Genomic DNA, 88,713 nt, shown 5'->3' on the forward strand with positions numbered 1-88,713 from the left:
GCCTCGCCCCCCGCCCGCCGGCGTCTTGGGGGTCCGGCGGGGGGCGGGCCGGGTGCGCGCGCGGGGGGGTGCCCCCCCCGCGACCGTGAGCCGCCGCGTGGCGGTGCCCAATACATTCTGGGCGCCATCCATCAGCAGCACCTTCACCCCGGATGTCCCGAGGTCAATTCCGAGAAACATGCGACCCTCCCGCGGTCTTGTCCTGTGAGCCGATCAGCCCGGCGATGAGGCCCGGCAGCTCCTCCGCCCGGGATGCTAGCGCATCGGGGTGCAGCGCCGGAAGCCTTGTCGCGAGGGCGCAGGCTTGGGCATGGCTGCCGCCCATGAAGCCCACGACGCGCATGCCCGCCGCCTGCGCCGCGCGGATGCCCGCGGTGCTGTCCTCGATCACGATGCAGGCGGCGGGCGGCACGCCGAGCCGCGCCGCGGCCAGCAGGAACAGATCGGGCGCGGGCTTGCCGTGATCTACCTCCACCGCGGAGCAGATCCGCGGCCCGAACAGATCCGCAAGCCCCGTGACCCGCAGCGAAAGCGCGATCCGCTCCGGCTCCGAGGAGGAGGCGACGATGCGGGGCAGGGCGTCCAGAGCGCGGATCGCTTCGGCGATGCCGGGGATCGGGCGCAGCTCGCGCGCCAGCCGCTCCGCGAGCCGGGCGCGGAACCGGGGCAGGGCGGGGGCGGCATCGAGCCCTTCCTCCGCGCGCAGAAGGGCGAGGATCGAGGCGGTGGAGAGCCCGATCATCCGCCCGGCAATCTCGGCATCGCTCACGCGCGCGCCGATCTCGCGCAGCGCCCGGCCAAGCTCGGCCACCGACAGGGGCTCGCTGTCCACGAGCACCCCGTCGCAATCGAAGATCAGCGCGGTCATCGGCCGAGATAGTGGCGCAGGGTGTAGCGCGTCCCGTGCTCGCCGAGCATCCGCAGCCAGTCCGCGAAGGGCGCGGCGAAGGCCGGATCTGCGCCGGTGGTGCCATAGATATCGGCCTGGGCGAGCCAGGCGGCGGAGTCGGCCGCGGCCCGGCGCGCCACCGCCTGCAGCCGGTCCCAGTTCGGGTCATTCGGCGCGATCTCGGCGCCGCTGTCGGTGAGCCCGGCGCAATAGTGGCACCAGAGCGCGCTTTCGAGCGCCAGCCCCCGCACCGGCAGGCCCTGGCGGAGCCGGTCCGCGATGGTGGGCACGATGAATTTCGGCTGCCGGTTCGAGCCATCGAGGCAGAGCCGCCGGATCGTGTCGCCGATCTTGGGGTTGGCGCAGCGCTCCTTCACCTTGGCGAAATAGGCGTGCAGGTCGGTGTTGGGCACTGGCGGCACCGCGGGGATGATCTCCTCGGTCTCGACCTTGTCGAGGAAGGCGCGCACCAGCGCGTTCTGCATCCCCTCATGCACATAATGGATATCCATCAGCCCCGACGGATAGGCGATGACCGCATGGCCGCCGTTCAGGATCCGGATCTTCATCAGCTCCCAGGGCGTCACATCGGGGACGAATTCCACGCCCACCTTTTCCAGCGCCGGGCGGCCCTGCGGGAAGTTGTCCTCCAGCACCCATTGGATGAAATCCTCGCAGAACACCGGGCTGTCGTCGGCGATGTCGAAATCGTCGCGGATCATCTGGCGTTCGCGGTCCGATGTGGCCGGGGTGATGCGGTCCACCATGCCGTTCGGGAAGGCGACATTGGCCGCGATCCAGGCCGCCAGCGCCGGGTCCGAGAGGCGGGCGGTTTCCACCACCGCCTCGCGGGTGACGCGGCCATTGTGGGGGATATTGTCGCAAGACATCACGGTGAAGGGCGCCAGGCCCCGGCTGCGCCGCGCGCCAAGCCCCGCGACGAGGAGGCCGAACACCGTTTGCGGCGCGGCCGGGGTTGCGGCATCCGCCGCAATGGCGGGGTGGGAGGCATCGAAATGGCCGGTCGCGGCATCGATGAAATAGCCGCCCTCGGTGATGGTCAGGCTCGCGATGCGGGTTTCGGGGGCGGCGAGGCGGGCGATGATGGCGGGGGCATCGCCCACGGGGAGGAAATCCACCGTGGCGCCCAGAACCCGCGCCTCCGAGGCTTCGGCCGATTGCTCGACCACCGTATAGAGGTAGTCCTGCGCGGCGAGCATCTCGCGCATGCGCGCATCCGAGGGCAGCATGCCTGCGCCCACGATCGCGAAATCATGGCCCTCGCCCAGGTTCATCAGCCGGTCCAGATAGACCGCCTGATGCGCGCGGTGAAAATTGCCGAGGCCGAAATGGACGATGCCACCGGCGAGGGCCGCCCGGTCGTAGCCGGGTTTCGCCACCTTGAGGGCGGCGAGGCTGTGCTGGTTCAATCTGGTGCTCATGGTCTCAACTCATCCAGTTGCCGCCGTCCACGTTGTAGGTCTGGGCGACGATGTAATCGGCCTCGGGCGTGGCGAGGAAAATCGCCATGCCGGTCAGGTCCTCGGCGCGGCCCATGCGGCCGAAGGGCACGGCGGCGCCGACCTCGCGCTTCTTCTGGCCGCGGGGCTTGTTCTCGTATTGGGCGAATTTGGCATCGACCCCGTCCCAATGCGCGCCATCGACCACGCCGGGCGCGATGGCGTTGACGTTGATGCCATGGCCGATCAGGTTCAGCCCGGCCGATTGGGTCAGGCTGATGACGGCGGCCTTGGTCGCGCAATAGACACCCACGAGTGCCTCGCCCCGGCGCCCGGCCTGGCTTGCCATGTTGATGATCTTGCCGCGCCGGCCGGTTTCGATCATGTGCCGCGCCACCGCCTGAAGGGTGAAGAGCGTGCCCGCGACATTGATCGCGAACAGCCGCTCATAGCTCTCGCGGGTGATTTCGGTGATCGGGGCGAGGTCGAAGAGAGCGGCGTTGTTGATCAGGATGTCGATGCCGCCCAAGGCTGCCACGGTTTCGGCCACGCCCGCGTCGATGCTCTCTTGCCGGGACACATCCATCCAGACCGGCAGCGCGCCGATGTCGGCCGCGGTGGCGCGCAGGGCCCCGGCGTCGATATCGGCGATGGCCACGCGCGCACCCTCGCGGATATAGGCCTCGGCGAAGGCCCGGCCGATGCCGCGCGCGGCCCCGGTGATGAGGGCAGAGCGCCCCTGAAGCCTCATAGCGCCATCCCCTTCTCGTCGAAGCGGTAGACCCGGCCCTCGGCCCCGGTCAGGTACAGCTCCTCGCCATAGCGCACCGGGAATTCGCCCGGCGCGCGCACGACGATATGGTTGCCGTCCTCCAGCGTCACATGCAGGTAGGTGTCGGAGCCCAGATGCTCCGAGACGGTGACATGGCCCTTCACCCGGCCCTCGCTGCGCGAGATCACCCAGTCCTCCGGGCGGATCCCGATGGTATGGGCGCCGCGCCGCGCCGCGGTTTCGCCGCCGAGGAAGTTCATGTTGGGGCTGCCGATGAAGCCCGCAACGAAGGTGTTCACCGGGTGGTTATAGAGCTCCAGCGGCGTACCCACCTGCTCGATCCGGCCCGCGCGCAGCACCACGATCTTGTCGGCCATGGTCATTGCCTCGACCTGATCATGGGTCACATAGACCATCGTCGTGCCGAGCTTCTTGTGCAGCTCCGAAATCTCGATGCGCATGTTCACCCGCAGCGCAGCATCCAGATTGGAGAGCGGCTCGTCGAACAGGAAGGCCGCAGGCTCGCGCACGATCGCGCGCCCGATCGCGACCCGCTGCCGCTGCCCGCCCGAGAGCTGGCCGGGGCGGCGGTCCAGATAGGGGGTCAGGTTCAGGATCGCGGCCGCGCGCTCCACCCGGGCCTGCTGCTCGGCCTCCGGCATCTTCGCCATCTTCAGCGGGAAGGCGATGTTCTTGCGCACCGACATATGCGGATAGAGCGCATAGCTCTGAAACACCATGGCGAGGCCGCGCTGCGCGGGGGGCGCGGCCGTCACGTCGCGCCCGTCGATCAGGATCTGGCCGGAGGTCACGTCCTCCAGCCCCGCGATCAGCCGCAGCAGCGTGGATTTGCCGCAGCCCGAAGGCCCGACGAAAACCACGAATTCGCCATTCTCGATCTCGAGGTCGACGCCGGGGATCACCTCGGTGCCGCCGAAGGCCTTGCGCACGTTTTTTAGCGTGATGCTTCCCATCGTGCTTCTCCTATTTCACCGCGCCGAAGGTCAGGCCGCGGACAAGTTGTTTCTGGCTGAACCAGCCCATGATCAGGATCGGCGCGATGGCCATGGTGCTCGCGGCCGAGAGCTTGGCGTAGAACAGGCCCTCGGGGCTGGAATAGCCGGCGATGAAGGTGGTGAGGGGGGCTGCGGCCGAGGTGGTGAGATTGAGCGTCCAGAAGCTCTCGTTCCAGGCCAGGATGATATTGAGCAGCATGGTGGAGGCGATGCCCGGGATCGCCATCGGCGTGAGCACATGGCGGATCTCGGCCCAGATGCCAGCCCCGTCCATCCGCGCGGCCTCGAGGATCTCGGCCGGGATTTCGCGGAAGTAGGTGTAGAGCATCCAGATGATGATCGGCAGGTTCATCAGCATCAGCACGACGAGCACCCCGATGCGGCTGTCGAGCAGCCCGAGCCGCTGGAACAGGATGTAGATCGGGATCAGCACCCCCACGCCCGGCATCATCTTGGTGGAGAGCATCCACATCAGCACATCCTTGGTGCGCTGCGCGGGCTGGAAGGCCATCGCCCAGGCCGAAGGGATCGCCACCACGAGGCCCAGCAGCGTGGAGCCGAGCGCGATGATGACCGAATTCATGAAATGGCCGAAATAATCGGAGCGCGCCTGCACCTCGTGGTAGTTCTCCAGCGTCCAGTCGAAGAACAGGAATTTCGGCGGGGTGGCGACGGCATCTGCCTCGGTCTTGAACGAGGTCAGGACCATCCACAGGATCGGAAAGAAGATCAGCAGCGCCACGCCCCAGGCGAGCAGGGTGAACACCCATTTGCGCGATTGCGGTATATTGCGTGCCATGGCGGGCCCCTCAGTTCAGCGTCCGGCCGATCATCCGCATCAGGAAGATCGCGACGATATTGGCGAGGATGACGGCGACGATGCCGCCGGCGGAGGCGGTGCCCACATCGAATTGCAGCAGCGCCTGGCTATAGACCAGATAGGTGAGGGTCGTCGTCTGATAGCCCGGGCCGCCATTGGTGGTGACCAGGATCTCGGCGAAGACGGAGAGCAGGAAGATCGTCTGGATCAGCACCACCACGGTGATCGCCCGGCTCATATGCGGCAGCGTCAGATGGGTGAAGCGCGCCCAGGCGCCGGCGCCGTCCATTTCCGCGGCCTCGATCTGTTCGCTGTCCAGCGACTGCAGCGCGGTGAGCAGGATCAGCGTGGCGAAGGGCAGCCACTGCCAGGCGACGATGATGATGATGGCAAGGAGCGGATGCTCGGCCAGCCAGTCCACCGGCTGCGCCCCGAAGGCGCGTGCGATCTGGCCCAGAAGACCGTTGACCGGGTTCATGAACATGTTCTTCCACACCAGCGCCGACACCGTGGGCATCACGAAGAAGGGCGCGATGATCAGGATCCGCACCCAGCCCTGGCCAAAGATCGGCTGGTCGATCAGCACCGCGAGCGCGATGCCGCCCACCACGGTGATCAGGAGCACCCCTCCCACCAGCAGCAGCGTATTTTGCAGCGAGGTCCAGAAGCCCGGATCGGTGAGGAAATAGCGGTAATTCTCCAGCCCGGTGAATTCCTCCATCCCCGGCATGAGCAGGTTGTAGCGCTGGAAGCTGAACCACAGCGTCATCGCCAGCGGCACGATCATCCAGAGCAGAAGCAGGATCACCGAAGGCGCGACCATCACGCGCGCCAGCGATCGCTGATGCTGAGTAGCCATGGCGGCCCCCTCCCGTTGCGCGGCCCGGATGGCCCGGGCGCTGGGCGCCCGGGCTCCGGTCAGCGGATCACTTGATGTAGCCGGCGCGGGTCATTTCGCGCGTGGTCAGCTGCTGCGCCGATTGCAGCGCCTGATCCACCTTCGCCTGCCCCGCGACCGCGGCCGAGAACTGCTGGCCGACGGCGGTGCCGATCGCCTGGAATTCCGGGATCGCGACGAACTGCCCGCCGGTGTAGGGCGTGTCCTTCACCGAAGGATGGTCCGGGGTGACGGCATCGATGGATTGCAGCGTGAGCGCGGCGAAGGGGGCTGCCTCCTGGTACTCGGGGTTCTCATAGAGCGAGGTCCGCGTGCCGGGAGGGGCGGCGCGCCAGCCCTCCTTGGCGGCGACGAGCTCGGTATAGCCCTTCGATGTGGCCCAGGCGACGAAAGCTTTTGCCGCATCCGACTTCTTCGACGAGGCCGGCACCGCGAGGTTCCACGACCACAGCCAGTTGCCGGTATTCTCCACGCCGTCCTTGTGCGGGAAGCGGGCGTAGCCCACCTGATCGGCCACCTTCGATTCCTTCGGATCGGTCACGAAGCTCGCCGCCACCGTGGCGTCGATCCACATGCCGCATTTGCCCTGCTGGAACAGCGCGAGGTTTTCGTTGAAGCCGTTGGTCGAGGCGCCGGGCGGGCCGTAGTCCTTCATCGCGCCCACATAATCGCCGAGCGCGGCCTTCCATTCCGGGCCGTCGAACTGCGGCTTCCAGTCCTGGCCGAACCAGGCCGCGCCGTAGCTGTTGGCCATCGCGGTGAGGAAGGCCATGTTCTCGCCCCAGCCGGCCTTGCCGCGCAGGCAGATGCCATAGACCTCGCCGGATTTGTCGGTCATCGCCTTGGCGGCATCGAGGATCTGGGCCCAGGTCGGGCTCTCGGGGATGCTGACCCCGGCCTTCTGCGCGAGATCCTTGCGGTACATCACCATCGCGGATTCGCCGTAGAACGGCACCGCATAGAGCTTGTCGCCCACCGAAAGCGCGCTGCGCACCGCGGGCAGCAGGTCGGCCGCGTCGTAGTCTGCGGGCATGCCATCCAGCGCCAGAAGCCAGTTCTGCTTGGCCCAGATCGGCACCTCGTAGTTGCCGATCGTCACCACGTCATACTGGCCGCCCTTGGTGGCGATGTCGGTGGTCACGCGCTGGCGCAGGACGTTCTCCTCCAACGTTACCCATTGCAGCTTGATGTCCGGATGTTTCGATGTGAAATCGTCGGTCAGTTTCTGCATGCGGATCATGTCGCCGTTGTTCACGGTGGCGATCGTCAGCGTCGTTTCAGCCAGGACAGGAAGTGCGAATGCGCCAAGCGCTACGGGAAATGCGGCTGCGCCAAGCGCATAGGCCCCCCAGAGGGAGCGAATTGTGACGGGCATTGATGTTCTCCTCCTCCAGCGCGACTTTTGCTCGCGCTCTTGGCAAATGCTCACAGCAAGATGTAGTTTTGTCAAATCCATTCTTCGGAGCGGCCGATGAGCGAGGACAAGAAGCTGGATCTGGCGGTGAAGGCGGCCTGGCTATCCTATGTCGCCGGACATACGCAGGACGAGATCGCGCGGGAGCTGGGCGTATCGCGCCAGACCGCGCAGCGGCTGGTGGCGCAGGCCCTGGCGGCGGGGATCGTGCGGGTGCGGATCGACCATCCGCTGACCCGCTGCCTGGAGCTGGCGGAGGGGTTGCGGCAGCGCTTCGGCCTCTCCTCCTGCGAGGTGACGCCGGCGGCCGGGGGGCTGGCGGGGGTTGCGATGACGGTCGCGACGCTGATCGAGCGCGAGCTGTTGCGGCCCGATCCGATCATTCTGGCGATCGGCACCGGGCGCACGCTGCATGCCGCGGCGGGGCAGGTGATGCGGGTGGACTGCCCGCAGCACCGGATCGTGTCGCTCACCGGAAATATCGCGCCGGATGGATCAACGGCGTATTACAACGTGCTGTTTTCGCTGGCAGATAAGGTCACGGCGCGGAGCTTCCCGCTTACCGTTCCGGTGGTAGCGGCCAGCCGGGAGGAATGCGAGGCGCTGCACCGGCAGCCGGGCAATGCGCGGGTGATCGGGATGGCGCGGGAGGCCGAGATCGCGCTCGTGGGCATCGGCTCGATCGGGCCGGATGCGCCCTTGCTGAAGGACGGATTCCTGAGCGCGGCGGAGATCGATGCGCTGAAGGCGCAGGGCGCCGTCGGCGAGATCATCGGGCGGGTCTATGACCGCGAGGGCCGGTTCCTGCCGCAGGATGGGCGGGTGGCCTCGGCCGAGCTGCCGCAGCGGCCCGGTGCGCGCGTCATCGGCACCGCCCTGGGCGAAGACAAGCGGCTGGCGATTCTCGGGGCGATTCGGGGCCGGATGATCAATGGCCTCGTCACCGACGAGCCGACGGCCGCCTGGCTGCTGGAGGCCTGAGCCGGGCGGGCGCCCAGCAGGAGCAGGGCGCGCCCCGCTGGGCCCTGCGCCGGGCGCAATCCTGCCCTTGCTTCAATGCGTTATGTCCAGCCGGACATGTTGACCGCGGCCCGGCCCGCGCTAGTTTGTCGCACTGCGCCGTAAATACCTGCGGCGGACCACCTCAAGGATTGATGCCATATGCTTAAATCCACCCTGACCACGGTGGCGGCCCTTGCGGTCGCTGCGGCTTTGGGTTTCGGGCTGTACGCCTACCACTCGCCCCTGCCCGAAATCTCGCCCGATGCGCGCCCGGCCTTCGACAAGGCCACGGTCGAGAAAGGCCGCATTCTGGCCGCGGCAGGCTATTGCGCCACCTGCCATACCGCCAAGGGCGGCGCGCCCTATGCCGGCAACTATCCGGTGGTGACGGCCTTCGGCACGATCTTCGCCTCCAACATCACCCCCGATCCGGAAACCGGCATCGGCGCATGGTCGCCCGAGGCGTTCCGCCGCGCCATGCATGACGGGGTGAACCGCGCGGGGCAGCATTTGTTCCCGGCCTTCCCGTTCGATCATTTCACCAAGGTATCGGATGAGGATGTGGACGCGATCTACGCCTATCTGATGACCGAGGTCGCCCCGGTGAAGGAAGCGACGAACGCGCCCACGATCCCGTTCCCGCTGAACCAGCGGATCCTGCAGGCGGGATGGAAGCTCCTGTTCGTGGATTTCGGGCGCTATGAGCCCGATGCCGCCAAATCGGCGGAATGGAACCGCGGCGCCTATCTGGCCGAAGGCATCGCGCACTGCGGCGCCTGCCACACGCCACGCAACCCGGTGGGCGCCGAGGAAAAGGGCCAGCAATATGCCGGCGCCAGCATCGACAGCTGGATCGCCCCCGCGCTGACGAAGGCCAACCCTTCGGGCGTGCCGTGGACGGCGGCGGAATTCACCACCTATCTGAAGACCGGCTCGGGCATCTGGCATGGCGTGGCCGCCGGGCCGATGGGGCCGGTGGTGCATGCGGGGATCCGCGAGCTGCCCGAGGCCGACATTGCCGCGATCGGCACCTATCTGGGCGATATCGTGGGCGCGAAGGATGCCGACCCGGCGCAGAACCCGGTTGTGCAGGCGAGCCTCGCGGCCGGGCGCCCCGATCCGGCCTACCGGCGCGACCTGGGCGCGCGGCTTTATGCCTCCGCCTGTGCGGCCTGCCACTACAACGCCTCCGCCGAAGGGATGAAGGCCGAGCGGCCCGATCTCGGGATCAACTCCGCGACAAGGCTCGACGATCCGTCGAACCTGATCCATGTGATCCTCGATGGCGTGCCGGCGAGCGAGGGAACGCATGGCATCGTGATGCCCGCGTTCCGCACCGCGCTGAACGATACCCAGATCGCGGCGATCGCGGAATATCTGCGCGCCAGCCGCGCGGACCTGCCGGCATGGCAGGACCTGGACGCGACGGTCGCGCGGCTGCGCGACTATGTCGGAACCCACTGACGAGGACGGGACCATGATCGAGTTCACACTCAACGGACAGAAGGTCAGCCTCGATGTCGATCCGGAAATGCCGCTTCTGTGGGCGATCCGGGACGAGACCGGGCTGACGGGCACGAAATTCGGCTGCGGCATCGGTATGTGCGGGGCCTGTACCGTGCATGTGGGCGGCCGGCCCACGCGCAGCTGCATCACCCCCATCAAGGACGTGGCGGGCGCCGAAATCACCACCATCGAGGGGCTGGACCCGAAGGGCGAGCACCCGGTGCAGGTGGCCTGGCGCGCGCTGCAGGTGCCGCAATGCGGCTATTGCCAGTCAGGTCAGATCATGACCGCGGCGGCGATGCTCAAGGATATCCCCGATCCGACGGACGAGGACATCGACGCGGTCATGACCGGCAACCTGTGCCGCTGCATGACCTACAACCGGATCCGCGCCGCGGTACGCGAGGCCGCGGCCGCCATGCGGGGGAGCGTGACCAATGGCTGACCACATTTTCCCGCCGCACAAGCGCCGGATGCCCGAGCTGAGCCGCCGCGGCTTCCTGATTTCGGCCTGCGCCGCCGGGGCGGCCTTCGGCTTCCCGCGCCAGGGTGTGGCCTCGATGGACCCGGGCGTGGCCAGCGGCCTGCCGGCCGCGGCCGTGGGCGCGCGCTACGAGCCGACGATCTGGTACTGGATCGACAGCACCGGGCAGGTGAACGTGAATGTCACCCGCGCGGAAATGGGCCAGCACGTGGGCACCGCCATCGCCCGGATCCTGGCCGACGAGCTCGGCGCGGACTGGAAGGACGTGCATATCGAGCATGTGGATACCGCCGCGAAATGGGGCATCATGGTCACCGGCGGCAGCTGGTCCGTGTGGCAGAGCTGGCCGCTCTACCGGCAGGCGGGCGCCGCGGGGCGGCTGGCGCTGGCCGAAAAGGCCGCGGCGCTCTGGGGCATCGCGCCGGCCGATGTGACGGTCTCGGGCGGTGTGGTCTCGGGGGCGGGCAAGAGCGCGACCTTCGGCGAGCTGGTCTCTCAGGGCCTCACGCGCAGCTTCACCGAGGAGGAGCTGAAGGCGCTGCCGCTACGGCCGCGGGCCGAGATGAAGCTGCTGGGCCAGCAGCTTGAGGCGCTGGACATCCGCGCCAAGACCACAGGCCAGACCATCTACGGCATCGACGCCCGCGCCGAGGGCATGGTCCATGCCGTGCCGATCCTTCCGCCCACGCGCTATGGCTGCGCCATCACCGCGATCGACGACAGCGCGGCGAAGGGGATCAAGGGCTATTCCCAGGTGCTGAAGATCGAGGATCCCTCGGGCACGGCGCCGGGCTGGGCGATGGTCATCGCCGACAGCCACTGGGCGGCCGAAAAGGCTGCGGCGGCGATCAAGGTCAGCTACAGCACCCCGGATGCAGTGAAGGTGGGCGAGGCCGAGCTGCAGGCCGAGAACCTGCGCCTGATCGAGGACCCGGCCACCGGCGCGATTCTCGATACCGGCAATCACGATGTGGACCCGGTCTTTGCGGGGGCGGCCGATGTGCTGCAGGCGGATTATTCCACGCAGACGGTGCTGCACTTCCAGCTGGAGCCGCTGAACGCGCTGGCCTTCCTGAACCCCGATGGGGTGTGGGAGATCCATACCGGCAACCAGTGGCAATCGCTCTGCCTGCCCTGGCTGCAACAGGCGCTCGGCGTGGGCGAGGACGGGGTTGTGATGCGCAGCTACATGCTGGGCGGCGGCTTCGGGCGGCGCCTGAACGGCGATTATGCGGTGCCGGTGGCGCTGGCCTCGAAGGCGCTCGGCGGCAAGCCGGTGAAGATGGTGATGCCGCGCGCCGAGGATGTGCATTTCGACAGCGTGCGCCCGCCGACCCTGTCGCGCGTGCGGATGGCTTTTGACGGCGCGAAGAAGGTGGTGGCAATGGATACCGCCTGCGCCTCCGGCTGGCCGACGAAAGCGATGATCCCGGTGTTCATGCCGAAGGGCGTGAATGGCGCGCCCTATGACCCCTTCGCCTCCGATGGCGCCGACCATTGGTACGAGGTCGGTGCGCAGCGGCTACGCGCGATATCCAATGAGCTCGCCGAGGCGACCTTCCGCCCTGGCTGGCTGCGCTCGGTCTCTCCGGGCTGGACCAACTTCGCCATCGAGAGCTTCATGGACGAGGCCGCCCATCATCTGGGCCAGGATCCGCTGCAGTTCCGGCTCGATCACTTCACCGCCGAGGGCCGCAATGCGGGCGCCGCGCCGGATTCGGTGGGCGGCGCCAGCCGTCAGGCCGCGGTGCTGAAGCGGGTGGCGGAGCTCTCGGGCTATGGCAAGGGCGGCCTTCCCGCCGATACCGCGATCGGCATCGCCACCACCTTCGGCCAGGCCCGCACCATGCCGACCTGGGTCGGCGGCGCGGTGCAGGTCCATGTGGACCGCGCGACGGGCCAGGTGGATGTGCAGAAGGTCTGGCTGGTGGTGGATTGCGGCACCGTGGTCGATCCCGACGGCGCGCGGGCGCAGGTCGAGGGCGGCGCGCAATGGGGGATTTCGATGGCGCTCTATGAGGGCACGGAATTCGCCAAGGGCGCCGTGGTGGACCGCAACCTCGACAGCTACACGCCGCTGCGCATGATCGACGCGCCGCAGATCGAGATCGAGATGGTCGAAAGCACCGAGGTCCCGACCGGGCTTGGCGAGCCTGGCACCACGGTGATGGCGCCAGCGATCGCCAATGCGATCTTCAACGCGGTGGGGGTGCGGATGCGGCATCTGCCGATCTCGCCCGATGCGGTGCTGAAGGCGCTGAAGGCATGAGCGGCTGCGGCTGGGCGGCGCCCGGGGGCGGATGGCATCCGGCCCTGTGCGACCCCTGGGAGGCCGCGGCGGAGATGGGGCCCGGCACTGTGATCGCCCTTCTGGTCGCGACCGAAGGGCCGGCCTACCGGACGGTGGGCGCGGCCATGGCAATCGGGCCGGATGGGCGCTGCGCGGGGGCCATTACCTCGGGCTGTGTCGAGGCGGATCTGGTGCTGCAGGCGGCGTCGGTGCGCGCAGGCGCGCCGCGGCGGCTGCGCTATGGCGCCGGATCGCCCTTCTTCGATCTGAAGCTGCCTTGCGGCGGGGCGGTCGAGGTGATGCTGTTTGCGCTGCGCGACGCCGAAGTGCTGGCGGAGCTGGCGGCGCGCCGTGCCGCCCGGGCGCCGGTCTCGCTCATTGTGGATGCGCAGGGGCGGCTGCGGCTCGGCCGTGCCGGGGCGGGGGAATTCACGCTCCCCTTCGTGCCGCCGGTGCGCTTCGTCGTCGCTGGGGCGGGGCCGGAGGCGCTGGTCTTCACGCGGCTGGTGGCGGGGATGGGCCACGGCCATCTGCTGCTTTCGCATGATGCGGCCACGCTCGCCTCCGCGCGCGGGCTCGGCCTTTCGGCGCAGGAGCTGAGCCGCGTCTCCGATCTGGAGGCGGTGGCGTTCGATGCCCGGACGGCGGTGACGCTCTTCTATCACGATCACGATTATGAGCCCGAGCTGCTGCGCGTTCTGCTGCGCGGCCCGGCGTTCTATATCGGTGCGCAGGGCAGCCGGGGGGCGCAGCGCGGCCGTATCGCGCGGCTGCGCGATCTGGGCGTGCCGGAGGCGGAAATCGCGCGGCTGCGCGGCCCGATCGGGCTGATCGCCTCGGCCCGGAGCGCGGAAACGCTGGCCGTTTCTGTGCTGGCGGAGATCACCGCGCTGGCCGAAGGCATGGCCGCGCACGCGCCCGCCTGAGGGCCCGCCCGCGGCCTGGCCGCGGACGGGGTTCTGGCTCAGAAGCCCATGACCAGCGAGACACCGAAGGTGTTGTCGGTTTTTTCGCGGCCATCGACCGGCGCGCTGTTGAACTCGGTCTTGTAGCTGATCCGCGTGACCATCGTGTCGGTCATCTTCACGTTCAGCGCGAGATCGTTGGTATTCAGCGTGCCGGCATCGGATTTCAGAATGTCGGTGTCATTGGTGACGAACATCTGATCGTTGATCCGGTAGTAGAAGCGCGAGGACAGGATACCCGCGAGCTCGGTATCGTCGTCGCGGGCGGCGTTGTTCACCTGATAATACCGCGCGCCGAGGCCCGCCTGCACGCGCCAGGCCATATCCGCCTCGTTGAAGATCCGGTAGCCCGGGCCCATGCCGACGAAGCTGTCCTTGCGATAGGAGGCGAAATCGTCCTGCTCGTAGCGCGCGAGGCCGAAGCCATAGAAGCGGTCGTTGAAGTAGTAGTTGCCCTCGTAGAAGCCGAACACGTCCTGCTTCGTGCGGGAGCCCTCGTCCTTGCCGTATTCCACCCCGAGGCCGAAGGTGTGCTGCCAGGCGCCGGCGCCATAGGTCAGCTTGGCGGCGATGGCGAGGTCATCGGTATCGGTATTCCCCGAAGTCCCGGCATAGGTCAGCGCCACCGCGCCGCCCCAGCCCGGCTTGAAGGCATTGGGGCCGAAGCGCTGGCTGTCCTCCATGTCGGAGAGGTCCTTGTTGGCATCGTTGCGCACGTCGGTGATGCGGTCGTCGAGGCTGTCGATGCCGGTCACGGTGCTCTGTGCGAAGGCCTGGGTGCCGGTCAGGGCGGTGGCGCACAGGAGCAGGCTGCGGGTCAGGGTTTTCATGTCGGTACTCCATCGACTGTTCACAACGCGGGCGGGAACGCCCCGCCGCTGCCTTCAAAGATCATGCGCCAGGCCGCGGGAAACAGGGTTCCGGCCCGCCCGGATGGCCTGGGTGATGCATGAAAGACACAGCGTACCCCGCTGATTTTGCGGGTTTTTGCCGGGCGTGATCGGGTTCTGGCAGGATCGGGCCGGTTCCCCGCTTCAGGAAAAAGTGAACGGTTCGGTTCGGGCCCCGTGCCGCCCCGGTTGACGCGCATCCGGCCATCGGGTCTCGTGCGGCGGGCAGGCTGCACGGAGGCAGGATATGGACATCGCGATGATCGACGCGGCGCGGGCGCGCCTTGGGGAGAGGGTGCGGCGCACGCCGCTGCTCACCTCGCCCTTTCTGGACGAGATCGCCGGGCGGCCGGTCTTCGTGAAGCCGGAATGCCTGCAGCATACCGGATCGTTCAAGTTCCGCGGCGCCTGGTCGGCGGTGTCGGCGCTGGCGCCCGAGGTGCGGGCGCGGGGCGTGCTGGCCTATTCGTCGGGCAACCATGCGCAGGGGGTGGCGCTGGCGGCGCAGCTTTCGGGGATCCCGGCGGTAATCGTGATGCCTGCCGATGCGCCAAGGCTGAAGATCGACAACACCCGCGCCTATGGCGCCGAGGTGGTGCTTTATGACCGGTTCGGCGAGGACCGCGAAGTGATCGGCGCGGCGCTCGCGGCCGAGCGCGGCCTGACGCTGATCCGGCCCTATGACGAGCCGCTGGTGATCGCGGGGCAGGGCACCGTGGGGCTGGAGATCGCCGAGGATTGCGCGGCACTCGGGATCTCCCGGGCGGAGGTTCTGGTGCCCTGCGGCGGCGGCGGGCTGACGGCGGGGATCGCGCTGGCGCTCGCGCGGGAGGCGCCGTGGCTGCGGGTGCGGCCCTGTGAGCCGGAGGGGTTCGACGATACCGCCCGCTCGCTCGCAGCCGGGGAGCGGCGCGCGAATGCGCCCGATGCGCGCTCGATCTGCGATGCCATCGTGACGCCGCGGCCGGGCGAGATCACCTTCCCGATCCTTCAGGCGCATTGCGGGCCCGGGTTCGCGCTCAGCGATGCCGAGGTGCTGCGCGCCATGCGCCATGCGCTGCTGCGGCTGAAGCTCGCGCCGGAGCCCGGCGGCACCGTGGCGCTTGCCGCCGCGCTGTTTCGCCCGGCCGCGGAGCCGGGCCTGCCCGTGATCGCGGTGGTATCGGGGGGAAACGCGGATCCGGACATGCTGCTGCGGGCGCTGCAGGCGGAATGAAAATGCGGTAGAGAATTTCAAAATCTGAAATTCCTCTTCGCGTTTTCATGAAATAGGTGGATCATCTTCACGAATACGAAAATTCGTGAGTGAGTCTCATGCTGGCGCGGCGGTCTTTGGTGGATGGAGCGGGGTTTCGGCTGGGGATGTCTGTCCCCGGGGTGCTGGTGACCTTCGGGCTGGTGCTGTTCGCGCTGGCGCTGGTGATCGTGCTGGCCTTCCGGGCGAACGATGGCGGCTTTCTCGCCGGGCCGCTGTCGCTCATGAATTTTGCCCAGATCGCCACCGATCCGCTCTATGCGACGATCATGCTGCGCTCGCTCTGGATCGCGGGGCTGGTCACGCTCGCCACCGTGGCCACGGCCTATCCGGTGGCCTGGTACCTGGCCTTCCGCGCCGGGCGGCACCGCGGGCTGATCCTGTTTCTGGTAACGCTGCCTTTCTGGACGAGCTACCTGCTGCGCGTTTTCGCCTGGAAGGTGGTGTTGGCGTATAACGGCGTGCTGAATTCGGCGATGCTCTGGCTCGGGCTCTGGGATACGCCCTCCACCGCCTTCCTGAATAATCCGGCCGCGGTGGTGGTGACGCTGGCCCATGCCTATGCCCCCTTCGCGATCCTGCCGATTTTCGTCGCGCTGCAGACGATCCCCGGCGCGCTGCTGGAGGCGGCATCGGATCTCGGCGCCAGCCGGGTGCAGATCTTCGCGCGGATCGTGCTGCCGCTGTCGATGCCGGGGGTTTTGGGCGGGGCGCTCGTCGTCTTCGTGCCGACGCTGGGCGATTATGTGACGCCTGCGCTGGTGGGCGGGCCGGGCTCGGTGATGATCGGCAACCTGATCCAGGCGCAGTTCGGCAAGGCCAACGACTGGCCCTTCGGCGCGGCGCTCGCGGTTGCGGCGATGCTCGTCATCCTGCTCGCCGCGCTGATCATCCGCCGGGCGGACCGCCGTTGGGGGAGCCGCGCATGAGCCGCCTGCTGCCCGCCTATATCATCGGCTACATCGTGTTTCTGTACTTGCCGGTGGTGCTGATCCCGGTGTTTTCCTTCAACGATGCCATTCAGGCGGCCTTCCCGCTGAAGGGCGCCACGCTCGGGTGGTACCGCACGCTGCTGGAGACGCCCGCGATCATGCAGGCGCTGCGCAACAGCCTGATCATCGCCTGCAGCGCCGCCTTCATCACCACGCTCTGCGCCACAACCATCTCCTACCTCGATACCTTCCCGCGGCCGCGCCTGTCGCGGGTGGTGGCGGGGCTGGCGCGGCTGCCGATCCTGATCCCCGGGGTGATCGTGGGCATCGCGCTGCTGATCCTCGTCAATCTCGCGGGGCTCGGGCCCTCGCGCCCGGCAATCGTGATGGGGCATGTGCTGGTGTGCCTGCCCGCGGCGGTGACGGTGGTGCGCGCGCGCTTCGCCGCGATCCCGCGCTCCATCGCCGAGGCCGCGCAGGATCTCGGCGCCTCCGAATTCGCCACTTTCCGGCGCGCGGTGCTGCCGCTCGCCTGGCCCGCGATCGGCTCGGCCTTCACCCTGGCCTTCCTGACCTCGTTCGACGAGTTCATCGTGGCCTATTTCCTCGCGGGCACCGAGCCCACGCTGCCGCTCTATGTCTGGAGCCAGCTGCGCTTTCCGAAATCGCTGCCGGTGGTGATGGCGCTCGGCACGCTGATCCTTGCCGTCTCGGTGCTGCTCGCGGCTCTGGCCGAGATCCTGCGCCGCCGCAGCCGCATATAACAACAGGAGGTCCAACATGACGAAATTGCTGCCCATCGCCCTTATTGCCGCGCTCGCGAGCCCCGCTTTTGCGGAGGGGAAGCTCACCTATTTCACCTGGTCGGGCTATGAGCTGCCCGAGTTTCACGAGGCCTTCGCCAAGGCCCACCCGGATGCGGTGGAAGTTTCCGTCTTTGGCGACGATGACGACGCCTTCACCAAGGTCAAGGCGGGCTTCCACCCGGATCTGGCGCATCCCTGCTACGACAAGATCGCGCGCTGGAACGCCGAAGGGCTGCTGCAGCCGATCGATACCGCCCGGATTGCGAACTGGGACAAGATCTTCCCGGCCTTCCGCAACCTGCCCGATATCCAGGCCGGCGATGGCAAGGTCTGGATGGTGCCGTGGGACTGGGGCAATACCTCGATCCTCTACCGTACCGACATGATCGCCCCCGATGCCGAGATGAGCTGGAACATGCTCTGGGATCCGCAATACGCGGGCCGCATGGCGACCATCGACGCGGTGCACGATACGCCGCTGGTGGCCGCCGTGCTGGCGGGCGTGAACCCGTTCGACATGGACGAAGCCGGGATGGAGAAGGTCGCGGCCAAGCTGCGCGAACAGCGCCCGCTGATGGCCACCTATACCACCGACATGACCTCGGTCGAGCAGTCGCTCGCCTCGGGCGAATTCGTGGCGGCAATGACCTGGAACGCTTCGGCCGTCGCGCTGAAGAAGCAGGGCGTGCCGGTCGAGTTCATGAACCCGAAGGAGGGCATGCTGACCTGGACCTGCGGCTTCGTGCTGCTGAAGGATGCGCAGAACGTGGACCTGGCCTATGATTTCATCAACAGCCGGCTGGAGGCCGGTTCGGGCAAGGCGCTGATCGAGAATTACGGCTATGGCGCCTCCACCACCTCCGCCTTCGCCGCCGTGCCGGCCGCGACGCTCGAAGAGCTGAAGCTGCCCGCCGAGCCGCAGAAAATGCTGGAGACCACGATCTTCACCGGCCCGATGAAGCAGAACGACGTGCTCGCGAAGATGTTCGAGCGCATCAAGGCCGGCGGCTGACAGGACCGGCGCCGGGAGACCGGCGCCACACATCACAGGACCGAGAGATGGACGATTTGCCCCAACCGGTGACAGAGCCGGGCACCCTGGCCGATATCCGCGTCGGCCGCCGCCTGCGGGCGCTGCGGCTGGAAGCGGGGCGCTCGCTGGCCGATGTCGCGGCGCAGGCGGGGATTTCCGTCGGCGCGCTGAGCCAGATCGAGCGCGGGGTGTCCTCGCTCAAGGTGCGCACGATCTGGCCGCTGGCGGCGGCGCTCGGGATCGAGCCGTCGCTGCTCATCGGCGACGACGAGGCCGACAACGACATCTATTGCGTGCGCGCGAACCGGCGCCGCGCGCTGCCGGTGCATTCGGACGGGGTGCGCAAGCAGCTCCTCTCGCCGCCCGGCGCCACGCTCACCGGCATGACGGTGGAGATCGCGCCCGGCGGCGGCACCCGCGAGGCCTATGCCCATTCCGGCCATGAATTCGGCTATGTGATGCAGGGCGAGGCGGAGCTGGTGATCGACGGCACCAGCTACCGGCTGCGCACCGGCGACAGCTTCGCCTTCCGCTCCACCTTGCTGCATTCCTTCCGCAACGATGGCGCGGAGCTCTGTGTGATCATCTGGGTCAATACGACCAAACCTTCGGAGGTGCGCGGCGATGAGTGACCCGCTTCTGTCCCTGCGCGGGGTGACGAAGGATTTCGGCGGCGGCGCCTTCGGGCTGATCGACGTGGACCTCGACATCGCCGAGGGCGAATTCGTGAGCCTGCTCGGGCCTTCGGGCTGCGGCAAGACGACGACGCTGCGGGTGGTGGCGGGGTTCGAGCGCCCGACCTCCGGCCGGGTGCTGCTGAACGGGGCAGAGATCGGGCATCTGCCGCCCAACCGGCGCCCGGTGAACACGGTGTTTCAGGATTACGCGGTATTTCCGCATATGAATGTGGCCGAGAACGTGGCCTTCGGGCTCAGCGTACGCGGCACGCCGCGGGCCGAGACCGCGCGCCGGGTCGCCGATGCGCTGGAGCTGGTGGGCCTTGCGGACAAGGCCAAGCGCCCGGTTTCGGCACTCTCGGGCGGGCAGCGGCAGCGGGTGGCGCTGGCGCGTGCGCTCGTATGCGCGCCGAAGCTGCTCTTGCTCGATGAGCCGCTTTCGGCGCTGGATGCGAGCCTGCGCGAGCAGATGCAGGTGGAGCTGAAGAGCCTGCAGGCGCGCCTCGGGACGACCTTCGTCATGGTCACCCACGACCAGACCGAGGCGCTGTCGATCTCCGACCGGATCGTGGTGATGCAGGGCGGGCGGATCGAGCAGATCGCCGCGCCCGCGGAGCTCTATGACCGCCCGGCCACCCGCTTCGTGGCGGGGTTCATTGGCACGATGAACCTGCTGCCGGCGCAGGCGGCGGGCGTGGGGGCGGTGCGCCTGTGCGGCCAGACGCTGCCGGTGCCGGAGGCGCGCGGCCTCCCTCCGGGAGCGCCGGTCACGCTCGGGCTGCGGCCCGAGGATCTGGAGCTCGCGCCCGCGGGCCTCGGGTTCCGGGTCTCCACCACGGTGTTTCATGGCCGCAGCCTGCGCGTGATCGGGCGGCTGGAAGGCGCGGGCGAGGTGATCCTCGACGTGCCCCGCACCCGCGCCGAAACCATCCCCGCCCCGGGCAGCCTCGCGGCACTTGCCCTGCGCCCGGGCGCGACCCCACTCGTTTTCCCCTGATCCGGAGCCTGACATGCCTGTTTCCGAAAAATTCTACATCAATGGCGCCTGGGTGGCGCCGCTGGCCGCCTCCCCGATCGCGGTGATCGACCCGGCGACCGAGCAGCCCTATGCCACGATCTCGGGCGGCACCGCCGCCGATGTGGAGCGCGCGGTATCCGCCGCCCGCGCGGCATTCCCGGCCTGGGCCGCGACGCCTGTGGCCGAGCGCATAGCGCTGCTGAAGCGCGTGCTGGAGATCTACAAGCGCCGCTACGAGGACATGGCGCAGGCGATCAGCCACGAGATGGGCGCCCCGATCACCTGGGCGCGCGAGGCGCAGGCCTATGCCGGGCAGGGCCATATGGAGGCCACCATTGCCGCCGCCGAAGCGTTTGAATGGGAGGTGCAGCGCGGCACCACGCGGATCCTGCGCGAGCCGGTTGGGGTCTGTGCGCTGATCACGCCCTGGAACTGGCCGATGAACCAGATCGTGTGCAAGGTCGCCCCGGCGCTGGCGGCGGGCTGCACGGTGGTGCTGAAGCCGTCGGAAATCGCGCCGATGAGCGGGATCCTGTTTGCCGAGATCATGGATGAGGCCGGCACGCCCGCGGGCGTGTTCAACCTGATCAACGGCACCGGGCCGGAGGTGGGCCAGGTGATGGCGGGGCATCCGGAGGTGGATATGGTGAGCTTCACCGGATCGACCCGCGCGGGCATCATCGTCGCGCGCACCGCGGCCGAGACGGTGAAGCGCGTGGCGCAGGAGCTGGGCGGCAAATCCCCCAATATCGTCCTGCCCGATGCCGATCTGGAGACGGCCGTGACGGAAGGCACGATCGGGGTGATGAACAACACCGGGCAATCCTGCGACGCGCCGACGCGGATGCTGGTGCCTGCGGAGCGCCACGCAGAGGCGCTGCGGATCGCGAAGGCCGCGGCGGAAAGCGTGGTGATCGGCGATCCGCGCGAGGAGGCTACCACGATGGGGCCGCTGGTCTCTGCGCTGCAGTTCGAGAAGGTGCAGCGGCTGATCCAGGCGGGCATCGACGAGGGCGCGACGCTCGTCACCGGGGGGGTGGGCAAGCCCGAGGGCCGCAACGTGGGCTATTTCGTGAAGCCCACCGTGTTTGGCGATGTGCGCAACGACATGACCATCGCGCGCGAGGAAATCTTCGGGCCGGTGCTCTCGATCCTGCCCTACGAGACCGAGGAAGAGGCGATCGCCATCGCCAATGACACGGTCTATGGGCTCGCGGCCTATGTGCAATCGGGCAGCCGCGATCACGCGCGCGCCGTGGCACGGCAGCTGCGCGCGGGATCGGTCTATGTGAACGGGCCCGCCTGGGACTTGTTCGCGCCCTTCGGCGGCTACAAGCAATCCGGCAACGGCCGCGAATATGCCGACTGGGGCATCCACGACTTCACCGAGATCAAGGGCGTCTGCGGCTGGGAGTAAGCGCCCGCTCAGCGCCCGCGCGGGAAGTTGTACCAGGTCGAGGGCGCGTCCCAGCTGCGGCGCGCCGCTTCGGCCTGGGCCTCGGACCATTGGAGCCCGGCATCTTCGAGCAGGCGCAGGTCCAGCCGCGCAAGCTGGCGGCGGTTGCGGTAGAGCGCATCGAGCGCCACGATCCACTGCCAGAACGACCGGCGCCGGGCGGCGGTCTGCGGGCGGGCTCTTGCTTCGGTACGGGCCATCTGGATCTCCTTTCAGGATCAGTCTGCGTGATCAGGGGCGGTGTGCTATCACTGCCCCTGATATATCCTTGACGGCTCCATGAAGATAACGAAGGATTGTGTCGGTTATAATCAAGGATCGTGATGATGGCGCGCAATCTGGATCTGACCGCCCTGCGCGCGGTGGTGACCGTGGCCGAAACCGGCAGCGTCACCCGCGCAGCGCAGGTGCTGAACCTCACGCAATCGGCCGTCTCCATGCAGATCCGGCGGCTGGAGGAGATGCTCGGCCAGCAGATGTTCACCCGCAGCCAGCGCCGGATGACGCTGAGCCCGGCCGGGGACCGGCTGGTGGATTACGGGCGGCGCATGCTGCGGCTGAACGATGAGGCGCTGTGCTCGGTCGGGGCGGAGGAGGGGATCCAGAACCTGCGCATCGGCGTGCCGCATGATATCGTGGCCCCGCAGATCCCGGCGATCCTGCGGCTGATGACGCTGGGCTGGCCGCGGCTGCGCATCGTGCTCACGGTGTCGAACACGGCGCAGCTTCTGGTCGCGCATGCGGAGGGGGCGCTCGACATGATCCTGACGACGGAGCCGCGGCCCGGACCGCAGGGCGAGGTGTTGGCGCTGCGCAGGCTGGTGTGGCTCGGGGTGCCGGGCCTGCAGGCGCGCACCGATCAGCCGCTGCGGGTCGCGCTCGCGCGGGCCTGTGGCTTCCGGCCGGTGGCGCTGGCGGCGCTGGATGCGGCGGGCTACATTCCCGAGGATGCGGTCGAGGGCGACAGCGACACCGTGATCGAGGCGACGGTGGCGGCGGGGATCGCGGTGACGGCGCGGATCGAGGGCGTCGCGATTGCGGGCTGCGAGGAGCTGGGCGCGGCCTCCGGCCTGCCGGAGCTCGGCCATACGGCGATCTGCTTTTACGACCGCACCGAGCTCTCCGGAGAGGCGATCGAGGCCCTGCGCAAGGAAATCCGCCTCGCCTATGGCATGGTGGATGCCTGATCTCCCCGGGTTGGCCTGCGCGGAGCACCGCCTATATTCGGAGGACTGCGTATGTTCAGAAGCTGCGAGGAGGAACCATGGGCTATTTCAAGACCGCCCTGCTGATGGCCGCCATGACCGCGCTGTTCATGGGGCTCGGCTATATGTTCGGCGGCCGGGGCGGGATGCTGGGTGCGCTCGTGGTGGCCGGGCTGATGAATGCCGTGACCTGGTGGAATTCCGACAAGATGGTGCTGCGGATGCACAATGCGCAGCCTGTGGGCACCGGGGACCGCTCCGGGCTTTCGCAGCTGGTGGCGGAGCTGGCCGGGCGCGCGGGGCTGCCTGCGCCGGCGGTCTATCTGATCGACACGCCGCAGCCCAATGCCTTCGCGACCGGGCGCAACCCGCAGAACGCCGCGGTGGCGGTGACGACGGGGCTGATGCAGAGCCTCTCGCGCGAGGAGCTGGCAGGGGTGGTGGCGCATGAGCTCGCCCATATCCGCAACCATGACACCGCAATCATGACGGTGACGGCGACCTTCGCCGGGGCGATCTCCATGCTCGCGAATTTCGCGATGTTCTTCGGCGGGCGGCGCGAGAACGGGCCGGGGCCTGTGGCGAGCCTTGCGATGATGCTGCTCGCGCCGATGGCCGCTGCGCTGGTGCAGATGGCGATCAGCCGCACGCGCGAATATTCGGCGGACCGGGCGGGGGCGCAGATCTGCGGCAATCCGCTCTGGCTTGCCTCCGCGCTGCAGCGGATCCAGGCCGGGGCCGCCAGGATCGACAATGCCGCAGCCGAGCGCAACCCGGCGACGGCGCATATGTTCATCGTCAATCCCCTGCATGCCTACCGGCACGACAACCTGTTTGCGACCCACCCTTCGACCGAAAACCGGGTGGCGGCGCTGCGGCAGATGGCGCAGGAGATGGGCGCGCGGGCGGAGCCGGGCGCGACATCGGTGCCGCGGGCGGGGCGGCCGGGGCGGGGCCCGCGCGGGCCCTGGGCCTAGGGGCCTTGCCCTCGGGGCGCAGGCGCCTATCTTCGGCCACGGGCCGTCCGCGGTGGCGCGGCACCGACATTCCTGAACCGGAGGACACCCCCCATGACTGATACCGCCTATGTTCCGCCCCGGGTGTGGACCTGGGATCAGCAAAGCGGTGGCCGCTGGGCCTCGATCAACCGCCCCATTTCCGGGCCGACGCATGACACCGAGCTGCCGGTGGGCCAGCACCCGTTCCAGCTCTATTCCCTCGGCACGCCGAATGGCCAGAAGGTCACCATCATGTTCGAGGAGCTGCTGGCCGCGGGCCATTCCGGCGCCGAATATGACGCCTGGCTGATCGACATCGGCAAGGGCGACCAGTTCGGCTCGGGCTTCGTCGCGGTCAATCCGAATTCCAAGATCCCGGCGCTGATGGACCGCAGTGGCAAGGAGCCGGTCCGGATTTTTGAATCCGGCGCGATCCTGATGCATCTGGCCGAAAAATTCGGGACCTTCCTGCCCACCACGCAGCCCGCCCGTGCCGAAACCCTGTCGTGGCTGTTCTGGCAGATGGGATCGGCGCCCTTCGTCGGCGGTGGCTTCGGCCATTTCTACGCCTATGCGCCGGAGAAATTCGAATATCCCATCAACCGTTACGCGATGGAGACGAAGCGGCAGCTCGATGTGCTCGACCGGCGCCTGGCCAAAAGCGAATATATCGCCGGGGATGCCTATACCATCGCCGATATGGCGATCTGGCCCTGGTATGGCGGGCTGGTGAAGGGCTGGAGCTATGGCGCTGCGGAGTTCTTGTCGGTGCACGAATACCGTAATGTGCTGCGGTGGGCCGATCAGGTTTTCGCCCGCCCCGCGGTGAAGCGTGGCCGGATCGTGAACCGGACGTCGGGCGCCCCGTCCGAACAGCTGCGCGAGCGCCACGACGCGCGCGATTTCGACGCGGTTCCGTCCGAGGCGGGCTGAGCGCCAGCACTCCCTGCGGGGACGGCGCGGGCCGCGTCACCCGGCTTTAAGGGCGCGGCGGGGCGCGGCTTTGGCTGGCATCGCCGCGCGCTGCGGGGCCGGGATCTGGAACACTGCCCCCTCATCTGCGATCTCGCGCGATTGCAGCAGCAGGTTGCGGAAGGCGGTGCTGTTATCCTCGAACAGGGCGGCGTTTTCCTGGGTGGTGCGGTCCAGTTCGTGAACGTTGGAGCTCACCTCGGCAATGCTGGCAGCCTGCTCGGCGCTGGCGCTCGCGATCGTCTGCACGAGGCCGTCCAGTTCTTGGACGAGCAGGTTAATCTCGGTCAGCGCGCCGCCCGACTGATCGACCAGGTCGACACCGCGCAGCACTTGCCGGGTCGACGTGTCGATCAGCTGCTTGATTTCCTGCGCGGCCTCGGAAGAGCGCTGCGCGAGGGCGCGCACCTCGGATGCAACCACCGCAAAGCCGCGGCCCATCTCGCCCGCGCGCGCCGCCTCGACGCCCGCGTTCAGCGCGAGAAGGTTGGTCTGGAAGGCGATGTCGTCGATCATCGCGGTGATCCGCGAGATCCGGCGCGAACTGTCGGCAATGTCCTGCATCGCGCCGATCATCTCGTGGACGATGCTCGCGCCGTCATCGGAGCGCTGCCGGGTCTGGGCCACGGCATGCGCTGCCTCGCGCGCGTTGGTGGAAGAGCTGCGCACGGAAACCGACAGCTGGGTGATTGCCGCGGCGGCTTCTTCCAGCGAGGTGGATTGCAGATCGGTCCGCCGGCTCAGCTCCGCCGCGCCATGAGAGAGCAGCTCGACCTCGTCCATGATCGACGCAATGCCGCTCACGATCACTCCCACGAGGCCGCCCATCTTCTCCACCGACTGGTTGAAATTGCAGCGCAGCTCCTCGAATTCCTGCGGCATCACCTCGTCGAGCGTGGCGGTGAGATCGCCCCGGCTCAGCTTTTCCACGCCGACCTCCAGCTGCGCGAGCGCCCGCTTGCGCCAGGTGATGTCGCTGGCGAACTTGATCACCTTGTAGGGATGGCCGGCCGGGTCGAGCACGACGTTATAAACGGCCTGCAGCCAGACCGGGCGGCCGTCCTTGGAGAGACGGCAATATTCGCTTTCCTGAAATGCACCGGCCCGGAGCGAGGCCCAGAAGCTCGCGTATTCCGCGCTGTCGCGCTCTTCCGGATGGACGAAGATCGAGTGATGCTGGCCCACGATCTCGTCCAGCGCGTAGCCCATCGTGTCCAGATAGTTCTGGTTGGCGAACAGGATGTTGCCCTCGAGATCGAATTCGATCACCGCCTGCGCCCGGTCGAGCGCGGCGAGCTGCCCGGCATGGTCCAGCGAGACCGTCTTGGAGGGGGTGATGTCGGTCGCGAACTTGATCACGCCGCAGACATTGCCTTCGGCATCGAACAGCGGGTTGTAGCTCGCCTGCAGCCAGACGTCCTGCCCCGCGCTCCCCACCCGCAGGAATTCCCCGCTCGTAAATGTTCCGCTGCGCAGGCGGCTCCAGAAGGCGGCATAATCGGGCCGGTCGGCCGCGCCGGGCGGCAGGAATATGCGGTGATGCTGGCCGATCAGGTCCTGCCCGGCATAGCCCATCGTGTTCAGGAAGGCGGCATTGACCTCGGTGATATGGCCGTCGAGGTCGAATTCGATCACGCCCATCGACCGGCTGATCGCGCTCACGACGGCAGTGTCATGGGCGAAGCGGCGCATCCGCTGGGTGACGTCGGCGACGAAATTCACGATCAGGTCGACCTCGCCCTGCGCGTTGCGCACCGGGACGAAGGTGGATTCGAGATAGAGCATTTCTCCCGCGCGCGTCAGCGGCGCCACGGTGAGGCATTGTGTTTCGCCGCGCAGCAGGCGGTGCCAGATCATGCCATGCACCAGCCCGTCCCATTCCGATGCGCTGAGCACGGTGTTCATCTGGCGTCCGACCAGCTCCGCCTCCGTGCGGCCCAGCAGGGCACAGTAGCTGCGGTTGGCGGAGAGGATGGCCCCGTCCGGGCGGAAGGTGATGACGGCCAGCGCGGTCTCCATCGCGCTGAGGACGGCGCCGGAGACGGACCCGGTTGCCGGAGATTTCTTGCGGCCGAACATGCTCTAACTCCTACTCAGTTACCGCTCTTTGTAGGGGAGGCAGGTGTCCAAATATTTAAGCAAAGCTGTTTGCGCGGGCCGAATGCCTGCAATTGTCAGAATTGCTGCCATACTGACGGGGGCGGCAGGCGGCGTTTCGCCCCGGCCGAAGCCGCGATGCGCAGCACGCGCCGCCGGTCTCCGGACAGCGCGGCCTCCAGCAGCCCCGCAAGCGCGCCGCGGGATTTCAGATGCGGCACCAGCCCGGAATGGCCGAGCCCGGCAAACAGCAGCTGATCGCTCCGGGGCCAGGCGGGGAAGCGCAGGGCATGCGGCAGGTCATCGGCCGCGCCATGGAACAGATAGCTTTGCGCCCGGCCGGGCTGCGGCGCCGTGGGCCAGCGCAGGGGCGGCAGCCGCGCCGTCCATTCCGCCCAGCGTGTCTCTCCGGGGACGGAGACCGACCATTGCGGCGAGAAGGCGAGGACAGCATCGACCGGCAGCACCCGCGCCGCGGCCAGCGCGCTGAAGGCGCCCATGGAAAGGCCCAGCGTGGCAATGCACCCGAGCGGCGCCCTGCGCCCGGCCTGATCCAGCGCGGCGCGGAGGGCAGGCTCGAAATCGGGGTCATTGGCCCAGCTGCGCCCCGCATCCGAAACGAAGAGCGCCCGCCGCCCCGGCCGCCCGCTGCCGCGCCCGGTTGCCGTCGCCACGAATTCCGGCGCGGGCGGGCGCGCGGGGTCGTGCCCGACCGAGGAAAAGGCGATGGCGAGATCGGGGCCCGGCCCGTCGATCAGGTCGATGCGATAGGCCCCGCGCTCCACGATCCGCTCAAACTGCATGGCCCCTCACGCTCCGGCGGGCAGGCGCAATTCGGCGCAGAGGCCGCCCTGCGGCAGGTTCTGCAGCCGCAGCGCCCCGCCATGGGCCAGCGCGATATTGCGCGTGATCGCGAGGCCAAGCCCGGTGCCGCCGGTCTCGGCCGAGCGGCTCTCCTCGCCCCGGACGAAGGGCTCGACCACGTCTCCCAGCCGGGCCTCGGGAATGCCGGGGCCTGCGTCCTCCACCCGGAACACCACCTCGGCCCCGTCCCGGATCAGGCCGACGCGCGCCTGGCCGCCATAGCGCAGCGCATTGTCGATCAGGTTGCTCAGCGCGCGCGCGAGGCTGACCGGGCGCACCGCCATCCGGATTTCGGCGCCGGCGGCCAGCGTGGCCCCCGGGCGCGCGCACAGGCGCGCCAGAAGCGCGCGCAGCGCGGTCTCCTGCAGGGCCTCGCCGGTCTGGGCGCCCGCGCCGAAATGCAGCAGGTCGTCGGCCATCACCGTCATTTCCTCCAGCGTGGCGATCATCGGGTCGCGCAGCGCGGCATCCTCCAGCATCTCCGTGCGGATCCTGAGGCTTGTGATCGGCGTGCGCAGGTCGTGGCCGAGGGCGGCCAGCAGGCGCATCCGCTGGCGGTCGTGGTCCTCGATGCGGCGCTGCATGTCATTGAAGGCGCTGGCTGCTTCGCGGATTTCGCGGGCGCCCGCCTCGGGCACCGTCGCGCGCCGGTCGCCGCGCCCGGCGGCGCGCGCGGCGCGGGCGAGATCGCGCAGCGGCTGCGTCATCCGCCGGATCGAGAGGCCGCCCACCACGAGCGCCGCGCCAAGCGTCATCACCAGCGGCATGAAGAAGCCGAATTTCCACTGCCAGGCGGTGCCGGAAGGCAGCGGATAGACCAGCGATGTGAGCCATTCCCCGGCATGGATCCCGCCCTGCAGCCGCACCGAGACCATGGTCAGCGCGGTGCGCGCATCCCCGGCCTGGCCGCCGCCGGTGAGCGCGCGGACTTCGCGCCCCGCCAGCGCATCGGAGATCACCTGCGCGACCGGCGGATCTTCGGGCGCGCCCGGGGGGCTCAGCGGCCCTCGCGAAAGGGCGAAGCGGGTGAAGCCCGTGCTGCTCTCGCGCAGGATCGACTGCGCGGAGGCATCGTCCACCTCCTCCAGCGTCGTCACCAGCGCGACCAGCCGCCCGAGATCGCCCTGGATCCGGATCCGCCGGTCGAAGGCGCTGCCCTCGCGCGCGAGAAGCAGGGCCGCCGCCAGGTTCACCGCAACCAGGACCACCGCAAGCAGCAGCATGAACCGCGCGGCAATACCGCTGGGCAGGAGCCGGCGCACCGCTCAGCCCGCCGCGGCGACGGGCACGCCGATCCGGTAGCCGCCGCCCCATTCGGTGATGATCAGCCGCGGCCGGCCCGGATCGTCGCCGAGCTTCCGGCGCAGGCGGCTGACGAGATTGTCGATGGTGCGGTCATTGGCCTTCAGCTGCCGCGAGCGCACGAGATCGAGCAGCAGGGTGCGGGTGTGGGTCTCCTCCGGGCGGCCGAGCAGGGTCGAGAGCAGGCGGCTTTCGCCGGTGGTCAGGGAGGTCTCGCGGCCGTCGGCATGCAGGATGCTGTTGCGGGCGGCATCGAACACCAGCCCGCCGAACTGGTAGCGCGCGCGGTCCGGGGCGGGCTGCACGGGCGGCACCCGGCGCAGCACACCGCGGATCCGCGCCACCAGCTCGCGCAGGCTGAAGGGCTTGAGCACATAATCATCCGCGCCAAGCTCGATCCCGGCGATGCGGTCGGCTTCGGCCACGCGCGCCGTCAGCAGGATCACCGGCACCTGGGTGGTCCCGACGATATGGCGGCAGAGCGAGAATCCGTCCTCGCCCGGCATCATCACGTCGAGCAGCACCAGATGGATCGTGTCGCGCGCCAGGATCTCGCGGGCCTCAGCGGCATCGGCGGCGAGTCGGGTGCGAAACCCCTGCAGCCGCAGGAACTGGCTGAGCGGCTCGCGCACGGAGGGGGCGTCATCGACGATCAGGATCTGAGCGGCAATGGCATCGGTGAGCACGGCAGGCCTCGGCAGGGCAGGGATGGGGCGTTTATGGAGGCGTGGCCCCCCGCCGGCAAGCGGGGGGCCGGAGCTCAGTTCGAGACCGGCGTGATCTTCCACACGCGGTCGCCGTCGGGGTCATCCTCGCCGCGGGCCTTGTTCACCGCCCAGACCGCGCCCTTGCCATCGGCGCGCAGCTGATTGGGCAGGTTGCCCGCATCGAGGTTCGCCACGATCCGGCCCGCCGTATCCAGAACGGTGATCGTGCCCGCGCCGCGGTTGGCCACATAGACGAGGCGCCCGACCGGCTCGAAGGCCACGTTGAGCGGCTGCGCCCCGGTTTCCACGTCGTGCAGGACTTTGCCGCTCTCCGCCTCGACGATGAGCAGGTTGTCGGACTGCTGCGAGACGACGAAGATCAACCCCTCTGCCGGGTCGAATGCCACACCCGAGGCGCCGCGCGCGCCGGGCAGGTCGATCACCTTCTGCGCACCGCTCTTGAGATCGACGAGTGCGGCCTCGTTCGTGCTCATCGAAACGGTGACGATGTGCCCACCGGCCGGGTCGATATCGAGCGCCATCGCCGAGAAGTCCTCGCCGCGCTTGCCCGAGGCGATCACGATCGGGGCGAGCTGCTCCAGGCTGCGGGTATCGAACACCTCGATATTGCCGGTGCGGGTCGCGCTGGCATAGGCGCGGTGATTGGCGCTGTCCACCACCACATCGCGGGCATGGTTCACGGCGCCGGGCGCGAACTGCTTCAGCAGCGCGAGATCGTCCTGCCGGTACACCGCCAGCGTGTTCTGCCGGGTATTGGTGACCCAGACCGTGCCGGCGGCATCATCCACGGCCACGCCATAGGCCGCAAACAGCGGCGGGCGCCCGTCCTGCGCGGGGGCGGCGGCGCCGGGCGGGGCATTGGACGGGGTATTGGACAGGGCAGGGGCTTCGGGCGGGGTCGCCTGCGCGGTGATCTTCAGCGTGCCCGCATCAATCCGCGTCAGTGCCGATTCCCGCACCGGCGGCCGCCCGACCGCTGAGGTCACGAAGACCGCATCCGCGCGCGGCGAATAGGCCACCTGATAGAGGCCGCGGGTGACCTTCTCGCTCGTCACGCTGAACTTTTCGGCGCCCGCGAGCGGCACTTCGGGCGAGATCTTCAGGTCGATCACCGTCGCCGCGGCCGGGTTCTCGGCGATCAGCACCACCGGCTGCAGCCCGGTGCGGGCCTCGGCATCGATGGCGACGCTCAGGCTGAACTTGCCCTCGGCATCCACGGTGATCGGGCCATCGGGGTTGAGCACCGTGGCGCCGCGCATCAGCGTGACCTGCTGGCCCGGGATCATCTGCTGGCCGGAAATGACGGCCTCCGATCCGGCGAGGATCGGGCTGCCCTGGCGGGCGGCGGCGGCGCGGACCTGGCCGGTGAAGCCATCACCGCTCGGGGTGAAGATGGTTTCGGCCGCGGCTGGCAGCGTGGCGAGAAGGAGGGCCGTGCCGCCCAGAAGGGCGCGCAGGCGGAAGGGGAAGGGTGTCAAGAAGACCTCCATTGGACAGATATATCGGCTTGGGCTGTGCGGGCGGGGGCCGTTGGCGTGGCTGGGAAACGGGGCGCGCTCCGGGCGCCCCGCGGCTCAGGGCAGGGTGCGCGCCTCGACATCGAGGGCGAACATCTGCCGCAAGGGGGCGGGGCCTGCGCCCGAGCGCAGCGCCTGGCGCAGCTCGGGCGTCAGCGCGCGGCCGGAGCCGAGCGCGGGGGCCGCGAGCGCGGGCACGGGCGCATCTCCGGCCAGAAGCAGCCGGTTCAGCCGCGCCGCCGCACCGGGCGGGCCGAAGCGCTGCACCGGGTGCAGGATATGGGCGCTGAGCAGGAGCAGCAGGCACTGGTTCAGCACCGCCGGGCGGCCTGCGAAGGCGGGCAGGCGCAGCAGCTCGCCGAAGCGCGCGGGCCCCTGCGCCAGCCGCTGCAGGAGCGGGCCGAGGATCCGCGCATCGCCCTCGACCGGGCCGATCCGGGTCTCGAACCGCAGCCCCTCCGGCACGGGCGCCCCGGGCAAGAGGCCCCAGACCCGCGCATCGAGCAGCCGCAGATGGTCCGCCGGCCCCTTGGCCGGGGCGGGCGCCGCGAACAGGTCGTAGCGCGTGGTCTGGTTGCGGGCGATGTCCTTCAGCGTCTCGCGCAGGACCGGGTCGGGCGTGGCGGCGATCTGCGGCAGGCAGGCGGCGGGCAGCGACAGTGCATCGGCATTCTCGATCGGGGTGGCGCTGCCTTGCCACTCCAGCCCCACGGCGGCGAAGCTGGCGGCCACCTCGGCGAAGGCGAGGGGCTCGAACACCGGGTTCATGTAGCCATGCGCGATATAGGCGGGATCCATCGCCAGAAGCTGGTCCAGCGCGGCGCCGACATGGGCATGGAGCTGGAAGAACCCCGCCTGTGCCGCCCGCATTTCGCGCAGCAGCGCGAGCCCCTCAGCCACCGGATCGGAGCGCCCCGCCATCTGGCGCAGCACGGTATGAAAGGCGCGCAGCGCAGCGCCCCCGGGTGCGCTCATGTACTGCACGGCGACGACCCCGCCGGGGGCCAGATGTGCCGCCGCGAAGGCCGCAAAGGCCGCGCGGACATCCGCGCCCACCCAGGACAGCATGCCATGGCTGACGATATGGCTGAACCGCGCAGGCAGCGGCCCGATTTCGCGCAGATCGGCGCAGAGGAAGCGGATATTGCCGATCCGCGCGGCGGCAGCGCGGGCGCGGGCGGCGGCGATATGGGCAGGGTTGAGGTCGATCCCGGTGAACTGCACCTCCGGATTGGCCGCGGCGAGGATCAGCGCGCCAAGGCCGTCGCCGCAGCCGATCTCGCACCAGGCGGCCGGCGCGGGCGGCGCATGGCCGAGCGCGGCCAGAACGGCCGCGAGCCAGGCCGGGGCCTGCTCGGGGTGAAAATGCGCCGGATAGGCGATGTCGGTCCGGTAACCGGCGCGGTCGTCGAGCTCCATCGGATGTCTCCTGATTGCCGCCGCCCGGATGGCACCGGGCGGCGGCTGTTGCGCTCAGAAGGTCTTGTTGATCGCGACGTAGAAGGCGCGCCCGGCTTCGTTGAAGTTGTTCGAATTGCCCTGGGTGTTGGCCTCGCGGTAAACTTCCTTGTCGAACAGGTTGGTGATGCCCGCCGAAACCACCGCGCCCTCGCCCATGTCCCATTTCGTGGACAGATCGAACAGCGTGTAGGACGGCCGCGGGATTTCCTCGGCGACGCCGGTGTTGGTGCTGAGCGTCTTGCGCGCGGCGGGGATCGTGCCGTAATGCGTCATCGCCATGGTCACCGTCACCTTGTCCGAGGCGAAGTAATCCAGCGAGGCATTGACCGTGTGCTTCGGCACCAGGCTGAGCGGGTTCCCCGTCTGCTTGTTCACCGATTTGATCATCTTGGTGAAGTTGACGTTCAGGTGGAACAGGCTGCCGAGGTCGGTGGAGAAATTGCCCTCGATCCCCTTGATCAGCGCGCGCGGGATGTTGTTCCAGCGCAGGAGCGCGCCGCCGGAGGAATAGTCCTCATAGCTGTCGAGGTCCGCCGCGATCCGGTTGTGATAGTCGTTGTGGAAATAGGTCAGGCTGCCGTTGATGCCGTTGAAGCCCTCATAGGCGACGCCGATCTCGGAGTTGATGCTCCATTCGGCCTCCAGATCGTCGTTGCCATAAATGTAGCAGGGCCGCGGCACGCCGACGGGGCAGCCGTTGCCCATGGTGGAGTAGATGTAGTCGGGGTTCATCTGGAAGATGTTCGGCGCCTTGAAGGCCCGCGCGACGCCGGCCTTCATCGACCATTCCTCGGTGAAGGCATATTTCGCGTTCAGGCTTGGAGACCAGTTGGAGCCGAACCGGTCGCTGTAATCGAAGCGCAGGCCCGGGGTCAGCGTCAGCGCGTCGCTGAGCAGGATGTTGTCCTCGACATAGAGCCCGATCAGGTTCTGCTTCTGATAGTCGGAGACGGTGAATTCGTCGCCGCCGTCGTCCATGCGCTCGCCGCGGTATTCGGCGCCGAGGGTCAGCTTGCCGGGCCTGCCCAGCACGTCGAAGGGCAGCGTCCATTCGGTCTTGCCGGTGAGGACGTCGTAGTCATGGGTATTCCAGTCCAGCGCGTTGATATTGCCCTCGCCGCCGCCCGCCGTGCCCTCGTCGAGGCGGGTGTTCGAGGTGCTTTCCCATTGCAGGTAGCTGAACGAATTGCCGAAGCTGTATTCGCCATTATGCGTGACCGAGACGGTGCGGCGCAGCATGCGGTTGGTCTCGGTGCCGATCAGGTCGCGCCCATCGACATCGGTGATCACGTCGCTGCCGGTCTGCTGATCGCCGGCATAGAGGTTGCCCTGGCGCGAGAAGGTGAATTCGAAATCGAGCTTGTGGCCCTTGATCGGGGTCCAGCTCAGCAGCGTGCCGATGTCCTTGTTGACGACCCCTTCGCTGCCCGCGGGCGCGGTCTCCTGGCCGGTGCCGGTGGCGTTGATGTCGGCGTCGTCGTTCTGCGTGCGGTTGTAGTTGCCATAAACGCGGAAGCTCAGCGTATCCGAGATCGGCCCCGAGACGGACAGGTTGATGCGGCGGGTATCGCCTTCCTTGTCGTTCTCGGGCATCTCGTAATGCACGCCCACAGAGGTGGTCAGCGCGGTGGGCTTCTTTGTGATGATGTTCACCACGCCGCCGGCCGCGCCCGAGCCGTAGCGCGCCGCCGCCGGGCCGCGCAGCACCTCGATCCGCTCGACCAGCTCCGCCGGGACCCAGTTCGAATCCCCGCGCGTGTCTCGCTCGCCCTGGCGCCCCATCCGCACCGCGTTGCGCGACAGGACCGGCTTGCCGTCGATCAGGATCAGCGTGTTCTCCGGGCCCATGCCGCGGATGTCGATCTGGCGCTGGTTGCCGCGCTGGCCGCCGACACCGTTGCCGGTGAGGTTCACGCCGGGCATGCGGCGCACGATCTGCGAGATATCGTTGGTGACGGGCTGCTTCGCGATATCCTCGGCGGTGATGGTGGAGGCGCCGAGCGCCTGCTTCGCCTGTTCTTCGGCCGAAACCACCAGCGTATCGAGAACGACCGTGCCGTCATCGGTCTCCTCGGTCAGCTCCTGGGCGCCGGCCGGCAGAGCCAGCAGCGCACAGGACATCAGCAACGACAGCGCAGTTCCCGACAACAGGCGGGATGAAGAAGACACCATTCCATGGCCTCCGGTAAAAATCAGGGTTCCATGGCTGGCGTTTGCGCGGGCTGCGTCTCCCCTCCGGCACTGCGGCCGCGATTGCAACCGCCCACTGTGCGAGGTTTCACAAAGTGTCGCAATTCCGTCGGTTGGGTGCGGCGGGGCGGAATTTTTGGCCCGCGCCGTGGCTTCTATGCCACATCCGCGCCGCGCTGCACGAGGTAGCGCAGCACCCCCGCCGCTTCCTCGGCCCGCAGAAGCAGATGCCCGCCGCTTGTGCAGAAATGCGGCACGTCGATCCAGCTGGCGCCATCGGTGGCGCAGAGTTCCACCACCGCGCCCTGGGGCAGCGCGGCCAGCACCTTGCGCAGGCGCAGCACGGGCAGCGGGCACAAAAGACCCCGGGCATCGATGCGGGCAGCGATCTCCATGCCCTCCGCGCTATCTGCCCGGGGCCGGTTTGTCCACGCGGTTGTGAGCCTTGCCCCGGTGACGCGGCCCCTCCGCGATGCTAGGAGAGGGCATGTTCGGAACAGAGCTCATGGATGCCGCCTTCCTGCCCGCCGCGCTGATCGCGCTGGCGGCGGGGGTCTTGTCGTTTCTCAGCCCCTGCGTGCTGCCGATCGTGCCGCCCTATCTGGCCTATATGGGGGGCGTTTCCGTCACCGATATGGCCGACCGCGGCGGCGCACGGCGCCGGGCGCTGCGGGCGGCGCTGTTCTTCGTGCTGGGCCTGTCCACGGTGTTCCTGCTGATGGGGATGAGCGCCTCGGCGCTCGGCCGCGCGCTTGGCCAGTATCAGGACATGCTGATGCGGGCCTCGGGGCTTCTGATCATGGTGTTCGGCGCGCATTTCGTGGGCGTGTACCGGATCGGATTTCTCGATCACGAGGCGCGGCTGGAGGCGAAGGATGCGGGCGGCTCGGCCTTCGGCGCCTATCTGCTCGGCCTCGCCTTCGCCTTCGGCTGGACGCCCTGCCTCGGCCCGGTGCTGGCGGCGATCCTGTCGATCGCGGCCTCGGGCGCGGATGTGGGGCGCGGGGCGTGGCTGCTTGCCTTCTATGCCGCGGGGCTCGGGCTGCCGTTCCTGCTGGTTGCGGCCTTCTTCCCGAGCCTGCGCGGCTTCATGGGCTGGATGCGGCGGCACATGGGGCGGATCGAGAAGATCTCCGGCCTGCTGCTCTGGACGGTCGGGCTGATGATGCTGAGCGGGCAGTTCACCGCCTTCGCCTTCTGGCTGCTGGAGACCTTCCCGGGCCTCGCCGCAATCGGCTAGGCCCGGCGTTCTGGTCTCAGGCCCAGTCTGGCTTGCGCTTCTCGATGAAGGCGCAGATGCCCTCGTCGGTGTCGCGCTCCATCATGTTCTCGACCATCACCGCCGCGGTATGCGCATAGGCGTCGGAGAGGCCGAGGCCGATCTGGTCGTAGAAGGCGCGCTTGCCGATCCGCACCGCGACGGAAAGCTTCGCCGCCACCGTCTGCGCGAGCCGCTCCGTCTCCGCCGCGAGTTCCGCATGCGGTACCACCCGGTTCACGAGGCCCAGCTCGCGCGCGCGGGCGGCCTCGATGAATTCGCCGGTGGTCAGCATCTCGAAAACCATCTTTCGCGGCACATTGCGGCTCAGCGCGACCATGGGCGTGGAGCAAAAGAGCCCGATATTCACCCCGTTCACGCCAAAGCGCGTGCCCTCCGCCGCCACCGCCATGTCGCAGCTCGCGACCAGCTGGCACCCCGCCGCCGTGGCAATGCCATGCACCTCGGCAATCACCGGCTGCGGCAGGCTCGGGATCAGCTGCATCAGCGCCCCGCAGCGCGCAAACAGGTCGGCGAAATAGCCGCGCCCGCCATCGGCGGCCTGCCGCCCGGCCTGCATCTCCTTCAGGTCATGCCCGGCGCAGAAGGCCTTGCCCGCCCCCTTCAGCACGATGGCGCGGATGCTGCCATCGGCGCCGAGTTCGCTCAGCCGCGTGCTCAGCGCCGCCAGCATCGCATCCGACAGAGCGTTCAGGCTGCCGGGGGCATTCATTGTCAGATGCGCGACCGCAGCGTCACGGCGCAGTTCGACCAGTTCCGTCATTGCAATTCCTCCCTGTCGCTGAAACTCTAGCGGCAGGGAGACGGTGGAGGAAAGATGGAACTGGCGATGGACGGCCCCGGGCTGGAGGCCTTCGTGGCGCGGGAGTTTCCGCAGGTGGCGGGGGATTTCGCGGTGGATGCGGTGGGCGAGGCGCTGGTGGTGCGGCTGCGGGTGGGGGACCGGCACCTGCGCCCTGGGGGGACGGTCTCGGGGCCCACCATGTTCGCGCTGGCCGATGTCGGGGTCTATCTCGCGATTCTGAGCCGGCTCGGGCCGGTCGCGCTCGCGGTGACCACGGGCGCGAATATAGACTTCATGCGCAAGCCGGTCGCCGGGCGGGACCTGATCGCCCAGGTGCGCCTGCTGAAGCTCGGGCGGGTGCTGGCGGTGGGCGATGTGCTGATCTTCTCCGAAGGAGAAACGCAGCCGGTCGCGCGCGCCTCCATGACCTATTCCATTCCACGAAACTGAAACGCGCGGTTCTACCCTGGAAACGGTGCATGGGTGCCACATTTCTGTGCGCTGACGCACATCACATTCGCTTTCTGCAGCTGCGAGATTCGCTCAAGGAACCGCTAACTATTTCTGGTTGATTGGAGAATAGTATGAGTGTGTTGTTCAAGGGCATGGTGCTTGCCGGTGGCATCGGTTTGGGGCTGGCAGGGGCGGCGCAGGCCGCGTCGCTCAATGCGGTCGAGCTGCTGCAGCAGTACAACCTGATCACCAAGGGCGATGTTTATTCGTCGCAGGAGGTCGAGGGCAACGTCTATATCGGCGGCAACCTCACCGGCTCGACCATGCAGGCGGGATTCGTGAAATCCACGGTGCCGGATGCCGGGCTCGCGAATGTGGTCGTGCTGGGCAACAAGGACATCACGCTGAACCTCGATCCCGCGGTCACCGTGGTGATCGGCGGCACCAACACCGGCTTCATCAACAACGTGCCAGCGGCGAATGTCACTGTAGGCAGCCTGCCCTCGGGGCTCGTGCTCGACAAGGCCGAGGTGGTCTCCGCGCTCGATGGCTGGTCTGCGGCGCTGGCGGCACTGCCTTCGAGCGGCAGCTATGTCACCGGCGAGCAGGGCTACACCTTCGGCGCCGGCGTCTACAACATCTCGCTCGACGACCTGAGCAAGATGGAGTTCAAATTCGACCTGGGCGAGGGCGAGACCATCGTCTTCAACGTCTCGGGCAGCGATCTGTCGCTTCAGAAGAACTGGCCCGGCGTGGACTATGGCCTCGGCCAGCAGGTGGTCTGGAACTTCTATGAGGCCACGGCGATCGCGATCAACGCGAAGCTGATCGGCTCGGTTCTGGCGCCCTATGCGACTCTGTCGGGCTTCTCCGGCTCGCTCGAAGGCTCGGTCTATGCCAGCGCGGTCAACCTTACGAATGGCGAGATCCACCTGCAACAGCCGGATTTCGGAGACCCGGAGCTGCCCTCGGTTCCGGTCCCGGCCGGATTCCCGCTGCTGCTGGGCGGCCTCGGCGCGCTGGCCGCGCTGCGCCGCAAGGCCGCCTGATCCAACGCTTTCAGCTGTGCTGCATCCGCCCCCTTCCCGATCGCGCATCGGGGAGGGGGTTTTTGCTTGCGCATCCGCGGGCGGGGCGCGCCGCCGGGGCGGATTCCCCTCCTGCGCATGGGGTATTTAAATACCTATTTTATAACATGCTGTATTTGAACATTTAATTGTTCTGCAATGGGCTTGATTTCGGATGCCGGATCAAGGAAAAGCCTGCATCCGAATTCCACAACCCTTCAAAGGGCGATCGACAATGAAAACCTATACCGCGAAGCCTGCGGAGATCGAAAAGAAGTGGATCCTGATCGACGCCGAGGGCGTCGTTCTGGGCCGCCTCGCTTCGCTCGTCGCCATGCGTCTGCGTGGCAAACACAAAGCAACCTTCACGCCGCACATGGACATGGGCGACAACGTGATCATCATCAACGCCGAAAAGGTGCAGATGACGGGCGCGAAGCGTGAAGACAAGCGCTACTACTGGCACACCGGCCACCCGGGCGGGATCAAGTTCCGCACCGCGCGTCAGGTGCTCGAAGGCGCGCACCCCGAGCGCGTCGTGATCAAGGCGGTCGAGCGCATGATCTCGCGCAACCGTCTGGGCCGCGAGCAGATGTCGAACCTGCGTGTCTATGCCGGTGCCGCGCATCCGCATGAAGCCCAGCAACCCGAAGTTCTCGACGTCAAGTCGCTGAACAAGAAGAACACCCGGAGCTGATCATGGCCGAAGAACTCAAATCCCTCGATGATCTGAAGTCGGCCGTTGCGGGCACCCCCGCCGCCATCGCCGAAGCTGCTCCGCGTGAGCCGGTGCGCGATGCGCTCGGCCGCGCCTATGCGACCGGCAAGCGCAAGGACGCCGTGGCCCGTGTGTGGGTCAAGGCCGGTTCGGGCAAGATCGTGGTCAACGGCAAGGACATGGCGGCCTATTTCGCCCGTCCGGTGCTGCAGCTGATCGTGAACCAGCCGTTCGGCATCGCTGGCGTCGAAGGCCAGTACGATGTCTACGCGACCGTCGCCGGCGGCGGCCTCTCGGGCCAGGCCGGTGCGGTGAAGCACGGCATCTCGAAGGCGCTGCAGCTGCACGAGCCGTCGCTGCGCGGCGCGCTGAAGGCGGCTGGCTTCCTGACCCGCGACTCGCGCGTCGTCGAACGGAAGAAATACGGCAAGGCGAAAGCCCGTCGTTCGTTCCAGTTCTCGAAGCGCTGATCTTCGCGACAATCTCTATGGAAACGCGGCCCTCCGGGGCCGCGTTTTCGTTTCTGCCTAGCGCAGATAGCGCGTGCAGAGCCCGGAGCGGATCATCGCGGCTGCGAGGTCGCGCCCGTCGGGCAGGGTGCAACTGCCGATCTTGCGGTCATAGCTGGTGCGGCCGTTCAGCTGGCAGGTCAGCCTTTGCCCCGAGACCAGCGTCTTCATGCGCTGCGTGGCCATTCGGCCGGGCGCGGTGAAGCGCTCTGGGCAGTCGAGGGAGCCAAAACGGATCGGCACGCCCGCGACCACGATCGTATCGCCATCGCGCACATGGCTGACCGGGCCTGCGATTTCCTGGATGCCGCTCAGCCGCACCAGCGGGCCGAGATACTCCGGGTACCGCTCCGCGCCCCAGAAGGCCGCATAGCCGAGCAGCCCGAGGCCCAGCAGCAATATCGGCCAGGGCGAAGTGCGCGCGCGGCGCAGCGGAAATGCGTTATTTCTGAGCATGTTCATGTCGTGCCACGGATATGTGGCCGAATTTCGGCGTCTGCCAGAATGGAACTGTTAACCTTTCCGGGGGTTGTACCCCGCAACCCCCGGAGGCGCGATGTTCATCAGACTTGGCTACGACATTTCCCTGAGCTGCGCGCAGCCGACGGAGTTCGTGTTCCTGCTGGATCCGCACCCGGAGCATGCGGCGCAGCTGCGTGCGCAGACCGACCTGCTCTGCACCCCCGATGTGCCGCATGGGAGCTATATCGACCGCTTCGGCAACCAGTGCCGCCGGATTACCGCTCCGGCCGGCCCGATGCATCTGCGGCGTGATATCGTGGTGGAGGATGACGGCACGCTCGACTTCCGCGACCCTGCGGCCCGGGAGCTGGCCGTGTGGGACATGCCGCCCGAGGTGCTGGAGTTCCTGCTGCCGAGCAGGTACTGCGAATCCGACCTGATGATGGACACCGCCTGGAAGCTCTTTGGGGCGCTGGAGCCGGGCTGGCCGCGGGTCGCGGCGATTTTCGATTATGTGCATGAGCGGCTGAAGTTCGGCTATCAGTTCGCGCGCGCGACCCGGACGGCGACGCAGGCGCATGAGGAGCGCGTCGGTGTCTGCCGGGATTTCGCACATCTGGCGGTGACGCTGTGCCGCTGTATGAACATTCCCGCGCGCTATGCCAATGGCTATATGGGCGACATCGGCGTGCCCGCGGATCCGGCGCCGATGGATTTCAACGCCTGGTGCGAGGTCTATCTCGGCGGGCAGTGGTTCACGCTGGATGCACGGCACAATGTGCCGCGGATCGGGCGGGTCACTGTCGCGCGCGGGCGCGATGCGGCGGATATTCCGCTGATGCACAGCTTCGGCCGCCATGAGCTGAAGTCGTTCAAGGTCTGGACCTATGAACAGCCGGGACCGCATCTGGATCCGGTCTGAGCCGATCCGGCGAAAGGGGCCGAGGGCCTCTTGAGTGGGCCCTCAGGAGGCGCGGAAGGGCTGGTCGGAAGACATATGGCGCACCCGGGACGGTGAAGGAGCCTGCCGCCGCAGGAGGGCAGGCAGGGGCCCTGCGGAGCAGTGAGAGCTGCAATGGCCTCCCGAGAGGGGCGCCAAGATGACAATCAGCCCACACAGCTGCAAGGCGCCTTTTGCTGGGGTGTTGCCCGGGCAAGAGTCTGACGGCCAACGGTGGGAGCCCGCTGGAATCGGAGGGAAGCCTTGCTCTGCGCGTGACGCCGCGCCAAAGGAAAAGGGCGCCCGCGAAGGGCGCCCTTTCCGATGCCTTTGCGGGCAGATTACATCATGCCGCCCATGCCGCCCATGTCGGGCATGCCGCCGGCCGGAGCCTTCGGCTCGGGCTTCTCGGCGATCATCGCTTCGGTGGTGATCAGCAGGCCAGCGACCGAAGCCGCGTTTTCCAGCGCGGTGCGGGTCACCTTGGCCGGGTCGATCACGCCGAACTTGAACATGTCGCCATATTCTTCGGTCTGCGCGTTGAAGCCGAACGAGGTCGATTCCGAGTCGCGGATCTTGCCGGCAACCACGGCGCCATCAACGCCCGAGTTCTCCGAGATCTGACGCAGCGGCGCTTCCAGCGCGCGGCGGATGATCGAGATGCCCACGTCCTGATCGGCGTTCACGCCCTTCAGGCCTTCGAGCGACTTCGTCGCCTGAACCAGAGCCACGCCGCCGCCGACGATGATGCCTTCCTGAACCGCCGCACGGGTCGCGTTCAGCGCGTCATCCACGCGGTCCTTGCGCTCTTTCACTTCGACTTCGGTCATGCCGCCGACGCGGATGACAGCCACGCCGCCGGCGAGCTTCGCCACGCGCTCTTGCAGCTTTTCACGGTCGTAGTCCGAGGTGGTTTCCTCGATCTGGGTGCGGATCTGGCCAACACGGGCTTCGATCTCGGCCTTTTCGCCGGCGCCGTCGACGATGGTCGTGTTCTCTTTCGAGATCGAGACCTTCTTCGCCTTGCCGAGCATGTCGATGCCGACATTTTCCAGCTTCATGCCGAGGTCTTCCGAGATCACCTGGCCGCCGGTCAGGATCGCGATGTCCTGCAGCATGGCCTTGCGGCGATCACCGAAGCCCGGAGCCTTGACGGCGGCAATCTTCAGGCCGCCACGCAGCTTGTTGACGACGAGGGTCGCCAGCGCTTCGCCTTCCACGTCTTCGGCGATGATCAGCAGCGGCTTTTGCGACTGGATCACGGCTTCGAGCAGCGGGACCATCGGCTGCAGCGACGAGAGCTTCTTCTCGTGCAGCAGGATCAGCGCATCGTCGAGATCCGCGATCATCTTGTCGGGGTTGGTCACGAAGTAGGGCGAGAGGTAGCCGCGGTCGAACTGCATGCCTTCGACGACTTCGACTTCGGTCTCCATGCCCTTGTTTTCTTCGACGGTGATCACACCCTCGTTGCCGACCTTCTGCATCGCGTCAGCGATGAAGCGGCCGATCTGGGCTTCGCCGTTGGCCGAGATGGTGCCGACCTGGGCCACTTCGTCGCTGTCGGCGACCGGGCGCGAGGCGGCCTTGATCGCTTCCACGACCTTGGTGGTCGCGAGGTCGATGCCGCGCTTCAGGTCCATCGGGTTCAGGCCGGCCGCAACCGACTTGAGGCCTTCCTTGATGATTGCCTGCGCGAGCACGGTGGCGGTGGTGGTGCCGTCGCCGGCTTCGTCATTGGTCCGCGCGGCGACTTCTTTCACCAGCTGCGCACCCATGTTTTCGAACTTGTCCGACAGTTCGATTTCCTTCGCGACCGACACACCGTCCTTGGTGATGCGCGGCGCGCCGAAGGATTTTTCGATGACGACGTTGCGGCCTTTCGGGCCCAGGGTCACCTTCACTGCGTCGGCGAGGATGTTCACACCCTTCAGCATCCGGTCGCGGGCATCGGTCGAGAACTTGACGTCCTTGGCTGCCATGGTTTTGGCTCCTTAGAATAGGTTGGAAATCAAGAGGATCGGCTGGATCAGCCGATGATCCCCATGATGTCGGATTCTTTCATGATCAGCAGTTCTTCGCCGTTCAGGGTCACTTCGGTGCCCGACCATTTGCCGAACAGCACGCGATCGCCGACCTTGACCGACGGTGCGATCAGCTCGCCCGAGTCCTTGCGCGCGCCTTCGCCGACCGCGACGATCTCGCCTTCCGCCGGCTTTTCTTTCGCCGAGTCGGGGATGATCAGGCCGCCCTTGGTCTTTTCGTCGCTCTGCACGCGCTTGACCAGCACACGGTCATGAAGCGGTTTGAATGCCATCTGGGTAACTCCCTAAGGTTCCAGGTTCGATTTTGTTTTAGCACTCGCAAAGAGTGAGTGCTAACGGAGGCGGAGTTAGTCACGGCCCCCGTGTCCTGTCAATACCCGCCACCCGGAAAATTTTCGCGGCGCGCCGGTGGTGCGGCTCCAGGATCGGCTTGGCCTCGGGCGGGCGCCATGCAAGGCTGCCCGTCACCGAGGAGGACAGATGATCCGCATCCTGATCGCCGCGCTGCTGCTGGCCGCGCCCGCCCATGCCGCCTGCACCGGCACCGATCGCTTCACCACGGAGATGAGCGAAAGCCAGCGCGCGGGGCTGACCGCGCGCGCCCATGCCGTGCCGCATGCAACGGGGCTTATGTTCCGCGCGCAGAAAGGCGCGCAGGAAATCACCCTGGTCGGGACTTATCATCTGCCGGATCCGCGCCATGCGGGGCTGGTGGCGGCTTCGGCCCCGGTTCTGCGCGGCGCCCGGGTGCTGCTGGTGGAGGCGGGCCCCGAAGAAGAGGCCGCGCTGCAGCATGGAATCGCGAGCGATATGTCCTTGATGTTCAACGCCTCTGGCCCGACGCTGCCCGAGCTGCTGCCGGAGGCGCAATGGCAGGAGCTTGCGGCGCTTGCCGCCGCGCGTGGCACCCCGGCCTTTCTCGCGGCGAAGATGAAGCCCGCCTTTCTGGCCATCACCCTTTCGATCCCGCCCTGCGCCACGGCGCAGCTGGCGCAGGGGCAGGGCGGGCTCGACAAGCTCCTGATCGCCGAGGCCACCGCGGCCAGGGTGCCGGTGCGGGCGCTGGAGCCCTGGGACACGGCGTTCCGGCTGTTCGACACGCTTCCCGAGGCGGATGCGCTGGCGCTTTTGCGCAATGCGATGGCCGAGGCTGCGCGCGGAGACGATAATGCCGTGACCTCGGCCAACCTCTATTTCGCCGGCGAGCCGCGCCTGCTGTGGGAGGCTTCGGCCCAGTGGGCGCGCGACAGCGGGATGCCGGAGGCAGAGGTTGCGCGCGAAATGGCGCTGGCGGAGGATCTGCTGATGGACCGGCGCAACCATGCCTGGCTGCCGCGGATCCTGGAGGCCGCCGGGCAGGGGCCGGTGCTGGTGGCGGTGGGGGCGCTGCATCTGCCCGGGCAGAGCGGGCTCCTCGCGCTTCTGGAGGACGCGGGCTTTACCGTGACCCGGCTCGACCGGACCGAATGACCGCCGTGATGACAAATCGTGGCCCAGCCCCTATAACCCGCGCGACATTCGACCAATCGAGGGATTCCCATGACCACCAAGGTTTTCGGCCATAAATCGCCCGACACCGACTCGACCGGCTCGCCCATCGTCTGGGCCTGGTATCTGAACGAGGTGAAGGGCATCGACGCGGCGCCGGCGCTGCTGGGCGAGCCCAATACCGAGGCGGCCTTCGTGCTGAAGCATTGGGACCTGCCGAAGCCCGAAATCATCTCGGGCGTGGCCGAGGGCGAGAAGGTCGTCATCGTCGATACCAACAACCCGGCCGAGCTGCCCGAGGGCATCAACAAGGCCGATATCACCGCGATCATCGACCACCACAAGCTGGTGGGCGGGCTGGAAACCAAGGGCCCGATCGACATCACCGTGCGGCCGCTGGCCTGCACCGCGACCATCATGTACGACCTGATGGGCGCCGATGTGGAGAAGGCGCCGAAGGCGATCAAGGGCGCGATGCTGTCGTGCATCCTCTCCGATACGCTCGAATTCCGCAGCCCGACCACGACCGCGCACGACAAGGCCGTGGCCGAGAAGCTCGCCGCCGACCTGGGCGTGGTGATCGCCGATCTCGCAACGGCGATGTTCGAGGCGAAATCGGATGTGTCGGCCTTCTCCGATGCAGCGCTGCTGCGGATGGATTCGAAGGAATACAACGTGGACGGCACCGAGCTGCGCGTCAGCGTGCTGGAGACCACCGCGCCGAAGCTGATCCTGGACCGCAAGGACAGCCTGATGGCCGCCATGGCCGGCGTGGCGCAGGAAGACGGGGCCGATCAGGTGCTGCTGTTCGTGGTGGATATCCTGAACGAGGAAGCCACCCTGCTGGTGCCGAACGATCTGGTGAAGAAGATCGCCGAGGCTTCGTTCGGCTGCGCCGTTTCGGGCGATACCGTCGTGCTTCCCGGCATCATGTCGCGCAAGAAGCAGATCATTCCGGCACTGAAGGTCTGATCCGAGCATTTGGGCGGAGGCGGGGCGCGGGGAAACCTGCGCCCTTTTGCATGTCGGGTCCCTTGCCTGCGGGCCGGGGGCAGGGTATGCGGGGAGTGTTATGAAATAACATCACAAGGAATCATCTCATGACCCATCCGATCGCCCGGCCCGTCCTGCTGGCGCTGGCCGCCGCGCTGGCCCTTGCGGCCCCCGCAGGTGCCGAAACCGCAAAGCCCCACAGCCACGGCGCCTCGGATGCGGTCTATCGCGGCTATTTCGAGGATGCGCAGGTGCATCCGCGCCCGCTTTCGGATTGGGCCGGGGACTGGCAGTCGGTCTATCCCTATCTGCTGGATGGCACGCTCGATCCGGTGATGGCGCACAAGGCCGAAGGCGGCACGCAGAGCGCGGCCGAGTACTGCGCCTATTACGAGACGGGCTACAAGACCGATGTGGAGCGTATCACCATCGAGGGCGACAAGGTCACCTTCTACCGCGCGGGCCAGCCGGTTGCGGCGCAATACCGGGCGGACGGGCAGGAGATCCTGACCTACAAGAAGGGCAACCGCGGGGTGCGCTATGTGTTTGCCAAGGCCGCGGGCGATGCGGCGGCGCCTGCCTTCCTCCAGTTCAGCGACCATGGCATCGCGCCGCAGAAGGCCGGGCACTATCACCTCTACTGGGGCGATGACCGCGCCGCGCTGCTGAGCGAAGTGACCAACTGGCCCACCTATTACCCGCGCGCGCTGAGCGGCGCCGAGATCCTGCACGAAATGCTGGAGCATTGACGGGGCGGGGGCGCTGCCGCGCGGCGCCCCGGCTTTGCCTTTTCGCCGTGGCATGGCATACAGGGCGCGACGGCAACGGCGGCGCCCGGATCGGAAGCGCTGCCAGATCAGACAGTTGAGGCAGCCATGACCCGCATCATCCAATCTCTCGCCGAAATTTCGGCCCCCTATGACGCGCTCCTGTGCGACCTGTGGGGCTGCCTGCACAACGGGGTGACGCCGTTCCCGGCGGCGGTGGCGGCGCTGCGCGCCTTCCGCGAGGGCGGGGGCAAGGTCGTGCTGCTCACGAATGCACCGCGCCCGGCCAAATATGTGATCGCGCAGCTGGACCGGATGGGCGTGCCGAAGGACGCCTATGATCTGGTGGTGTCTTCGGGCGATGCGGCGCAGGATGCGATGTTCGCAGGCGCCGTCGGGCAGAAGGTCTGGCATCTGGGGCCCGACAAGGATGAGGGCTTCTTCACCGAGGTGCCGCCCGAATGGCAGGGCCAGGTCTCCGTGAGCCGGGTGCCCTTCGAGGAGGCCGAGGGCATCGTCTGTACCGGCCCCTTCGACGAGATCAACGAAGTGCCGGAAGATTACCGCCCGCGCTTCCTGCTGGCCAAGACGCGGGGGCTGAAGATGCTCTGCGCCAACCCCGATGTGGTGGTGGATCTGGGCGACCGGCGGATCTATTGCGCGGGCGCGCTGGCGGCGCTGTATGAAGACATGGGCGGCGAGGCGCTGTATTTCGGCAAGCCGCATCCGCCGGTCTATGACCTCGCGCGGCGCAAGCTGGCCGCGATCGGGGTGGGTGAGGATGCCCGGCTGCTGGCGATCGGCGACGGGATCAACACCGATGTCGCGGGCGCGGAAGGCGAGGGGATCGACGTGCTCTTCGTGACCGGCGGGCTCGCGGCCGAGCAGTTCGGCCCGGAGATTGATGCGCCCGAGCCCGATCTGCTGCGCACCTGGCTCGCTGCGCGTCAGCACGATCCGCAATATGCGATCGGCCGTCTGCGCTGAGAATGTAACGTCTGCGCAACAATTATGCATTCGACCAATGGGCAGTGCAATTTTGTTGCGCAAAAGATTGCGGCAATGCAGCGCCCGTGATACGTCCGGTACAGGCGACGGAGCCGGAGGAAGCACATGGCCAAGGATCAGATGACGGGCACGATCTATCTGGAAGATCTCGAAATCGGCATGTCGCGCGAGCTGACCAAACAGATCAGCGACCGCGACATCACCCTGTTTGCCGAAATTTCCACCGATCACAATCCGGTGCACCTGGATGAGGATTATGCGAAGGCGACCCCGTTCAAGGGCCGCATCGCCCATGGCATCCTGACCGCGGCGCTGATTTCCGCCGTTATCGGCAACCAGTTGCCGGGGCAGGGCACGATCTATCTGGAGCAGAGCCTGAAGTTCCGCCGCCCCGTGCGCCCGGGCGACAGCGTGCGCGCCGTGGTCACGGTGAAGGCGATCGATCCGGAACGTGGCAGGGTAACCCTTGAAACCTCCTGCTTCGTGGGCGATACGATGGTGCTCGTGGGCGAGGCGCTTGTCCTCGCGCCCTCGCGGACGAAGCACTGACCGGCGACCTCGCCGGAAGGCGGGGATGATGCAGACCTACACCCGGTGGCGGGACTTGCCCGAGGCGGCGCGCGGCGCCTCGGTGGCTATGGGGAATTTCGACGGGGTTCACCTCGGGCACCGGTCGGTTATCGACCGGGCGCGGGGCCTGGGCCCTCTCGGCGTGATCACCTTCGAGCCGCATCCGCGCGAAGTCTTCCGCCCCGATGCGGCGCCGTTCCGGCTGATGAATGCCGAAGCCCGCGCGAACCGGCTGCAAAAGATCGGGGTGGAGCGGCTGTTCCAGCTGCCCTTCAACGCCGAACTCTGCGGAATGAGCGCCGAGGCCTTCGCCCGCGACGTGCTGGCGCAGGGGCTCGGGATCGCCCATGTCGCGGTCGGGCGCGATTTCCATTTCGGGCAGAAGCGGCAGGGCAATGCCGAAACGCTGCAGGCCTTCGGCGCGGAATTCGGCTTCGGGGTGACGATCGCGCCGCTCTTGCAGCTGGATGGGGTGGAGGTTTCCTCCACCGCGATCCGCAGCGCGCTTTCGGAAGGGCGCCCGCGCGATGCGGCTGCGATGCTCGGCCACCTGCACCGGATCGAGGGGCCGGTGATCCATGGCGAAAAGCGCGGCCGCGTGCTGGGCTTTCCCACCGCCAACATGAGCGTTTCGCGGCTGCACCTGCCGCGGCTCGGGGTCTATGCGGTGAAGGTCGATGTGCTCACCGGGCCGCAGGCGGGCAGCTACATGGGGGCGGCAAGCCTCGGCGTGCGCCCGATGTTCGGCGAAAATACCCCGAATCTGGAAACCTATCTGATGGATTTCAAAGGCGATCTCTATGGGCAGCACCTGTCGGTCGCGCTGGTCGAATATCTGCGGCCCGAGCGTAAGTTCGACGGGCTGCCGGCGCTGATCGACCAGATGGACGCGGATGTGGCGCAGGCGCGCGACATCCTCGCGCAGGCATGAGCGGCCCCGCGCGGCCCGGCGCCGGGGCAGGGCGATGAGCGGCCTGCGCGCGGAATTCTGGACCCTTCCGCTCGACCGGCTGACCCCGGACGAATGGGAAGCGCTGTGCGACGGCTGCGGCAAATGCTGCCTGAACAAGCTCGAATACGAGGATACCGGCGAGCTTGAGTTCACCCGCGTCTCCTGCCGCCTGCTGGATGGCCAGACCTGCCGCTGCTCGAAATACGAAACCCGGCGCGACTATGTGCCCGAATGCGTGCAGCTCACGCCGAAATCCATCCGCGAGATCGCCTACTGGATGCCGCGCAGCTGCGCCTACCGCCTGCGATTGGAGGGCAAGCCGCTGGAAAGCTGGCACTATCTGATCTCGGGCTCGCATGAGACGGTGCACGAGGCGGGCATATCGGTCCGCGGCTGGACGGTCTCGGAGACGACCGTTCCGGAAGAGGACTGGGACCAATACATCATCGAGGAGCCGTGATGGATTTCGCTTCGGACAATACTTCGGGCGTGGCGCCGCAGGTCATGGCGGCGCTGAATGCGGCCAACGAGGGGCATGTGCCGTCCTATGGCGCCGATGCGCTGAGCGAGGCGGTGCGCACCAAGATGCGCGACCTGTTCGAGGCGCCGGAGGCCGCGGTCTATCTGGTGGCCACGGGGACGGCGGCGAATGCGCTCTCCTGCGCGCTGCTGACCGAGCCCTGGGGCGCGATCTTCTGCCACCGCAACGCCCATATCGAGGAGGACGAATGCGGCGCGCCGGAGTTCTACACCAATGGCGCGAAGCTCGTTCTGGTGGACGGGGCGCATGCGAAGATGGATCCGGAGGCGCTGGAGCGCAGCATCGCCCATACCGGCCGCGGCGGCATCCACAATGTGCAGCGCGGCATGGTCTCGCTTACCAATGCGACCGAGGCGGGCACCGTCTATGCGCCCGAGGAGGTCGCGCGGCTGACCGAGATCGCGCAGGATTATGCGCTGCCGGTGCATATGGACGGCGCGCGCTTTGCCAATGCGCTGGCGCGGCTGGGATGTACGCCTGCGGAGCTGACCTGGAAGGCGGGGGTCGATGTGCTCTCCTTCGGCGGCACCAAGAACGGCTGCATGGGCGTCGAGGCGGTGGTGATCTTCGATCCGGCGCGGGCGCGTGAATTCGAACTGCGGCGCAAGCGCGGCGGTCATCTGTTCTCCAAGAACCGGTTCCTCGCGGCGCAGATGCTGGGCTATCTGGCGGGCGGCGGCTGGCTCGAAAATGCGCGCCATGCGAACCGGATGGCGCTGCGCCTCGCGGCGGGGATCCTGGAGGTGGACGGCGGCAGCCTGCTGCACCCGACCGAAGCCAATGCCGTTTTCGCGCGCCTGCCGCGCGGGCTGCACCGGCAGGCGGTGGAGGCCGGGGCCTATTACTACCTCTGGCCGTTCGATCAGTCTCTGGACGGGCCGGATGACGAGCTGCTCAGCGCGCGGCTCGTCTGCTCCTGGGCCACGACCGACGACGAGGTGGACAGCTTCCTCGAAACCCTCGCCTAGCTGCGCTCCAGATTGAGCGCGATCAGTTCGCTCACCTGTTTGGCATGGGTGAGAGGCAGCATGTGCCCCGCGTCCGGCACCGAGGCCAGCCCCACATCGGGCAGCCGCGCCGCGATCGCCTCGCAGACCGCCGGGCAGATATCGGGGCTGCGCGCGCCATGGATCAGCAGGGTCGGGGCGTCGATCCCCTCGATCCCCTCCAGCCGGGCAATCGCGCCGGGGTCGGTGAAATTCGCCTGGCTCACATTCTCCACGATCGGCATCTGCGCGGTGAAGCGCGCGCGCTGCTTTTCGGGCAGCATGTCCCAGGGGATGCCCGCGCCCCATTCCTTCATGAAGGAGCGCGCCGCATCCTCGAGCCGCCCCTGGGCGATCAGCGCATCCAGATGCCCCTGCCGCTCGGACCAGGCCTCGAACACCGGCGTGCCGCGCAGCGCCGCAAACAGCACCGGCTCGATCAGCGTCAGCGAGCGGATCGCATGCGGCGCCCCCACCGCGATGCGCAGCGCGACGGAGGCGCCGAAACTATGCCCGATCAGGTCCACCGGGCGGTCGATGAAGCTGGCGGCGATCCGGGTGGCGAGGGTCTGATAGCTGCCGGGGGCGGGGTCCTCGGCCCAGGGGCCGGATTTGCCATGGCCGGGCAGGTCGAAGGTGGTGGCGGTGATCCGGTCGCCCAGCGGCTCCAGCACCGGGGCCCAGATCTCGGAAGAGCCGAGCATGCAATGGATGGCGAGGGCCGGGCGCGCGCCCGTGCCCAGGGTCTGCCAGTGGATCCCGGCGCGCAGGTCCTGCATCAGAGGCTTCCCAGATGTTCGTCGAGGAAATCCAGCCGGTCCTGGCCCCAGAAGCGCTGGTCGGTCTCGCGCACGATCCAGAAGGGCGCGCCGAACACGCCGCGGTCTGCCGCCTCCTCCAGGTTCTTCTCATAGGTGATGGCGCCGTCGAACAGGCCGGTCATCGCCAGCTTCGGATCGAAGCCGTTGCGCTCCAGCTTCTCGCGGATCACCTCGTCCTGGCCGATGTCGCGCCCCTCGACCCAGGTCGCGGCCAGAATATCCTGCACGAGGCCGGGCAGATCGCCGCCGCCCGCCTTCTGCGCCGCGATGATCGCATAGGAAGCGGGCGCCGGGTTCGGCGGATAAATTGCGGGCTGCTCCAGCGCCATGCCGAGCCGCGCCTTCCAGCGCGCGAGCTCCTGGGCGCGGTAGGCCATCCGGTTCGGGTGCCGCGCCGCGGGGCGGGTGCCGCCGGTGCGGTCGAACAGCGCGAGCAGGTCGAGCGGCTTCCAGGTCACGCTGGCGCCATGGCGCGCCGTGATTTCGGCGAAGCGCGGCCCGCCCAGATAGGTCCAGGGGCTGAAAACCGAGAAAAAGTAGTCGATATGGGCCATCGGGGCCTCCTCCTGATTTGCGGGGAAGCTAGCCCGGTGCTAAGGCGGGCGCAATCTTTCGCGAATCCGCCACCCTCCCCCGGCGCAGACCAAAGGTAGCCAGATGCCTGTCATGACCGAACCGAAACTGATCGCCGGCAATGCCAACAAGCCGCTGGCAACCTCCATCGCCCGCCGTATGTCGATGCATCGCGGCATGTCGGTCAACCTGGTGGATGCCCGGGTCGAGCGCTTCAACGATCAGGAAATCTTCGTCGAGGTTTATGAGAACGTCCGCGGCGAGGACATGTACATCATCCAGCCGACCTCGAACCCGGCGAACGACAACCTGATGGAACTGCTGATCATGACCGACGCGCTGAAGCGCTCCTCGGCCGACCGGATCACCGCCGTCATCCCCTATTTCGGCTATGCCCGCCAGGACCGCCGCGCCAAGGCCCGCACGCCGATCAGCGCGAAGCTGGTGGCGAACCTGCTCACCGAAGCGGGCGTGGACCGGATCCTCACGCTCGATCTGCATGCCGCGCAGATCCAGGGCTTCTTCGATATTCCGGTGGACAACCTCTATGCCTCGCCGGTCTTCGCCCTCGACATCATGCATAATTTCAAGGGCCAGCTCGGCGATGTGATGGTGATCTCGCCCGACGTCGGCGGCGTGGCCCGCGCCCGCGAGCTGGCGAAGCGGATCAATGCGCCGCTCGCGATCGTCGACAAGCGCCGCGAAAAGGCGGGCGAAGTCGCCGGCATGACCGTGATCGGCGATGTGACCGGCAAGAAATGCATCATCGTCGACGACATCTGCGATACCGCGGGCACGCTGTGCAAGGCGGCCGAGGTGCTGATGGAAGCGGGCGCGACCGAGGTCCATGCCTATATCACCCATGGTGTGCTGTCCGGCCCGGCGGTGGAGCGCGTGCGCAAATCGGTCATGAAGACGCTGGTGATCACCGATTCCATCGACCAGCCCGAGGCGGTGAAGGCTTCGGAGAATATCCGCATCGTGCCGACCGCGCCGATGTTCGCCCAGGCGATCCTGAACACCTGGTCGGGCACTTCGGTGTCGTCGCTGTTCGAGACCGATACGCTGGTCCCGATCTATGAAGGCCTTTACACCGCGGGCTGATCCGCGGGCAGCGGGGCGCGGGGCAGGCGCAGCACGGTGACGTCGCAGGGCGCCTCCGCCACCACCTGCGCCGAGACCGAGCCCAGAAAGCGGCGCGTGGTCGAGCTGCCGCGCGCGCCCATCACGATGTGCCCGGCCATGGTACGCCGGGCATGGTTCAGGATCTCGGCCGCCGGGTCCGTCCCTTCGAGCACGGTATAGGTCACGCGCGCCTCCGGCAGCCCGAGCCGCGCGCCCCAGGCCTTCAGCGCCACCAGTCGGCTCACATGGATATGCGTGCCCGCGGCGTCCGTGGTCTCGTCGATGCCGAGCCGGTGGGTGCGGATCACGTTCACGCAGGCCACGCGCGCCTCGGGCCGCACCGCCAGCAGGTCGCGCAGGCCCTGCAGGATCCGCTCCGACAGAGGCTCCATCTCCGGCGAGAGATCCACCGCCGCAATCAGCACCGGCGCTTCTGCGATCTGGCGCCCCATCCCTGCGGGCGGGGCGAAGCGCGCCTTGCGCATGCGCCAGCGCCGCCGGAGCGCCGTCCACCAGCCATCGTGCGCGCTGCGGCGGGCGCGCTCGGTGAGGGCGATCTCCTCCGGGTGTTCGAGGTCGAACAGGACCTGCGCGGCCGATCCGGTACGCGCGGCCGGGTCCACCTCCAGCGCATGCAATACCACCTCCTGCAGCCAGTCCGGGATTTCCGGGTTCAGCGCGCGGGGCGGAACCGGGTCGCGCCAGAGCCGCCTTCGCGCGCCGCGCAGGCCCTGCGGATTGCCGAAGGGCAGGATGCCTGTTGTCAGCTGATAGAGCATCGCGCCGAGCGCAAACACATCCGAGCGCAGGTCGTCGCGCATGCCCAGCACCTGCTCCGGCGCGATATAGGGGAAGGTGCCCATGGGGGAGGCGAATTCCTCGGCCAGCAGGTCGGGGAGCTGCTCGTGCCGGGCGAGGCCGAAGTCGATGCACACCACAGTGCCATCCGGGCGCGCCATCAGGTTGCCGGGCTTCAGGTCCAGGTGGATTACCCGCTGGCGGTGCAGGTCGTGCACCGCGGCGGCGATGCGGCGGCCAAGGTCCAGCACCTCGGGCAGGGGCCGCGGCGCGGTGTCGAACAGCGCATGCAGGCTGCCGCCCGGGATCTGCTCCGTCACCAGATAGGGCATCACGCGGAAATCCCCCGCCCCGATCACCCGCGGCACATGCGCCCCCGAGAGCCGCGGCAAGATCATCTGCTCCACCTCGAAGCCGACGATCGTCGGCCCGTCATAGCCATCGAGGATGGTCGGCACCTTCATCACCATCTGCTCTGGGTGGTCGGGGTGGGTCACCGCCCAGATCGTGGCGAAGCCGCCCTTGTGCAGGAGCGCGCCCAGGGTGAAGCCGTCGATCTGCATCCCCTCATGCGGCCGCATCAGCGTCCCTCCTTCAGCCGTTCGGCCAGCGCCTCGGGCAGGCCCGCGGCGCGCAGCTTCGCGATGGTTTCCGCGCTGTCGTAGGGTACGCGGCGATAGGTGATCTCGCGCCGGGCGAGGTCCAGCAGGGCATAGCCCGCCTGCGGCACCCCATCGCGCGGCTGGCCCACCGCGCCCAGCACCGCAATCCAGCGCCGCGAGGCCAGCAGCGGCAGCGCCGCGCCCATCGGCACGTCATGGCGGTGCACCGCGCCGCGCAGGTCGTTGCTGTAAAGCGCGGGGCGATGCACATGGCCACACAATATCAGCCCCGCATCGCAGACCCGGAGGCTCGCGGCGGCAGGGCCGGGCCCGTCCATATAGATCCAGTCGCCCGGGGAATGGGCCGTGGCATGAACGAACAGCGCCTCACCCAGCCGCTCGGTCAGCGGCAGCCCCTCCAGAAACGCGCGCTGCCCGGCGCCGAGCCGCGGGCGGGTCCAGTCGATCACCGCCCGGGCGGTCGCGTTCATCGGCTCGGGCGCGGCAATGGCGGCGTCATGGTTGCCCTTCACCGCCAGCGCACCCTTCGCCACCAGCGCCATCGCCCGCGCGCAGCACCATTCCGGATCCGGCCCGTAGCCCACGATATCGCCGAGCAGCACATAGCGCCCGGCGCCGCGCATGGCAGCATCCTCCAGAACGGCCGTGAAGGCCTCCCGGTTGGCATGAATATCGGACAGGACGGCAATGCGCATCTCTTCCCCCGGCGGCTCCCCTCCGCCTTCGGGCAGATTAGGGATGCCGCGCGGTGGGCGTCAATGCGTCACAGCACCGTATTGATATGGCCCATCTTGCGGCCGGGCTTGGCCTCGGCCTTGCCATAGAGGTGGATCTGCGTGCGCGGCCGGGCGGCATAATCGGGCACCATCTCCACATCGGCGCCGATCAGGTTCAGCATCTGCACATCGGCATAGCGCGCCCCGTCGCCCAAAGGCCAGCCCGCCACCGCGCGGATATGCTGCTCGAACTGGTCCACGGTGCAGCCGGCCTGGGTCCAGTGCCCGGAATTGTGCACCCGCGGCGCGATCTCGTTCACCAGCAGCCCCTCGGGCGTGACGAACAGCTCCACCCCCAGCACGCCCACATAATCGAGCGCGTTCAGGATCCGCGCCGCGATCAGCACCGCATCCGAGCGCAGCCCGGCGGGAATTTTCGCAGGCACGGTCGTGGTGTGCAGGATGCCGTCGCGGTGCACGTTCTCGCCCGGGTCGAAACAGGCGACAGAGCCATCGAGGCCGCGCGCCGCGATCACCGAAACCTCGGCGCTGAAATTCACGAAGCCTTCCAGCACCGCGGTGGCTCCGCCCATCGCGGCGAGGGCTTCGGGCGCATCGCCGGGCGCGCGCAGCCGGGCCTGGCCCTTGCCGTCATAGCCGAGGCGGGTGGTTTTCAGGATCGAGGGGGTGCCGATGCGGGCGATGGCGGCCTCGAGTGTCGCGAGGTCGGTCACCTCCGCCCAAGGTGCGGTGGCGAGGCCGATCCCGTTCAGGAACTGCTTCTCCAGGATCCGGTCCTGCGAGGTCGCGAGCGCGCGCCGCCCCGGCCGGATCGGGCGCAGCGTCTCCAAAAGATCGAGCGCCGCAGTGGGGATGTTCTCGAACTCATAGGTGATCACATCCACCGCCGCGGCGAAGGCGCGCAGCGCGGCTTCGTCCTCATAGGGCGCGGTGGTGACCTTCCAGGCGACATGGCCCGCGGGCGGCTCGGCGCCCGGCTCGAAGATATGGCAGCGAAAGCCGAGCCGCGAGGCCGCGACCGAGAGCATCCGGCCGAGCTGGCCGCCGCCGAGAATGCCGATCACCGAACCTTGGGGGAGGGGGGAAGTCATGGTCTCACCTGCCCCTGAAGCCCGAGGCGCGGCGCCGTTGCGGCTCAGTCGTCCTGCGGTTCGTCGGGGATCGAGGCGGAAAGCGCCGCGCGCCAGGCATCGAGCCGCGCCGCCAGATCCGGATCGGAAATCGCGAGGATCCCCGCGGCCATCAGCCCGGCATTCGCGGCCCCCGCAGCCCCGATCGCCATGGTGGCGACGGGAAAGCCCTTCGGCATCTGCACGATCGAATAGAGGCTGTCCACGCCCGAGAGCGCGCGGGTCTGTACCGGCACGCCGATCACCGGCACGCGGGTCTTGGAGGCCATCATGCCCGGCAGGTGCGCCGCCCCGCCCGCGCCCGCGATGATCACATGCAGGCCGCGCTCCACCGCGCTTTTGCCATAGCTCCAGAGCCGGTCGGGGGTGCGGTGGGCCGAGACGATCTTCTTCTCGAAGGGGATGCCGAGCTCGTCGAGGATTGCCGCCGCCTCACGCATGGTGGCCCAGTCGGACTGGCTCCCCATGATGATTCCCACTTTCACGCCCATCTGTGCCCCCTGGTGGTGGAGCGCGCACTATAGGCACCCCGGCCCCGACGGCAAGAGGGCGGGGCCTCAGGCGATGATGTCGGGGGTGAGCAGATCCTCGATCCGCGAGATCTGGTCCTTCAGCACCAGCTTTTGCTTCTTCAGCCGCACGATGCGCAGTTGATCGGCATGGCCGGTCGCGTTCAGCGCATGAATCGCCTCGTCCAGGTCGCGATGCTCGCGCTTCAGGACTTCCAGTTTCACGCGCAGCACGTCGTCGTGCTTCATCTCGAGCGAGGTGTCGGTATGGGCGTTCATCTCCGGCTTCCGGTCCAGCGAGGGCATCCTCTGGGTGGCAGGGCGGGCGACTCGTGCACCGCATTTGTTAAATATAACAATTCCGCGCGGTTGCGGGGAAAATTTATCGCGCCCCGCGGTCTTGCGGTGCCGGGCTGCCCTGCCCATATTCCGCTCAATGGGTTGCCGCAGAAGCGGGGCCCCAACCGCAATGTCGCTATCACAGGACTTGCCTGATGACGAAACTGAGCTTTGGCGCGCATCCTTACCTGCTGGGCTTCGACCAGCTGGAGCGCCTCGTCGAACGGACCGCCAAATCCGGTTCCGATGCCTATCCGCCCTACAACATCGAGCAATCCGGCCCCGACGCCTTCCGCATCACGCTGGCGGTGGCGGGGTTTGCCGAAAACGACCTTGCGATCACCATGGAGGATCGCGCCCTGGTGATCCGCGGCCGGCAGGCCGACGATCAGGGCGAGCGGATCTTCCTGCACCGCGGCATCGCGGCCCGGGCCTTCCAGCGCAGCTTCGTGCTCGCCGATGGGGTGGAGGTCGCGGGCGCGGGGCTGGAGAACGGGCTGCTGCACATCGACCTGCGCCGCTCGATGCCGGAGCCCGTGGTGCAGACGATCCCGATCCGTCGCAGCTGAGGCAGGAGGAAGATATGGACGCGAAATACGATTTCGGCACCGAGCAGGGCGAGCGCATCGTCTATGTCCGGCCGGTGGCCGTGGCCGATCTGCCCGAGGATGTGCGCGCACAGGCCGCCGGGCTCGATCATCTCTATGCGCTGCACAGCGCCGATGGCGAACGGCTCGCGCTGGTGAAGGACCGCCGGCTCGCCTTCGCGCTGGCGCGGGAAAACGATCTCGCGCCGGTGAACGTGCACTGAGCTTCCCGGCCCCGGCAGCGGGGCCGGTTCAGCCCGCCCGCCAGATCCCGCAATTCTCCTGGAACCAGGTGAAGCAGGCGGAATTGGCGTCGCCGCGCCCTTGGCCGCCATCCTTGAATTTCAGCAGCGAATCGCGGCGCGCGACGCCGCGCTCCCCCGGCACGATGCCATCGGCATTGAGCCAGATGCCCACCCCGTTGCGCTCCAGCTGGCCCGAGAGCCAGGGGTCGTCCACCGTCCACAGATGGGCGGGAATGTCGAAAACCTCGGGCGTGAAGAATTCCGGGCGCACCAGCGCGCCGCCGAAGCCCTTGAACACATCGACATAGCCCGAGCGCAGCCAGGGCCGCGGCTTCACCATGCCCAGCGTCGCGATCCGGGTCAGCCGGTAGGCCAGCCCGCGCGGGCGCGGCACCGCGAGCGGCCTGCGCGCATGGTCCGCGGCCGCATAGCCCGGCACGAAACGGCCGGCCTCGGCGATGGCGCAATCCGGATGGCGCGCGCGCTCCGCGATGAACCGCGCGGTCCAGTTCCGGTCATGGATCCGGTCGTCGTCGCATAGCAGAATATCGACCGGCTGCCCGGCATAGGCCTGCAGTGTCGGCAGGAGCTTCGTCGCCGGGCCATAATCCTGCGCGCAGCGCAAGATGGTCACGCCTTCGGGCACCTCGGGCAGGGTGCCGTCCCACTCCGGAAAGCGGCGATAGCGCTCGGGGATGTTCAGCCGGATCTCGTCGGCCGGGTGGCGCTGGCGCAGGAGCGCGCGCAGCGTCGGCCCGAGGGCGGCGAACCGCGGCGGAATGGCGGAGAGGGTGATGATCAGGGGCATCCGGGGCTCTTTTGCGGCGGGGGCCTATCGGGTACGGTCAGCCATCCTGCTCCGCGAGCCAGTGCTCCGCATCCAGCGCCGCCATGCAGCCCATGCCGGCCGAGGTGATCGCCTGGCGATAGACATGGTCGGTCAGGTCTCCGGCGGCGAACACGCCGGGGATGGAGGTCCGCGTCGTGCCCGGCTCCACCTTCACATAGCCGCCGTTGTGCAGCTCCAGCTGGTCCTTCACCAGCTCCGAGGCCGGCGCATGCCCGATCGCCACGAAGAACCCGTCGCAGGGCAGCAGATGCACCGCCCCGGTGGTGGTGTTGCGCAGCCTCACCCCGGTGACGGAGAGATGCGGCGCGGTCTCGCCCTCGATCTCCTCGACCGTATGGTTCCACAGCACCTCGATCTTCGGGTTCTTGAACAGCCGGTCCTGCAGGATCTTCTCGGCGCGGAAGCCTTCGCGGCGGTGCACCACGGTAACTTTCTCCGCGAAATTGGTCAGGAACAGCGCTTCCTCCACCGCGGTATTGCCCCCGCCGATCACCACCACGCGCTTGCCGCGGTAGAAGAACCCGTCGCAGGTCGCGCAGGCCGAAACGCCGAAGCCCTTGAACTTCTCCTCGGAGGGCAGCCCGAGCCAGCGCGCCTGCGCCCCGGTGGCGAGGATGATCGCATCGGCCTCATAGGTGGTGCCGGAATCGCCCCGCGCCACGAAGGGGCGGCGCGACAGCTCCAGCTCCGTGATCGTATCGAACAGCACTTCGGCGCCCATGGCGCGGGCGTGCTCCTCCATCTGCACCATCAGGTCCGGGCCCTGCACCTCGGTGCGGCCGGGCCAGTTCTCGACCTCGGTGGTGATCGTCAGCTGCCCGCCCGGCTGCTGGCCCTGCACGAGGATCGGCTCCAGCATCGCGCGCGCCGAATAGACGGCGGCGGTATAGCCGGCCGGCCCCGAACCGATGATCAGCACGCGTGTCTTCCTGGTCTCGCCCATCGGGTCCTCCTGTTTTCGTGGACACATATAGGCATGCGCTGCCTGCTCTGGAAGCCCCCGCTCACCTTCGCGTCATTTCCCGCTGGATTGCTCTTGCGGCGCTCCGTGCGAAAGAATATTGCGCAGTCTCGCCCTCAGGGATAAGTTCGCGCCAACGACGGAGGAAGCAGACCCATGGCCACGACGAAGCTGGACGAGATCGACCGGAAAATCCTGGCCGAGCTTCAGGCCGATGGGCGCATGACCAATGTCGAGCTCGCCAAGCGCGTGGGCATTTCCGCTCCGCCCTGTCTGCGCCGCGTGCGCACGCTGGAGGAGGCGGGCTATATCCGCGGCTACCATGCCGATGTGAACCCGCGCGAGCTGGGCTTCGAGGTGCAGGTCTTCGCCATGGTCCGGCTGCAGAGCCAGGCCGAGGCGGATCTCTCCGCCTTCGAGAATCGGTGCCGGGCCTGGCCGCTCGTGCGCGAGTGCCACATGCTCAATGGCGAGATCGATTTCGTGCTGAAATGCGTGGCCCCCGATCTCTCCACCTTCCAGGATTTCCTGATGGGGCAGCTCACGCCCGCGGACAACGTGGCCAGCGTGAAAACCTCGCTGGTGATCCGCTGCGCGAAGGACGAGCCGGGCGTGCCGTTCGACGTTCTGGAGGAACGGCTCGCGCATCTGGCCTAAAAGGCCAGCACCCGGTCGATCATCGCCTGCCCGCCGCGCGCATCCTCCAGGCTCCAGGGGTAGGGCGCGCCCGTGCGCACATGCCGCACGAAGGCCTCCACCTGCAGCACATATTGGTTCACGCCCGGAAAGCGGTGGGTTTCGGCGGTGTTGAAGCCGTGCAGCGTCACCTGCCCCTCGCCGAAGGCCGAGGCATTGAAGGGCGCCGAGAGGCTGATGCGGCCGCGGTCGCCCTGAAACGTCACCTCCTGGCGCGGGAACAGCCGGGTGGAGGTCATCGCGGCAAAGCTGAACAGCCCCGCAGGCCCGCGCATCGTGCCGCGCACCTGCGCCATCGTATCGACGCCGTCTTCGCGGGTGACCGTGGCCACCAGATCGACCGGCTCCGCCCGCGCGGCATGGCGCAGCGAAGAATAGGCATAGCAGCCGATATCGGGCACCGATCCGCCGCCGGTCTCGCGCCGGTTGCGGATGTTGGTCGGGTCCGGGTTGTGGAAGGTGAAGACCGCATCGGCATGCAGCAGCTGGCCAATGCGGCCCTCGTCCAGCCATTTGCGCACCAGCGCCCATTGCGGATGGTGCACGATCATGAACGCCTCGGCGCAGAACCGCCCCGAGGCCTCGCGCGCGGCGATGATCCGGTCCACCTCCGCCACGCTCATCGCCAGCGGCTTTTCGCACAGCACATGCTTGCCCGCCTCCAGCGCGCGCAGCGCCCACTCCAGGTGCAGCGTATTGGGCAGCGGGATATGCACCGCCTCGATTGCCGGGTCATCGAGCAGGGCCTGATAGCTGTCATGTACATGAAGATCCGGGCAGAACTCCCTGAACCCCTGCGCTTTTTCCAGGGATGTGGTGGCCAGTGCGCCGAGACGCGCGCCCCGCGCCGCATGCAGCGCCGGCCCCATCCGCCGCAGAGCGAAATTCGAGGCGCCGAGAATGCCCCAGGTCATCGGTTCCATGATCGTCCTCCCCAGCGGAAGCCTAGCGCGGCCGCAGCCCCATGGGAAGCCTGCGAGCCTCGCCCTTGACGCCGGAAGCAAGGGGCGCCGTGCAGGCCCAGAGACGGAGCGAGCGCCGCACGGGCGCCGAGTCTGCGCCCCACGGGCACGCGCGCCGAGTGCGCTACGCACGGGCTCGGGCACCGAGTGAGCGCCGCACGGGCGCCGCGCTGGCGGGCAGACCGGGCGGGTGCCGCAGCCCCGCACGGCCCAACCGTACCAAAATGCCACGCGGGGCCCCGCAGGCACCGGCCCCGCGCGCGCCTGGCCGTCAGGCCGGGATCGCCATGCCCTTGTCGCGCGCCAGAACCCGCATGCGGTTCTGCAGCTTCTCGAAGGCGCGCACCTCGATCTGCCGGATCCGCTCGCGCGACACGTCGTATTTCGCCGACAGCTCCTCCAGCGTGACCGGATCGTCGCGCAGGCGGCGCTCCACCAGGATGTCGCGCTCGCGCTCGTTCAGCACATCCATCGCCGCGGTCAGCATCGCCCGGCGGGCCTGCAGCTCGTCGGCCTCGGCGAAGGCTCCGGCCTGGTCGGCGTCCTCGTCCTCCAGCCAGTCCTGCCACTGGGTCGCGCTCTCGCCATCGCCCGAGCCGATCTGGGCGTTGAGCGAGGCATCCCCCCCCGACAGGCGCCGGTTCATCTCCACCACCTCGGCCTCGGTCACATTCAGGTCATGCGCGATCTGCTTCACCGCAGCGGGGCGCAGGTCGCCTTCCTCATAGGCGCCGATCTTCGATTTCGCCTTGCGCAGGTTGAAGAACAGCTTTTTCTGCGCCGAGGTCGTGCCCAGCTTCACCAGCGACCACGACCGCAGGATATATTCCTGGATCGCAGCGCGGATCCACCACATGGCATAGGTGGCCAGCCGGAAGCCCTTTTCCGGGTCGAACCGCTTCACCGCCTGCATCAGGCCGACATTGGCCTCGGAAATCACCTCGGCCTGCGGCAGGCCATAGCCGCGGTAGCCCATGGCGATCTTGGCGGCGAGGCGCAGGTGCGAGGTCACGAGTTTATGGGCGGATTCGGAATCCTGATGGTCGACCCAGGCCTTGGCCAGCATGTATTCCTCTTCCGGTTCCAGAAGCGGAAACTTGCGGATTTCCTGCATGTAGCGGTTCAGGCCCTGTTCGGGGCTGGGCGCGGGCAGGTTGGCATAGCTCGTCATATGTCCCTTTCCTTCTCCCTGACGGGCCGCCCCAGATGGGCACGGCGCGCGTGGATTTCAAGAGACCCGGGCAATACAGGGATTCACCCGGGGGATGGTCCAGTTCCTACGCAGGATGACGGCGGATCCGTCGCCTGTCCAGCGGGGTTTACACAAAAGTGAACGGATCGGTTCAGTTGCCGCGCAGCGCCGCGATCAGCGCCTGCAAATCCTCGGGCAGGGGCGAGGAGAAGCTCAGCGCCTCCCCCGTCACCGGATGGGTGAAGCCCAGCGTCGCCGCATGCAGCGCCTGGCGCGGGAAGCTGGCCGCGGCCGCGGCGCCGGCTTCGCCCACCGTCTTGGGCGGCAGTTTGCGCTTGCCGCCATAGACCGGGTCGCCGATCAGCCCGTGCCCGGCATGGGCCATATGCACGCGGATCTGGTGCGTTCGCCCGGTTTCCAGCCAGCAGTCTATGAGGGCGGCGGCGCCGAAATCCTCCACCACCCGGGCGCGGGTCACCGCATGGCGCCCGCCGTCGAACAGCACCGCCTGGCGCTGCCGGTCGGTCTTGTGGCGCGCGAGCTGCGAGGTGATCTTCAGCACGCCGCCCTGCTCGAAGCTGACCCCGCGCACGCCGCGCAGCCGCGGATCCGCCGCCGAAGGCACGCCATAGACCACCGCCGAATAATACCGGTGCACAGTGTGTTTCTCGAATTGCGCGGCGAGGCCATGATGCGCGCGGTCGGATTTCGCCGCGACCAGCAGCCCCGATGTGTCCTTGTCGATCCGGTGCACGATACCGGGGCGCGCCTCGCCGCCGATGCCCGAAAGATTGCCGCCGAAATGGTGCAGGAGCGCATTCACCAGCGTGCCGTCCTCGGAGCCGGGCGCGGGATGCACCACCATGCCCGCGGGCTTGTCGATGACGATGAGGTCGTCATCCTCCCACAGCACGTTGAGCGGGATCTCCTGCGCCACCGTTTCCACAGGGCGCGCGGGCTCCAGCATGATTTCGTAGGTTTCGCCGCTGCTTACACGGGCTTTCTGATCCGTGATGGGAACTCCGCCGCGCGTCACAGCGCCCTCGGCGATGAGCCGCGCGAGGCGCGAGCGCGACAGGGACGCAGCCTCTGGCACAAGCGCCGCCAAGGCCTTATCAAGGCGGTCGGCGGGGGGCTCCCCGATCTCGATGCGCAGGATGTTCCCGTTGTCCGACATGACGCCTTCCGATAAGCCCGACGACCCCGGCCCGCTGCCGGAAGTGCGGTATCTGAAACTGCTGGTGACCGCGCTGGCGGTCACGATGATCCTCGGGCTTGTAGCGATCGTGGGGCTGCTTGTCACGCGGCTCCGGGCGGAGCCGCCGCTGCCTGCGCTGCCGCAGGGGATCCATCTGCCCGCGGGCACGCAGGTGGAGGCGCTGACCTTCGCGCGCGGCTATACCGTGGTGGTCACGCAGGCGGGCGCGGTTCTGGTCTACAGGCGCGACGGCAAGCTGGCGCAGACGCTGACGCTCGATTAAGCCGCGCTAAATCGTGCCCGGCCCGGTGAAGCGGCGCTTCGCACCATGCCGGATGAAGCGGCGCTAAATCGCGCGCGGCCGGATGAAGCGGCGCCTGCCCGCGGCCGGAGCCGGAAGCCGCAGCCAGGATCAGGCGCCCGCCTTCGGCGCCTTCGCCGGATCCAGCGCATCGAGCCGCGCCTTCAGCGCCTCGTTCTCCTCGCGCGCCTTCTGCGCCATCGCCTTCACCGCGTCGAATTCCTCGCGGGTGACGAAATCGCGCTCCGCGAGCCAGCGATCCATCCAGCCCTTCATCGCGGTTTCGGCCTCGGTGCGGGCGCCCTGCGCCACGCCCATGGCATTGGTCATCAGCTTGGACATCTCGTCGAAGAACTTGTTCGGGGCGCTCATGTTTCCCTCTCGGTCACGGGGTTTTGCCCTATATGGGCGGCGGCGGCGGAAGAGACAAGGTTGACTTGGCCCGGGCGCAATGCTTCCTGCACCCGAAATTCCGCCCCAATTTCCGCCCGGAGCGCGCCCCATGACCGTCTTGGCCATTCCCTTCCCCGATATCGACCCGAGTGCCTTCGTGATTCCGGGCCTCGGCCTGCCGATCCGCTGGTATGCGCTGGCCTATATCGCGGGGCTGGTGCTCGGCTGGAAGGTCGTGGCCGGGCTGATGGCGCGGCCGAAGCTCTGGAGCGGCTATCCGCCGATGGCGCCGAAGCTCGCGGAGGATCTGCTCACCTGGATGGTGGCGGGGGTGGTTCTGGGCGGGCGGCTCGGCTTCGTGCTGTTCTACGAGCCGGGCTATTACCTCTCACATCCGCTTGAAATCCCGATGGTCTGGCAGGGGGGGATGTCGTTCCACGGCGGCTTCCTCGGCGTCGTGGTGGCGGGGCTGTGGTTCTGCCGCAGGCACCGGCTGCGGGCGCTGAGCGTGGCGGATGCGATTGCGCTCGCGGTGCCGTTCGGGCTGCTGTTCGGGCGGATCGCGAATTTCATCAAGCCCGAGCTCTGGGGCCGGCCGACGGATGCACCCTGGGGGGTGGTCTTCCCAGTGGATGCGGCGCAGGTCTGCAATGGCATCGCGGGGCAGGTCGATGGCTTTTGCGCGCGCCACCCCTCGCAGCTCTATGAGGCGGGGCTGGAGGGGCTGGTGCTGGCGGTGATCCTCTGGGCGCTGATGGCCGCGGGGGCGCTGCGCCGGCCGGGGCTGCTGACGGGCGTGTTCCTGATGGGCTACGGCCTCTCGCGCGCCTTCGTGGAGCTGTTCCGCCAGCCCGATGCGCAGTTTCAGGGGCCGCACAACCCGCTGGGCTATGCGCTTCAGTTCGGCGACTGGGGCCTGACCATGGGCCAGATCCTGTCGATCCCGATGGTTCTGGTGGGGCTCTATTTCGCGCTGCGCGCCGCGCGTGGGGCGCAGCCGTGACGCCACTGGGCCGGAGCCTCGCGCGGCGGATCGCGGCCGATGGGCCGATGCGGCTCGACCAGTATATGGCCGAATGCCTGCTGAACCCGGAGCATGGCTATTACGCCACCCGCAACCCCTTCGGCCGCGCCGGGGATTTCGTGACCGCGCCGGAAATCAGCCAGATGTTCGGCGAGATGCTGGGCCTGTGCCTGGCGCAGGCCTGGCTTGATCAGGGCGCGCCGGAGGCTTTCGTGCTGGCCGAAATCGGCCCCGGGCGCGGCACGCTGATGGCCGATATACTGCGCGCGATGCGGGCGGTGCCGGGGATGGCGGCGGCGCGGGTCTGTCTGGTGGAGGCGTCGGCGCATCTGCGCGCCGAGCAGCGCCGCACGCTGGGCGCGCGGGAGGTGAGCTGGGTCGATACGGTGGCGGAGCTGCCCGACGGGCCGCTGTTCCTTGTGGCCAATGAGTTTTTCGATGCGCTGCCGATCCGGCAGTTCGTGCGCCGAGGCACCGCCTGGGCGGAGCGGCAGGTCGGGCTGATCGGGGGGCGGCTCGCGCCGGGCCTCGCGCCGCCGGTGCCCTTCGCGGCGCTGGAGGGGCGGCTTGGCGATACGCGCGAGGGCGATGTGGTGGAGACCTGCCCGCAGGCGCCGGGGATTGCGGCCGAGGTCGCGCGGCGCATCGCGGCCTTTGGCGGCGCGGCGCTCTTCATCGACTATGGCCATTGGCGTTCGCTGGGCGATACGTTTCAGGCGCTGAAGGCGCATGCGCCCTGCGACCCGTTCGCGGCGCCGGGCGAAGCCGACCTGACCGCGCATGTGGCCTTCGAGCCGCTGGCCCGCGCGGCACAGGAGGCGGGCGCGCAGACCAGCGCCATGACCGCGCAGGGGGTGCTCCTGGAGCGGCTCGGGATCGCCGCGCGCGCGGCGCGGCTTGCGCAGGGGCTGGCCGGCGCGCCGCTTGCCACCCATCTCGCCGCGCATCGGCGCTTGACCCACCCCGAGGAAATGGGTCAGTTGTTCCAGACCCTCGCGATCTGCCCGCGACAGGCGCCGCTGCCGCCCGGGTTCGATCTGCCTTCGCAGGACTGACGGAAAATGCCCGCAACGCTCGAAATCCTGAAATCGCCCGTTCTCGCCGGCCTCACGCATGGGTTCTTCACCCGGCATGGCGGGGCTTCCTCCGGTATCTATCACGGGCTGAACTGCGGCCATGGCTCGCAGGATCAGCGCGAGGCGGTGGCGCTGAACCGCACCCGCGTCGCCGAGGCGATGGGGGTTGCGCCGCAGGCGATGGTGGGCATGAGCCAGGTGCATTCGGCCGATGTGGCGGTGATCGAGGCCGCGCCCGAGGCGCCGCCCACCGCCGATGCGCTGGTGACGCGGGTGCCGGGGCTGCTGCTGACGGTGCTGACCGCGGATTGCCAGCCGGTGCTGTTTGCGGACCGCAAGGCGGGCGTGATCGGGGCGGCGCATGCGGGCTGGCGCGGGGCGCTCGATGGCGTGCTGGAGGCGACGCTTGATGCGATGGAGGCGCAGGGCGCGCAGCGGCCCGATACGGTCGCGGTGATCGGGCCCTGCATTTCGCAGCGCGCCTATGAGGTGGGCTTCGACTTCATGGATAATTTTGTGATGGAGGACGAGGCTTACGGGCGATTCTTCTCCGGTGGGCCGAATGGCAAGCCGGTGTTCGACCTGCCGTCCTTCGGGCTGTACCGGCTGCGCGCGGCGGGGGTGGGCATGGCGGAATGGATCGGGCGCTGCACCTATTCGGACCCGGACCGCTTCTATTCCTATCGCCGCACCACCCATCGCGGCGAGGCGGATTACGGGCGGCTGATCTCGGCGATCCGGCTGTAGATGGCGCTGTGCAGTTTCCCGACTGCGGCCGCGGGGCTGGCGGCGGAGGCGGCGCTGCCGGTGCCGGGCTGCCTCCTGTGGCAGGCGACGGCGCAGGCGATCGTGGCGCCGCAGGCGCTGGCGCAGCGGGCGGGCTTTGCGGCGGCGGCGCAGGCCAGCGCCGCGCGCGGCTGGCCGGTGCTGATGCGCGGCTCGGGCGGGGGCGCGGTGCCGCAGGGGCCGGGGGTGCTCAATCTCGCGCTCGGCTGGCCGGTTCTGCCTGAGGACAGTATCGACGGCTTCTACCGCCGCCTTTGTGCGCCGATAGAACAGGCCCTCGCGGGGCTGGGCCTGCGCGCAGAGCCCGGCGCCACCCCCGACAGCTTCTGCGATGGCAGCTTCAACCTCGCCATCAGCGGGCGCAAGATCGTGGGCACGGCGCAGCGCTGGCGCGCGGGCGGGGGGGCGCGGCGGGTGCTTGCGCATGCGCTGGTGCTGGTGGATCCGCCCCTTGATGCGGGGGTGGCGGCGGTGGCGGCGCTGCATGCGGATCTGGGGCTCGGGTCGGTGCGCCGCGAGGTCCATGCGGCGCTGCGCGAGTTCGTGCCGGATCTGGATGCCGCGGCCTTCGCCGCAGCACTGGAGCGCGCGGCTGCCTGCGCCTGAGGCCGCTGACCGGAGCGGCTGAGGGCGGCGCCGAAAGCTGTTTCGCCGCTTGTCTCAGGGGGCGCTTCGGGTTAGAGGACGCGCAAGCGTTCACGCGGCGCGCGCGCGCCGGTTCCGGGGAGAAGTGCCGATGAAAGCCCGTGTCCATGTCATGCTGAAGGATGGTGTCCTCGACCCGCAGGGCGAGGCGGTGCGCCACGCGCTCGGCCATCTCGGGTTCCAGGGGGTGGAGGCCGTCCGTCAGGGCAAGGTGCTCGAGCTCGACCTGGCCGCCACCGACCGTGCCGCCGCCGAGGCCGAGGTCAAGGCGATGTGCGAGAAGCTGCTCGCCAATACCGTGATCGAGAAATACACCGTCGAGATCGCCTGAATCCTCGGGGGCCAGCCGGCCCCCTTGCCGTTCCAGCCAGAGGAGCCGCCGATGAAAGCCGCCGTCATCACCTTCCCGGGGTCGAACTGCGACCGTGACCTGTTCGATGCCTTCGCGAAATCGGGCTCCGATGTCGTCAAGGTCTGGCACAAGGAAACCGCGCTGCCCGAGGGCATCGACGTGATCGGCGTGCCGGGCGGGTTCAGCTTCGGCGACTACCTGCGCTGCGGCGCGATCGCCTCGCGCTCGCCCATCGGCCAGGCCGTGGCCGATTTCGCGGCTCGCGGCGGCTATGTGCTCGGCGTGTGCAACGGCTTCCAGGTGCTGACGGAAATGGGCCTGCTGCCGGGTGCGCTGATGCGCAATGCGGGGCTGAAGTTCATTTCGCGCCCGGTCGGGCTGCGGGTGGAGACGGCCGACAGCGCCTATACCGCGGGCTATGCGAAGGGCGCGCGGATCGAGATCCCGATCGCCCATGCCGAGGGCAACTACCAGATCGACGCCGAGGGGCTGAAGCGGCTCCGGGGCGAGGACCGGGTCGCGTTCCGCTACACCGAGAACCCGAATGGCGCCACCGACGACATCGCGGGCGTGCTGAGCGAGAACCGCCGCGTGCTCGGGCTGATGCCGCACCCGGAGCGGGTGGTGGAGGATGCGCAGGGCGGCACCGACGGGGCGGCGCTTTTCCGCGCGCTGATCGGCGCGATGGCGGTGGCGTGATCGGCTTCGGCTTGTTGCGCCCGAGGGCTTGGCCTAAGTTCGCGCCATGCCCGAGCGCGTTGCAACAGCCGAACCCAACCTGACCGAGCCGCAAGGCGGCCTTCGGCGCCGCAAGGTATTGCAGGCCAGCGCGGCCGGCGCGCTGGCGCTGGCGATGGCGGTGATCTGGCTCACGAACAGCTGGCTCACCGAGCGGTTCAGCGAAACCACGCGGGTGCGCACCGAGCTGCGCCTCGCGCTCTATTCCGGCAATATCATCTCCGAATTGCAGCGCACCTCGGTGGTGCCGCTGCTGCTCGCGCGCGATCCGGTGCTGACCTCGGCGCTGGCGACGCGGGATTTCTCCAAGACCTCGGCGCAGCTGATTTCGGCGCGCGAGGATATTGCCGCGGCCTCGATCCGGCTGCTGGACACCGAAGGGCGCGTGGTGGCGGCGACGAACCGCAACCTGATCGGCACGTCGCTTGCCGAGGAGCCTTTCTTCGTGGAGGCGCTGCGCTCGCGCGAGACGATCTTCACCACCGGCACACGGCAGGGCACCGGCACCGAATTCGACTATTCGCGCGCGCTGGTCACCGATGGCAAGGTCACCGGGGTGATCGTGGTCGAGGCGGAGCTGTCGAAATTCGAGCGCAGCTGGGCGGGGATTTCCGATGCGGTGGCGGTGATCGACAGCGACGGGCGGATCATCCTCACCACCGAGCCGAAATGGCGCGGCCTGACGATGGAGGAGGCGCTGGAGGCGCGCTCGGCGCCCACCGCGATCCAGCGCGCGCTGCAGGCCACGGCCGACTGGGCCAATGAGCCGCCCGATGCCTATCTCTCCGGCCAGGCGGTGATGCGCACTGAGACGCGGATCCCGTTCCGGGGCTGGCGCATGGTCGCCTTCACCACTTACGAATCGGTGCGCGAGAAGGTGAATGCGGTGCTGGCGCTGGAGATCATGGCGCTGGCGATCCTGCTGGCGGCGGGGTTCTATCTGGTCTCGCGGCGGGCGCGGGTGCAGTCTTTGGCCTATCGGCGCGAGTCGGCGGAGCTGCGGCAGCTGAATGCGCGGCTCACGCGCGAGATCGCGGAGCGCGAGCGGGTGCAGAAGGACCTCGCGGTGGCCGAGCAGACGCTGGCGCAGAGCTCGAAGCTCGCAGCGCTCGGCGAAATGTCGGCGGCGGTGAGCCATGAGCTGAACCAGCCGCTCGCGGCGATGAAAACCTATCTGGCCGGGGCGCGGCTGTTGTTGCAGCGCACCCGGGTCGAGGAGGCGCTGTCCTCCTTCCAGCGGATCGACGACCTGATCGAACGGATGGGCGCGATCACCCGGCAGCTGAAATCCTATGCCCGCAAGGGCGGGGAGGCCTTCGAGCCGGTAGACCTGCGCGCGGCGATCAGCTCGGCGCTCGCGATGATGGAGCCGCAGCTGAAGGCGAAGACGGTGAAAATCACCCGTCTGCTGCCGCGCGGACAGGTGATGGTGATGGCGGACCGGATCCGCCTCGAACAGGTGATCATCAACCTGCTGCGCAATGCGCTCGATGCGACCAAGGGGCAGAAGGACCCCGAGATCGAACTGATCCTGGCCACCGGCGAGACGGCGGTGCTGAGCGTGCGCGACAACGGCCCCGGCATCAGCGACCTCGAGAAGCTGTTCGAGCCGTTCTGGACAACCAAGAAGCCGGGGGAGGGAACGGGGCTGGGCCTCGCGATTTCCTCCTCCATTGTCAATGATTTCGGCGGTCGGCTGACCGCCCACAACGCCGAAAGCGGCGGCGCCGTCTTCGAGATGCAGCTACCCCTGATCTCGGATGCGCGGCCGGCGAAAGGCGTCAAGGCAGCGGAGTAGAACATGGCACGCATGATGAAAGTGGCGATCGTCGATGACGAGGAAGACATGCGCCAATCGGTCAGCCAGTGGCTGGCGCTCTCGGGCTTCGATACCGAGACCTATGCCAGCGCTGAAGAGGCGCTGAAGGCGATCGGGCCGGATTGGCCGGGCGTGGTGATTTCCGACATCCGGATGCCCGGCATGGACGGGATGGCCTTCCTGAAGCGGCTGATGGGCCTCGACAGCGGGCTGCCGGTGATCATGATCACCGGGCATGGCGACGTGCCGATGGCGGTGGAGGCGATGCGCCTGGGCGCGATGGACTTCATGGAGAAGCCCTTCAACCCGGACCGGATGACCGAGCTTGCGAAGCGCGCGACCCAGGCGCGGCGGATGGCGCTCGACAACCGCGCGCTGCGCCGCGACCTGGCCGAAGGCGCGCAGGTGATGGGCAAGCTGATCGGCACCTCGGCGCCGATGGAGCGGCTGCGCGAGGATATTCTCGATCTGTCTCAGGTGGATGGACACGTCCTGATCGACGGCGAGACCGGCACCGGCAAATCGCTCACCGCGCTGGCGCTGCATGCTTCCGGGCCGCGGGCGGGCAAGAAATTCGTCGTGGTGAGCTGTGCGGCCTATTCCGAGGATGCGCTGAGCGCGAAGCTGTTTGGCCCGGTCGAGGAGGGCGCGGCGATCCCGCTGGTGGAGGAGGCGCGCGGCGGCACGCTGGTGCTCGAGGATGTGGAGGGGCTGAGCCAAGGGCTGCAGGCGCGGCTGCTGACCTTCATCAACGAGCAGGGCGTGCCTGCGGAGACCCGGATCATCGCCATCTGCAATGCGCATGGCGAGGGGCGGACGCTGGAAGACGCGCTGCGGCCGGATCTGTATTTCCGCCTGGCCGCGCACAAGATCACGCTGCCGCCGCTGCGCACGCGCGGCGAAGATATTCTGGCGCTGTTCACCCGCATGGCGGAGCAGTTCGCCGAGGAATATGGCTGCGATACGCCCGAGGTTTCGGCGCAGGAGGCCGCGCAGCTGCTGCAGGCGCCATGGCCCGGCAATGTGCGCCAGCTGATCAACGTGGCGGAGCGCGCGGTGCTGCAGGCGCGCCGCGGCTCGGGCTCCATCGCCTCGCTGCTAATGGCGGACAACGAGGAAGCCGGCCCCGCGATGACGACCGAGGGCAAGCCGCTGAAGGAATATGTCGAGAATTTCGAGAAGATGCTCATCGACAATACCATGCGTCGGCACAAGGGCTCGATCGCGGCGGTGATGGAGGAGCTGTGCCTGCCGCGCCGGACCCTGAACGAGAAGATGGCGAAATACAGTCTGCAACGGCAGGATTATATCTGAGCGGCGGGGCTTAACGTTTCCGCAAACATGACAGTCACGAAAAACCGATTGTGTTTGCGCGGCTCCCCCGTTTATTGTCAGGATATGTTGGTGGCGAAGAAACCCGCCACCCACGGAATTCGCTGATTTCGGGGCTGCAGGATCGCGCGATGGCGTGTCGGAAGCCCGGATCAACCGATTGGCCGCAAGGCCGCTCTCTTGCCCACGGGGATTTCCTGCTGGGTGTCAGTTGGGCGCCGGGACCTCCTCCCGCCGCTTGGGAAGAACCGCGATGGTGCGTGGAAATGTCGGGCAGGTGATGACGGGCGGGCCTCTGGCCGCCGCCGCCTGCGCGTCCGCGCGGGCCATCGCCTCAACGAAAAACCATGCCGCAGCCGCCGCCCCTCCGGGGATCCGGCGGCCGCGGGCATGGGGAAACCGGATTAATGGCAAAGAAAATGCTCATCGATGCCACCCACGCGGAAGAGACCCGCGTCGTGGTGGTGGACGGCAACAAGGTCGAGGAATTCGACTTTGAGACTGTAAACAAGCGGCAGCTCGCCGGGAACATCTATCTGGCGAAAGTGACGCGGGTGGAGCCTTCGCTCCAGGCCGCTTTTGTCGATTATGGCGGCAACCGGCACGGCTTCCTCGCCTTCGCGGAAATCCACCCGGATTACTATCAGATCCCGGTGGCGGACCGGAAGGCGCTGATCGAGGAAGAGCGCGCCTATGCCGAGGCCGAGGAGGCCGAGGAGCGTGCGCGCAGCAACCGGCGCCGGCCACGCCGGGGCGGGGCCAAGGCCGAGAAGGCCGTGGATGGCGATGCGGTGCTGCGCTCGGAGGATATTCCGGGCATGACCGTGCTCGATCCGCTGGCCGAAGAGGCGCCGCTGGATGCGGGCGCGGTGGTTGAGGCTGCGGTCGCCGAAGCGGCTGCGGAGTTCGATGGTGCGGAGCCCCAGACCGCGGAGCCGGTGCCGGAGGAGGCGCTCGATGCCCCGCTGGACGAGAGCGGCGCCGAGGCTGACGAGCACGAGCATGACCACGCCGACGACGAGATCGAATCCGTCGCCGATGAAGACGTGCAGGAAGAGATCCACGCACCGCGCAAGCCGCGGGCGCGGCGCTACAAGATCCAGGAAGTGATCAAGGTGCGCCAGATCATGCTGGTGCAGGTGGTGAAGGAAGAGCGCGGCAACAAGGGCGCTGCGCTGACGACCTATCTGTCGCTTGCCGGGCGCTATTGCGTGCTGATGCCGAACACGGCGCGTGGCGGCGGCATCAGCCGCAAGATCACCAATGCGGCCGACCGCAAGAAGCTCAAGGAGATCGCGGGCGAGCTGGAAGTGCCGCAGGGCGCGGGGCTGATCATCCGCACCGCGGGCAGCCAGCGCACCAAGACCGAGATCCGCCGCGACTATGAATACCTGATGCGGCTCTGGGAGCAGATCCGCGAGCTGACGCTGAAATCGATCGCGCCGGCGCCGATCTATGAGGAAGGCGACCTGATCAAGCGCTCGATCCGCGACCTCTATTCGAAGGATATCGACGAGGTCCTGGTCGAGGGCGAGCGCGGCTATGCCGTGGCCAAGGACTTCATGCGGATGATCATGCCCTCGCATGCCCGCAACGTGAAGCATTACGCCGAGCAGCTGCCGCTGTTCGCGCGCTTCCAGGTGGAGAGCTACCTCGGCGGCATGTTCAACCCGGTGGTGCAGCTGAAATCCGGCGGCTATCTGGTGATCGGGGTGACCGAGGCGCTGGTGGCGATCGACGTGAACTCGGGCCGGGCCACCAAGGAGGGCTCGATCGAGGAGACCGCGCTGAAGACCAACCTGGAGGCCGCCGACGAGGTGGCGCGCCAGCTGCGTCTGCGCGACCTCGCGGGCCTGATCGTGATCGACTTCATCGACATGGAAGAGCGCAAGAACAACAGCGCGGTCGAGAAGCGGCTGAAGGAAAAGCTCAAGACCGACCGTGCGCGGATCCAGGTCGGGCGGATTTCGGGCTTCGGCCTGATGGAGATGAGCCGGCAGCGGCTGCGCCCGGGGATGCTGGAGTCGACCACGCAGCCCTGCGCGCATTGCCACGGTACCGGGCTGATCCGCTCGGACGACAGCCTGGCGCTGCAGGTGCTGCGCGCGATCGAGGAAGAGGGCACGCGCAAGCGCTCGCGCGAGGTGCTGGTGAAGGCGCCGGTGGCGGTGGCCAACTTCCTGATGAACGCGAAGCGCGAGCATATCGCCTCGATCGAGGCGCGCTATGGCATGTCGGTGCGGGTCGAGGCGGATCCGGCGCTGGTGAGCCCGGATTACGCGATCGAGAAGTTCAAGACGGCGACCCGTGTGGTGCCCGAGGTGGTGAGCCCGGTGGTTCATGCCTCGGCCGAGCTGATGGCCGAGATCGACGAGGCCGAGGTCGAGGTCGACGAAGAACTGGCGGAAGCCGAGGCCGAGGTTGATGCTGTGGAAGCGGTTGAGACCGCTGAGGCGGCCGAAGGCGATGGCCCGCGCAAGAAGAAGCGTCGGCGTCGGCGGCGGAAGAAGGGCCCGAATGGCACTGGCGACGCGGCGGAAGCCGGCGCCGAGGGCGATGAGGACGATGCCGAGGGCGACGAGGACGACAGCAGCGACGAGGCGGCCGAGGATGCGGCGCGCGCGGCGGCGGCGGCGGCCCTGGCCGATGTGAGCCTGCCGGAGCTGCCGGTGGCGGCCGAGGTGGCAGAGCCTGCGGCGGAAGTGGTGGCGGAAGCGGCTGCTGAGCTGGTGGCCGAAGCCGTGGCGGAGCCGGTAGAGGAAGCGCCGAAGAAGCGGCGCCGGACGCGCAAGCCCGCGGCCGAGGCTGTGGAGGCCGCGCCGGAGGCTGCGGAAGCCGCGCCCGCGCCGAAGAAGCGCAGCCGGTCGCGCAAGGCGGCGGCACCGGAAGCGGTGCCCGAACCCGCGCCGGAAGTTGCGCCCGAGCCCGCTCCGGAGCCCGTACCTGCGCCGGAGCCCGCACCCGATCTGCCGGAACCCGCGCCGGTCGAGCAGCCGCAGCCGGATTTTCCGGCGGAGATCCCGGCCGAGGTGCCGCAGGAGCTTCCGGCCGATGTGCCGGAATATCCGGAGCAGGCGCCCGATGAGCTGCCTCCCGAGGAGGCCACTGCGGAGGAGGATTCGGGGGAACCGAAGCCCAAGCGCCGCGGCTGGTGGTCGCTCGCGAAATGATCTGAGACGCCGGGCCCTGTGCCCGGCGTTTTGCTTCCCGGGGCCGGTCCTTGGCCGGATCCTCTGTCAGGGCTGCGGATCCTGTGGGCGCCTTCGGGCTCTGCGCATGCAGGTCTCGGAGCCGCGGCGCCTCACCTGAGGGTATGTGCAGCCTGATCGAGAGTTGGCGGGCCTGCGGGGGGCAACCGCCGATCGTTCCTGTCGGCTTCTGTGATCCGAGGGCAGGTGTTCGCACCACATGGTTGGCTCGCCTTCCATAGGCACATCTGATCTTTCTGAGCCGCGATTTCGACGCGCATGCGGGGCCCAGCTGCTGCCCGTTGCTTGTGCCGCACCACCTGCGAGCGCGTCCCGTGCCGGAAGTCGGGGGGCTGGAATCCGACTTCCGACCGGAGTGCGCAGCCGGAGGGCATGCGCCGGGGCCGCACGGCCGGGCGGCATGGCGCTGTGGGAGCGGTCCGCGCGCCCGAATTCGGTATTTGATCGAATGGTCGATTTTTGAGCATCCCTCGGGCAAGCCCCGCCGCAGCGGGCGGTAGGCGTTGACACCGCGCGCGGCCGGGCCCTACGACTGGTGCCAATCAAGAGCCATATCAGGGATGGAAGCCATGACCTTCAGCTACCGGCCGTCGCGCCGACTGATCCTGCAATCGGGCCTCGCGCTCGGTGCCTCGACGCTGTTTGCCCCGGCGCTGCGGGCGGCCACGCCGGTGAAAGTGGCCGGGATCCACGGCTCGCCGGTGGAAAATGCCTGGAACTCGGTGCTGCACAAGGCGTTGAAAGAGGCCGCGGCCGAAGGCGCGATCGATTACAGCTTCTCCGAAGGGGTTTCGGCCACGGATTACCCCCGCGCCATGCGCGAATATGCCGAGCAGGGCGCGCAGCTAATCATCGGCGAGACCTTCCCGGTGGAGAAACAGGCCCGGCAGGTGGCCGAGGAATACCCGAAGACTGCGTTTGTGATGGGCTCTAGCGGCAAGGAGGCCGGGGAGAATTTCGGCGTCTTCGGCACCTGGAACTATGACGGCGCCTATCTGGCCGGGATGCTGGCGGGCAAGATGACCAAGACGAACAAGCTCGGCTCCGTAGGCGCCATGCCGATCCCGGAAATCAATCTGCTGATCAATGCCTTCGCCGAAGGCGCGAAGGCGGTGAACCCGGATGTGGTGCACAGCACGACCTTCATCGGCACGTTCTTCGATCCGCCGAAGGCGCGCGAGGCGGGGCTGGCGCTGATCGATTCCGGCGCCGATATCCTGTTTGGCGAGCGGATCGGCACCGCCGATGCCGCGAAGGAGCGCGGGATCAAATCTGTCGGATCGCTCATCGACTATACGCCGATGTACCCCGATACGGTCTTCGCCAATGCGCTCTGGGGCTTCCGCCCGATCCTGAACGCGGCCATCGCCGATGTGCTGGCGGGCAAGCCCACCGGGCGGGATTATACCGCCTATGGCCTGATGAAGGAGGGCGGCTCCGACATTTCCTTCGTGAAGGGGGTGGCGCCAGCCGAGGCCGAAGCCGCGATGGAGAAGGTCCGCGCCGAGATCAAGGCGGGCAGCTTCTCCGTGCCGCAGGACTTCAAGGACCCGACCAAGGCCTGAGCGGAGATGCGGGACGCGGTGGCACTGGCCGGGGCGATCCGCTCCGGACGGACGACGGCGGGCGCGGCTATGGCGGCTGCGCTCGAGGCCGCCGCGCGCTCCGGTCTGGGCGCGGTCTGCGGGCTGGAGCCGGAGCTCGGGCACGCTGCGGCGGCGGGGTTCGATGTGCGTGCGGCGCAGGATCCGGCGCGGCAGGCGGTCTTTGCCGGGGTGCCGCTTCTGGTGAAGGATCTGGGCGGCCCCTTCGCCGGGCTGCCGATGCGCTGCGGCTCGGGGATGCTGCCGCCGGTGCGCGGCGATTCCACGCTGGCGGCGCGGTTCCGGGCGGCGGGGTTCTTGCCCTTCGGCCTCAGCACCAGCCCGGAGTTTGGTCTGTCGCTCGCCTCGGAGCCCGCCTGCGGCCCGGTGGCGCGGCATCCGCGGGCGCCGGAGCTGAGCCCCGGCGGCTCCTCCGGGGGGGCGGCGGCGGCCGTGGCGGCGGGGATCGTGGCCGTCGCTCATGCGACGGATGCGGGCGGCTCCATTCGGGTGCCGGCGGCCTGCTGCGGGCTCGTTGGGCTGAAGCCGGGGCGCGGAGTGATGCCCGCGGGGCCGGGCTTTGGCAACCATCTGGGCGGGATCGCGAGCGAGCTGGTGGTGAGCCGCTCGGTGCGCGATACGGCGGCGGCGCTTGCGGCGCTGGCGGGGCCGGATGCGGGCTTTGCCGCGCCGGGCGCCCTTGCGGCGGGGGGCGCGCTGCGCATCGGGCTCGTCTGCGATCCGCTGACGGATCCGCTGCGCGCCGCGGTGCTGCCGGACGCGGCGCGGAGCCTTGAGCAGGCGGGGCATCGGATCGTGCCGCTGGACTGGGCGCGGCTCGCGGGGCTCGCCGGGCGCAGCGATGCGGTTTTTCGCGATATCGTGGCGGTCAATCTGGCGGAGCTGGTGGCGCGCTGCGGCGCCGATCCCGCACGGGCCGAGCCGCTGACCCAGGCCGTGATCGCGCATGGCGCGGCACTGAGCGCGACGGCGATCTGGGCGCGGATGAACGATCTGCTGCAGGTGTCATATGGGCTCGGGCTGCTGCTGCAGGAGGTCGATGTGCTGCTCGGGCCGATGCTGTCGGGGCCGCCGCGCCCGCTCGGCTGGCACCCGATGAGCCATGGCGACATCGGGCGGCATTTCGCCGCCATGGCGGGCTTCGCGCCGCTGGCGACGCTTGCGAATATCGCCGGGGTGCCCGCGATCACGCTGCCGTTCGGGGCGGATCCTGCGGGCCTGCCGCTGCCGGTGCAGCTGATCGGGCCAGCCGGCGGCGAGGGGCGGCTTCTGGCGCTGGCAGCGCGGCTGGAGGCCGAGGGCCGCTGGCAGCATCGCTTTCCAATCGCGGGGGATTGCTGATGCCACGGGTTCTGGAAATTTCCAACGTTTCCAAGTGCTTCGGGAAGACGCTCGCGAATGATGGCATTTCGCTCACGCTCGATCGCGGCGAGATCCTGGCGCTTCTGGGCGAGAATGGCGCGGGCAAGACCACGCTGATGAGCATCCTGTTCGGCCATTATACGCCCGACAGCGGCGCGATCCGGGTGATGGGCGCGGCGCTGCCGCCGGGCCGGCCGCGCGCCGCGATCCGCGCCGGGATCGGCATGGTGCACCAGCATTTCTCGCTCGCGCCGAACCTGACCGTGCTGGAAAACGTGATGACCGGGACCGAGCGCCTCTGGCGGCCGGTCTCCGACCGGCGCGGGGGCCGGGCGAAGCTGATCGGGATTTCGGAGCGGTTCGGGCTGAAGGTGGATCCGGATGCGCGGCTGGGCGATCTGTCCGTGGGCGAGCAGCAGCGGGTGGAGATCCTGAAGGCGCTCTATAACGATGCGCGGATCCTGGTGCTGGACGAGCCCACCGCGGTGCTGACCAATATCGAGGCGGAGCGGCTGTTCTCCACGCTGAAGGACATGGCGCGGCAGGGGCTCTCGCTGATCTTCATTTCGCACAAGCTCGACGAGGTGATGTCGACCGCGGACCGGGTGGCGGTGCTGCGCGGCGGGCGGCTGGTGGCGGAGCGGCGCGCGGCCGAGACCAGCAAGGCGGAGCTTGCGGAGCTGATGGTCGGGCGCGCGGTGCACCGGCCGCAGCGCGCGGCCGCCACGCCCGGCGCCTGCGTGCTGGAGGCGGAGGGGCTCAGCGTCCGGCAGGGCGGGGTGGAGCGGCTGAAATCGGTGAGCTTCCGGCTGCATGCGGGCGAGGTTCTGGGCGTGATCGGGGTTTCGGGCAATGGCCAGGCCACGCTGGCGCAGGTGCTGGGCGGCACGGCGCGGCGCAGCGCCGGCGCGCTGCGGCTCTTTGGCGCAGAGACGGGCGATATGGGGGTCCCGGAGGTGGTGGCCGCAGGCATTGGCCGGATCCCCGAAGACCGCAACTGCGAAGGCGCCATCGGCGAGATGGCCCTGTGGGAAAACGTGGTGCTGGAGCGGATCGCGCAGTTTTCGCGGCGCGGGCTGGTGGACCGGCGCGCGGGCGTGGCGCTGACGCAGCAGATCATTGCGGGGTTCGATGTGCGCGGCGGTACGCCGGGCAGCCGGATCCGGCGGCTCGCGGGCGGCAACATGCAAAAGCTGATACTCGGGCGCACCCAGATCGAGCCGCCGCGGATCCTGATCGCGGCGCAGCCGACGCGCGGCCTCGACGAGGGTGCGGTGGCGGCGGTGCATGAGCGCATTCTGGCCGCGCGGCAGGCGGGCACGGCGGTCTTGCTGATCTCCGAGGACCTGGAGGAGGTGATGGCGCTGGCCGACCGGATCCATGCCATCGTCGGCGGCCGGCTTTCGCCCGCGGTGCGGCCGGAGGCGGCCGATGCGCGGCGGCTGGGCCTGATGATGGCCGGGGAATGGGAGATGCAGGATGCGGTTTGAGCGGCGCGAACATCGGCCCGCGGCGCTGGTGCTGCTGGCGCCGCTGATCGCGGTGGCGCTGGCGCTGGCGCTGGCGGGCGTGCTGATCGCGGCGGCGGGCGCGCCGGTGCTGGAGGCCTTCGGGCGGATCGTCACCGGGGCCTTCGGCTCGCGGCTGGCGGCAACGGAGACGCTCGCGCGCGCGGCGCCGCTGATCCTCACTGGCCTTGCGGCGGCGGTCGCGTTCCGGGCGCGGCTGTGGAACATCGGGGCGGAGGGGCAGCTCTACCTCGGCGCCATCGCTGCGGCTGCGGCGAGCGCGCATCTGTTCGCGGGCCTGCCCGGCGCGGTGCAGATCCCGCTTCTGTTCCTCGCTGGCGCGCTGGCGGGGATGGTGCTGCTGCTGGTGCCCCTGTGGCTGCGGCTGCGGTTTTCGGTGGATGAGGTGGTCACGACGCTCCTGCTGAATTTCGTGGCCATCCTGCTGGTGTCGATGCTGATCGACACCGTGCTGAAGGACCCGATGGCCTTCGGCTGGCCGCAATCGGTGCCGATCGACGACAATGCCACCCTGCCGAAGCTGATCCCGCGTTCGCGGCTGCATATCGGGCTCGCGGTGGCGCTGGTGCTGGCGGTGGCGATCCATGTCATGCAGACGCGCACGGTCTTCGGGATGCAGGCGCGCGCGGCGGGGCTCAATCCGGCGGGGGCGGTGTTTGCGGGCGTGCCGCTCGGGCGGACGCTGGTGCTGGTGGCGATGCTTTCGGGCGGGCTTGCCGGGCTCGCGGGGGCGGTGGAGGTGATGGGGGTGACGGGCTACGTCACCACGGAGCTGTCCCCCGGCTATGGCTATTCGGGGATCGTGGTGGCGATGCTGGCCAATCTGCATCCGCTGGGGGTGGTGCTCACCGGGCTTTTCGCGGCGGCGATGTTCGTGGGCGCGGATGCGATGAGCCGGTCGCTCTCGGTGCCGAGCTATATCGCCGATGTCACCGTGGCGGTGTCGCTGCTGTCGATGCTGGTGGCGATTTTCTTCACCCAATACAGGATCCGGCGATGAACGAGCTGATGGATATCTTCGCCTCGGCGGGGCTCTGGGCTGCGGTGCTGCGCATCGCGACACCGCTGATCCTGGGCACGCTGGGCGCGCTTTTGTGCGAGCGGGCGGGGGTGCTGAACCTCGGCATCGAGGGGATCATGACCTTCGGTGCCATGATCGGCTGGTTCGCGGTGTATCACGGCGCGGATCTGTGGACGGGGATGCTCATTGCGGCGCTGTCGGGGGCGGTGTTCGGGCTGCTGCATGCGGGCCTCACGGTGACGCTCGGCCTGTCGCAGCATGTGGCGGGGCTCGGGGTCACGCTCTTCGCCTCCAGCTTCGCCTATTACCTGTTCCGGCTGCTGGTGCCGGTGGTGGGCACGCCGCCGAAGATCGTGCCGTTCCGGCCGCTGAGCATTCCGGGGCTGAGCGACCTGCCCTTCGCGGGGCCGGCCTTCTTCAGCCAGACGGCGCCAACCTACCTCGCGATCCTCCTGGCGCTGGTGCTGGGCTGGGTGGTGTTTCGCACGCCGCTCGGCCTTGCGCTGCGGATGACGGGGGAGAACCCGCATGCGGCCGAGGCGCAGGGGATCAACCCGATGGCGGTGCGCTATGCGGCGGTGACGGCGGGCTCCGCGCTGATGGCGGTGGGCGGCGCCTTCCTCACGCTTTCGGCCTTCGACAGCTTCATCCCGACGATGGTGCAGGGCCGCGGCTGGATCTGTATCGCGCTGGTGGTCTTTGCCTCCTGGCGGCCGGGGCGGGCGCTGTTCGGGGCGCTGCTGTTCGCGTTCTTCGATGCGTTCCAGCTGCGCCTGCAGGCCGCCTTCAACGGCCAGCTGCCCTATCAGCTGTTCCTGATGACGCCCTATATCCTGGCCATCGCGGCGCTGGCGGTGATGGCGCGCCGGGCCCGGGTGCCGCAGGCGCTGATGCAACCCTATCGCCGCGGCGAACGCTGAGAGGACCCATGTTCGATACCATCATCCGGCAGGCGAACCTGCCCGACGGGCGCAAGGCTCATGACATCGGCCTGAAGGACGGCCGCATCGCCGCCATCGAGAAGAGCCTGCCCGCGCAGGCGGGCACCGTGATCGACGCGACCGGCCGGCTGGTTTCGCCCGCCTTCTGCGACCCGCATTTCCACATGGATGCGACGCTCTCGCTCGGCCTGCCGCGGATGAACGTCTCGGGGACGCTCCTCGAGGGGATCGCGCTCTGGGGCGAGCTGCGCCCGCTGCTGACGAAGGAGGCGCTGATCGAGCGCGCGCTGCGCTATTGCGACCTCGCCGTTTCGCAGGGCCTGCTGCATATCCGCAGCCATGTCGATACCTCGGATCCGCGCCTCGTCACCGCGGAGGCGCTGCTTGAGGTGCGCGATCTGGTGAAGGATTACATCGATTTGCAGCTGGTGGCCTTCCCGCAGGACGGCTACCTGCGCGCGCCCGAAGGGGTCAAATCGCTCGAACGCGCGCTGGATATGGGGGTAGAGATCGTCGGCGGCATTCCGCATTTCGAACGCACCATGGAAGACGGGCGGCGCTCGCTCGAAGCGCTGTGCCGGATCGCGGCGGAGCGGGGGCTGATGGTCGATATCCACTGCGACGAGACCGACGACCCGATGAGCCGCCATGTGGAGACGCTGGCCGCCGAGACCATCCGCCACGGGCTGCAGGGGCGGGTGAACGGCTCGCACCTGACCTCGATGCATTCGATGGACAACTATTATGTCTCGAAGCTGATCCCGCTGATGGCGGAGGCGCAGATGAACGCGACGCCGAACCCGCTGATCAACATCATGCTCCAGGGCCGCCACGACACCTACCCGAAGCGGCGCGGGCTGACCCGGGTGCGCGAGCTGATGGCGGCGGGGATCAACGTCTCCTTCGGGCAGGATTGCACGATGGATCCGTGGTATTCCATGGGCTCGGCCGACATGCTGGAGGTGGCGCATATGGCGATCCACGTCGCGCAGATGGGCAGCCTGGAGGAAAAGGCGCGGATCTTCGAGGCGATCACGGTGAATTCGGCGCGGACGATGGGGCTGCAGGGCTATGGGCTGGCGGTGGGCTGCCAGGCGGATCTGGTGATCTTGCAGGCGGTGGATGTGACCGAGGCGCTGCGGCTGAAGGCCACGCGGCTCGTGGTGCTGCGCCGGGGCCGGGTGATCAGCCGGACGGAGCCGCGGGTGGCGGCGCTGCAGCTGCCGGGGCGGCCCGCGCAGATCGACCACGGGCTGGATTTCGTGCCGCCCGCGCTCAGGGGGTAGGGGCGGGGCCCGGAGGCCCCGCGCTGCATTCAGTGGCTGACGGCCTGGGCCGCGCCGAGGCCGGTTTCCGAGCGGATGAACTGGGCGGCATAGCCCGCCCGGTCCAGCGCCGCGCGGGGGCTGTTGTCGGTGATCGAGAACAGCCAGATCCCGCCGAAGGCGATCGACATCGAGAACAGCGCATATTGTTCCCAGGGGAAGATCGGCTTCGCGAAGCCCAGCACCGAGACCCAGACCGCCGGGCCCAGCACCACGCAGAGCACTGCCGAGATCAGCCCGAGCATGCCGCCGATGAAGGCGCCGCGGGTGGTCATGTCTTTCCAGAAGATCGACATGATCAGCACCGGGAAGTTCACCGAGGCGGCGAGACCGAAGGCGAGGCCGACCATGAAGGCGATGTTCTGGTCCTCGAAGGCGAGGCCGAGCACGATCGCCAGCGCCCCGAGGATCAGCGTCGCGATGCGGCTGACGCGCATTTCTTCCTTGTCGGTCACCTTGCCGCGGCGGATCACCCGGGCATAGAGGTCGTGGCTCACCGCCGAGGCGCCCGAGAGCGCGAGGCCGGAGACCACGGCGAGGATCGTCGCGAAGGCGACGGCCGAGATGAAGCCGAGGAACAGGTTGCCGCCGACCACTTCGGAGAGGTGGATCGCCGCCATGTTGGCGCCGCCGATGATCTTGCCGGCCGGGTCCAGATAGGCCGGATTGGTGCCGACGAGCGTGATCGCGAGGAAGCCGATTGTGACCGCGAGGACGAAGAAATAGCCGATGAAGCCGGTGGCATAGAACACGGATTTACGCGCGGCCTTGGCATCGGGCACGGTGAAGAACCGCATCAGGATATGCGGCAGGCCGGCCGGGCCGCACATCAGCGCGAGGCTGAGCGAGATCGCCGTGACCGGATCCGAGATCGACATCGAGGGCGCGCGGATCGCATTCGCCGCGGCGTGATTGTCGAGCGCGGCCTGCATCATCCGCTCCGGCGAGAAGCCGAAATGCGACAGCCCGACGATCACCAGAATGGTGCAGCCCCCGAGCAGCAGCACCGCCTTCACGATCTGCACCCAGGTCGTGGCCAGCATGCCGCCGAAGGTCACATAAGCCACCATCAGCACGCCCACCAGCACCACGGCATAGGCATAATCGAGCCCGAACAGCAGCTGGATCAGCTTGCCCGCGCCGACCATCTGCGCGATCAGATAGAACACAACGACGGTGAGCGCGCCGAAGGCGCTGAGCGTGCGGATCGTGGTCTGCTCGAAGCGGAAGGAGGCCACGTCCGCGAAGGTGAAGCGGCCGAGGTTGCGCAGACGCTCGGCGATCAGGAACAGGATCAGCGGCCAGCCGACCGTCCAGCCCACGGTGTAGAACACGCCGTCCACGCCCTTCAGGAACACCATCCCCGAAACCCCGAGGAAGGCGGCCGCGGACATATAGTCGCCCGCGATGGCGAGGCCGTTCTGGAAGCCGGTGATGCCGCCACCCGCGGTGTAGAAATCCGAGGTGGATCTCGTGCGCCGCGCGGCCCAGGCGGTGAGCACCAGCGTAGCGAGCACGAAGAACAGGAACATGCCGATCGCGGTGATATTACCGAGCGTTTGGCGACGGCGCCTTCGATGGCGCCGCCTGCGGCGAAGGCGAGGCCGGGCGCGGCTGCGAGGGCTGCGAGGGTCAGGGGGAGGAGGCGTTTCATGCGGCATCTCCGGCGCGGATCGCTTCCCGGGCGAGGCGGTCGAATTCGCTGTTGGCGCGGCGGGTGTAAATTCCGGTCATGACGAAGGCGAAGCCCTGGATCAGGAAGCCCGCGATAAGGCCGAGCGCCCAGGCGGAGGTGCCATGGAACGAGGCGGCGAACAGGCCGGGCGCGAAGACCGCGACGCCGACGAAGCCCGCATAGACCGACAGGACGATGGCGGCGAGGGTGAAGGAAAAGCGATTGCGCCGCGCGACCAGCGCACGGAACTGTGGATTGTTGAGAATTCTCTCGTTGAACGGGGTCAAGACTTGCTCCTCTCAAGATATCGCGCTGGCAGTATACTTTCGTATGCAGTGATCAAGCGGAAATAACCTTACGGGAAGGGAAACTTGCAGCGCCCCCGCGATGTTGGCGCAAACATGGGGATGTTGCGCTAACTTTCTGATTTCATGGTGAAATATTGTGCGGCGTTCCGGGGGCGCTGCTGCCGCCGCGGTCCTGATGCATAGCGCTGGAACGCTGGAGCCAGGCATGGGTTTGCTGCGAGCGGATAGTGGTTTGGCGCGGTCCCCGCCAATTGGCCGCCTTCGGTGCTCTGCTGGAGGGATCCCCGGGCGCCGCGCGGCGGGCCATCCCTGGGGGGAAAGCAGCTGGCCCGCGCATCCCGGGGGCTATTGTTTCGGGGCGATCCTGATCATCAGCCCGTTCGGTGCATCCGTGAGCACCATGACGGCGCCATCGCGGGCCACGGTCACATCCCGGATCCGGGCCTCGCCGCGAAAATAGCGGGCCTCGCCGGTGACCTTGCCATCTCGGAAGGTCAGGCGCACGAGAGAGCGGTCCGCGAGGCCCCCGATCAGGGCGCTGCCGCGCCACTCCGGCAACAGCGCGCCCTCATAGAAGGCCATGCCGCTCGGGGCGATCACCGGGTCCCAGTAATAGACCGGCTGCTCCAGCCCGCTCCGCGTGGTCTGGCCCGGGCCGATCGGCTGGCCGCTGTATTCGACGCCATAGCTGATCCGCGGCCAGCCGTAATTGCGCCCCGGCAGGACGCGGTTCAGCTCATCGCCGCCGCGCGCGCCGTGCTCCACCGTCCACAGGGCTCCGTCGGGGCCGATCGCCGCCGATTGCACATTGCGGAAGCCAAGCGCCCAAAGGCCCGGGCGGGCGCCGGCGACCTCGGGGTTGCCGGGCGCGGGGCCGCCGTCCGGGTCGATCCGCAGCACCTTGCCGAGATCGCTGCCCGGGTCCTGCGCCTGCGGGCGGGCGTCGCTCTGTGAGCGCTCGCCGGTGGTGACGAACAGCATGCCCTCCGCATCGAACACCAGCCGCGATCCGAAATGCAGGGTGGAGGCCCAGGCGGGCTGCTGGCGGAAGATCACCTTCACCCCGGTCATCCTGCGGCCATCGGCCGAGAGGGTTCCTGTGGCGACGGCGGTTGCGTTGCGCCCGCCCCCGCTGGGCTCGGCATAGCTCCACCAGACCCGGCGGTCCTTGGCGAAATCGGCGCGGATCGCGACGTCCAGAAGGCCGCCCTGGCCGCGGGCATCCACCTCCGGCAGCCCCGCCACCGCGGGCGAGAGCACCCCCTCGCGCGAGACGATCCGCATCCGTCCGGGCCGTTCGGTCACCAGCCAGGTGCCGTCGGGCAGCTCGGCCATGCCCCAGGGGTTTACGAGCCCGCGCGCCACCACGCTGCGCGCAAGCGCGACCGTATCCTGGATCACGGGCGCGCGGGTCTGGCCGGGGAAGGCGGGCGCCTGCGTGCGGGCATTCGCGGGGCGGTCGTTGAATTCCTGCGCGGCAGCCGCTCCGGCACTCAGCGCAAGCGCGAGGACCGCCTGGGCGGGCATGCGGCGCAGGCTGAGGGAGAGAGGCGGCATCGGTGCTCCGTGGGCGTCCTTGGCGGGAAACAGGGGCGGAGGCCGGAGCCCCGGGGGCGCCGGGCGCCCCCCGAGCCGCGCGGGCTCAGCCGCAGTCGATGTTGAAGATGTTGCCAGCCTGATCGAGCCGGAACACGATCCGCTGCGGGTTATATTCCTGCGGTTCGATGCCCCGCCACTCGACGATATTGACCGGGCGGCTGATGCCGAGCGAGGGCACGACCGAGGCCGGCTGGCCGAGCGCCGAGGTATAGTCCTTGGCGTGGCAGGTATCGGGCTCGCGCTGCTCCAGCGCGCCTTGCTGGCTCACGGCCGGGGTCATGTGCGGGACCGGGACCGGCTCGGACGGAGCCTTGTCCTGGGTCGTGCTCTGGCAGCCGGCGAGGAGGCCGATGCTGAGGGCAATGGCGGAAAAGCGGATCATCATGTCGCACCCATTCTTGCTTTGCCTGCCGCTTTCGCGCAGGTTCTGGCCACACTCTATACAGGGAGGCTTTGCCAATGAGAACCCGTGCCGCAGTCGCTGTTGCTCCCGGAAAACCGCTTGAAATCATGGAAGTGAACCTTGAAGGCCCGAAGAAGGGCGAGGTTCTGGTGGAAATCAAGGCGACGGGGATCTGCCATACCGACGAATTCACCCTGTCGGGGGCCGATCCGGAAGGGATCTTCCCGGCGATTCTCGGCCATGAGGGCGCGGGCGTCGTGATCGAGGTGGGCGAGGGCGTGACCACGCTGAAACCCGGCGATCATGTGATCCCGCTCTATACCCCCGAATGCCGGCAATGCCCGAGCTGTCTGAGCCAGAAGACCAACCTGTGCACGGCGATCCGCTCGACCCAGGGCCAGGGGCTGATGCCCGATGGCACCACCCGGTTCTCCATGCTGGATGGCACGCCGATCTATCATTACATGGGCTGCTCCACCTTCGCGCAGCATACCGTGGTGCCGGAAATCGCGCTGGCGAAGATCCGCGACGACGCGCCCTTCGACAAGGTCTGCTACATCGGCTGTGGCGTGACGACGGGGATCGGCGCGGTGCTCAACACCGCCAAGGTCGAGATCGGCGCGAAGGCGGTGGTGTTCGGGCTGGGCGGGATCGGGCTCAACGTGATCCAGGGCCTGAAGATGGCGGGCGCCGACATGATCATCGGCGTCGATCTGAACGATTCGAAGGAGGAATGGGGCCGCCAGTTCGGCATGACCCATTTCGTGAACCCCTCGAAGATCGACGGCACGGTGGTGCAGGCGATCGTCGAGATGACCAAGACCCCGTTCGACCAGATCGGCGGCGCGGATTATTCCTTCGACTGCACCGGCAATGTGAAGGTGATGCGCGACGCGCTGGAATGCACGCACCGGGGCTGGGGTGTCTCGGTGGTGATCGGCGTGGCGCCGGCGGGGGCGGAGATCCAGACGCGCCCGTTCCAGCTGGTGACCGGCCGTGTGTGGAAGGGGACGGCCTTCGGCGGCGCGCGCGGGCGGACCGACGTGCCGAGCATTGTCGACTGGTACATGAACGGCAAGATCGAGATCGATCCGATGATCACGCATACGCTGCCGCTGGAGCGCATCAACGAGGCCTTCGATCTGATGCGCAAGGGCGAGTCGATCCGCGCGGTGGTCGTTTATTGAGGGAAACCGGTCGGACGGGGGCATCGAGCCCCCGCCCGACCGGCGGCCCTTCGGCCGGGCCCCGGCCGGGGCTCGAAATGCAAACAGCCGCCGGAAGACCGGCGGCTGTTTCATTGAATCTGATCGATCCTCACGCGATTTCGATGATGAGGTCTTTTGCGTCGATCTGTGTTCCCTGTGAGACGTGGATTGCCTTTACGGTACCGTCCTTGTCGGCATGGATGCCGGTTTCCATTTTCATGGCCTCGATGGTGAGGAGGAG

At 68.1% G+C, this 88,713-nt stretch carries 89 protein-coding genes and 1 pseudogene; 50 read left to right on the top strand and 40 right to left on the bottom strand.

Annotation, left to right across the window (positions count from 1 at the left end; translation table 11 throughout):
• The 8 genes from ACOMG5_RS01350 to ACOMG5_RS01385 form a co-directional block, all read right to left on the bottom strand.
• A partial coding sequence (locus tag ACOMG5_RS01350) for a hypothetical protein (protein WP_420341975.1) occupies nt 1–180 on the bottom strand: 180 nt, incomplete at its 3' end.
• Nucleotides 164–868 (bottom strand): HAD family hydrolase, encoded by a 705-nt coding sequence (locus ACOMG5_RS01355; protein WP_420341976.1) that lies wholly within the window; start codon nt 866–868, stop codon nt 164–166. The genes ACOMG5_RS01355 and ACOMG5_RS01350, both read right to left, overlap by 17 nt.
• Nucleotides 865–2,331: a mannitol dehydrogenase family protein gene (locus ACOMG5_RS01360; protein ID WP_420341977.1), complete on the bottom strand. Its 1,467-nt coding sequence runs from the start codon at nt 2,329–2,331 to the stop codon at nt 865–867. The genes ACOMG5_RS01355 and ACOMG5_RS01360 overlap by 4 nt, the downstream gene beginning before the upstream one ends.
• A 4-nt stretch (nt 2,332–2,335) precedes the next feature.
• Complete coding sequence (locus tag ACOMG5_RS01365) at nt 2,336–3,100, bottom strand: L-iditol 2-dehydrogenase (RefSeq protein WP_420341978.1); 765 nt, start codon at nt 3,098–3,100, stop codon at nt 2,336–2,338.
• Nucleotides 3,097–4,095 (bottom strand): ABC transporter ATP-binding protein, encoded by a 999-nt coding sequence (locus tag ACOMG5_RS01370; RefSeq protein ID WP_420341979.1) that lies wholly within the window; start codon nt 4,093–4,095, stop codon nt 3,097–3,099. Before ACOMG5_RS01370 ends, ACOMG5_RS01365 begins: the two co-directional genes overlap by 4 nt.
• Nucleotides 4,096–4,105: 10 nt before the next feature.
• Nucleotides 4,106–4,936: a carbohydrate ABC transporter permease gene (locus ACOMG5_RS01375; protein ID WP_420341980.1), complete on the bottom strand. Its 831-nt coding sequence runs from the start codon at nt 4,934–4,936 to the stop codon at nt 4,106–4,108.
• Nucleotides 4,937–4,946: 10 nt separating this feature from the next.
• Nucleotides 4,947–5,816: a carbohydrate ABC transporter permease gene (locus ACOMG5_RS01380; RefSeq protein WP_420341981.1), complete on the bottom strand. Its 870-nt coding sequence runs from the start codon at nt 5,814–5,816 to the stop codon at nt 4,947–4,949.
• Nucleotides 5,817–5,883: 67 nt separating this feature from the next.
• Entirely contained in the window at nt 5,884–7,230 is a 1,347-nt protein-coding gene (locus tag ACOMG5_RS01385; RefSeq protein WP_420341982.1) for an ABC transporter substrate-binding protein, read from the bottom strand.
• Between the two features lie 96 nt (nt 7,231–7,326).
• Here ACOMG5_RS01385 and ACOMG5_RS01390 point away from each other — a divergent pair, with 96 nt between their 5' ends.
• The 5 genes from ACOMG5_RS01390 to ACOMG5_RS01410 all read left to right on the top strand — a co-directional run bounded on the left by ACOMG5_RS01390 (nt 7,327) and on the right by ACOMG5_RS01410 (nt 13,477).
• Nucleotides 7,327–8,250 carry a sugar-binding transcriptional regulator gene (locus ACOMG5_RS01390; protein ID WP_420341983.1) on the top strand — a complete coding sequence of 308 codons (924 nt, stop codon included), beginning with the start codon at nt 7,327–7,329 and terminating at the stop codon, nt 8,248–8,250.
• Nucleotides 8,251–8,430: 180 nt separating this feature from the next.
• On the top strand, nt 8,431–9,735 hold the full coding sequence (locus ACOMG5_RS01395) for a c-type cytochrome (RefSeq protein WP_420341984.1): 1,305 nt from the start codon (nt 8,431–8,433) through the stop codon (nt 9,733–9,735).
• A 13-nt stretch (nt 9,736–9,748) separates the two neighbouring features.
• Nucleotides 9,749–10,222 (top strand): (2Fe-2S)-binding protein, encoded by a 474-nt coding sequence (locus ACOMG5_RS01400; protein WP_420341985.1) that lies wholly within the window; start codon nt 9,749–9,751, stop codon nt 10,220–10,222.
• Nucleotides 10,215–12,530 (top strand): molybdopterin cofactor-binding domain-containing protein, encoded by a 2,316-nt coding sequence (locus tag ACOMG5_RS01405; protein ID WP_420341986.1) that lies wholly within the window; start codon nt 10,215–10,217, stop codon nt 12,528–12,530. Before ACOMG5_RS01400 ends, ACOMG5_RS01405 begins: the two co-directional genes overlap by 8 nt.
• A 74-nt stretch (nt 12,531–12,604) precedes the next feature.
• Nucleotides 12,605–13,477 carry an XdhC family protein gene (locus tag ACOMG5_RS01410; protein ID WP_420341987.1) on the top strand — a complete coding sequence of 291 codons (873 nt, stop codon included), beginning with the start codon at nt 12,605–12,607 and terminating at the stop codon, nt 13,475–13,477.
• 38 nt (nt 13,478–13,515) lie between these two features.
• Here ACOMG5_RS01410 and ACOMG5_RS01415 read toward each other — a convergent pair whose 3' ends face one another.
• Nucleotides 13,516–14,346: a DUF481 domain-containing protein gene (locus ACOMG5_RS01415; RefSeq protein ID WP_420341988.1), complete on the bottom strand. Its 831-nt coding sequence runs from the start codon at nt 14,344–14,346 to the stop codon at nt 13,516–13,518.
• Nucleotides 14,347–14,653: 307 nt separating this feature from the next.
• Between ACOMG5_RS01415 and ACOMG5_RS01420 the strand changes: the two genes are divergently transcribed.
• The 7 genes from ACOMG5_RS01420 to ACOMG5_RS01450 all read left to right on the top strand — a co-directional run bounded on the left by ACOMG5_RS01420 (nt 14,654) and on the right by ACOMG5_RS01450 (nt 21,544).
• Nucleotides 14,654–15,622: a threonine ammonia-lyase gene (locus ACOMG5_RS01420; RefSeq protein WP_420341989.1), complete on the top strand. Its 969-nt coding sequence runs from the start codon at nt 14,654–14,656 to the stop codon at nt 15,620–15,622.
• 146 nt (nt 15,623–15,768) lie between these two features.
• The gene (locus tag ACOMG5_RS01425; protein WP_420341990.1) at nt 15,769–16,590 is read left to right on the top strand and encodes an ABC transporter permease; all 822 of its coding nucleotides are present in this window, start codon (nt 15,769–15,771) and stop codon (nt 16,588–16,590) included.
• Complete coding sequence (locus ACOMG5_RS01430; RefSeq protein WP_420341991.1) at nt 16,587–17,357, top strand: ABC transporter permease; 771 nt, start codon at nt 16,587–16,589, stop codon at nt 17,355–17,357. Before ACOMG5_RS01425 ends, ACOMG5_RS01430 begins: the two co-directional genes overlap by 4 nt.
• 16 nt (nt 17,358–17,373) lie before the next feature.
• On the top strand, nt 17,374–18,411 hold the full coding sequence (locus tag ACOMG5_RS01435; RefSeq protein ID WP_420341992.1) for an ABC transporter substrate-binding protein: 1,038 nt from the start codon (nt 17,374–17,376) through the stop codon (nt 18,409–18,411).
• Nucleotides 18,412–18,458: 47 nt separating this feature from the next.
• Complete coding sequence (locus ACOMG5_RS01440; protein WP_420341993.1) at nt 18,459–19,064, top strand: cupin domain-containing protein; 606 nt, start codon at nt 18,459–18,461, stop codon at nt 19,062–19,064.
• Nucleotides 19,057–20,106, top strand: coding sequence for an ABC transporter ATP-binding protein (locus ACOMG5_RS01445; protein WP_420341994.1), 1,050 nt, complete (start codon nt 19,057–19,059; stop codon nt 20,104–20,106). The genes ACOMG5_RS01440 and ACOMG5_RS01445 overlap by 8 nt, the downstream gene beginning before the upstream one ends.
• 13 nt (nt 20,107–20,119) lie before the next feature.
• Nucleotides 20,120–21,544, top strand: coding sequence for an aldehyde dehydrogenase family protein (locus tag ACOMG5_RS01450; RefSeq protein WP_420341995.1), 1,425 nt, complete (start codon nt 20,120–20,122; stop codon nt 21,542–21,544).
• Nucleotides 21,545–21,552: 8 nt separating this feature from the next.
• Here ACOMG5_RS01450 and ACOMG5_RS01455 read toward each other — a convergent pair whose 3' ends face one another.
• Nucleotides 21,553–21,783: a hypothetical protein gene (locus tag ACOMG5_RS01455; RefSeq protein WP_420341996.1), complete on the bottom strand. Its 231-nt coding sequence runs from the start codon at nt 21,781–21,783 to the stop codon at nt 21,553–21,555.
• Between the two features lie 126 nt (nt 21,784–21,909).
• Between ACOMG5_RS01455 and ACOMG5_RS01460 the strand changes: the two genes are divergently transcribed.
• The 3 genes from ACOMG5_RS01460 (at nt 21,910) to yghU (ending at nt 24,719) form a co-directional block, all read left to right on the top strand.
• Nucleotides 21,910–22,770: a LysR family transcriptional regulator gene (locus ACOMG5_RS01460; protein ID WP_420341997.1), complete on the top strand. Its 861-nt coding sequence runs from the start codon at nt 21,910–21,912 to the stop codon at nt 22,768–22,770.
• A 77-nt stretch (nt 22,771–22,847) separates the two neighbouring features.
• Nucleotides 22,848–23,765, top strand: coding sequence for a zinc metalloprotease HtpX (gene htpX / locus ACOMG5_RS01465; protein ID WP_420341998.1), 918 nt, complete (start codon nt 22,848–22,850; stop codon nt 23,763–23,765).
• 93 nt (nt 23,766–23,858) lie between these two features.
• The gene (gene yghU, locus ACOMG5_RS01470; RefSeq protein WP_420341999.1) at nt 23,859–24,719 is read left to right on the top strand and encodes a glutathione-dependent disulfide-bond oxidoreductase; all 861 of its coding nucleotides are present in this window, start codon (nt 23,859–23,861) and stop codon (nt 24,717–24,719) included.
• A 36-nt stretch (nt 24,720–24,755) separates the two neighbouring features.
• Here the strand turns inward: yghU and ACOMG5_RS01475 are convergent, their stop codons facing one another.
• The 8 genes from ACOMG5_RS01475 to ACOMG5_RS01510 form a co-directional block, all read right to left on the bottom strand.
• Nucleotides 24,756–26,837, bottom strand: coding sequence for a methyl-accepting chemotaxis protein (locus ACOMG5_RS01475; protein ID WP_420342000.1), 2,082 nt, complete (start codon nt 26,835–26,837; stop codon nt 24,756–24,758).
• Between the two features lie 95 nt (nt 26,838–26,932).
• Nucleotides 26,933–27,658 (bottom strand): hypothetical protein, encoded by a 726-nt coding sequence (locus ACOMG5_RS01480; RefSeq protein ID WP_420342001.1) that lies wholly within the window; start codon nt 27,656–27,658, stop codon nt 26,933–26,935.
• A 6-nt stretch (nt 27,659–27,664) separates the two neighbouring features.
• On the bottom strand, nt 27,665–28,981 hold the full coding sequence (locus tag ACOMG5_RS01485) for an ATP-binding protein (RefSeq protein WP_420342002.1): 1,317 nt from the start codon (nt 28,979–28,981) through the stop codon (nt 27,665–27,667).
• A 3-nt stretch (nt 28,982–28,984) separates the two neighbouring features.
• Nucleotides 28,985–29,707 carry a response regulator gene (locus ACOMG5_RS01490; protein ID WP_420342003.1) on the bottom strand — a complete coding sequence of 241 codons (723 nt, stop codon included), beginning with the start codon at nt 29,705–29,707 and terminating at the stop codon, nt 28,985–28,987.
• A gap of 74 nt (nt 29,708–29,781) precedes the next feature.
• The gene (locus ACOMG5_RS01495) at nt 29,782–31,227 is read right to left on the bottom strand and encodes a YncE family protein (protein WP_420342004.1); all 1,446 of its coding nucleotides are present in this window, start codon (nt 31,225–31,227) and stop codon (nt 29,782–29,784) included.
• A 96-nt stretch (nt 31,228–31,323) separates the two neighbouring features.
• On the bottom strand, nt 31,324–32,685 hold the full coding sequence (locus ACOMG5_RS01500; protein ID WP_420342005.1) for a class I SAM-dependent methyltransferase: 1,362 nt from the start codon (nt 32,683–32,685) through the stop codon (nt 31,324–31,326).
• Between the two features lie 54 nt (nt 32,686–32,739).
• Nucleotides 32,740–34,848, bottom strand: coding sequence for a FepA family TonB-dependent siderophore receptor (locus ACOMG5_RS01505; protein ID WP_420342006.1), 2,109 nt, complete (start codon nt 34,846–34,848; stop codon nt 32,740–32,742).
• A gap of 224 nt (nt 34,849–35,072) precedes the next feature.
• Nucleotides 35,073–35,312, bottom strand: coding sequence for a sulfurtransferase TusA family protein (locus tag ACOMG5_RS01510; protein ID WP_420342007.1), 240 nt, complete (start codon nt 35,310–35,312; stop codon nt 35,073–35,075).
• Between the two features lie 92 nt (nt 35,313–35,404).
• On the opposite strand from ACOMG5_RS01510, the gene ACOMG5_RS01515 reads away from it, so the two are divergent.
• On the top strand, nt 35,405–36,157 hold the full coding sequence (locus ACOMG5_RS01515; RefSeq protein WP_420342008.1) for a cytochrome c biogenesis CcdA family protein: 753 nt from the start codon (nt 35,405–35,407) through the stop codon (nt 36,155–36,157).
• Between the two features lie 16 nt (nt 36,158–36,173).
• Here ACOMG5_RS01515 and ACOMG5_RS01520 read toward each other — a convergent pair whose 3' ends face one another.
• Complete coding sequence (locus tag ACOMG5_RS01520; RefSeq protein ID WP_420342009.1) at nt 36,174–36,959, bottom strand: enoyl-CoA hydratase; 786 nt, start codon at nt 36,957–36,959, stop codon at nt 36,174–36,176.
• Between the two features lie 54 nt (nt 36,960–37,013).
• Here ACOMG5_RS01520 and ACOMG5_RS01525 point away from each other — a divergent pair, with 54 nt between their 5' ends.
• The 4 genes from ACOMG5_RS01525 (at nt 37,014) to rpsI (ending at nt 39,688) form a co-directional block, all read left to right on the top strand.
• Complete coding sequence (locus ACOMG5_RS01525; protein WP_420342010.1) at nt 37,014–37,430, top strand: PaaI family thioesterase; 417 nt, start codon at nt 37,014–37,016, stop codon at nt 37,428–37,430.
• Between the two features lie 134 nt (nt 37,431–37,564).
• A complete protein-coding gene (locus ACOMG5_RS01530; protein WP_420342011.1) occupies nt 37,565–38,482 on the top strand; it encodes a collagen-binding domain-containing protein in 918 nt (305 codons plus the stop codon).
• Nucleotides 38,483–38,735: 253 nt separating this feature from the next.
• Entirely contained in the window at nt 38,736–39,197 is a 462-nt protein-coding gene (rplM, locus tag ACOMG5_RS01535; RefSeq protein ID WP_420342012.1) for a 50S ribosomal protein L13, read from the top strand.
• Nucleotides 39,198–39,199: 2 nt separating this feature from the next.
• Nucleotides 39,200–39,688: a 30S ribosomal protein S9 gene (rpsI, locus tag ACOMG5_RS01540; RefSeq protein ID WP_420342013.1), complete on the top strand. Its 489-nt coding sequence runs from the start codon at nt 39,200–39,202 to the stop codon at nt 39,686–39,688.
• Between the two features lie 57 nt (nt 39,689–39,745).
• On the opposite strand, the gene ACOMG5_RS01545 is transcribed toward rpsI, so the two are convergent.
• On the bottom strand, nt 39,746–40,189 hold the full coding sequence (locus ACOMG5_RS01545) for a thermonuclease family protein (RefSeq protein ID WP_420342014.1): 444 nt from the start codon (nt 40,187–40,189) through the stop codon (nt 39,746–39,748).
• A 94-nt stretch (nt 40,190–40,283) separates the two neighbouring features.
• On the opposite strand from ACOMG5_RS01545, the gene ACOMG5_RS01550 reads away from it, so the two are divergent.
• Complete coding sequence (locus ACOMG5_RS01550) at nt 40,284–41,111, top strand: transglutaminase-like domain-containing protein (protein WP_420342015.1); 828 nt, start codon at nt 40,284–40,286, stop codon at nt 41,109–41,111.
• 359 nt (nt 41,112–41,470) lie between these two features.
• On the opposite strand, the gene groL is transcribed toward ACOMG5_RS01550, so the two are convergent.
• Together groL and ACOMG5_RS01560 are read right to left on the bottom strand one after the other, a co-directional pair.
• A complete protein-coding gene (groL, locus tag ACOMG5_RS01555) occupies nt 41,471–43,108 on the bottom strand; it encodes a chaperonin GroEL (protein WP_420342016.1) in 1,638 nt (545 codons plus the stop codon).
• Nucleotides 43,109–43,155: 47 nt separating this feature from the next.
• Complete coding sequence (locus ACOMG5_RS01560) at nt 43,156–43,443, bottom strand: co-chaperone GroES (protein WP_420342017.1); 288 nt, start codon at nt 43,441–43,443, stop codon at nt 43,156–43,158.
• A 208-nt stretch (nt 43,444–43,651) separates the two neighbouring features.
• Here ACOMG5_RS01560 and ACOMG5_RS01565 point away from each other — a divergent pair, with 208 nt between their 5' ends.
• From ACOMG5_RS01565 to ACOMG5_RS01600, 8 genes are all read left to right on the top strand, one after another.
• Nucleotides 43,652–44,641, top strand: coding sequence for a TraB/GumN family protein (locus ACOMG5_RS01565; protein ID WP_420342018.1), 990 nt, complete (start codon nt 43,652–43,654; stop codon nt 44,639–44,641).
• 69 nt (nt 44,642–44,710) lie between these two features.
• The gene (locus tag ACOMG5_RS01570) at nt 44,711–45,631 is read left to right on the top strand and encodes a manganese-dependent inorganic pyrophosphatase (protein ID WP_420342019.1); all 921 of its coding nucleotides are present in this window, start codon (nt 44,711–44,713) and stop codon (nt 45,629–45,631) included.
• A 128-nt stretch (nt 45,632–45,759) separates the two neighbouring features.
• The gene (locus tag ACOMG5_RS01575) at nt 45,760–46,401 is read left to right on the top strand and encodes a ZinT family metal-binding protein (protein ID WP_420342020.1); all 642 of its coding nucleotides are present in this window, start codon (nt 45,760–45,762) and stop codon (nt 46,399–46,401) included.
• Between the two features lie 126 nt (nt 46,402–46,527).
• Nucleotides 46,528–47,406, top strand: a complete 879-nt coding sequence (locus ACOMG5_RS01580) for a TIGR01459 family HAD-type hydrolase (protein ID WP_420342021.1) — start codon at nt 46,528–46,530, stop codon at nt 47,404–47,406.
• Nucleotides 47,407–47,532: 126 nt separating this feature from the next.
• Entirely contained in the window at nt 47,533–47,976 is a 444-nt protein-coding gene (locus ACOMG5_RS01585; protein ID WP_420342022.1) for a MaoC family dehydratase, read from the top strand.
• A gap of 28 nt (nt 47,977–48,004) precedes the next feature.
• A complete protein-coding gene (locus ACOMG5_RS01590) occupies nt 48,005–48,928 on the top strand; it encodes a bifunctional riboflavin kinase/FAD synthetase (protein WP_420342023.1) in 924 nt (307 codons plus the stop codon).
• A 34-nt stretch (nt 48,929–48,962) separates the two neighbouring features.
• Nucleotides 48,963–49,409, top strand: a complete 447-nt coding sequence (locus ACOMG5_RS01595) for a YcgN family cysteine cluster protein (RefSeq protein WP_420342024.1) — start codon at nt 48,963–48,965, stop codon at nt 49,407–49,409.
• On the top strand, nt 49,409–50,458 hold the full coding sequence (locus tag ACOMG5_RS01600; RefSeq protein ID WP_420342025.1) for a threonine aldolase family protein: 1,050 nt from the start codon (nt 49,409–49,411) through the stop codon (nt 50,456–50,458). Before ACOMG5_RS01595 ends, ACOMG5_RS01600 begins: the two co-directional genes overlap by 1 nt.
• On the opposite strand, the gene ACOMG5_RS01605 is transcribed toward ACOMG5_RS01600, so the two are convergent.
• Together ACOMG5_RS01605 and ACOMG5_RS01610 are read right to left on the bottom strand one after the other, a co-directional pair.
• Nucleotides 50,455–51,255 carry an alpha/beta fold hydrolase gene (locus ACOMG5_RS01605; RefSeq protein ID WP_420342026.1) on the bottom strand — a complete coding sequence of 267 codons (801 nt, stop codon included), beginning with the start codon at nt 51,253–51,255 and terminating at the stop codon, nt 50,455–50,457. The genes ACOMG5_RS01600 and ACOMG5_RS01605 overlap by 4 nt on opposite strands.
• Nucleotides 51,255–51,851 (bottom strand): 2-hydroxychromene-2-carboxylate isomerase, encoded by a 597-nt coding sequence (locus ACOMG5_RS01610; protein WP_420342027.1) that lies wholly within the window; start codon nt 51,849–51,851, stop codon nt 51,255–51,257. Before ACOMG5_RS01610 ends, ACOMG5_RS01605 begins: the two co-directional genes overlap by 1 nt.
• Before the next feature lie 103 nt (nt 51,852–51,954).
• Between ACOMG5_RS01610 and ACOMG5_RS01615 the strand changes: the two genes are divergently transcribed.
• Nucleotides 51,955–52,974, top strand: coding sequence for a ribose-phosphate pyrophosphokinase (locus ACOMG5_RS01615; RefSeq protein ID WP_420342028.1), 1,020 nt, complete (start codon nt 51,955–51,957; stop codon nt 52,972–52,974).
• Here the strand turns inward: ACOMG5_RS01615 and ACOMG5_RS01620 are convergent.
• From ACOMG5_RS01620 to ACOMG5_RS01640, 5 genes are all read right to left on the bottom strand, one after another.
• The gene (locus ACOMG5_RS01620; RefSeq protein ID WP_420342029.1) at nt 52,959–54,374 is read right to left on the bottom strand and encodes a serine/threonine protein kinase; all 1,416 of its coding nucleotides are present in this window, start codon (nt 54,372–54,374) and stop codon (nt 52,959–52,961) included. The two genes, ACOMG5_RS01615 and ACOMG5_RS01620, sit on opposite strands and share 16 nt — an antisense overlap.
• A complete protein-coding gene (locus tag ACOMG5_RS01625) occupies nt 54,374–55,111 on the bottom strand; it encodes a metallophosphoesterase family protein (RefSeq protein ID WP_420342030.1) in 738 nt (245 codons plus the stop codon). Before ACOMG5_RS01625 ends, ACOMG5_RS01620 begins: the two co-directional genes overlap by 1 nt.
• Before the next feature lie 68 nt (nt 55,112–55,179).
• Nucleotides 55,180–56,244 carry a 5-(carboxyamino)imidazole ribonucleotide synthase gene (locus ACOMG5_RS01630; protein ID WP_420342031.1) on the bottom strand — a complete coding sequence of 355 codons (1,065 nt, stop codon included), beginning with the start codon at nt 56,242–56,244 and terminating at the stop codon, nt 55,180–55,182.
• Between the two features lie 44 nt (nt 56,245–56,288).
• Nucleotides 56,289–56,774 (bottom strand): 5-(carboxyamino)imidazole ribonucleotide mutase, encoded by a 486-nt coding sequence (purE, locus tag ACOMG5_RS01635; RefSeq protein ID WP_420342032.1) that lies wholly within the window; start codon nt 56,772–56,774, stop codon nt 56,289–56,291.
• 66 nt (nt 56,775–56,840) lie between these two features.
• Nucleotides 56,841–57,071 (bottom strand): YdcH family protein, encoded by a 231-nt coding sequence (locus ACOMG5_RS01640; protein ID WP_420342033.1) that lies wholly within the window; start codon nt 57,069–57,071, stop codon nt 56,841–56,843.
• Nucleotides 57,072–57,286: 215 nt separating this feature from the next.
• Here ACOMG5_RS01640 and ACOMG5_RS01645 point away from each other — a divergent pair, with 215 nt between their 5' ends.
• Together ACOMG5_RS01645 and ACOMG5_RS01650 are read left to right on the top strand one after the other, a co-directional pair.
• Entirely contained in the window at nt 57,287–57,700 is a 414-nt protein-coding gene (locus ACOMG5_RS01645; RefSeq protein WP_420342034.1) for an Hsp20 family protein, read from the top strand.
• A 14-nt stretch (nt 57,701–57,714) separates the two neighbouring features.
• The gene (locus tag ACOMG5_RS01650; protein ID WP_420342035.1) at nt 57,715–57,942 is read left to right on the top strand and encodes a DUF1150 family protein; all 228 of its coding nucleotides are present in this window, start codon (nt 57,715–57,717) and stop codon (nt 57,940–57,942) included.
• Nucleotides 57,943–57,970: 28 nt separating this feature from the next.
• On the opposite strand, the gene ACOMG5_RS01655 is transcribed toward ACOMG5_RS01650, so the two are convergent.
• Together ACOMG5_RS01655 and trxB are read right to left on the bottom strand one after the other, a co-directional pair.
• Nucleotides 57,971–58,771, bottom strand: a complete 801-nt coding sequence (locus ACOMG5_RS01655) for a glycosyltransferase family 2 protein (RefSeq protein ID WP_420342036.1) — start codon at nt 58,769–58,771, stop codon at nt 57,971–57,973.
• 37 nt (nt 58,772–58,808) lie between these two features.
• Nucleotides 58,809–59,756, bottom strand: a complete 948-nt coding sequence (trxB, locus tag ACOMG5_RS01660; protein ID WP_420342037.1) for a thioredoxin-disulfide reductase — start codon at nt 59,754–59,756, stop codon at nt 58,809–58,811.
• Between the two features lie 174 nt (nt 59,757–59,930).
• Here trxB and ACOMG5_RS01665 point away from each other — a divergent pair, with 174 nt between their 5' ends.
• Nucleotides 59,931–60,431: an Lrp/AsnC family transcriptional regulator gene (locus ACOMG5_RS01665; RefSeq protein WP_420342038.1), complete on the top strand. Its 501-nt coding sequence runs from the start codon at nt 59,931–59,933 to the stop codon at nt 60,429–60,431.
• On the opposite strand, the gene ACOMG5_RS01670 is transcribed toward ACOMG5_RS01665, so the two are convergent.
• The 3 genes from ACOMG5_RS01670 to ACOMG5_RS01680 form a co-directional block, all read right to left on the bottom strand.
• Nucleotides 60,428–61,393, bottom strand: a complete 966-nt coding sequence (locus ACOMG5_RS01670; RefSeq protein WP_420342039.1) for a Gfo/Idh/MocA family protein — start codon at nt 61,391–61,393, stop codon at nt 60,428–60,430. The two genes, ACOMG5_RS01665 and ACOMG5_RS01670, sit on opposite strands and share 4 nt — an antisense overlap.
• 310 nt (nt 61,394–61,703) lie before the next feature.
• Nucleotides 61,704–62,603: an RNA polymerase sigma factor RpoH gene (gene rpoH, locus ACOMG5_RS01675; RefSeq protein WP_420342040.1), complete on the bottom strand. Its 900-nt coding sequence runs from the start codon at nt 62,601–62,603 to the stop codon at nt 61,704–61,706.
• A 172-nt stretch (nt 62,604–62,775) separates the two neighbouring features.
• Entirely contained in the window at nt 62,776–63,801 is a 1,026-nt protein-coding gene (locus ACOMG5_RS01680; RefSeq protein ID WP_420342041.1) for an RluA family pseudouridine synthase, read from the bottom strand.
• On the opposite strand from ACOMG5_RS01680, the gene ACOMG5_RS01685 reads away from it, so the two are divergent.
• A complete protein-coding gene (locus tag ACOMG5_RS01685) occupies nt 63,800–64,105 on the top strand; it encodes a DUF6476 family protein (protein ID WP_420342042.1) in 306 nt (101 codons plus the stop codon). The two genes, ACOMG5_RS01680 and ACOMG5_RS01685, sit on opposite strands and share 2 nt — an antisense overlap.
• A gap of 129 nt (nt 64,106–64,234) precedes the next feature.
• Here ACOMG5_RS01685 and ACOMG5_RS01690 read toward each other — a convergent pair whose 3' ends face one another.
• The gene (locus ACOMG5_RS01690; protein WP_420342043.1) at nt 64,235–64,495 is read right to left on the bottom strand and encodes an accessory factor UbiK family protein; all 261 of its coding nucleotides are present in this window, start codon (nt 64,493–64,495) and stop codon (nt 64,235–64,237) included.
• Nucleotides 64,496–64,625: 130 nt separating this feature from the next.
• Between ACOMG5_RS01690 and lgt the strand changes: the two genes are divergently transcribed.
• The 15 genes from lgt to ACOMG5_RS01765 all read left to right on the top strand — a co-directional run bounded on the left by lgt (nt 64,626) and on the right by ACOMG5_RS01765 (nt 83,240).
• Nucleotides 64,626–65,519, top strand: a complete 894-nt coding sequence (lgt, locus tag ACOMG5_RS01695; RefSeq protein ID WP_420342044.1) for a prolipoprotein diacylglyceryl transferase — start codon at nt 64,626–64,628, stop codon at nt 65,517–65,519.
• Nucleotides 65,516–66,595, top strand: coding sequence for a class I SAM-dependent methyltransferase (locus ACOMG5_RS01700; RefSeq protein WP_420342045.1), 1,080 nt, complete (start codon nt 65,516–65,518; stop codon nt 66,593–66,595). Before lgt ends, ACOMG5_RS01700 begins: the two co-directional genes overlap by 4 nt.
• A gap of 6 nt (nt 66,596–66,601) precedes the next feature.
• Nucleotides 66,602–67,363: a peptidoglycan editing factor PgeF gene (pgeF, locus tag ACOMG5_RS01705; RefSeq protein WP_420342046.1), complete on the top strand. Its 762-nt coding sequence runs from the start codon at nt 66,602–66,604 to the stop codon at nt 67,361–67,363.
• Nucleotides 67,364–68,008, top strand: coding sequence for a lipoate--protein ligase family protein (locus tag ACOMG5_RS01710; RefSeq protein ID WP_420342047.1), 645 nt, complete (start codon nt 67,364–67,366; stop codon nt 68,006–68,008). It abuts the gene before it with no gap.
• A 130-nt stretch (nt 68,009–68,138) separates the two neighbouring features.
• Entirely contained in the window at nt 68,139–68,378 is a 240-nt protein-coding gene (purS, locus tag ACOMG5_RS01715) for a phosphoribosylformylglycinamidine synthase subunit PurS (protein WP_420342048.1), read from the top strand.
• Nucleotides 68,379–68,429: 51 nt separating this feature from the next.
• Nucleotides 68,430–69,098, top strand: coding sequence for a phosphoribosylformylglycinamidine synthase subunit PurQ (purQ, locus tag ACOMG5_RS01720; RefSeq protein WP_420342049.1), 669 nt, complete (start codon nt 68,430–68,432; stop codon nt 69,096–69,098).
• 46 nt (nt 69,099–69,144) lie between these two features.
• Nucleotides 69,145–70,935 (top strand): sensor histidine kinase, encoded by a 1,791-nt coding sequence (locus ACOMG5_RS01725; protein ID WP_420342050.1) that lies wholly within the window; start codon nt 69,145–69,147, stop codon nt 70,933–70,935.
• 3 nt (nt 70,936–70,938) lie between these two features.
• Entirely contained in the window at nt 70,939–72,270 is a 1,332-nt protein-coding gene (locus ACOMG5_RS01730) for a sigma-54-dependent transcriptional regulator (protein WP_420342051.1), read from the top strand.
• A 425-nt stretch (nt 72,271–72,695) separates the two neighbouring features.
• Nucleotides 72,696–75,458, top strand: coding sequence for an Rne/Rng family ribonuclease (locus tag ACOMG5_RS01735; protein WP_420342052.1), 2,763 nt, complete (start codon nt 72,696–72,698; stop codon nt 75,456–75,458).
• A gap of 608 nt (nt 75,459–76,066) precedes the next feature.
• Nucleotides 76,067–77,062: a BMP family protein gene (locus ACOMG5_RS01740; protein ID WP_420342053.1), complete on the top strand. Its 996-nt coding sequence runs from the start codon at nt 76,067–76,069 to the stop codon at nt 77,060–77,062.
• Nucleotides 77,063–77,068: 6 nt separating this feature from the next.
• Nucleotides 77,069–78,442, top strand: a complete 1,374-nt coding sequence (locus tag ACOMG5_RS01745) for an amidase family protein (protein ID WP_420342054.1) — start codon at nt 77,069–77,071, stop codon at nt 78,440–78,442.
• On the top strand, nt 78,442–79,953 hold the full coding sequence (locus ACOMG5_RS01750) for an ABC transporter ATP-binding protein (protein ID WP_420342055.1): 1,512 nt from the start codon (nt 78,442–78,444) through the stop codon (nt 79,951–79,953). The genes ACOMG5_RS01745 and ACOMG5_RS01750 overlap by 1 nt, the downstream gene beginning before the upstream one ends.
• A complete protein-coding gene (locus ACOMG5_RS01755; RefSeq protein ID WP_420342056.1) occupies nt 79,943–80,992 on the top strand; it encodes an ABC transporter permease in 1,050 nt (349 codons plus the stop codon). Before ACOMG5_RS01750 ends, ACOMG5_RS01755 begins: the two co-directional genes overlap by 11 nt.
• Complete coding sequence (locus tag ACOMG5_RS01760) at nt 80,989–81,933, top strand: ABC transporter permease (protein WP_420342057.1); 945 nt, start codon at nt 80,989–80,991, stop codon at nt 81,931–81,933. The genes ACOMG5_RS01755 and ACOMG5_RS01760 overlap by 4 nt, the downstream gene beginning before the upstream one ends.
• Before the next feature lie 8 nt (nt 81,934–81,941).
• Nucleotides 81,942–83,240 (top strand): amidohydrolase family protein, encoded by a 1,299-nt coding sequence (locus ACOMG5_RS01765; RefSeq protein WP_420342058.1) that lies wholly within the window; start codon nt 81,942–81,944, stop codon nt 83,238–83,240.
• A gap of 29 nt (nt 83,241–83,269) precedes the next feature.
• Here ACOMG5_RS01765 and ACOMG5_RS01770 read toward each other — a convergent pair.
• The 4 genes and pseudogenes from ACOMG5_RS01770 to ACOMG5_RS01785 form a co-directional block, all read right to left on the bottom strand.
• Nucleotides 83,270–84,933: pseudogene (locus ACOMG5_RS01770) on the bottom strand (cation acetate symporter).
• Nucleotides 84,930–85,241, bottom strand: a complete 312-nt coding sequence (locus tag ACOMG5_RS01775) for a DUF485 domain-containing protein (protein ID WP_420342059.1) — start codon at nt 85,239–85,241, stop codon at nt 84,930–84,932. Before ACOMG5_RS01775 ends, ACOMG5_RS01770 begins: the two are co-directional and overlap by 4 nt.
• A gap of 366 nt (nt 85,242–85,607) precedes the next feature.
• Nucleotides 85,608–86,819, bottom strand: a complete 1,212-nt coding sequence (locus ACOMG5_RS01780; RefSeq protein ID WP_420342060.1) for a PQQ-dependent sugar dehydrogenase — start codon at nt 86,817–86,819, stop codon at nt 85,608–85,610.
• Between the two features lie 85 nt (nt 86,820–86,904).
• The gene (locus ACOMG5_RS01785) at nt 86,905–87,243 is read right to left on the bottom strand and encodes an I78 family peptidase inhibitor (protein WP_420342061.1); all 339 of its coding nucleotides are present in this window, start codon (nt 87,241–87,243) and stop codon (nt 86,905–86,907) included.
• A 77-nt stretch (nt 87,244–87,320) separates the two neighbouring features.
• Between ACOMG5_RS01785 and ACOMG5_RS01790 the strand changes: the two genes are divergently transcribed.
• Nucleotides 87,321–88,451, top strand: a complete 1,131-nt coding sequence (locus ACOMG5_RS01790; RefSeq protein WP_420342062.1) for an S-(hydroxymethyl)glutathione dehydrogenase/class III alcohol dehydrogenase — start codon at nt 87,321–87,323, stop codon at nt 88,449–88,451.
• Nucleotides 88,452–88,581: 130 nt separating this feature from the next.
• Here ACOMG5_RS01790 and ACOMG5_RS01795 read toward each other — a convergent pair.
• Nucleotides 88,582–88,713 (bottom strand): biotin/lipoyl-containing protein (locus ACOMG5_RS01795; protein ID WP_420342065.1); only part of this gene is annotated, 132 nt, incomplete at its 5' end.

The sequence above is a fragment of the Paenirhodobacter sp. genome (genome assembly GCF_041916475.1).
Taxonomy (GTDB): domain Bacteria; phylum Pseudomonadota; class Alphaproteobacteria; order Rhodobacterales; family Rhodobacteraceae; genus Rhodobacter.

Excerpts from the sequence above, each read along its gene's own strand:
- htpX (WP_420341998.1), top strand. The coding sequence starts at position 22,848 with ATGGGCTATTTCAAGACCGCCCTGCTGATGGCCGCCATGACCGCGCTG.
- ACOMG5_RS01415 (WP_420341988.1), bottom strand. The coding sequence starts at position 14,346 with ATGAAAACCCTGACCCGCAGCCTGCTCCTGTGCGCCACCGCCCTGACC.
- ACOMG5_RS01690 (WP_420342043.1), bottom strand. The coding sequence starts at position 64,495 with ATGAGCGCCCCGAACAAGTTCTTCGACGAGATGTCCAAGCTGATGACC.
- ACOMG5_RS01750 (WP_420342055.1), top strand. The coding sequence starts at position 78,442 with ATGCCACGGGTTCTGGAAATTTCCAACGTTTCCAAGTGCTTCGGGAAG.
- ACOMG5_RS01545 (WP_420342014.1), bottom strand. The coding sequence starts at position 40,189 with ATGAACATGCTCAGAAATAACGCATTTCCGCTGCGCCGCGCGCGCACT.
- ACOMG5_RS01685 (WP_420342042.1), top strand. The coding sequence starts at position 63,800 with ATGACGCCTTCCGATAAGCCCGACGACCCCGGCCCGCTGCCGGAAGTG.
- ACOMG5_RS01380 (WP_420341981.1), bottom strand. The coding sequence starts at position 5,816 with ATGGCTACTCAGCATCAGCGATCGCTGGCGCGCGTGATGGTCGCGCCT.
- ACOMG5_RS01630 (WP_420342031.1), bottom strand. The coding sequence starts at position 56,244 with ATGACTTCCCCCCTCCCCCAAGGTTCGGTGATCGGCATTCTCGGCGGC.
- ACOMG5_RS01515 (WP_420342008.1), top strand. The coding sequence starts at position 35,405 with ATGTTCGGAACAGAGCTCATGGATGCCGCCTTCCTGCCCGCCGCGCTG.
- ACOMG5_RS01655 (WP_420342036.1), bottom strand. The coding sequence starts at position 58,771 with ATGCCCCTGATCATCACCCTCTCCGCCATTCCGCCGCGGTTCGCCGCC.
- ACOMG5_RS01505 (WP_420342006.1), bottom strand. The coding sequence starts at position 34,848 with ATGTCCTGTGCGCTGCTGGCTCTGCCGGCCGGCGCCCAGGAGCTGACC.
- ACOMG5_RS01740 (WP_420342053.1), top strand. The coding sequence starts at position 76,067 with ATGACCTTCAGCTACCGGCCGTCGCGCCGACTGATCCTGCAATCGGGC.
- ACOMG5_RS01480 (WP_420342001.1), bottom strand. The coding sequence starts at position 27,658 with ATGCAGTTTGAGCGGATCGTGGAGCGCGGGGCCTATCGCATCGACCTG.
- ACOMG5_RS01790 (WP_420342062.1), top strand. The coding sequence starts at position 87,321 with ATGAGAACCCGTGCCGCAGTCGCTGTTGCTCCCGGAAAACCGCTTGAA.
- ACOMG5_RS01390 (WP_420341983.1), top strand. The coding sequence starts at position 7,327 with ATGAGCGAGGACAAGAAGCTGGATCTGGCGGTGAAGGCGGCCTGGCTA.
- ACOMG5_RS01430 (WP_420341991.1), top strand. The coding sequence starts at position 16,587 with ATGAGCCGCCTGCTGCCCGCCTATATCATCGGCTACATCGTGTTTCTG.
- ACOMG5_RS01420 (WP_420341989.1), top strand. The coding sequence starts at position 14,654 with ATGGACATCGCGATGATCGACGCGGCGCGGGCGCGCCTTGGGGAGAGG.
- rpsI (WP_420342013.1), top strand. The coding sequence starts at position 39,200 with ATGGCCGAAGAACTCAAATCCCTCGATGATCTGAAGTCGGCCGTTGCG.
- ACOMG5_RS01425 (WP_420341990.1), top strand. The coding sequence starts at position 15,769 with ATGTCTGTCCCCGGGGTGCTGGTGACCTTCGGGCTGGTGCTGTTCGCG.
- ACOMG5_RS01530 (WP_420342011.1), top strand. The coding sequence starts at position 37,565 with ATGAGTGTGTTGTTCAAGGGCATGGTGCTTGCCGGTGGCATCGGTTTG.
- groL (WP_420342016.1), bottom strand. The coding sequence starts at position 43,108 with ATGGCAGCCAAGGACGTCAAGTTCTCGACCGATGCCCGCGACCGGATG.
- yghU (WP_420341999.1), top strand. The coding sequence starts at position 23,859 with ATGACTGATACCGCCTATGTTCCGCCCCGGGTGTGGACCTGGGATCAG.
- ACOMG5_RS01620 (WP_420342029.1), bottom strand. The coding sequence starts at position 54,374 with ATGCGGCCGCATGAGGGGATGCAGATCGACGGCTTCACCCTGGGCGCG.
- ACOMG5_RS01595 (WP_420342024.1), top strand. The coding sequence starts at position 48,963 with ATGAGCGGCCTGCGCGCGGAATTCTGGACCCTTCCGCTCGACCGGCTG.
- ACOMG5_RS01580 (WP_420342021.1), top strand. The coding sequence starts at position 46,528 with ATGACCCGCATCATCCAATCTCTCGCCGAAATTTCGGCCCCCTATGAC.
- ACOMG5_RS01365 (WP_420341978.1), bottom strand. The coding sequence starts at position 3,100 with ATGAGGCTTCAGGGGCGCTCTGCCCTCATCACCGGGGCCGCGCGCGGC.
- ACOMG5_RS01680 (WP_420342041.1), bottom strand. The coding sequence starts at position 63,801 with ATGTCGGACAACGGGAACATCCTGCGCATCGAGATCGGGGAGCCCCCC.
- ACOMG5_RS01735 (WP_420342052.1), top strand. The coding sequence starts at position 72,696 with ATGGCAAAGAAAATGCTCATCGATGCCACCCACGCGGAAGAGACCCGC.
- ACOMG5_RS01445 (WP_420341994.1), top strand. The coding sequence starts at position 19,057 with ATGAGTGACCCGCTTCTGTCCCTGCGCGGGGTGACGAAGGATTTCGGC.
- ACOMG5_RS01455 (WP_420341996.1), bottom strand. The coding sequence starts at position 21,783 with ATGGCCCGTACCGAAGCAAGAGCCCGCCCGCAGACCGCCGCCCGGCGC.
- ACOMG5_RS01460 (WP_420341997.1), top strand. The coding sequence starts at position 21,910 with ATGGCGCGCAATCTGGATCTGACCGCCCTGCGCGCGGTGGTGACCGTG.
- ACOMG5_RS01360 (WP_420341977.1), bottom strand. The coding sequence starts at position 2,331 with ATGAGCACCAGATTGAACCAGCACAGCCTCGCCGCCCTCAAGGTGGCG.
- ACOMG5_RS01475 (WP_420342000.1), bottom strand. The coding sequence starts at position 26,837 with ATGTTCGGCCGCAAGAAATCTCCGGCAACCGGGTCCGTCTCCGGCGCC.
- ACOMG5_RS01640 (WP_420342033.1), bottom strand. The coding sequence starts at position 57,071 with ATGAACGCCCATACCGACACCTCGCTCGAGATGAAGCACGACGACGTG.
- ACOMG5_RS01645 (WP_420342034.1), top strand. The coding sequence starts at position 57,287 with ATGACGAAACTGAGCTTTGGCGCGCATCCTTACCTGCTGGGCTTCGAC.
- ACOMG5_RS01670 (WP_420342039.1), bottom strand. The coding sequence starts at position 61,393 with ATGGAACCGATGACCTGGGGCATTCTCGGCGCCTCGAATTTCGCTCTG.
- purS (WP_420342048.1), top strand. The coding sequence starts at position 68,139 with ATGAAAGCCCGTGTCCATGTCATGCTGAAGGATGGTGTCCTCGACCCG.
- ACOMG5_RS01500 (WP_420342005.1), bottom strand. The coding sequence starts at position 32,685 with ATGGAGCTCGACGACCGCGCCGGTTACCGGACCGACATCGCCTATCCG.
- rplM (WP_420342012.1), top strand. The coding sequence starts at position 38,736 with ATGAAAACCTATACCGCGAAGCCTGCGGAGATCGAAAAGAAGTGGATC.
- ACOMG5_RS01410 (WP_420341987.1), top strand. The coding sequence starts at position 12,605 with ATGGGGCCCGGCACTGTGATCGCCCTTCTGGTCGCGACCGAAGGGCCG.
- ACOMG5_RS01560 (WP_420342017.1), bottom strand. The coding sequence starts at position 43,443 with ATGGCATTCAAACCGCTTCATGACCGTGTGCTGGTCAAGCGCGTGCAG.
- ACOMG5_RS01375 (WP_420341980.1), bottom strand. The coding sequence starts at position 4,936 with ATGGCACGCAATATACCGCAATCGCGCAAATGGGTGTTCACCCTGCTC.
- ACOMG5_RS01600 (WP_420342025.1), top strand. The coding sequence starts at position 49,409 with ATGGATTTCGCTTCGGACAATACTTCGGGCGTGGCGCCGCAGGTCATG.
- ACOMG5_RS01405 (WP_420341986.1), top strand. The coding sequence starts at position 10,215 with ATGGCTGACCACATTTTCCCGCCGCACAAGCGCCGGATGCCCGAGCTG.
- ACOMG5_RS01435 (WP_420341992.1), top strand. The coding sequence starts at position 17,374 with ATGACGAAATTGCTGCCCATCGCCCTTATTGCCGCGCTCGCGAGCCCC.
- ACOMG5_RS01585 (WP_420342022.1), top strand. The coding sequence starts at position 47,533 with ATGGCCAAGGATCAGATGACGGGCACGATCTATCTGGAAGATCTCGAA.
- ACOMG5_RS01355 (WP_420341976.1), bottom strand. The coding sequence starts at position 868 with ATGACCGCGCTGATCTTCGATTGCGACGGGGTGCTCGTGGACAGCGAG.
- ACOMG5_RS01785 (WP_420342061.1), bottom strand. The coding sequence starts at position 87,243 with ATGATCCGCTTTTCCGCCATTGCCCTCAGCATCGGCCTCCTCGCCGGC.
- rpoH (WP_420342040.1), bottom strand. The coding sequence starts at position 62,603 with ATGACGAGCTATGCCAACCTGCCCGCGCCCAGCCCCGAACAGGGCCTG.
- ACOMG5_RS01755 (WP_420342056.1), top strand. The coding sequence starts at position 79,943 with ATGCGGTTTGAGCGGCGCGAACATCGGCCCGCGGCGCTGGTGCTGCTG.
- ACOMG5_RS01440 (WP_420341993.1), top strand. The coding sequence starts at position 18,459 with ATGGACGATTTGCCCCAACCGGTGACAGAGCCGGGCACCCTGGCCGAT.
- ACOMG5_RS01570 (WP_420342019.1), top strand. The coding sequence starts at position 44,711 with ATGACCACCAAGGTTTTCGGCCATAAATCGCCCGACACCGACTCGACC.
- ACOMG5_RS01525 (WP_420342010.1), top strand. The coding sequence starts at position 37,014 with ATGGAACTGGCGATGGACGGCCCCGGGCTGGAGGCCTTCGTGGCGCGG.
- ACOMG5_RS01400 (WP_420341985.1), top strand. The coding sequence starts at position 9,749 with ATGATCGAGTTCACACTCAACGGACAGAAGGTCAGCCTCGATGTCGAT.
- trxB (WP_420342037.1), bottom strand. The coding sequence starts at position 59,756 with ATGGGCGAGACCAGGAAGACACGCGTGCTGATCATCGGTTCGGGGCCG.
- ACOMG5_RS01730 (WP_420342051.1), top strand. The coding sequence starts at position 70,939 with ATGGCACGCATGATGAAAGTGGCGATCGTCGATGACGAGGAAGACATG.
- ACOMG5_RS01450 (WP_420341995.1), top strand. The coding sequence starts at position 20,120 with ATGCCTGTTTCCGAAAAATTCTACATCAATGGCGCCTGGGTGGCGCCG.
- ACOMG5_RS01605 (WP_420342026.1), bottom strand. The coding sequence starts at position 51,255 with ATGCAGGACCTGCGCGCCGGGATCCACTGGCAGACCCTGGGCACGGGC.
- ACOMG5_RS01550 (WP_420342015.1), top strand. The coding sequence starts at position 40,284 with ATGTTCATCAGACTTGGCTACGACATTTCCCTGAGCTGCGCGCAGCCG.
- pgeF (WP_420342046.1), top strand. The coding sequence starts at position 66,602 with ATGCCCGCAACGCTCGAAATCCTGAAATCGCCCGTTCTCGCCGGCCTC.
- ACOMG5_RS01590 (WP_420342023.1), top strand. The coding sequence starts at position 48,005 with ATGCAGACCTACACCCGGTGGCGGGACTTGCCCGAGGCGGCGCGCGGC.
- purE (WP_420342032.1), bottom strand. The coding sequence starts at position 56,774 with ATGGGCGTGAAAGTGGGAATCATCATGGGGAGCCAGTCCGACTGGGCC.
- ACOMG5_RS01610 (WP_420342027.1), bottom strand. The coding sequence starts at position 51,851 with ATGGCCCATATCGACTACTTTTTCTCGGTTTTCAGCCCCTGGACCTAT.
- ACOMG5_RS01650 (WP_420342035.1), top strand. The coding sequence starts at position 57,715 with ATGGACGCGAAATACGATTTCGGCACCGAGCAGGGCGAGCGCATCGTC.
- ACOMG5_RS01565 (WP_420342018.1), top strand. The coding sequence starts at position 43,652 with ATGATCCGCATCCTGATCGCCGCGCTGCTGCTGGCCGCGCCCGCCCAT.
- ACOMG5_RS01385 (WP_420341982.1), bottom strand. The coding sequence starts at position 7,230 with ATGCCCGTCACAATTCGCTCCCTCTGGGGGGCCTATGCGCTTGGCGCA.
- ACOMG5_RS01710 (WP_420342047.1), top strand. The coding sequence starts at position 67,364 with ATGGCGCTGTGCAGTTTCCCGACTGCGGCCGCGGGGCTGGCGGCGGAG.
- ACOMG5_RS01745 (WP_420342054.1), top strand. The coding sequence starts at position 77,069 with ATGCGGGACGCGGTGGCACTGGCCGGGGCGATCCGCTCCGGACGGACG.
- ACOMG5_RS01765 (WP_420342058.1), top strand. The coding sequence starts at position 81,942 with ATGTTCGATACCATCATCCGGCAGGCGAACCTGCCCGACGGGCGCAAG.
- ACOMG5_RS01520 (WP_420342009.1), bottom strand. The coding sequence starts at position 36,959 with ATGACGGAACTGGTCGAACTGCGCCGTGACGCTGCGGTCGCGCATCTG.
- ACOMG5_RS01395 (WP_420341984.1), top strand. The coding sequence starts at position 8,431 with ATGCTTAAATCCACCCTGACCACGGTGGCGGCCCTTGCGGTCGCTGCG.
- purQ (WP_420342049.1), top strand. The coding sequence starts at position 68,430 with ATGAAAGCCGCCGTCATCACCTTCCCGGGGTCGAACTGCGACCGTGAC.
- ACOMG5_RS01370 (WP_420341979.1), bottom strand. The coding sequence starts at position 4,095 with ATGGGAAGCATCACGCTAAAAAACGTGCGCAAGGCCTTCGGCGGCACC.
- ACOMG5_RS01615 (WP_420342028.1), top strand. The coding sequence starts at position 51,955 with ATGCCTGTCATGACCGAACCGAAACTGATCGCCGGCAATGCCAACAAG.
- ACOMG5_RS01780 (WP_420342060.1), bottom strand. The coding sequence starts at position 86,819 with ATGCCGCCTCTCTCCCTCAGCCTGCGCCGCATGCCCGCCCAGGCGGTC.
- ACOMG5_RS01760 (WP_420342057.1), top strand. The coding sequence starts at position 80,989 with ATGAACGAGCTGATGGATATCTTCGCCTCGGCGGGGCTCTGGGCTGCG.
- ACOMG5_RS01725 (WP_420342050.1), top strand. The coding sequence starts at position 69,145 with ATGCCCGAGCGCGTTGCAACAGCCGAACCCAACCTGACCGAGCCGCAA.
- ACOMG5_RS01575 (WP_420342020.1), top strand. The coding sequence starts at position 45,760 with ATGACCCATCCGATCGCCCGGCCCGTCCTGCTGGCGCTGGCCGCCGCG.
- ACOMG5_RS01510 (WP_420342007.1), bottom strand. The coding sequence starts at position 35,312 with ATGGAGATCGCTGCCCGCATCGATGCCCGGGGTCTTTTGTGCCCGCTG.
- ACOMG5_RS01665 (WP_420342038.1), top strand. The coding sequence starts at position 59,931 with ATGGCCACGACGAAGCTGGACGAGATCGACCGGAAAATCCTGGCCGAG.
- lgt (WP_420342044.1), top strand. The coding sequence starts at position 64,626 with ATGACCGTCTTGGCCATTCCCTTCCCCGATATCGACCCGAGTGCCTTC.
- ACOMG5_RS01625 (WP_420342030.1), bottom strand. The coding sequence starts at position 55,111 with ATGCGCATTGCCGTCCTGTCCGATATTCATGCCAACCGGGAGGCCTTC.